The sequence below is a fragment of the Segniliparus sp. genome (assembly GCF_051660745.1).
Classification (GTDB): Bacteria; Actinomycetota; Actinomycetes; order Mycobacteriales; family Mycobacteriaceae; genus Segniliparus.
In genome coordinates, this window is sequence record NZ_JBOFQF010000042.1 from 224,356 (window position 1) to 335,395 (window position 111,040).

108 protein-coding genes, 2 tRNA genes and 4 pseudogenes (1 of these 114 cut by a window edge) are annotated in these 111,040 nt (G+C 69.1%); 57 read left to right on the forward strand and 57 right to left on the reverse strand.

Annotation, left to right across the window (positions count from 1 at the left end):
- From ACRC20_RS15345 to ACRC20_RS15360, 4 genes are all read left to right on the forward strand, one after another.
- On the forward strand, positions 1 to 685 hold the end of the coding sequence (locus ACRC20_RS15345) for a condensation domain-containing protein (RefSeq protein ID WP_438687250.1). The gene continues 773 nt to the left of window position 1, outside the view; only the last 685 of its 1,458 coding nucleotides appear in the window; its start codon lies beyond the left edge, outside the window; its stop codon occupies positions 683 to 685.
- A 183-nt stretch (positions 686 to 868) separates the two neighbouring features.
- The gene (locus ACRC20_RS15350; RefSeq protein ID WP_438687251.1) at positions 869 to 2,416 is read left to right on the forward strand and encodes a condensation domain-containing protein; all 1,548 of its coding nucleotides are present in this window, start codon (positions 869 to 871) and stop codon (positions 2,414 to 2,416) included.
- A 30-nt stretch (positions 2,417 to 2,446) separates the two neighbouring features.
- Positions 2,447 to 3,808: a condensation domain-containing protein gene (locus tag ACRC20_RS15355; protein WP_438687252.1), complete on the forward strand. Its 1,362-nt coding sequence runs from the start codon at positions 2,447 to 2,449 to the stop codon at positions 3,806 to 3,808.
- Between the two features lie 96 nt (positions 3,809 to 3,904).
- The gene (locus ACRC20_RS15360; protein ID WP_438687253.1) at positions 3,905 to 4,477 is read left to right on the forward strand and encodes an SRPBCC family protein; all 573 of its coding nucleotides are present in this window, start codon (positions 3,905 to 3,907) and stop codon (positions 4,475 to 4,477) included.
- A gap of 9 nt (positions 4,478 to 4,486) precedes the next feature.
- Here ACRC20_RS15360 and ACRC20_RS15365 read toward each other — a convergent pair whose 3' ends face one another.
- Together ACRC20_RS15365 and ACRC20_RS15370 are read right to left on the reverse strand one after the other, a co-directional pair.
- A complete protein-coding gene (locus ACRC20_RS15365; RefSeq protein WP_438687254.1) occupies positions 4,487 to 5,152 on the reverse strand; it encodes a sirohydrochlorin chelatase in 666 nt (221 codons plus the stop codon).
- 75 nt (positions 5,153 to 5,227) lie between these two features.
- Positions 5,228 to 5,899 (reverse strand): hypothetical protein, encoded by a 672-nt coding sequence (locus tag ACRC20_RS15370; protein WP_438687255.1) that lies wholly within the window; start codon positions 5,897 to 5,899, stop codon positions 5,228 to 5,230.
- A gap of 30 nt (positions 5,900 to 5,929) precedes the next feature.
- Here ACRC20_RS15370 and ACRC20_RS15375 point away from each other — a divergent pair, with 30 nt between their 5' ends.
- Positions 5,930 to 6,343 (forward strand): NUDIX hydrolase, encoded by a 414-nt coding sequence (locus tag ACRC20_RS15375; protein ID WP_438687256.1) that lies wholly within the window; start codon positions 5,930 to 5,932, stop codon positions 6,341 to 6,343.
- Positions 6,344 to 6,579: 236 nt separating this feature from the next.
- Here ACRC20_RS15375 and ACRC20_RS15380 read toward each other — a convergent pair whose 3' ends face one another.
- Entirely contained in the window at positions 6,580 to 7,767 is a 1,188-nt protein-coding gene (locus ACRC20_RS15380) for a uroporphyrinogen-III synthase (RefSeq protein ID WP_438687257.1), read from the reverse strand.
- A gap of 36 nt (positions 7,768 to 7,803) precedes the next feature.
- Positions 7,804 to 8,949 (reverse strand): AI-2E family transporter, encoded by a 1,146-nt coding sequence (locus ACRC20_RS15385; protein ID WP_438687258.1) that lies wholly within the window; start codon positions 8,947 to 8,949, stop codon positions 7,804 to 7,806.
- Positions 8,950 to 9,003: 54 nt separating this feature from the next.
- Between ACRC20_RS15385 and ACRC20_RS15390 the strand changes: the two genes are divergently transcribed.
- The 5 genes from ACRC20_RS15390 to ACRC20_RS15410 all read left to right on the forward strand — a co-directional run bounded on the left by ACRC20_RS15390 (position 9,004) and on the right by ACRC20_RS15410 (position 14,816).
- Entirely contained in the window at positions 9,004 to 10,086 is a 1,083-nt protein-coding gene (locus ACRC20_RS15390) for a lysylphosphatidylglycerol synthase transmembrane domain-containing protein (protein ID WP_438687259.1), read from the forward strand.
- A complete protein-coding gene (locus tag ACRC20_RS15395) occupies positions 10,083 to 11,276 on the forward strand; it encodes a serpin family protein (protein ID WP_438687260.1) in 1,194 nt (397 codons plus the stop codon). The genes ACRC20_RS15390 and ACRC20_RS15395 overlap by 4 nt, the downstream gene beginning before the upstream one ends.
- A gap of 10 nt (positions 11,277 to 11,286) precedes the next feature.
- A complete protein-coding gene (locus ACRC20_RS15400; protein ID WP_438687261.1) occupies positions 11,287 to 12,552 on the forward strand; it encodes an MFS transporter in 1,266 nt (421 codons plus the stop codon).
- Positions 12,549 to 13,811, forward strand: a complete 1,263-nt coding sequence (locus ACRC20_RS15405) for a saccharopine dehydrogenase family protein (protein ID WP_438687262.1) — start codon at positions 12,549 to 12,551, stop codon at positions 13,809 to 13,811. The genes ACRC20_RS15400 and ACRC20_RS15405 overlap by 4 nt, the downstream gene beginning before the upstream one ends.
- Positions 13,812 to 13,931: 120 nt before the next feature.
- A complete protein-coding gene (locus tag ACRC20_RS15410) occupies positions 13,932 to 14,816 on the forward strand; it encodes a universal stress protein (RefSeq protein ID WP_438687263.1) in 885 nt (294 codons plus the stop codon).
- A gap of 58 nt (positions 14,817 to 14,874) precedes the next feature.
- Here the strand turns inward: ACRC20_RS15410 and ACRC20_RS15415 are convergent, their stop codons facing one another.
- From ACRC20_RS15415 to rpsL, 5 genes are all read right to left on the reverse strand, one after another.
- Positions 14,875 to 15,798: a class I SAM-dependent methyltransferase gene (locus ACRC20_RS15415; protein WP_438687264.1), complete on the reverse strand. Its 924-nt coding sequence runs from the start codon at positions 15,796 to 15,798 to the stop codon at positions 14,875 to 14,877.
- A 165-nt stretch (positions 15,799 to 15,963) separates the two neighbouring features.
- Positions 15,964 to 17,157, reverse strand: coding sequence for an elongation factor Tu (tuf, locus tag ACRC20_RS15420; RefSeq protein WP_438687265.1), 1,194 nt, complete (start codon positions 17,155 to 17,157; stop codon positions 15,964 to 15,966).
- A gap of 86 nt (positions 17,158 to 17,243) precedes the next feature.
- On the reverse strand, positions 17,244 to 19,352 hold the full coding sequence (gene fusA, locus ACRC20_RS15425) for an elongation factor G (RefSeq protein WP_438687266.1): 2,109 nt from the start codon (positions 19,350 to 19,352) through the stop codon (positions 17,244 to 17,246).
- An 80-nt stretch (positions 19,353 to 19,432) separates the two neighbouring features.
- On the reverse strand, positions 19,433 to 19,903 hold the full coding sequence (rpsG, locus tag ACRC20_RS15430) for a 30S ribosomal protein S7 (protein WP_438687267.1): 471 nt from the start codon (positions 19,901 to 19,903) through the stop codon (positions 19,433 to 19,435).
- On the reverse strand, positions 19,903 to 20,277 hold the full coding sequence (gene rpsL / locus ACRC20_RS15435) for a 30S ribosomal protein S12 (protein ID WP_438687268.1): 375 nt from the start codon (positions 20,275 to 20,277) through the stop codon (positions 19,903 to 19,905). The genes rpsG and rpsL overlap by 1 nt, the downstream gene beginning before the upstream one ends.
- Positions 20,278 to 20,497: 220 nt before the next feature.
- Between rpsL and ACRC20_RS15440 the strand changes: the two genes are divergently transcribed.
- Together ACRC20_RS15440 and ACRC20_RS15445 are read left to right on the forward strand one after the other, a co-directional pair.
- The gene (locus ACRC20_RS15440; RefSeq protein ID WP_438687269.1) at positions 20,498 to 22,069 is read left to right on the forward strand and encodes an alpha/beta hydrolase; all 1,572 of its coding nucleotides are present in this window, start codon (positions 20,498 to 20,500) and stop codon (positions 22,067 to 22,069) included.
- Positions 22,070 to 22,079: 10 nt separating this feature from the next.
- Positions 22,080 to 22,985, forward strand: coding sequence for a TIGR03560 family F420-dependent LLM class oxidoreductase (locus ACRC20_RS15445; protein WP_438687270.1), 906 nt, complete (start codon positions 22,080 to 22,082; stop codon positions 22,983 to 22,985).
- 171 nt (positions 22,986 to 23,156) lie between these two features.
- Here the strand turns inward: ACRC20_RS15445 and ACRC20_RS15450 are convergent, their stop codons facing one another.
- Positions 23,157 to 24,647 carry a flotillin family protein gene (locus ACRC20_RS15450; protein WP_438687271.1) on the reverse strand — a complete coding sequence of 497 codons (1,491 nt, stop codon included), beginning with the start codon at positions 24,645 to 24,647 and terminating at the stop codon, positions 23,157 to 23,159.
- Between the two features lie 141 nt (positions 24,648 to 24,788).
- Positions 24,789 to 25,748, reverse strand: coding sequence for a prephenate dehydrogenase (locus ACRC20_RS15455; RefSeq protein WP_438687272.1), 960 nt, complete (start codon positions 25,746 to 25,748; stop codon positions 24,789 to 24,791).
- Between the two features lie 86 nt (positions 25,749 to 25,834).
- On the opposite strand from ACRC20_RS15455, the gene ACRC20_RS15460 reads away from it, so the two are divergent.
- The 3 genes from ACRC20_RS15460 (at position 25,835) to ACRC20_RS15470 (ending at position 27,067) form a co-directional block, all read left to right on the forward strand.
- Positions 25,835 to 26,365, forward strand: coding sequence for a tRNA adenosine deaminase-associated protein (locus ACRC20_RS15460; protein ID WP_438687273.1), 531 nt, complete (start codon positions 25,835 to 25,837; stop codon positions 26,363 to 26,365).
- A 35-nt stretch (positions 26,366 to 26,400) separates the two neighbouring features.
- Positions 26,401 to 26,868, forward strand: a complete 468-nt coding sequence (locus ACRC20_RS15465) for a nucleoside deaminase (RefSeq protein WP_438687432.1) — start codon at positions 26,401 to 26,403, stop codon at positions 26,866 to 26,868.
- 111 nt (positions 26,869 to 26,979) lie between these two features.
- A tRNA-Ser gene (locus tag ACRC20_RS15470) sits at positions 26,980 to 27,067 on the forward strand.
- A 130-nt stretch (positions 27,068 to 27,197) separates the two neighbouring features.
- Here ACRC20_RS15470 and ACRC20_RS15475 read toward each other — a convergent pair.
- The 3 genes from ACRC20_RS15475 to ACRC20_RS15485 form a co-directional block, all read right to left on the reverse strand.
- Positions 27,198 to 28,118 (reverse strand): metal-dependent hydrolase, encoded by a 921-nt coding sequence (locus ACRC20_RS15475; RefSeq protein ID WP_438687274.1) that lies wholly within the window; start codon positions 28,116 to 28,118, stop codon positions 27,198 to 27,200.
- A 120-nt stretch (positions 28,119 to 28,238) separates the two neighbouring features.
- Entirely contained in the window at positions 28,239 to 28,988 is a 750-nt protein-coding gene (locus ACRC20_RS15480; protein WP_438687275.1) for an SGNH/GDSL hydrolase family protein, read from the reverse strand.
- Positions 28,989 to 29,112: 124 nt separating this feature from the next.
- Positions 29,113 to 30,036: a metal-dependent hydrolase gene (locus ACRC20_RS15485; RefSeq protein ID WP_438687276.1), complete on the reverse strand. Its 924-nt coding sequence runs from the start codon at positions 30,034 to 30,036 to the stop codon at positions 29,113 to 29,115.
- A gap of 154 nt (positions 30,037 to 30,190) precedes the next feature.
- Between ACRC20_RS15485 and ACRC20_RS15490 the strand changes: the two genes are divergently transcribed.
- Positions 30,191 to 31,255 (forward strand): malate dehydrogenase, encoded by a 1,065-nt coding sequence (locus ACRC20_RS15490; RefSeq protein WP_438687277.1) that lies wholly within the window; start codon positions 30,191 to 30,193, stop codon positions 31,253 to 31,255.
- A 101-nt stretch (positions 31,256 to 31,356) separates the two neighbouring features.
- On the opposite strand, the gene ACRC20_RS15495 is transcribed toward ACRC20_RS15490, so the two are convergent.
- Both ACRC20_RS15495 and ACRC20_RS15500 read right to left on the reverse strand, forming a co-directional pair.
- On the reverse strand, positions 31,357 to 32,697 hold the full coding sequence (locus tag ACRC20_RS15495; RefSeq protein WP_438687278.1) for a glutamine synthetase family protein: 1,341 nt from the start codon (positions 32,695 to 32,697) through the stop codon (positions 31,357 to 31,359).
- Between the two features lie 97 nt (positions 32,698 to 32,794).
- Positions 32,795 to 34,393 (reverse strand): alpha/beta hydrolase, encoded by a 1,599-nt coding sequence (locus ACRC20_RS15500; RefSeq protein WP_438687279.1) that lies wholly within the window; start codon positions 34,391 to 34,393, stop codon positions 32,795 to 32,797.
- 191 nt (positions 34,394 to 34,584) lie between these two features.
- On the opposite strand from ACRC20_RS15500, the gene panB reads away from it, so the two are divergent.
- Positions 34,585 to 35,412, forward strand: a complete 828-nt coding sequence (panB, locus tag ACRC20_RS15505) for a 3-methyl-2-oxobutanoate hydroxymethyltransferase (protein WP_438687280.1) — start codon at positions 34,585 to 34,587, stop codon at positions 35,410 to 35,412.
- A 153-nt stretch (positions 35,413 to 35,565) separates the two neighbouring features.
- Positions 35,566 to 36,519 (forward strand): prolyl aminopeptidase, encoded by a 954-nt coding sequence (gene pip, locus ACRC20_RS15510; RefSeq protein ID WP_438687281.1) that lies wholly within the window; start codon positions 35,566 to 35,568, stop codon positions 36,517 to 36,519.
- Between the two features lie 15 nt (positions 36,520 to 36,534).
- Here pip and ACRC20_RS15515 read toward each other — a convergent pair whose 3' ends face one another.
- Positions 36,535 to 37,389 (reverse strand): oxygenase MpaB family protein, encoded by an 855-nt coding sequence (locus ACRC20_RS15515; protein ID WP_438687282.1) that lies wholly within the window; start codon positions 37,387 to 37,389, stop codon positions 36,535 to 36,537.
- A 151-nt stretch (positions 37,390 to 37,540) separates the two neighbouring features.
- On the opposite strand from ACRC20_RS15515, the gene ACRC20_RS15520 reads away from it, so the two are divergent.
- Genes ACRC20_RS15520 through ACRC20_RS15530 form a run of 3 tightly spaced genes read left to right on the forward strand, consistent with a single transcriptional unit; the run spans position 37,541 to position 40,186 of the window.
- Positions 37,541 to 39,091 (forward strand): CYTH and CHAD domain-containing protein, encoded by a 1,551-nt coding sequence (locus ACRC20_RS15520; RefSeq protein ID WP_438687283.1) that lies wholly within the window; start codon positions 37,541 to 37,543, stop codon positions 39,089 to 39,091.
- Positions 39,088 to 39,606 carry a tat pathway signal sequence gene (locus ACRC20_RS15525; protein WP_438687284.1) on the forward strand — a complete coding sequence of 173 codons (519 nt, stop codon included), beginning with the start codon at positions 39,088 to 39,090 and terminating at the stop codon, positions 39,604 to 39,606. The genes ACRC20_RS15520 and ACRC20_RS15525 overlap by 4 nt, the downstream gene beginning before the upstream one ends.
- A 52-nt stretch (positions 39,607 to 39,658) precedes the next feature.
- Positions 39,659 to 40,186 carry a PaaI family thioesterase gene (locus ACRC20_RS15530; protein WP_438687285.1) on the forward strand — a complete coding sequence of 176 codons (528 nt, stop codon included), beginning with the start codon at positions 39,659 to 39,661 and terminating at the stop codon, positions 40,184 to 40,186.
- On the opposite strand, the gene ACRC20_RS15535 is transcribed toward ACRC20_RS15530, so the two are convergent.
- Positions 40,183 to 40,980, reverse strand: coding sequence for a rhomboid-like protein (locus ACRC20_RS15535; protein WP_438687286.1), 798 nt, complete (start codon positions 40,978 to 40,980; stop codon positions 40,183 to 40,185). The two genes, ACRC20_RS15530 and ACRC20_RS15535, sit on opposite strands and share 4 nt — an antisense overlap.
- A 275-nt stretch (positions 40,981 to 41,255) precedes the next feature.
- Between ACRC20_RS15535 and ACRC20_RS15540 the strand changes: the two genes are divergently transcribed.
- The 4 genes from ACRC20_RS15540 (at position 41,256) to ACRC20_RS15555 (ending at position 45,171) form a co-directional block, all read left to right on the forward strand.
- Positions 41,256 to 41,528, forward strand: a complete 273-nt coding sequence (locus ACRC20_RS15540; RefSeq protein ID WP_438687287.1) for an acyl-CoA carboxylase subunit epsilon — start codon at positions 41,256 to 41,258, stop codon at positions 41,526 to 41,528.
- Positions 41,529 to 41,594: 66 nt separating this feature from the next.
- The gene (locus ACRC20_RS15545; RefSeq protein ID WP_438687288.1) at positions 41,595 to 42,266 is read left to right on the forward strand and encodes a Maf family protein; all 672 of its coding nucleotides are present in this window, start codon (positions 41,595 to 41,597) and stop codon (positions 42,264 to 42,266) included.
- A 127-nt stretch (positions 42,267 to 42,393) separates the two neighbouring features.
- Positions 42,394 to 43,287 carry a sulfurtransferase gene (locus tag ACRC20_RS15550; RefSeq protein WP_438687289.1) on the forward strand — a complete coding sequence of 298 codons (894 nt, stop codon included), beginning with the start codon at positions 42,394 to 42,396 and terminating at the stop codon, positions 43,285 to 43,287.
- Between the two features lie 84 nt (positions 43,288 to 43,371).
- Positions 43,372 to 45,171: an acetyl/propionyl/methylcrotonyl-CoA carboxylase subunit alpha gene (locus tag ACRC20_RS15555; RefSeq protein ID WP_438687290.1), complete on the forward strand. Its 1,800-nt coding sequence runs from the start codon at positions 43,372 to 43,374 to the stop codon at positions 45,169 to 45,171.
- A gap of 34 nt (positions 45,172 to 45,205) precedes the next feature.
- On the opposite strand, the gene ACRC20_RS15560 is transcribed toward ACRC20_RS15555, so the two are convergent.
- From ACRC20_RS15560 to efeO, 3 genes are read right to left on the reverse strand one after another with little or no spacing between them, the layout of a single operon-like run.
- Entirely contained in the window at positions 45,206 to 45,595 is a 390-nt protein-coding gene (locus ACRC20_RS15560) for a GNAT family N-acetyltransferase (protein ID WP_438687291.1), read from the reverse strand.
- Positions 45,595 to 46,884 carry an iron uptake transporter deferrochelatase/peroxidase subunit gene (gene efeB / locus ACRC20_RS15565; protein WP_438687292.1) on the reverse strand — a complete coding sequence of 430 codons (1,290 nt, stop codon included), beginning with the start codon at positions 46,882 to 46,884 and terminating at the stop codon, positions 45,595 to 45,597. The genes ACRC20_RS15560 and efeB overlap by 1 nt, the downstream gene beginning before the upstream one ends.
- Entirely contained in the window at positions 46,881 to 48,038 is a 1,158-nt protein-coding gene (gene efeO / locus ACRC20_RS15570) for an iron uptake system protein EfeO (protein WP_438687293.1), read from the reverse strand. Before efeO ends, efeB begins: the two co-directional genes overlap by 4 nt.
- 111 nt (positions 48,039 to 48,149) lie before the next feature.
- Here efeO and ACRC20_RS15575 point away from each other — a divergent pair, with 111 nt between their 5' ends.
- Positions 48,150 to 48,890 (forward strand): glucose 1-dehydrogenase, encoded by a 741-nt coding sequence (locus ACRC20_RS15575; RefSeq protein WP_438687294.1) that lies wholly within the window; start codon positions 48,150 to 48,152, stop codon positions 48,888 to 48,890.
- On the opposite strand, the gene efeU is transcribed toward ACRC20_RS15575, so the two are convergent.
- The gene (gene efeU, locus ACRC20_RS15580; protein WP_438687295.1) at positions 48,797 to 49,687 is read right to left on the reverse strand and encodes an iron uptake transporter permease EfeU; all 891 of its coding nucleotides are present in this window, start codon (positions 49,685 to 49,687) and stop codon (positions 48,797 to 48,799) included. The two genes, ACRC20_RS15575 and efeU, sit on opposite strands and share 94 nt — an antisense overlap.
- A 173-nt stretch (positions 49,688 to 49,860) precedes the next feature.
- On the opposite strand from efeU, the gene ACRC20_RS15585 reads away from it, so the two are divergent.
- Together ACRC20_RS15585 and ACRC20_RS15590 are read left to right on the forward strand one after the other, a co-directional pair.
- Positions 49,861 to 50,433 carry a cysteine dioxygenase gene (locus ACRC20_RS15585; protein WP_438687296.1) on the forward strand — a complete coding sequence of 191 codons (573 nt, stop codon included), beginning with the start codon at positions 49,861 to 49,863 and terminating at the stop codon, positions 50,431 to 50,433.
- 17 nt (positions 50,434 to 50,450) lie between these two features.
- A complete protein-coding gene (locus ACRC20_RS15590) occupies positions 50,451 to 50,825 on the forward strand; it encodes a rhodanese-like domain-containing protein (RefSeq protein WP_438687297.1) in 375 nt (124 codons plus the stop codon).
- A 4-nt stretch (positions 50,826 to 50,829) separates the two neighbouring features.
- Here the strand turns inward: ACRC20_RS15590 and pth are convergent, their stop codons facing one another.
- Positions 50,830 to 51,387, reverse strand: coding sequence for an aminoacyl-tRNA hydrolase (gene pth / locus ACRC20_RS15595; protein ID WP_438687433.1), 558 nt, complete (start codon positions 51,385 to 51,387; stop codon positions 50,830 to 50,832).
- 32 nt (positions 51,388 to 51,419) lie between these two features.
- Complete coding sequence (locus ACRC20_RS15600) at positions 51,420 to 52,043, reverse strand: 50S ribosomal protein L25/general stress protein Ctc (protein WP_438687298.1); 624 nt, start codon at positions 52,041 to 52,043, stop codon at positions 51,420 to 51,422.
- Positions 52,044 to 52,282: 239 nt separating this feature from the next.
- On the opposite strand from ACRC20_RS15600, the gene ACRC20_RS15605 reads away from it, so the two are divergent.
- From ACRC20_RS15605 to ACRC20_RS15615, 3 genes are read left to right on the forward strand one after another with little or no spacing between them, the layout of a single operon-like run.
- On the forward strand, positions 52,283 to 52,957 hold the full coding sequence (locus ACRC20_RS15605) for a sensor domain-containing protein (RefSeq protein ID WP_438687299.1): 675 nt from the start codon (positions 52,283 to 52,285) through the stop codon (positions 52,955 to 52,957).
- A 5-nt stretch (positions 52,958 to 52,962) separates the two neighbouring features.
- Positions 52,963 to 53,649 carry a sensor domain-containing protein gene (locus ACRC20_RS15610; RefSeq protein ID WP_438687300.1) on the forward strand — a complete coding sequence of 229 codons (687 nt, stop codon included), beginning with the start codon at positions 52,963 to 52,965 and terminating at the stop codon, positions 53,647 to 53,649.
- Entirely contained in the window at positions 53,646 to 54,314 is a 669-nt protein-coding gene (locus tag ACRC20_RS15615; protein ID WP_438687301.1) for a sensor domain-containing protein, read from the forward strand. The genes ACRC20_RS15610 and ACRC20_RS15615 overlap by 4 nt, the downstream gene beginning before the upstream one ends.
- On the opposite strand, the gene ACRC20_RS15620 is transcribed toward ACRC20_RS15615, so the two are convergent.
- A complete protein-coding gene (locus ACRC20_RS15620) occupies positions 54,311 to 54,871 on the reverse strand; it encodes a 5-formyltetrahydrofolate cyclo-ligase (RefSeq protein ID WP_438687302.1) in 561 nt (186 codons plus the stop codon). The genes ACRC20_RS15615 and ACRC20_RS15620 overlap by 4 nt on opposite strands.
- Positions 54,872 to 55,061: 190 nt before the next feature.
- On the opposite strand from ACRC20_RS15620, the gene ACRC20_RS15625 reads away from it, so the two are divergent.
- The 6 genes from ACRC20_RS15625 (at position 55,062) to ACRC20_RS15650 (ending at position 59,908) form a co-directional block, all read left to right on the forward strand.
- Complete coding sequence (locus ACRC20_RS15625; RefSeq protein ID WP_438687303.1) at positions 55,062 to 56,018, forward strand: UTP--glucose-1-phosphate uridylyltransferase; 957 nt, start codon at positions 55,062 to 55,064, stop codon at positions 56,016 to 56,018.
- A 10-nt stretch (positions 56,019 to 56,028) separates the two neighbouring features.
- On the forward strand, positions 56,029 to 57,282 hold the full coding sequence (gene glp / locus ACRC20_RS15630) for a molybdotransferase-like divisome protein Glp (protein WP_438687304.1): 1,254 nt from the start codon (positions 56,029 to 56,031) through the stop codon (positions 57,280 to 57,282).
- Positions 57,283 to 57,307: 25 nt separating this feature from the next.
- The gene (locus ACRC20_RS15635) at positions 57,308 to 57,943 is read left to right on the forward strand and encodes a GNAT family N-acetyltransferase (RefSeq protein ID WP_438687305.1); all 636 of its coding nucleotides are present in this window, start codon (positions 57,308 to 57,310) and stop codon (positions 57,941 to 57,943) included.
- Positions 57,944 to 58,069: 126 nt separating this feature from the next.
- Positions 58,070 to 58,993: a divisome protein SepX/GlpR gene (gene sepX / locus ACRC20_RS15640; RefSeq protein WP_438687306.1), complete on the forward strand. Its 924-nt coding sequence runs from the start codon at positions 58,070 to 58,072 to the stop codon at positions 58,991 to 58,993.
- 95 nt (positions 58,994 to 59,088) lie between these two features.
- Positions 59,089 to 59,161 (forward strand) — tRNA-Ala (locus ACRC20_RS15645).
- Positions 59,162 to 59,302: 141 nt separating this feature from the next.
- On the forward strand, positions 59,303 to 59,908 hold the full coding sequence (locus ACRC20_RS15650) for a TetR/AcrR family transcriptional regulator (RefSeq protein WP_438687307.1): 606 nt from the start codon (positions 59,303 to 59,305) through the stop codon (positions 59,906 to 59,908).
- A 146-nt stretch (positions 59,909 to 60,054) separates the two neighbouring features.
- Here ACRC20_RS15650 and ACRC20_RS15655 read toward each other — a convergent pair whose 3' ends face one another.
- Both ACRC20_RS15655 and ACRC20_RS15660 read right to left on the reverse strand, forming a co-directional pair.
- Positions 60,055 to 60,864 carry a COG4705 family protein gene (locus tag ACRC20_RS15655; RefSeq protein ID WP_438687308.1) on the reverse strand — a complete coding sequence of 270 codons (810 nt, stop codon included), beginning with the start codon at positions 60,862 to 60,864 and terminating at the stop codon, positions 60,055 to 60,057.
- A 230-nt stretch (positions 60,865 to 61,094) separates the two neighbouring features.
- Entirely contained in the window at positions 61,095 to 61,727 is a 633-nt protein-coding gene (locus tag ACRC20_RS15660; RefSeq protein ID WP_438687309.1) for a hypothetical protein, read from the reverse strand.
- Positions 61,728 to 61,764: 37 nt separating this feature from the next.
- Here ACRC20_RS15660 and ACRC20_RS15665 point away from each other — a divergent pair, with 37 nt between their 5' ends.
- The 6 genes from ACRC20_RS15665 to ACRC20_RS15690 all read left to right on the forward strand — a co-directional run bounded on the left by ACRC20_RS15665 (position 61,765) and on the right by ACRC20_RS15690 (position 66,714).
- Positions 61,765 to 62,112 carry a hypothetical protein gene (locus tag ACRC20_RS15665; RefSeq protein ID WP_438687310.1) on the forward strand — a complete coding sequence of 116 codons (348 nt, stop codon included), beginning with the start codon at positions 61,765 to 61,767 and terminating at the stop codon, positions 62,110 to 62,112.
- 921 nt (positions 62,113 to 63,033) lie between these two features.
- The gene (locus ACRC20_RS15670; protein ID WP_438687311.1) at positions 63,034 to 64,005 is read left to right on the forward strand and encodes an amino acid ABC transporter permease; all 972 of its coding nucleotides are present in this window, start codon (positions 63,034 to 63,036) and stop codon (positions 64,003 to 64,005) included.
- Entirely contained in the window at positions 63,972 to 64,796 is an 825-nt protein-coding gene (locus ACRC20_RS15675; protein WP_438687312.1) for an amino acid ABC transporter ATP-binding protein, read from the forward strand. The genes ACRC20_RS15670 and ACRC20_RS15675 overlap by 34 nt, the downstream gene beginning before the upstream one ends.
- A gap of 40 nt (positions 64,797 to 64,836) precedes the next feature.
- On the forward strand, positions 64,837 to 65,817 hold the full coding sequence (locus ACRC20_RS15680) for a transporter substrate-binding domain-containing protein (protein WP_438687313.1): 981 nt from the start codon (positions 64,837 to 64,839) through the stop codon (positions 65,815 to 65,817).
- 46 nt (positions 65,818 to 65,863) lie between these two features.
- Positions 65,864 to 66,280 carry a hypothetical protein gene (locus ACRC20_RS15685; RefSeq protein WP_438687314.1) on the forward strand — a complete coding sequence of 139 codons (417 nt, stop codon included), beginning with the start codon at positions 65,864 to 65,866 and terminating at the stop codon, positions 66,278 to 66,280.
- A gap of 2 nt (positions 66,281 to 66,282) precedes the next feature.
- Positions 66,283 to 66,714, forward strand: a complete 432-nt coding sequence (locus ACRC20_RS15690; protein ID WP_438687315.1) for a hypothetical protein — start codon at positions 66,283 to 66,285, stop codon at positions 66,712 to 66,714.
- A gap of 15 nt (positions 66,715 to 66,729) precedes the next feature.
- Here the strand turns inward: ACRC20_RS15690 and lepA are convergent, their stop codons facing one another.
- The 15 genes and pseudogenes from lepA to ACRC20_RS15765 form a co-directional block, all read right to left on the reverse strand.
- Complete coding sequence (gene lepA, locus ACRC20_RS15695) at positions 66,730 to 68,571, reverse strand: translation elongation factor 4 (RefSeq protein WP_438687434.1); 1,842 nt, start codon at positions 68,569 to 68,571, stop codon at positions 66,730 to 66,732.
- 89 nt (positions 68,572 to 68,660) lie between these two features.
- Positions 68,661 to 69,632, reverse strand: a complete 972-nt coding sequence (locus ACRC20_RS15700) for an aquaporin (protein WP_438687316.1) — start codon at positions 69,630 to 69,632, stop codon at positions 68,661 to 68,663.
- A gap of 67 nt (positions 69,633 to 69,699) precedes the next feature.
- On the reverse strand, positions 69,700 to 70,164 hold the full coding sequence (locus ACRC20_RS15705; protein ID WP_438687317.1) for a nitroreductase family deazaflavin-dependent oxidoreductase: 465 nt from the start codon (positions 70,162 to 70,164) through the stop codon (positions 69,700 to 69,702).
- A gap of 5 nt (positions 70,165 to 70,169) precedes the next feature.
- Positions 70,170 to 70,658 (reverse strand): nitroreductase family deazaflavin-dependent oxidoreductase, encoded by a 489-nt coding sequence (locus ACRC20_RS15710; RefSeq protein WP_438687318.1) that lies wholly within the window; start codon positions 70,656 to 70,658, stop codon positions 70,170 to 70,172.
- A gap of 78 nt (positions 70,659 to 70,736) precedes the next feature.
- Positions 70,737 to 71,201, reverse strand: coding sequence for a nitroreductase family deazaflavin-dependent oxidoreductase (locus ACRC20_RS15715; RefSeq protein WP_438687319.1), 465 nt, complete (start codon positions 71,199 to 71,201; stop codon positions 70,737 to 70,739).
- Between the two features lie 117 nt (positions 71,202 to 71,318).
- A complete protein-coding gene (locus ACRC20_RS15720; protein WP_438687320.1) occupies positions 71,319 to 72,581 on the reverse strand; it encodes an acyl-CoA dehydrogenase family protein in 1,263 nt (420 codons plus the stop codon).
- 45 nt (positions 72,582 to 72,626) lie between these two features.
- Positions 72,627 to 73,496, reverse strand: a complete 870-nt coding sequence (locus ACRC20_RS15725; RefSeq protein WP_438687321.1) for an SDR family oxidoreductase — start codon at positions 73,494 to 73,496, stop codon at positions 72,627 to 72,629.
- 15 nt (positions 73,497 to 73,511) lie between these two features.
- The gene (locus ACRC20_RS15730) at positions 73,512 to 74,381 is read right to left on the reverse strand and encodes a MaoC/PaaZ C-terminal domain-containing protein (protein WP_438687322.1); all 870 of its coding nucleotides are present in this window, start codon (positions 74,379 to 74,381) and stop codon (positions 73,512 to 73,514) included.
- Between the two features lie 14 nt (positions 74,382 to 74,395).
- Entirely contained in the window at positions 74,396 to 74,830 is a 435-nt protein-coding gene (locus tag ACRC20_RS15735; protein ID WP_438687323.1) for a type II toxin-antitoxin system Rv0910 family toxin, read from the reverse strand.
- A gap of 67 nt (positions 74,831 to 74,897) precedes the next feature.
- Positions 74,898 to 76,115, reverse strand: coding sequence for a lipid-transfer protein (locus ACRC20_RS15740; RefSeq protein WP_438687324.1), 1,218 nt, complete (start codon positions 76,113 to 76,115; stop codon positions 74,898 to 74,900).
- Between the two features lie 198 nt (positions 76,116 to 76,313).
- Complete coding sequence (locus tag ACRC20_RS15745) at positions 76,314 to 77,567, reverse strand: globin domain-containing protein (RefSeq protein WP_438687325.1); 1,254 nt, start codon at positions 77,565 to 77,567, stop codon at positions 76,314 to 76,316.
- A complete protein-coding gene (locus ACRC20_RS15750) occupies positions 77,567 to 78,022 on the reverse strand; it encodes an RrF2 family transcriptional regulator (protein WP_438687326.1) in 456 nt (151 codons plus the stop codon). Before ACRC20_RS15750 ends, ACRC20_RS15745 begins: the two co-directional genes overlap by 1 nt.
- 251 nt (positions 78,023 to 78,273) lie before the next feature.
- On the reverse strand, positions 78,274 to 79,119 hold the full coding sequence (locus ACRC20_RS15755) for a transglutaminase family protein (protein WP_438687327.1): 846 nt from the start codon (positions 79,117 to 79,119) through the stop codon (positions 78,274 to 78,276).
- Positions 79,116 to 80,105 carry an alpha-E domain-containing protein gene (locus ACRC20_RS15760; protein ID WP_438687435.1) on the reverse strand — a complete coding sequence of 330 codons (990 nt, stop codon included), beginning with the start codon at positions 80,103 to 80,105 and terminating at the stop codon, positions 79,116 to 79,118. Before ACRC20_RS15760 ends, ACRC20_RS15755 begins: the two co-directional genes overlap by 4 nt.
- A 127-nt stretch (positions 80,106 to 80,232) precedes the next feature.
- Positions 80,233 to 81,825, reverse strand: a pseudogene (locus ACRC20_RS15765) (circularly permuted type 2 ATP-grasp protein); the annotation flags it as partial.
- 245 nt (positions 81,826 to 82,070) lie between these two features.
- Here ACRC20_RS15765 and rpsT point away from each other — a divergent pair.
- From rpsT to ACRC20_RS15780, 3 genes are all read left to right on the forward strand, one after another.
- Positions 82,071 to 82,337, forward strand: a complete 267-nt coding sequence (gene rpsT, locus ACRC20_RS15770; RefSeq protein ID WP_438687328.1) for a 30S ribosomal protein S20 — start codon at positions 82,071 to 82,073, stop codon at positions 82,335 to 82,337.
- A 312-nt stretch (positions 82,338 to 82,649) separates the two neighbouring features.
- Entirely contained in the window at positions 82,650 to 83,804 is a 1,155-nt protein-coding gene (locus ACRC20_RS15775) for a zinc-binding dehydrogenase (RefSeq protein ID WP_438687329.1), read from the forward strand.
- Positions 83,801 to 84,229 carry an acyl-CoA thioesterase gene (locus tag ACRC20_RS15780; RefSeq protein ID WP_438687330.1) on the forward strand — a complete coding sequence of 143 codons (429 nt, stop codon included), beginning with the start codon at positions 83,801 to 83,803 and terminating at the stop codon, positions 84,227 to 84,229. The genes ACRC20_RS15775 and ACRC20_RS15780 overlap by 4 nt, the downstream gene beginning before the upstream one ends.
- On the opposite strand, the gene holA is transcribed toward ACRC20_RS15780, so the two are convergent.
- From holA to ACRC20_RS15795, 3 genes and pseudogenes are all read right to left on the reverse strand, one after another.
- Positions 84,226 to 85,227 carry a DNA polymerase III subunit delta gene (gene holA, locus ACRC20_RS15785; protein WP_438687331.1) on the reverse strand — a complete coding sequence of 334 codons (1,002 nt, stop codon included), beginning with the start codon at positions 85,225 to 85,227 and terminating at the stop codon, positions 84,226 to 84,228. The genes ACRC20_RS15780 and holA overlap by 4 nt on opposite strands.
- Positions 85,228 to 85,592: 365 nt before the next feature.
- Positions 85,593 to 87,242 (reverse strand): annotated as a pseudogene (locus ACRC20_RS15790) (AMP-binding protein); the annotation flags it as partial.
- Positions 87,243 to 87,396: 154 nt separating this feature from the next.
- Positions 87,397 to 88,350, reverse strand: a complete 954-nt coding sequence (locus ACRC20_RS15795; RefSeq protein WP_438687332.1) for a heme o synthase — start codon at positions 88,348 to 88,350, stop codon at positions 87,397 to 87,399.
- 271 nt (positions 88,351 to 88,621) lie between these two features.
- Between ACRC20_RS15795 and tkt the strand changes: the two genes are divergently transcribed.
- The 5 genes from tkt to pgl all read left to right on the forward strand — a co-directional run bounded on the left by tkt (position 88,622) and on the right by pgl (position 95,159).
- A complete protein-coding gene (gene tkt, locus ACRC20_RS15800) occupies positions 88,622 to 90,712 on the forward strand; it encodes a transketolase (protein WP_438687436.1) in 2,091 nt (696 codons plus the stop codon).
- Positions 90,713 to 90,750: 38 nt separating this feature from the next.
- Complete coding sequence (gene tal, locus ACRC20_RS15805; RefSeq protein ID WP_438687333.1) at positions 90,751 to 91,869, forward strand: transaldolase; 1,119 nt, start codon at positions 90,751 to 90,753, stop codon at positions 91,867 to 91,869.
- Positions 91,866 to 93,413, forward strand: coding sequence for a glucose-6-phosphate dehydrogenase (gene zwf, locus ACRC20_RS15810; protein ID WP_438687334.1), 1,548 nt, complete (start codon positions 91,866 to 91,868; stop codon positions 93,411 to 93,413). The genes tal and zwf overlap by 4 nt, the downstream gene beginning before the upstream one ends.
- A gap of 112 nt (positions 93,414 to 93,525) precedes the next feature.
- Positions 93,526 to 94,455, forward strand: a complete 930-nt coding sequence (locus ACRC20_RS15815) for a glucose-6-phosphate dehydrogenase assembly protein OpcA (RefSeq protein ID WP_438687335.1) — start codon at positions 93,526 to 93,528, stop codon at positions 94,453 to 94,455.
- The gene (gene pgl / locus ACRC20_RS15820) at positions 94,452 to 95,159 is read left to right on the forward strand and encodes a 6-phosphogluconolactonase (RefSeq protein ID WP_438687336.1); all 708 of its coding nucleotides are present in this window, start codon (positions 94,452 to 94,454) and stop codon (positions 95,157 to 95,159) included. The genes ACRC20_RS15815 and pgl overlap by 4 nt, the downstream gene beginning before the upstream one ends.
- Here the strand turns inward: pgl and ACRC20_RS15825 are convergent.
- From ACRC20_RS15825 to ACRC20_RS15840, 4 genes are all read right to left on the reverse strand, one after another.
- Positions 95,156 to 96,118 (reverse strand): hypothetical protein, encoded by a 963-nt coding sequence (locus tag ACRC20_RS15825; RefSeq protein ID WP_438687337.1) that lies wholly within the window; start codon positions 96,116 to 96,118, stop codon positions 95,156 to 95,158. The genes pgl and ACRC20_RS15825 overlap by 4 nt on opposite strands.
- The gene (locus tag ACRC20_RS15830; RefSeq protein WP_438687338.1) at positions 96,115 to 96,861 is read right to left on the reverse strand and encodes a L,D-transpeptidase; all 747 of its coding nucleotides are present in this window, start codon (positions 96,859 to 96,861) and stop codon (positions 96,115 to 96,117) included. The genes ACRC20_RS15825 and ACRC20_RS15830 overlap by 4 nt, the downstream gene beginning before the upstream one ends.
- A 116-nt stretch (positions 96,862 to 96,977) precedes the next feature.
- Positions 96,978 to 97,352 carry a hypothetical protein gene (locus ACRC20_RS15835; RefSeq protein WP_438687339.1) on the reverse strand — a complete coding sequence of 125 codons (375 nt, stop codon included), beginning with the start codon at positions 97,350 to 97,352 and terminating at the stop codon, positions 96,978 to 96,980.
- An 88-nt stretch (positions 97,353 to 97,440) separates the two neighbouring features.
- On the reverse strand, positions 97,441 to 97,932 hold the full coding sequence (locus ACRC20_RS15840; protein ID WP_438687340.1) for a peroxiredoxin: 492 nt from the start codon (positions 97,930 to 97,932) through the stop codon (positions 97,441 to 97,443).
- 36 nt (positions 97,933 to 97,968) lie between these two features.
- Here ACRC20_RS15840 and ACRC20_RS15845 point away from each other — a divergent pair, with 36 nt between their 5' ends.
- The 5 genes from ACRC20_RS15845 to trpA all read left to right on the forward strand — a co-directional run bounded on the left by ACRC20_RS15845 (position 97,969) and on the right by trpA (position 103,243).
- On the forward strand, positions 97,969 to 99,570 hold the full coding sequence (locus ACRC20_RS15845; protein ID WP_438687341.1) for an anthranilate synthase component I: 1,602 nt from the start codon (positions 97,969 to 97,971) through the stop codon (positions 99,568 to 99,570).
- Between the two features lie 175 nt (positions 99,571 to 99,745).
- The gene (locus ACRC20_RS15850; protein ID WP_438687342.1) at positions 99,746 to 100,309 is read left to right on the forward strand and encodes a Trp biosynthesis-associated membrane protein; all 564 of its coding nucleotides are present in this window, start codon (positions 99,746 to 99,748) and stop codon (positions 100,307 to 100,309) included.
- Between the two features lie 69 nt (positions 100,310 to 100,378).
- Positions 100,379 to 101,194 carry an indole-3-glycerol phosphate synthase TrpC gene (gene trpC, locus ACRC20_RS15855; RefSeq protein ID WP_438687343.1) on the forward strand — a complete coding sequence of 272 codons (816 nt, stop codon included), beginning with the start codon at positions 100,379 to 100,381 and terminating at the stop codon, positions 101,192 to 101,194.
- 13 nt (positions 101,195 to 101,207) lie between these two features.
- The gene (gene trpB / locus ACRC20_RS15860; RefSeq protein ID WP_438687344.1) at positions 101,208 to 102,452 is read left to right on the forward strand and encodes a tryptophan synthase subunit beta; all 1,245 of its coding nucleotides are present in this window, start codon (positions 101,208 to 101,210) and stop codon (positions 102,450 to 102,452) included.
- Positions 102,449 to 103,243: a tryptophan synthase subunit alpha gene (gene trpA, locus ACRC20_RS15865; RefSeq protein ID WP_438687345.1), complete on the forward strand. Its 795-nt coding sequence runs from the start codon at positions 102,449 to 102,451 to the stop codon at positions 103,241 to 103,243. The genes trpB and trpA overlap by 4 nt, the downstream gene beginning before the upstream one ends.
- 140 nt (positions 103,244 to 103,383) lie before the next feature.
- Here the strand turns inward: trpA and ACRC20_RS15870 are convergent, their stop codons facing one another.
- From ACRC20_RS15870 to ACRC20_RS15880, 3 genes are all read right to left on the reverse strand, one after another.
- Positions 103,384 to 104,157 (reverse strand): hypothetical protein, encoded by a 774-nt coding sequence (locus ACRC20_RS15870; RefSeq protein WP_438687346.1) that lies wholly within the window; start codon positions 104,155 to 104,157, stop codon positions 103,384 to 103,386.
- A 63-nt stretch (positions 104,158 to 104,220) separates the two neighbouring features.
- Positions 104,221 to 104,787 (reverse strand): hypothetical protein, encoded by a 567-nt coding sequence (locus ACRC20_RS15875; protein WP_438687347.1) that lies wholly within the window; start codon positions 104,785 to 104,787, stop codon positions 104,221 to 104,223.
- Positions 104,788 to 104,794: 7 nt separating this feature from the next.
- Positions 104,795 to 105,193 (reverse strand): HIT family protein, encoded by a 399-nt coding sequence (locus ACRC20_RS15880; RefSeq protein WP_438687348.1) that lies wholly within the window; start codon positions 105,191 to 105,193, stop codon positions 104,795 to 104,797.
- A gap of 250 nt (positions 105,194 to 105,443) precedes the next feature.
- Here ACRC20_RS15880 and purD point away from each other — a divergent pair, with 250 nt between their 5' ends.
- A complete protein-coding gene (gene purD / locus ACRC20_RS15885; protein WP_438687349.1) occupies positions 105,444 to 106,706 on the forward strand; it encodes a phosphoribosylamine--glycine ligase in 1,263 nt (420 codons plus the stop codon).
- A 13-nt stretch (positions 106,707 to 106,719) separates the two neighbouring features.
- Here purD and rlmB read toward each other — a convergent pair.
- The 5 genes and pseudogenes from rlmB to ACRC20_RS15910 all read right to left on the reverse strand — a co-directional run.
- Positions 106,720 to 107,607 (reverse strand): annotated as a pseudogene (gene rlmB / locus ACRC20_RS15890) (23S rRNA (guanosine(2251)-2'-O)-methyltransferase RlmB); the annotation flags it as partial.
- A gap of 8 nt (positions 107,608 to 107,615) precedes the next feature.
- Positions 107,616 to 109,031, reverse strand: coding sequence for a cysteine--tRNA ligase (gene cysS, locus ACRC20_RS15895; RefSeq protein WP_438687350.1), 1,416 nt, complete (start codon positions 109,029 to 109,031; stop codon positions 107,616 to 107,618).
- A complete protein-coding gene (gene ispF / locus ACRC20_RS15900; protein ID WP_438687437.1) occupies positions 109,028 to 109,528 on the reverse strand; it encodes a 2-C-methyl-D-erythritol 2,4-cyclodiphosphate synthase in 501 nt (166 codons plus the stop codon). The genes cysS and ispF overlap by 4 nt, the downstream gene beginning before the upstream one ends.
- A gap of 36 nt (positions 109,529 to 109,564) precedes the next feature.
- Positions 109,565 to 110,224 (reverse strand): annotated as a pseudogene (gene ispD, locus ACRC20_RS15905) (2-C-methyl-D-erythritol 4-phosphate cytidylyltransferase); the annotation flags it as partial.
- A gap of 25 nt (positions 110,225 to 110,249) precedes the next feature.
- Positions 110,250 to 110,738 carry a CarD family transcriptional regulator gene (locus tag ACRC20_RS15910; protein ID WP_438687351.1) on the reverse strand — a complete coding sequence of 163 codons (489 nt, stop codon included), beginning with the start codon at positions 110,736 to 110,738 and terminating at the stop codon, positions 110,250 to 110,252.
- Positions 110,739 to 111,040: the final 302 nt, after the last annotated feature.

The window sequence follows — 111,040 nt, forward strand, 5'->3', positions numbered from 1 at the left end:
CTGCGGACGCGTGGCGCAACGCGGCTACATGTCGTGGCTCCTCGACTCGCAGCTGAGCGAGGATTTCGCCATCGCGTGCAAAACGGCAGGGGGGAACTACCAGGCAGGCCTGATCGCCGCGCTGGCCCTCTCCACGAAGCTCACCTCGGACCGGGAGACGTTCTCGGCCGTCATGCCGTTCCACACGCGGAACAACCCGCGCTGGGCCGAGTCGCTGGGGTGGTTCGTCGGCATCGCGCCGATGGTCGTCGACCTCCGCGAACCCAGCTCGTTCTCGGAGGCCATCCCGCTCGCGCAGCAGACCCAGCAGACCGGCAGGCTCGTCGCGTCGGTGCCGTACGCGCGGGTCTGCGAGCTGCTCCAGCCCACGGCGAAGAACTCTTTCCTGGTGTCCTTCATCAACGGAGCCACCATCCCCGGCGGCGACCAATGGGAAGAGTGGAAGCTGCGGGGGCTGCGGAGCAAGAACTACTCCGACGAAGAGGTCGCGCTGTTCTTCAACCGCTCGCCCTCGGGGCTCGTGCTCTGCGGCCGCTACCCGAACACCGAAACCGCCACTCGAAACGTCCACAAATTCCTCTCGACATTCCGCCGGATCATCGTGAACGTGGCCGAGACCGGCGATTTCACGCTGCCCGCGCAGAAAATCGCCGCGCGCCTCGAGCGGCTGAGCCAACCCGCGTAGAGCCTGATTTCGTTAACAAACTGCAACCTCGTAGTTGAACTGGGCTTCCGCGCCGGGCCGAGGCCGCAGAACGGGTAAAACGGCAGCTCGACCGCCATGGCGCCGCCAACCGGGACGGAGCACATGGCAAACTAGTCCTCTAGCGCGTACCACGCCCAGCAACGACCCGAGGGACACCATCGAGTGAATCAACCGCCGACAGACGTCAACGGCGACGTCGAAGCCCAGACGCCGCACTCGCGCCCGAAGGAGACACTGGGCATCCAGATCCCGTCCTCCTTCTGGAAGCTTCCCTCGGGAAAGGTCTGGGAGTGGAAGGTGACCGCTCCTGAGGCGCAGGTCGGGCCGAACGCACTGGTGAGCCCCGTGCCCGCCTCGTACATCCAAGAGCGGCACATCCGCCGCGCGGCGGCGAACGCCAAACTGTCCACCCCCCCTCCTGCGGTGTGGGAAACGGTATCGGTGGATTTCGAAGAGCCGCTCGATCCCGCGGTGTTGGGCAGGGTCTGGCAGCGCCTCCTGCAACGGCATGACAGCCTGCGGTCGTGGTTCGAAGTGCAAGAGCTGCCCGCGATCGGCAACGCGGGCCAGGCGATCTCCAAGGTGGTCCGGCACGAAGTGGACCCGGCCTCGGTCACCTGGGAGCTTGTCGAAGGCCCAGCCTTCGAGACCGGCGAAGAGGTCCGAGACTACTTGGTGTCGCGCTTCAACGAGGGGACCTCGCCGCTGCGTTGGCCAGCGCTCGTCTTCGCGGCCGTCGAGCACGAGGGCGGGTTCCATGCCGTCTTCTCCGAGGACCACAGCTTCTGCGACGGGCACGCCAACCTCGTGACCATCGTCGAGATCAAATCCCTGTACACGGCGCTCGCCAAGGGCGGCCCCCTCGTGCTGCCCGAGCCGGGCAGCCAGCTCGAAGCCGCCCGCGAGGAGCGCGCGAGGCTCGCCTCGCTCACACTGGACTCCCCACAGACGCAGCGGTGGATCGAGTACTACCACACCCTCGGCGCGCAGCTCCAGAAGTTCCCTTTGCCGCTCGGCCTCGACTCGGGCAGCGCCATGGGCGGCAAGGTGCTGCGGTTCGACCTCATCGCCGAGAGCGACGCCGAAGTCCTGCACAAATACTGCAAAGAGCATGGCGGCGGCTTCACCGCGGGCGTGTACGCGGCCTTCGCGGCCGTGAACTACGAGCTCGGCGAGCAAGACCAGTTCAACATGCTGCGCGCGGTGTCCACCAGGGACTTCGAGCGCTACAACTACACGCACGGCTGGTTCATCAACACGATCCCCGTGGTGTTCGACCTCGGCGGCGTGACCGATTTCGCGGACCTCGTCCCGCGCGCGCAACAGGCGATGAACGCCTCGAAGGACCTCACCTCGGTCCCGATCCAGCGCGTCATCGACCTCGTCGCCGAGGCGATGGGCACGAGCGACTCGACCGGCATCCCCTTCCAGCCGCCGCCGATGATCTCGTTCATCGACGCGAGGCCGTTCCCGGCCTGGCTCACCACGCAGCAAACGTCGTACCACAAGATCGTGCAGCCGGTGCCGCCGACCGCGACGGTGTTCAACTGGCTCAACCGGTACCACGACGTGCTCGAGCTCGTCGCGTATTTCCCCGACAACCCGATTGCCGAGGCCTCGATCCAGAAGTATGTCGACAACCTGCGCAGCGTGCTCCACGATGTGGTCGAAACCGGCGGCCACACCCTCGCGCAGCTGTCGCGCGTCTAAGCCGGATCGCGTCGGGCTCGGACGGCTGCCATGCTGGTCACAACAATCGACCTAGTCGAGCTGGAACCAGGCGGCTACCTGCAGTGGCAGTCGCCCCCTCCGCCGCCTGGCCTCCTGTCGGACATCCCGCCGTCGGTGAACCAGAACTTCCATCTCAGCCATGCGCTGAAGGACTCCGAGGAGACCGAGACCTGCTCTGGCGGCTGGCTCGCCGCGACCTTCGACGTGCCGGGCCCGATCCTCGTCGACGCGCTCACCGAATCCTTCACCGCCCTCATGCGCAGGCATGAGAGCCTGCGCTGCTCCTTCGAGAAAACAGACGGGAAAATCGTCCGCCGCGTCTATCCAGACCACGATGTCGCATTCGTCGCGCCAGGCGCGCCCGTTCTCGTGCGTTCGGCTGAGGACGCCCAGGCGGCGCTGCGCCACAGCCTCAGCTCGGCATGCGATCCGACCCGTTTCCCCGCCGTGCTGTTCGCCGCGCTCGACCGCCCCGAGACAAGCACCGTGGTCTGCGGTTTCGACCATAGCGCGGTGGACATGTTGTCGCTCGCGCTCATCGTCCGCGAGCTTCGGGACGACTACTCTGCCCGCGTCGCGGGCAGAGCCACGCCCGAGCTGGCCCCCGTGGGCAGCTTCCTGGAGTACTGCGCGTACGAGACCGGGCAGCATCCGCCGTCGCAGACCCGTCTGGGGCTGGAGATCTGGCGGGAGTTCCTCGCGTCCCAGGGCGGGGTCTTCCCCGGCTTCCCGCTCGACCTCGGCGTATCGCCCGGCGAGGTCGCGGCGCAGCGCACAGCCGTGTTCCAACTGCTCGACAGCGCCGAGGCAGACGCGTTCGAAGCGATCTGCGAGAGCCATGAGGGGAAAATCTTCTCGGGCGAGCTGACCGCGCTGGCCACTGCGGTGCGCGAGCTCGGCGGACCCGACCAGATAGCGACGCTCACCCCGATCAGCACCCGGATACGCCCCGAATGGGCGGAGGCCGTGGGCTGGTTCGTCACGAATATCCCCCTGGTGTTCGGCTGCGGCGCCGATTTCGCAGACGGCACACGGCAGAACCGCGCGTCCTTCCGCGCGGCGCTGCCCGCCGCCAAGGTGCCGATCGGGCAAGTGATCTCCGGCCAAGCAGGCCCGTTCTCCTTCGCCCGCAAAGACGTGTCCATGGTGAGCCATATCGACTATCGCAGGGTGTTCGGCCCGAAGCCCGACCTCGCGCTCCGCGCGACGCATATCAGCAACGCCACCGTCGCGGACGACGCGCAGTTCTGGTTCTCCCGCACGGGCGAAGGCCTGTGGCTGCGGGTCCGCCACCCCGACACCGCCATCGCGAGCGCCACGATCGGCCAGCTGCGCGAACGGCTCGGCGAGGTCTTGGGCAAACAACTCTGACTTCGCCGCGAGGCCGCTCCCGGCCCGAGGCCACAGCCCGACACATGTAAGCTACCCCACAATCGCGAGTCGCACCGGCCTTCGGCGAGGAGAGCTATGACATCGGAAATGTGGATATGGGCCGCAGTCGGGATCGTCGTCGCGGCGGCGCTCGCGGGCCTCGGCGCGCTCGCCGTGCTGTTCGCGCTGGCGCATGGCGAGAAGGGCCCCCGCAGGTTCGCGGTCGCCCCGGTGGAGGGGGACCTCGAAACGTATTTCGACGAGAAGGCCGCGTGGGCGGCCACCGCGACCACGACTGTGCCGGGGACGCCCGAGCACGTGTGGGCGGTGTTGGCCGCCGGAGGCTATCTCGCGCTCCCCTTCCTGCTTTCCGGCCCAGATGTGGACGGCGACAAGCTCGTCTACCGGGGCCCCTTCAGCGCCTGGGCCGAGGAAGTCGCGCGCAAGGAGCCGGGGCGAGAGCTTGTCACGACCGGAGCAGGCGTGTCCGCCCCCTTGCTGATCAAGTCGTTCGGCCAGCGGTTCTTGCTGCGCCCCGCGCCGAACGGCGTGATGATCGCCTGGACTGTCGCCATCACCCCGAAATGGATCGGCTTCCTGCCGCTGCGCTGGACCGGGTTCGTCGCCCGCCCTGTGCTGGGCTTCGTGCTCCGGCGGGCGTTCCGGTAGCAGTCCGAGTCAGACGGCCCGATACCGCCGCACAAGAAGGTCCACGACCAGCGGGTGCGTCCCCAAAGGCGCGGCGATTCCCCGTGCCCCGGCGGCGAGCTCGGCGAGCTTGCGGGAGAAGAAGCCGTCTGCGAGCAAGTACTGCGCGACGAACACCGGCCCGGCGCACTCCTCGACCACTGTGTCGACGCGGGGAGCGCCCTGGGCGATCGTCCCGAGGCGCACCGTCGCGGCGAGCTCTTCTTCGAGCTGCCGCAGCGTCGTCCGGTTCTCGGCCTGCGCCGAGGAGTCGTTGGTCCCGGCCACCGCCAGCACGACCTGGCCCGAGCCGTCCCAGCCAGCCGCGCGCAGGCGCTCGGCCAGCACCTCAGCCAACACGGGGTCCGGGCCGAGCGCAGGGGCGATCACCGCGTTCTGGTGGGCGCTGCGCCGCACTTGTCTCGGCAGGTCGGTCCGAACGTGATAGCCGCTCGCGAGGAACGCCGGGACGATGACGACCCTGCCAGGCAGCTCCCGCAACGCCTCCTCGGGGGTGGGGCCGAGCACGTCCACAAAGGCGAGGCGGACTTCCGTCCACGGAAGCCGCCGCGCCACCTCGCCGCGCAGCTCCTGCAGCATCGCCACCCCTTCCGCGCGGCGTGTGCCGTGCGCGACGATCAGCAGGGCCGAGGACATGCCACCAAATTACCCGGACACAGCGAGGCACGCGAGGAGCCGACGACGCCGCGAGGCGCTATCTGCTCGACCGGGCTAGAAGCCCGACGGGCTGTCGCCTGGTAACACCATCTCCGGAACTTGCGTGAGCTTCCACCCGCCTCGCGTCGCCCGGCAGACCAGCACGACGTCGTAGCGGTTGTCGGGCCAGCTCTTCGCCTTCGGGCTCACCGGCCCGTCGAGGTGGTCGACGATCCCCGCGATCGCGCTGTGCTCCCACACCACGAGCGCGGGCAGCCGAGGACCGAGGATAGAGAGCTGGTCAGCGAGTTTTTTCTCCTCGCCCTCCGTGTACACCAAATCCACTCCGAGGCCGAGCGCCGCCGCGATCGGCCCCGCCGTCTGCCGAGGGCGACGGCCTGCCGAATGCCCCGCGATCTGTCCTGGCGCGTAGATCCGGGCAGGTCGCACGATCCCTGCCTTCGGCGCCGCGAAGAATTTGCCAAGCGCGCGGGCACGCTCCCAGCCCCGCTGCGTGAGGGAGTGCGGGTCCTGCTTGCCCTTCTCATCGATCCCTGGCGCCGTCTTGTCACTCCCCTGCCCGGAGCTGTCCGGCTTCTCGCCATGCCGGATGATCATGCAGACGCTGCCTTCGACCGGGGTCGAGGCACTGGCTTCAGACAGGTCGAAACCTCCAAGGGCGAGGCCGGCGCCACCAGCGCCGAGCAAGACTGCGAATTCGCGCCGGGACAGTACCAGAGAGGCCACACACGGACAGTACACAGCTAGGGTTACAGAATGAAGACAGCTCGCGCCGAAGTCCACGTGGTCGCCGCCGTGATCGTCGACGCGCAAGGACGCTTCCTCGTCGCGAGAAAACGCGGCACCACCATGTTCATGCAGGCAGGCGGCAAGATCGAGCCCGACGAAGAGCCGCTCGCGGCGCTGGTGCGGGAGTTGCGCGAAGAGCTTGGCGTGCTGGTCGAGCCTGGCAACGCCTGCTGGCTCGGCCGATTCGAGGCCCCGGCCGCGCACGAGCCGGAGACGACTGTGGTCGCCGAGGTCTACGAGGTTGCCTGCGCGGACGAGCCGCGCGCCCAGGCCGAGATCGAAGAGATCGCCTGGCTGGCGCCCGGCGAAGAGGACCGGTTCTCGCTCGCGCCGCTCACCCGGCTCATTCTGGAGCGGATGAAACACGCATCGACCCTATGATTTGATACAGAGATTCTTTGGCAGAGATTTATAAATTTCTATTGACCACTACTTAGAACACATGGAGTGTTGTTTTATGTTTGACGGGGTGTTCGAGCAGCTAGACAGCATCGGGGACGTCCGCATGGTCGAATGTCCAGCGTTTGGAATATCTGCAAGGGCTTGAGCAACTGATCAGGCGTTCGCAGGGCGCGGGCCGCGCCCTTCCTGCGATATCTCCAGCAACGAGCGCCCCGTTAGTACTTGTCGCCGCTCTCTTCGGGATCGTCGACGCCCAGGTCCACCGCCAACCGGTACCCCCGCTTCACCACGGTCTGCACAATCTTCGGATCCCCCAAACCAGTCCGGAGCCTGCCGATCGCGGCCTCCACCGCATGCGCGTCCGCGCTGTGGCCCGGCAGGCTCGCGAGCAACGTCTCGCGGGTCACCACCCGGCCAGGCTGGCGCGCCAGCTCGCGCAAAAGCGTCAGCATCGACGGGGCGAGATGGCGCACTTCCCCGTCCACCACGACAGCGCGGGCGAGCACCGCGATCTTATGGCCGTGCGCAGGGAAGACCCTCGCGCGCCTCGGCAGCTCCTCCTCGATATGCCGCGCCAGCGCCCCGAGCCGAGACCGGGCCGGGGCCGTGGTCGGCACGCCGAGCGCCTCCAGCGGGCCAGCCGTCACCGGCCCGACGCACAGCGCCGCGACCTGGGCCCGGAAACCACTGAGAAGCTGCTCCAACAGGCCGGTCTCTTTTGCCCTGCCCAGCATCGAGGCGACCGCCGGGGCGCTCGTGAAGCTGACCCCGTCCACCGTCCCGTTCACGACGGCCGTGATCAACGTGTCCATCGCGGACTGGTCGTCCGGCGGCGACCAGCGGTACACCGGCACCGGGAGCACCTCCGCGCCCGCATGGCGCAACGCTTCGCTGAAATCTGGCAGCGGCTCGAACTCTGTTGTCGCCCCGTGCAGCTGCACCGCGACCCTCAGCCCCTCGACCTCTTCTTCGAGCAACCGCTCCAAGACTTCGCTCGACGACTCCGAGCTCGGCGACCAGGATTCGCGAAGGCCCGCAGCGCGAATCGCCCCAGTGGCCTTCGGCCCGCGCGCCACAAGACGCGCGCTCTGCAGCGCCGCGTGCAGTTCCTCGGCAACGCCCCAGCCCTCGGCGGCCTCCAGCCAGCCCCGAAAACCGATGCCCGTCGTCGCGACGACCACGTCGGGCGGATTCGCAATGATCTCCCGGCTCACCCGCTCCAACTCGGCGTCGTCGGCCAGGGGGATCAGCACGATCGCGGGGGCGTGCAGAACGGCGGCGCCCCGACGGGTGAGGAGCGCGGAGAACTCATCCGCCCGACGCGCGGCCGTCACTCCGACGGTGTACCCCGACAGGCTGCGCGAAGGCACAGGCGCATCGGACTCCGGGCTGATGGTGTCCATAGCCTTAGTCTAATGCCCTAGCTGCGACAACAGGAACTACCCGGCGATCTCCGCCTGCTCTTCCCCGCCTGGAGCCTCTTCCGTCACGAGGTCCTCCCCTCGGACCAGCCGCCCGATAAAAGTGTTGAGCACCGCGACCAGCGGCACAGCCAGCAGAGCACCGATGATGCCCGCCATCACCACGCCCGCCGCGATGGCGAGGATCACTGCCAACGGATGCACTTTCACCGCGCGGCCCAGCACCAACGGCTGCAGCACGTGGCTCTCCAGCTGCATCACGCCGACCAGCACCGCGATGGTTGCCAACGCCACGACCGGGCCATGGGTCACCAACGCGACGAGCACCGCCACCGAGCCCGCGACGAGCGATCCGATCACGGGGACGAACGCCCCGAGGAAGACCAACGACGCGAGCGGCAGCGCCAAAGGCACTTGCAGCAGGGCGAGCCCGACGCCGATGCCGATGGCGTCGACAGCCGCCACGAGCACCGTCCCTTTGACATAGCCCGTCAGAGTCCGGTACCCGTCGCCCCCGGCCAGCCGCACTCGCTCCCGCGCGCCCACGGGCACGAGCTGCGTGAGGTAGAGCCAGATTGACCGGCCGTCGCTCAAGAAGAAGATCAAGGTGAACAGCGCCAGGAAGAACCCGGTCACGCCCTCGACGAGCGCCGAAGCCGTGGAGAAGACCCCCTGGGTGATGTCGGATCGGTGCTGCTCCGCGAAGTGGACCGTCGTCTCGCGGAACTTCTCCAACTTTTCGGCGGAGAAATGCAGCCCGGCCCGCTCCGCCCAAACGCGCAGCTGCTCGAAGCTCTCAAAGACCTGGGCTTGCAGCGTCGGCCAGCCGCTAATGGCCTGCCGGACGATGAACGTGAAGATGCCCGCCAACGCGCCGAGCACCAAGACCAGCACCAAGCCGACGGCGAGCGACCTCGGCACCCGGCGCGCGGCGAGCCAATCGACCAGCGGCGACATGAGCGCGGCGAGCAGGAGCGCCAGCGCGACCGGGACCAGCACCACTTCCAAGAGGACGAAGATCTTGCCGAGGACGACGAGGCCCAAGAGGATCACGAGGATCCGCCACGTCCAGTCGGACACCCTGCGCAGCGTCAGATGGATGTGCTCGTCCGGGCGGAGCGTCACGTGGACGTGTTGGTCCGACGGATCTGTCGCAGTTGGCATGCCCTCGCGCTCCTTATTGGACTTTCGTGTGTTCACCACAGTACCGTGGCTCGGATGGCGACCCAATCGTCGGAGGGCGCACCAGCGCCGCAACGGTCTCCGATGCAGATGCTGCGCCGCGCGGCGCTGGTCGTGGTCGTGGTGATCTTGGCCACCGAGGCCTGGTACGTCGCGCCGGAGGTGCGTCATTACTGGCAAGCCACCAAAAACGTCCGTTGGCTCTGGGTCGGCGCATGCGTCCTCGCCGCCGCCGTTTCCATGGAAAGCTTCAGCCAAGTCCAACGCACCCTCTTCGCTTCGGCGGGCGTGCGGGTGTCGAGCTGGCGGTCGGCCGCGGAGATCTACGCGGCGAACTCCATCAGTTGCAGCCTGCCCGCAGGACAAGTGCTGGCAACCACGTTCGCCTACCGGCAGACCCGGCGCTGGGGGGCCACGCCGCTCATCGCGTCCTGGCAGATCGTCATGTCCGGCCTCATCAAAGGAGCGGGGCTCGCGCTGATCGGCATCGGCGGCACATTTTTAGCCGGGGCGAAGACCACGCCGTTCTCGCTCATCTTCTCCATCGCGGGCTTTCTCTCCTTCCTCGTCCTCGCGCAGTTCATCGCCTCCCGGCCCGACGATGTGGCCGCGCTCAGCAGCAAGGCCTTCGCCCTGGTGAACCGAGTGCGCAAGCGCCCGCCGGAAGAGGGGCTGGCCCGCTGGCACCAATTGCTCGAACAAACGCAGGCGGTGCGCCTGGGCCGGTGGGACGGGCTGAAGGCGTTCGCCTGGAGCATGGCCAACTGGGCGAGCGACATCGCCTGCCTCGCGTTCGCCTGCTACGCCACTGGCTCGCGCCCCAGCCTGCCGGGGCTCCTCATCGCGTACGCGCTGGTCAAGACTGCGGCACTGGCCGTCCCGCTGCTCCCCGGCGGCCTCGGCGTCGTCGAGGTCGTGCTGGTGCCCGCGCTGACCGCAGGGGGGGTCCCGTCCGGGGCGGCGTTCTCCGCGACCGTCATCTACCGCCTCGTCAGCTTCCTCTTGGTCACTGCTGTCGGCTGGGCGGTCTTCTTCCTGCTCTTCCGCAAGAGCGACCCGATCAACCCGAAGCATCGCGACGAATTCGACGCCGAGCGGTTCGAGGCTCATCCGCAGTGAGGAGGAGAGCCGTCGCAGTCCTGGCCGCCGCACTGTTGGCCGGATGCTCCAGCCACCCCAGCAGCGAAGCGCCGCACCTCGTGCCCCTGTACTCGAAGCTGAAGCTCGCCGAGATCGGGGTGGACGAGTATCGCGACGAGGTCGCGGGCATCGCGGAGAAGAGCCGCCAATTGGCCGTCGACTTGCTCGAAAGCGGCCGCATGGCAGACCGCGACACGGTCTTCAGCCCCTGGGCCAAAGTCCGGACGGGACGGATCTGGGCGCATGCCGACGGCTCGGGCGACGACCCCGCCGCCGCCGCGATGATCGGGCAGCTCGGCAAGTGGGCGGGCGACCCGGTCAGCGTGCCGAACGGGGGCGTCGACCGCACGCCGATCCTGCGCAGCCAGACCGTCCTGGTCGCGGACCGCGCCCTCGACATCGCCCCCGAGTTCCTCGATCTGCTCGCCAAGGACTACGACATGGGGGTCTATCTCGCCCGGCCCGGTGATCCGAAACTCGCCTCGGCGGTGAACGCGTGGGCCATGAGCACGGCCAAGCTGCGCTTCAGCGACTCCTTGCAGGGGCTCGGAGTCCCGCGCGGGGTGTTCTCCGCCGATGTCACCGTGCTGCTCGCGGGGTGGCAGTTCCCCTTCCGCCCCGAGCACACCGCCGACGCTGCCTTCACCACAGCGAACGGCGGCCGCAAGAGCGTTCCCACCATGCGCGCGGCGGCCATCGCCCAGACTGCGGCGGGGCCGGGGTGGCGCGCGGTCCAGCTGCCGCTCGCCGACGGGATCGAGATGCGCGTGATCGTGCCCGACGATCCGCACGCCTCGCCTGCGGCCTTCGTGCCGGCCGCGCGCGCCGCTTTGGCGGACGCGCCGCCCCAGCTCGCCGGGATCGCGCTGCCACGCTGGTCGGGGCAGGGCGAGAACGGCTGGACCTCCAAGCCTCTCGAGTTCCAGGGCCTGGGGCGCATCGCGCCCGAGGCCGGGATCAGCGGCTGGGCGGACTTGGCCGCAATCTCCTTCGGCGAGCAAGGCGTGTCCACGACGTCCGCGCCTCCCCCGGCCGCCGCGTCTGCTGCCGTCGCCGACCCGCCGCCCGCGATCTCGTTCGCCGCCGACCGCCCGTTCTGCTTCGAGATCTTCGACCCGGGTACCGGCCTCGTCCTCCTCGCCGGGAGGGTCGCCGACCCCGGCAGGTAATGTCCCTCACATGAGCAGACCGTCGCCTTTCGCCGAATTGGACCGCGATCAGCGCAGCGCCTTCCTTGCCTCCTGGCTCGGCTGGGCGATGGACGCCTTCGACTTCTTCGTCCTCACGCTCGTCCTCAACGAGATCGGCAAGGAGTTCCACGTCTCCAAGCACGAGCTCACCTTCCTGATCACGGTCACCCTCGTGATGCGCCCGGTCGGGGCGTATCTGTTCGGGATCTGGGCGGACAAGGCAGGCAGGCGTGTCCCGCTAATGGTGAACGTCTGCTTCTACTCGACCGTCGGGTTCCTCGGCGCGTTCGCGCCGAACTTCGCGGTCCTCCTGGTCCTGCGCCTGCTCTACGGCATCGGCATGGGCGGCGAATGGGGGATTGGCGCAGCGCTGACCATGGAGAAGGTGCCGTCCGACCGGCGCGGCTTCTTCTCCGGCATCCTGCAGGCGGGCTACGCCAGCGGCTTCCTGTTCGCCGCCGTGGCGCACCTGGTCGTCCACTCCTATCTGGGGCTCTCGTGGCGTTGGCTCTTCGGCCTCTCCCTCCTGCCCGCGCTCATCTCGCTCATCATCCGCGCGTTCGTCAAAGAGTCCGAGGTCTGGGTGAACACCCAGGAGAAGATGAAGGCGCACGGCTCGTCGGTGCGGGCGGTGTTCTTCAACCGGGTCGTGCTGCGCCGCTTCTTCTACCTGATCCTGCTCATGACCGCGTTCACCTCGCTGAGCCACGGCACCCAGGACCTCTACCCGACCTTCTTGAAGGAGACCGAGCACGCCGGGCGCGCCCTCTCGTCGAGCGTCTCCGACTGGATCATGATCGTCGCGAATATCGGGGCGATCATCGGCGGCGTCTGTTTCGGGGCGCTCTCCGACCGGATCGGCCGAAAAGGCGTCATCGTCCTCGGCGCGCTCCTGACACTGCCGCTCCTGCCGCTGTTCACCCTGCCGACCGAGCCATGGCTCCTCGGCCTCGGGATGTTCCTCGTCCAAGCGACCACCCAAGGCGCGTGGGCCGCCGTGCCCGCGCACCTCTCCGAACTCTCCCCCAACGCCATCCGGGGCTTCTACCCAGGGGTGACCTATCAGCTCGGCAACCTCTGCACCTCGTTCAACGCGACGTTCCAAACCATGATCGCAGTCGCCTGGGGCTACCCCGCCTCGTTCTGGGCCATCGTCGGCGCGGCATGCGTCTCGCTCGCGGCGCTCACGTGGTTCGGCCCGCAAGCGGACGGCGTCGACTTCGCCGACACGGACGAGAGTAGCGTGAGGGCATGACACCGGACACTATTCGCGAGCTCGATGTCGCGCTCTACGGCGCGACCGGTTTTGTCGGCGAGCTGACGGCGAAGCATCTCGCCGAGCACGCCCCCTCCGGGACGCGGATCGGGCTGGCGGGCCGCAACCGGGCCAAGCTGGAGACGGTGCGCGCGAAGCTCGGGGCGAAGGCGGCGGATTGGCCGATCCTCATCGCCGACGCGGACTCCCCCGCATCGCTCGACGCGCTCGCGCAGTCGACGCAAGTGGTCATCACCACCGTCGGCCCGTACACGAAATACGGGTTGCCGCTGGTCGGGGCGTGCGCCAATGCCGGGACCGACTACGTCGACCTGACCGGCGAGGTCTTGTTCGTGCGCGACAGCGCCGACAAGTACCACGACCAAGCCGAGTCGTCGGGCGCGCGGATCGTGCACGCCTGCGGCTTCGACTCGATCCCCTCCGATTTGAGCGTCTACCTGTTGCACCGGCAGGCGCAGCAGGACGCGGCGGGCGATTTGGAGAACACCACCTTGGTGGTGCGCGCGATCGTCGGCGGAATCAGCGGCGGCACCGCGGCGTCGGCGGTGGAGATCATCGACGCGGCCCGCTCGGACGCGCACGCGCGACGGGTCGTGCTCGACCCGTACTCGCTGTCCCCCGACCGCGCCAAGGAGCCGGAGCTCGGCTCGCAGTCGGACCTCGCCATCGCACGGCCCAAGACGGTCGACCCGGCCGCGCGCGGCTGGAAGGCCCCCTTCTTCATGGGCTCCTTCAACTCGCGCATCGTGCGGCGCAGCAACGCGATCTTGGATTGGGCGTACGGCCCGAAGTTCCGCTACCGGGAGACCATGAACGCGGGCCCCAAGCTGTTGTCCGCGCCGATCGCCGTCGCGGTCGCCGCAGGCCTCGGCTTCGGGACGCTCGCACTGGCCGCAGGGCTGTCGTTCCGGCCCACCCGTTGGCTGGTCGAACGGCTCCTGCCGAAGCCTGGCACCGGGCCGAGCGAATGGCTGCGCAACCGGGGCTTTTACACCATCGACACCTACGCGCGCACAAGCTCGGGCGCGCGCTACGTGCTGACCTGGTCGCAGAAGGGCGATCCCGGATACGCCGCGACAGCGGTGATGCTGGGCGAGAGCGCGCTCGCGCTGGCGCTCGACCGGCACAAGCTGCCGCGTAAAGCGGGCGTGCTCACCCCGGCGACCGCCATGGGCGACGCGCTCGCCGACCGGCTGCGCGCCGCCGGGCTGCGGATCGACATCCGCAAACTGGGCTGAGCCCAAACCGCGCCCATCACAAAAGCAGCCGAAACCCTCGACTTTTCCGAGCCGCCGACCTATTCTTGAAGGTGATCTGCCTCACTTTTAGCAGGCACTGGTGGCGCTGAGGAGTCAATGATGACGAATCTCCCTTCGGCTGGCGCAGTGGTCGTCGGCGTGAATGAAACACCCGCTGCCGTCCGCGCCGCTTTTTGGGCGGCGGACGAGGCAAGCCGCCTCGGGGCTCCGCTGCGGCTCGTGCACGCGTACGCGCTGCCGCTCGGCTCGTACGGGCTGTTCTCCGGCACCACGGGCGGCCTGCTGGCGAGCCTCGAGGCCGAGGGCAACGAGCTGTTGGCAGGAGTTGCGAAACAGATCCGGCGGCATCGCCCGCGTCTGGACGTGGATTTGCAGCTGCACTGCGCGCCAACGGTCGACGTGCTCGTCGAGGAGGCGAAGACCGCGCAAATGATCGTGCTCGGCGAGGGCGGCCTGCCCGCCCTCGGCCGGGTGGCGGGCGGTTCGGCGGCGGCCGACGTCCTCGCCCGAGGGCGCTGCCCGGTCGCGGTTGTCCGGGGCCATCTGGCCGAAGAGGACGACGACGACTCCAGCCCGGTCACCGTCGGCGTGGACAGCGCCGCGACGAGCGAGCCCGCGGTTCGGACCGCGTTCGCGGAGGCGGACCGGCGCGGTGTCGGCCTGCTCGCCGTGCACACCTGGACCGAGCACCACGGTTGGCGAAGCGGCTCCAAGGCAGAGGCTGAAGACGAGGGCAGGCGGGAGCGCGACATCCTTTCCAGCAGCCTGGCCGAGGGCCAGCGCATGCACCCCAGAGTGCGGGTGAAGCAAGTGCTCGCGCAAGGGCCCGCCGCCGAGCTCCTCATGGAGGAGGCCGACAAATCCCAACTGCTCGTCCTCGGCAGCCGGAACCGGAACTGGCTGCAGCGCGCCCTGCGGAGCTCCACGAGCCAAGACATGCTGCGCCGAGCGCCTTGTCCCGTGTTGGTCGTCCCCGCCGCCTGAGCCATGTCGTCCGAACAAAGAGGGCGGCGGGGACCCCGGCCCGCCCGCCCCGGCTTCTCTATCGCGCGGCGGCGGTGAAGTTCTCCATCGCGCCAGGCGCCGGGCGGAGCCATTCCGGCTGCTGCTTGGTCAGGGTGAACTGGATGAGGTCGATATTGCCGACGCGGAAGTAGTGGGCGCAGCTCTCCATGTACTTGTCGTACTGGTCGTACACCAAGGAGGAGGTCAGCTCGACCGCCTTCTCCTTGTTCGCGTTGAGGTTGGCCCGCCAGGCGTCCAGCGTCTTCGCGTAGTGCCAGCCGAGGACCTGCATGAGGTCGCAGCGCAGTCCGATCCGCGCGGAGCCGTTCAGCACCATCTGCGGGGTCGGCAGCTGCGCGCCGGGGAAGATGTATTTGCCGATGAGGTGGGAGAATCGGACCATGCTCGGGGTGAGCGGCGTGCCGCGCTTTTGCAAGTCCTCAAGGCCGTAGCTCACGATTGTGTGCAAGAGGTACATGCCGTCGTCCGGCAGAATGGTCGAGATCTTGTCCCAGAACGCCTCATGCCGTTCATAACGGAAATGCTCGAATGCGCCAATAGTGACAATTCGATCGGCTTTTCCGTCGAATTCCTCCCAGCCCTGCAGCCTGACTTCTGCGGTCCGCGGGCCTTTCAGCTGAGCGAATTTCTCTTTCACATGCTCGTATTGCTCGGTCGAAATCGTAATGCCGATAACGTTCACATCGTATTTCTCGTAAGCGCGGAGCAGCGCCGAACCCCAACCGCAACCGATGTCCAAAAGGGTCATCCCCGGCTTGAGCTTGAGCTTCTCCAGCGTCAGGTCCAGCTTCGCGAGCTGCGCCTCTTCCAAGGTCATACCGGGCTCCGGCCAGTACGCGCAGGTATACGTCATCGTCGGATCGAGCCACAGCGCAAAGAAGTCGTTTGAAAGATCATAATGCGCTTCTATGTCCTCATAGAAGGGTCTCAGATTCGTCACAATAACATTTCCTTACGTAATATTCGCCGATTTTCACGAGTAATGTGAATCGCACTACGTAGTTTAGTCTACCCATAGAGTCTGTCAAAATCCTGAATAAAAAACTGGGCGGCGTGATCATTGATCACGCCGCCCAGTTTTTAGGATGCTGAGAAGATATCCCGCTTACTTGTTGATCTTCGTGACACGACCGGCGCCGACGGTGCGGCCGCCCTCGCGGATCGCGAAGCGCTGTCCTTCTTCCATGGCGACCGGCTGGATCAGCTTCACCGAGATGTCGGTGTTGTCGCCCGGCATGACCATGTCCTTGCCCTCGGGCAGGGTGACCTCGCCGGTCACGTCGGTGGTGCGGAAGTAGAACTGCGGACGGTAGTTGTTGAAGAACGGGGTGTGACGGCCGCCTTCTTCCTTGTTCAGGATGTAGACCGTGCCCTCGAACTCCGTGTGCGGGGTGGTGGTGCCCGGCTTGATCACGACCTGGCCGCGCTCGACGTCCTCACGCTTGATGCCGCGGACCAGAAGGCCGACGTTGTCGCCAGCCTCGCCCTGGTCGAGCAGCTTGCGGAACATCTCGACACCGGTGACCGTGGTCTTGGTCGCCGTGGTCTTGATGCCGATGATCTCGACCTCTTCGTTGACCTTGACGACGCCACGCTCGATACGGCCGGTGACAACGGTGCCACGGCCGGTGATGGTGAAGACGTCCTCGACAGCCATCAGGAACGGCTTGTCGAGCTCACGCACCGGGTCCGGAACGTTCTCGTCCACAGCGTTCATGAGCTCGAGCACCGAGTCGACCCACTTCTGGTCGCCCTCGAGCGCCTTGAGGCCGGACACGCGCACGACCGGGGCGTTGTCGCCGTCGAACTCGTTCGACGAGAGCAGCTCGCGGACCTCGAGCTCGACGAGCTCCAGGATCTCCTCGTCGTCCACCATGTCGGACTTGTTGAGGGCCACGAGGATGTAAGGCACACCCACCTGGCGGGCGAGCAGCACGTGCTCACGGGTCTGCGGCATCGGGCCGTCAGTCGCGGCGACCACGAGGATCGCGCCGTCCATCTGGGCGGCGCCGGTGATCATGTTCTTGATGTAGTCGGCGTGACCGGGGGCGTCGACGTGCGCGTAGTGGCGCTTCTCGGTCTGGTACTCCACGTGGGAGATGTTGATGGTGATACCACGAGCGCGCTCTTCGGGAGCGTTGTCGATCTGCGCGAAGTCGCGCGCCTCGTTCAGGTCCGGGTACTTGTCGTGCAGCACCTTGGTGATCGCAGCGGTCAACGTGGTCTTGCCATGGTCGACGTGACCGATGGTCCCGATGTTGACGTGCGGCTTGGTCCGCTCGAACTTAGCCTTGGCCACTGTTGTGTCCTCTTTCTTTCCTAGGTAACTGTCGGCGGCGGGTTCCTAGCCCTTTTTGGCAGGGCCGCCGTTACACGGTTGGCGAGTTACTCGCCGTTCGCCTTAGCGATGATTTCCTTCGCGACGCCCCCCGGAACCTCCGCGTAGGAGTCGAAGAGCATGCTGTAGTTCGCCCGGCCCTGGGTCTTGGACCGCAGGTCCCCGACATAGCCGAACATCTCCGACAACGGCACGAGCGCGGAAACAACCCGCGAAGTGCCGCGTTGGTTCATCTCTTGGATCTGACCACGTCGTGAGTTCAGATCGCCGATGACATCACCCACGTAGTCGTCCGGGGTGATGACCTCCACCTTCATGATCGGCTCGAGGATCGCCGGGTCCGCTTTGCGAGCTGCCTCGCGAAGCGCCTGGTTGCCTGCCGTCTTGAAGGAAAGCTCGTCGGAGTCCACCTCGTGGTACGCGCCGTCGAGGAGCGTGACTTTCACGTCGGTGAGCGGGTAGCCGGCGAGGACGCCGCCCTGGAGGGCGTCCTTGACGCCGGCGTCCACCGAGGGGATGAAGTTCGTCGGGATGCGACCACCGGTCACCGCGTTGACGAAGGTGTAGCTTTCGCCTTCCTCGCCGACGAACGGCTCCAGCTTGATGATGACCCGGGCGAACTGGCCCCGGCCACCGGTCTGCTTCTTGTGGGTGTACTCGTGCTTGTCCACCGAGCGGCGGATCGTCTCACGGTAGGCCACCTGCGGCTTGCCGACGTTCGCCTCGACCTTGAACTCGCGCTTCATGCGGTCGACGAGGATGTCGAGGTGCAGCTCGCCCATGCCGGAGATGATGGTCTGGCCGGTCTCGTGGTCGAGCTTGACCCGGAAGGTCGGGTCCTCGTCGGCGAGCCGGTTGATGGCGGTGCCGAGCTTCTCCTGGTCGGACTTGGTCTTCGGCTCGATGGCGACCGAGATGACCGGGTCCGGGAAGGTCATCGACTCCAGCACGATCTGGTTGTCCGGGTCGCACAAGGTGTCGCCGGTCGTGGTGTCCTTCAGGCCCATGACGGCGTAGATGTGGCCAGCCTGGGCGCTCTCGACCGGGTTCTCCTTGTTGGCGTGCATCTGGAAGAGCTTCCCGATGCGCTCCTTCTTCTCCTTGGTCGAGTTCGCGACGGCGGAACCGGCGTCGACCTTGCCGGAGTAGACCCGGATGTAGGTGAGCTTGCCGAAGAAGGGGTGCGCGGCGATCTTGAACGCGAGGGCCGCGAACGGCTCGGAGGCGTCCGGGTGGCGCTCGACGGCCACGTCCTCTTTGCCGACCGCGTGGCCGATGGTGGCCGGGATGTCGAGCGGGGAGGGCAGGTAGTCGATCACGGCGTCGAGCATGGGCTGCACGCCCTTGTTCTTGAACGCGGAGCCGCAGAGCACGAGGTAGCGCTCGCTGGTGAGGACGATCTTGCGCAGGCCGGCCTTGATCTCCTCGACGGTCAGCTCTTCGCCGCCGAAGAACTTCTCAAGAAGCGCCTCGTCGGTCTCGGCGACAGCTTCGAGCAGCTGCTGGCGGTACTCCTCGGCCTTCTCTTTGAGCTCGGCGGGGATCTCGACCACGTCGTACTTCTCGCCGAGCTTGGTCTCTCCGCGCCACACGAGCGCCCGGTTCTCCACCAGGTCCACGACGCCTTCGAAGCCGCCCTCGGAGCCGATCGGCAGCTGGATCGGCAGCGGCTTCACGCCGATCCGGTCCACCATGGTCTGCACCGTGTAGTAGAAGTCCGCGCCGATCTTGTCCATCTTGTTGACGAAGCAGATACGGGGGACGCCGTACTTGTCGGCCTGGCGCCAGACCTGCTCGGTCTGCGGCTCGACGCCCTCTTTCCCGTCGAACACCGCCACCGCGCCGTCGAGGACGCGGAGGTTTCGCTCCACCTCGACGGTGAAGTCGACGTGGCCGGGGGTGTCGATGATGTTGAGCTGGTAGTCGTTCCAGTAGCAGGTGGTCGCGGCGGACGTGATGGTGATGCCGCGCTCTTGCTCCTGCTCCATCCAGTCCATGGTGGCAGCGCCCTCGTGGACCTCGCCGATCTTGTAGTTGACCCCGGTGTAGTAGAGGATGCGCTCGGTCGTCGTGGTCTTACCGGCGTCGATGTGCGCCATGATCCCGAAGTTGCGGACCTTGTTGAGGTCCGTCAATACGCTCTGTGCCCCGGCCATGTCTCTACTTTCTCTCCTGGAATGTCAAATACGTCAACAAGCGACGGTGGAACCAAGCTGCGCGTTGCTCATAGCGCAGGTCACCACCGGTAATGGGCGAAGGCGCGGTTGGCCTCGGCCATCTTGTGGGTGTCTTCCCGGCGCTTCACCGAAGCGCCAAGGCCGTTGGAGGCGTCGAGCAGCTCGTTGGCGAGGCGCTCCTCCATCGTCTTCTCGCGGCGGGCGCGGGAGAACTTGACCACCCAGCGCAGCGCGAGGGTGTTCGAACGCCCAGGGGCGACCGGGCCGGGCACCTGGTAGGTGGCGCCGCCGACGCGGCGGGAGCGCACCTCCATGGTCGGCTTCACGTTCTCAAGCGCGCGCTTGAGCGTGAGGACCGGGTCGGTGCCGGTCTTGTCGCGGGCGCGCTCAAGGGCGCCGTAGACGATCCGCTCGGCGACGGACTTCTTGCCGTCGAGGAGGATCTTGTTCACCAGCTGGGTGACGACCGGCGAACCGTAAACGGGGTCGTTCACGACAACGCGACGCGGGGCGGGGCCTTTGCGCGACATTAGCTCTTCTCCCTCTTCGCGCCGTACTTGCTACGAGCTTGTTTGCGGCCCTTGACACCCTGGGTGTCGAGGGCTCCACGGATGATCTTGTAACGGACACCGGGGAGGTCGCGGACACGACCGCCACGGACCAGGACCATGGAGTGCTCCTGGAGGTTGTGCTTCTCGCCGGGAATGTATGCGGTCACTTCAATCCCGCTGGTGAGCTTCACACGCGCGACCTTTCGCAGCGCGGAGTTCGGCTTCTTCGGGGTCGTGGTGTAGACACGGGTGCACACGCCACGACGCTGCGGGCCGCCCTTCAGGGCTGCGGTCTTCACCCGGTTGCCCTTAGGCTCCCTGCCCTTGCGCACCAGCTGGTTATTAGTTGGCATACCTTCTACTTCCTCAATTACGTCTGGGCCGCGCGCTAACCAGGCGATATCTGTTGACAGATTCAGAACCCACGGCCAGGCACGCGAATGAGCCCGACTCCGTCAGGCACGACGGATAAGTTTAGCGCGGCCAGCACGTGGCGTCAAAAAAGCTTCTCTTCGCCGACCGCCTCGCGATATGTGCCCGTCCCGCGACGATCCGACCAATACGATGAATCCTATGCGACTGCAGGCACGACGCTTCCTCCCCGCCCTCTTCGCGGCTCTCCTCGCCGCCGGATGCGCGCATCCGGACGGACCCAAACCGGACGGCCATCCGACCTCGAGCGCCCAGGCGGCCCGCTCCCTCGCATGGGGCCCGTGCGACTGGGAGCACGACTTCCTCGCCGCGCTCGGGCCCGACCGCGCGGCGGCGTTCCAGCAAGGCTTCGAGCTCGGCTGCGCGAGCGTGGAGGTCCCGCTGGACCACGAGGCCGCGTCGAAGGACGGCGGGCCCGACGGCAGCGCGGCGAGCAACGAGGGCCCCGACGGCCAGCACCTGCGGATCAGCCTCTCGCGCACCCGCCCGAAGGGCGTCGCGGCGCAGGATCCGGGCGGGAAGAACCGCAGGCCGCTCCTGACGAACTTCGGCGGGCCGGGCGAACCGGGGGCCAGGCAGGCGGCGGCCCTCGCGCTGCGCGCGAAGGACGACCTCGGCGCGCGCTTCGACATCATCGGCTTCGACCCGCGCGGGACCGGCGGGTCCGACCCGGTCCTCTGCGGCCCCGACCCCGCCAAAGAGGCGCAGCAGCCCATCCTCGACGCGCGCGACCCCGCGCAGCTCGCCAAGCTCAGAGAGCGGATCTCGGCCGTCGCGCAGGACTGCGAGGCGAAGCTCGGCCCGAAGCTCGCCCAGTTCAACACGTACCAGACCGCCCAGGACATCGAAGCGATCCGCGCCGCCCTCGGCGTGGACCAGATCGACTACCTCGGCTACTCCTATGGCACGTTCCTCGGCGCGACCTACGCGCATCTGCACCCGAAGCAGCTCCACGCCATCGTCCTCGACGCTCCCGTGGATCTGCGCAGGGATCCGGTGAAGACCGAGGAGGAGACGATCTCGGCGCGCGAGAAGGCCTTCAACTCCTTCTTGGACTGGACGAAGACCCAGCCGGGGTACGCGGACCTCGGCAACGGCCGGGGCTTTCTGGCCCAGGCCTTCCTCGATCCTGGGGCAGGCCAACTGCTCGCGGGGATCAGCGCCCTGTTGTCTTCGCCGTCTCGGTGGCCGGACCTCGCCGAAGGACTGCGCACCGTCATGAGCACGGGCGACAGCGCCGCGCTGCGCAAAGCCGACCCCGGCCTCTCGATGGCGAACTGGGCCGTGCTGTGCAACGACTTGCCGCAGGACCGTCGTCCGGACGACGCGGCGGTGCAACGCCTCGCGACAGAATGGGAGCAGAAATACCCGACCTTCGGACGGTACGAGCTCGGCTACGGCAACAGCTTGGCCACCGGATGCGCAGGCTGGCCCGCGCCCGCCCACCCGGTCGCGCCCAACTCCATCGACTTCGCGTCCGGCCCCAAGCCGCTTGTCGTCGGCGGCGAGACGGACCCCGTCACCCCGCTCGCCTGGGCCGTGCCGTTCGCGCAGGCCGTCGGCGGCGAGCTGCTGGTGACCGCCGAGCCAGGCCACGGGCATTATCTCCGCGCTCCCGCGCGGGGCGCGAAGGGCTGCGTGGACCAGGCCGTCGACGACTACCTCGCGCTGGGGAAGCTGCCGCCGGACGGCACGCGTTGCCCGACGAACTAGGCTGGCGGGCATGAAGTTCTCTGTCTGGGGCTCCACCTCCCAGTCCTGGCCCGATCTCCTCGAACTCGCCAACCTCGCCGACTCGGGCGGCTGGCACAGCCTCTACCTCGCGGACCACTTCATGGCCCGCAACGCCACCGCGGTCAATCCAGGGCGGCCGATGTTCGAGGCCGCCGCGCTCCTCGCCGCCCTTGCCGCCGCGACCACCAGGGTCCGGCTCGCCCCCTTGGTCCTCTCGATGACGTACCGGCATCCCGCCGTGCTCGCGAACTGGGCGAGCACCGTCGACCAGATCTCGAACGGACGGCTCACCCTCGGCCTCGGCGCGGGCTGGCAGGAGAACGAGCACACCGCCTACGGCATCGCGCTCGGAACGCCGAAGGAACGGGTGGACCGCTTCGAGGAGGGCCTCCGGGTGGTCAAGAGCCTGCTCTCCCACACGGCGACGACCTTCCACGGCGAGCACTACCGGCTCGAAGCGGCGGTGTGCGAGCCGAAGCCGATCCAAGAGAACCTCCCGGTCCTCGTCGGAGCCTCCGGCCCCCGCATGCTCTCGCTCGTCGCAGAGCTCGCGGACGAGTGGAACACCTGGACCAAGCCCGGCGAGTTCCGCAAAGCCGTCGAGCCCCTCGAAGCGGCCTGCGAGAAGCGGGGCCGCGACCCCCGGTCGGTGCACCGCTCCACGCAGGCGTGGTTCCTGCTGGACGACGAGCCGGGCCGGGTCCGGGCCTTCGAAGAGCGCACGCGGGAGCTGCCGGGGATCGCCGGGACCCCGCAACAGATCGCGGAGGCCGCCGCTGTGTGGAAGGAGGAGGGCGTGGACGAGGTCATCGTCCGAGACGACTTCCTCGGCCTCGGCCATCGCCGCCGCGACAACTACGAGGCCTTGTGGGAGGCCTTCGCCGACCTTCGGTGATCCCGCCGCCCAGGACGCGATCTGCGGCGTTGCGCCCCTCCTCGCGTACTACTTCCGCAAGTCCCCCACTCGCAGAACTCGTGGGAGGTGCCCCCACCCTCTTACTCGTACGCAACGTCGAGGCGCGCCTTGCATCTCATCGCCCTGGATCAGCGGGGGCTTGAGTTCGGGCTACGTCCGGACCTCGTAGAGGTCGAGCTCGAATTCCGGCTGCTCGGCGGCGTGCTCCTCGCCCGCCCCTGCGGCGGACTCCGCCACTATCTCGGAGAGGTCGACTCCAGAGGCTTTGAACGACTCCAGCACTTTGGCGAGCACCGTCGGCGAGACGCTGGAGAGGGCCGTGAGGGAGGCTGGCGCGTTGCCGTTGGCCGAGACCCGGTCCAATGCCGCGATCGGCCGCGAGGCGGCCTCGGTGGCCGCGACCAGCGCGTTGAGCACGTCCGGCAGCGCCAAGAGGCGCGCGCCCACCGAGTTGTAGCGGTTCAGCGCCTCCGCGACCTGCTTCTTCCCCTCGGCCTCTGCCGCCAATTTCGCGCGCAGCCCGTCCGCCTCGGCCTGCATGAGGACGCGCAGCCCGTCCGCCTCGGCCTGCCGTTCGGCGAGCAAGGCCGCTGCCGCCGAGCGGCGCGCGTCGGCGATCGCCTCGCCGACCTTGCGCGTCGCCATCGCTTGCGACTCCGCTTGCAAGATCGAAGCCTGATGCTGCCCCTCGGCGCGCCGGATCGCGGCTTGGCCCTCCGCCTCGGCGACCGCGACCACATCCGCCCGCAACATCGCCTGGACATGCTCGGCGCGGAGCTGCTGCACGGCGATGCCCGCCTCGATCCGAGCCGCCTCGGCGCGCTCTTTGGCAAGGAGGACGTCCTGCTCCGCCGTGGTCGACGCGAGCGAGCCCGCTTGGTCTGCGACAGCGTTCTCGGCTTCGACTTGCGCCCGCAGTTTCGCGACCTCGACGTCCCGCTTCTGGACGGCCTGCGCGATGGCGATGTCGGCCTCGGCTTTGGCGACCGCGCCCGCCTGCCTGGCCTGCGAGGCTTGGATGTTCGTGTCCCGCTCCGCCTCGGCCGAGCCGACGAACGCGTCGCGTTTCGCCTCGGCGATCCGCTTGCGCCCCAAGGAGCCGAGGAAGCCGTTCTCGTCGGACAGCGCGGCGATTTTGACGATGTCGACGGTGTAGCCGATCCGCGCCAGGTCCGCGCTGGCCTCCTCGACGAGCTTGCGGGTGAGCTGCTCCCGGTCGGCGTTGAGCTTCTCCATGGTCGTCCTCGCCAGGATCTCGGACAGGCTGCCGGACAGGATCTCGTTGAGCTGCGCCCGCAGTTCCAGACGGTCCACGCCCAAGAAGCGCCGGATCGCGAGCTCGACCGCCTCGTCGCTCGCGCCGACCGAGACCATGCCGACCGCCTCCAGGCTGACCGGCACGCCGCTGCCGGAGAGCGCCCCGTCCAGTTTGATGCGCAGGTGCAGCGGCTCAAGCGTCAGATAGTCCACCCGCTCGAAGCCGGGGATTCGGAACCTGGCCCCGCCCCGGACGATCTTCGGCCTGCCGCCGCGTCCGGTGAACACCCCGACTTTGTTCGGCGGCACTTTGACGTAGAGCAGGGGGACAAGGATGGCGAGCCATGCGATGGCGACCACGACGACAATGGCGATGGTCTTCACGAGCGGGATTCCTCTCGGTCTGGACCGGGCGCGCGCACCCGGCTTTTCCGGCACGCTGGGCGCGTGCGTCGCTGACGGGCGTTGCCGTCGCGAAGCAGTATAACGTTTCTATATCATTCAGCGCGCCTCCGCGCCTCGGCCTCAGGGCGTCCAGGACCGCAGGACCGCGCCCCGCCTTCCGGCTTCGGCGAGCCGTTCGCGCCAGTCCGGCCCTTCGAGGCCTGCCACTGCGATCTCCGGGCGGTCCTGCGCGAGCCGCTCGTACGCCGCGCGGGCGGCGTGGCCGGAGCGCACGATCGGTCCGGGCTCCCCCGTCAGCCCGAGCTTCGTCCGCGCCGCGTGCAACCGGTCCAGCGCCTCGTCCAACGCCTCGATCACCGCCGCCGTGTTGTTCGCGCACATCGCCTCCACGAGCTCGGGGTCCGAGCCCGCCACGCGGGTGCCGTCGCGGAACGAGCCCGCGGCGAGGCCGAGCGCCAGCTCGCCGCCCGCAGCGCCGGTGTTCGCCAGAGCCGCCGCGAGCAGATGCGGCAAGTGCGAGATCCGGGCCACCGCCCGGTCGTGCTCGGCGGCGAGCGCGGGCACGACCACCGCGCCCAGCCCCAAAGCCAGCATCGCCACCTGGGCGAAGCCCTCCTTCGACACCCCCTCGTCCACGCTCACCACCCATGCGGCCCCCTGGAACAACGTCGGGTCGGCGGCCTCCCATCCGCTGTTCGCGGTTCCCGCCATCGGGTGCCCGCCGACGAACCGTCCGGCCAGGCCGTGCTCCTCGGCAGAGGCGAGGACCGAGGCCTTGACGCTGCCGACGTCGGTCACGACGCAGGAGCCGCCGAACGCGGCGATCCGCGCGAACACTCCCCCGATCGCCTGCATCGGCGTCGCCACCACGATCACCGCCCGGCTCAGCTCGGCCTGTTTGAGCGCGCTCTCCAGCTCGCCGAAGACGGTGAACCCCGCCGCCCGCGCGGCTTCGAAGGTCCGCGCCGAGCGCACGTACCCGAACGCCTCGCGCCCGGCGGCCGCAGCGGCTTTGACCACAGAGCCGCCGATCTGCCCGAGCCCGATGACGCAAACGGGGGAAGCGGCGGAGATCGTCATACCCACCAGGCTCTCATGCCGGGGCCGGCTGCCCGTACGGAGAGGCGGGAGAGCGCTCCACAGGCAATCCGGCTACCGTAGATCCCATGTCGTCACAAGAGGCCCAAGGGCTCACCGGACTCGGGGTCGCGGTCCTGCGCGAAGAGGGGCGTTGGCGCGTGCTCGGCTTGTCGCCCAAAGTGCTCACGAGCCTTCGGGAGGCCGAGCGGGAATTGCGCGAGCTGCGCAGCACAGGCGCGGCGTTCGGCCTGATCAACGTGGACGACGAGTTCTTCGTCGTCGTCCGGCCGGGACCTGGCGGGTCGCGGCTCCTGCTCTCGGACGCGACGGCGGCGCTCGACTACGACCTGGCGGCCGACGTGCTCGACGAGCTGCATGTGGAGATCCCCGACCCCGACGAGCTCGACGACGACGAGGAGCCGTGGGCGGAGGGGGACTTCTCCATCCTCGAGGACCTCGGCCTGCCGGAGTCCGTGCTCGGCCTCATCGTCTCCGAGTCCGACGAGCTCTACGCGGACGAGCAGCTCGCCGCGCTCGCCCGGCAGCTCGGGTTCGAGGAGGAGCTCGCCGACTTCGAGCAGAAGTCCGAGAAAGCCGACAACAACCGCCGCACGTGACCGAGATCCTGCGAGACGGCGCGCTGCCCGAGGCCGTGCTGCCCGAAGACCCCGACGAGGCGCTCGTCCGCGCGGCGCTGGCCGCGGCCTCGGCGGCGGGCGAGCTGGACGTGCCGGTCGGCGCCGTTGTCTTCGGCCCCGACGGCTCCGAGCTGGCCCGGGCCGCGAACGCGAGGGAGGCGCTGGGCGATCCCACCGCGCATGCGGAAATCCTTGCCCTGCGCCGCGCCGCCGCAGTGCTCGGCGACGGCTGGCGCCTCGTCGACTGCACGCTGGCGGTGACGCTGGAGCCCTGCACGATGTGCGCGGGCGCGGCGGTGAACGCCCGGATCGGGCGGATCGTCTTCGGCGCGTGGGAGCCCAAGACCGGGGCCGCGGGCTCGCTGTGGGACGTGGTGACCGACCCCCGGCTCAACCACCGCCCCCTCGTGCGCCCCGGGGTGCTCGAAGCAGAGTGCGCCGAACTCACCCGCAGCTTCTTCCGCAAGCTCAGGGCGAAATAACAAGCGCGGCGACTGGGCCCTTGCGCAGCATTGCGGGGCGCCCTTGCGGGGGAGCCCGACGCCCGAAACCAGTTTGAACAACCCCGCCGGGTCGTGTAAAGTCCACCGCTTGGTGGCGTGTCCGAGCGGCCTAAGGAGCACGCCTCGAAAGCGTGTGAGGTGAAAGCCTCCGAGGGTTCAAATCCCTCCGCCACCGCCAAGTCTTCACGGCTTGAACCGCGAACCCGCCTTTGCGATCGACGCTCGTGGACACAGATGAAAAATCCCCGCCCCGGACGCCCGGGGCGGGGATTTCTGCTTTCCGTCCGCCATACGGCCGCGCCGAGAGATCAGACGCGCACGGCCCGGGCCGCAGGAGAAGTGGCGAGATACGCGACCGCTTGCGCCGTGTTGCCCTCCCGCTCGGGGGAGTAGCGAGGGTTGAACAGGCGCCCGACCGCGGCCAGCACCGAGCGCAAGCGCGGCGTCGCCCCCTTTTTGCCCGCTTTGTGCGACTCCCAGAACACTCGGGCATAGCCGGCGTCCGGCATGCTCGGGTCGTGACGCACGAGATACTTCATGCCTCGGAACACGAGCGCGATAAGACCCGCGCTCGCGCACAGGCCCAGGAGCAACCGCATCGGATACGGGGCGCCGAAGTACTGCGCGACGTTGTACGCGACGTGCCGGTGCTCGATCTCCTCAGCCCCGTGCCAGCGGAACAGGTCGCTCAATGCCGGATCGGCCCCGAACTCCTCCCACCGGGAGTTGAGCACCCAATTGCCGAGCACCGCCGTGAAGTGCTCGACGGCTGCGACCAAGAACAGCGACGTGACCACCGCGCGTTTGCGCATGTCGGGCTCCGCCTCGTCGATCAATCTGCCAAGGCGCCCGAACAACCACTCCATCTGCCTGACGAACGGCGCCGGATCGACGCCGTGCGACTGCAGATACTCCGTCATCGCGTCGTCATGACATCTGGCGTGTATCGCCTCTTGGCCCATAAAACCCCGGACCTGCTCGATCAGCTCCTGGTCCTTGACATACTCCAACGACTCGGCGAGGACTTTGCAGAACCAACGCTCGCCTGCGGGAAGGATCAGGTGGAGGCTCGAGTAGCTGTGCGAGGCGTACGGCTCGCCAGGGATCCAATGCAGCGGCGACCGCGAGAGGTCGAACCGGACGTCCCTCGGACGTAACGCGATCTCCCCCGTGGCGAAATCGTCAAACCCCGGCCCCATGGACGAGGCGGTTGAAAATGATGCGGGCATAACGTCCTCCAGCCGGATCCATGCCATATGGAATATGGCATATATTATATGACGTACAGGTCACATAGTAGCCAGAGTCACACTTCGGCGCAACCCCCGCCCGGACGAAGACGTGCCCCCTCAGACTGGCGAATAGACCGGCCGTTTCGCCGCACGTCCGTCCCCCGAGGAGCGCCCGCGCAGCCGCCTGCCGATCCACGGGCCGCCGAACGAGCCCCACCAGCGAAGATCGGCGAGCACGCCCCGCGACGGCACCGCCCCAGGCAACGGGTCCGCCCAGCCGTCCTCGACCACGGCGCCAAGAGCCTCCGCCGCGCCCCACGCGTACCGCTCGTGGCCGAGCGCGTTCAAATGGAGGCGGTCGCCCGACCAAGCCCGTGGGTCTTCGAACACCGAACCCGCAGGAGCGTACGGAGCCAGCGCGCCGTGCCGGGCCGCGGCGGACACGACGATCTCGTTGAGCTGTTCGCGGCGCCCGCGCAAGTACCCGGCGAGCGGAATGAGGTTGGACAGGTCGGGGGCCTGGGGGACCAAAACGACGGCCCCGCCGCGCCGGAGCGAGCCGACGAGGTCGTCGAGCGTCTCCGCGAGGCCTTCGAAATCGACCTTCGGGCGCAGGATGTCGTTGAAGCCCGCCGAGATGGTCGCGAGGTCGGGGCTCAGCTTGAGCGCCGCCTCCAGCTGCCCGTCGCGGATTTCGCGCGCCTTCTTCCCCCGCACCGCGAGGTTCGCGTACTCGACCGCCCCGTGGAGCTCGCGGAGCCGCTCGGCGAGCCGGTCGGTCCAACCGCGCGGCGTGCCGTCCGGCCACGGCGTGTCCCCCACTCCCTCGGAGTGGCTGTCACCGACCGCAACGTACCGAAAAACCATAACCGCCTCATGTCCGCGCTCGTCAAACCAGTTCTATACTTTGCAGCATAGCCGGCTTCCGGCCCCCGCCGCAGGCGGGGCCGGGAGCCGGGCCGACGCGCGCGCCCGGGTTCGCCGAAACGGCTCAGCCGTGGAGCGCGCGGGCCGCCGGAGACGTGGCGAGGTAGGCGACCGCCTGGGCGGTGTTCCCCTCCTTCTCCGGGGTGTAGCGGGGGTTGAACAGCCGCAGCGCCGAGCCGAGCAACGTGCGGATCCGGGGGGAGGCCCCGCTCTTGCCCGCTTTGTGCAGCTCCCAGACCAAGCGCGGGTAGCCGAGGTTCGGCAGGCTCTGGTCCTGTCGGACCATGAACTTCAGCCCGCGCAGGAACAGCGCGTACAGGACGGTGCTGGCGAGCAGGCCAAGGCCGATCCGCTTGAGGTAGCTGGCCCGGAAGTACGCGGCGACGTTGAACGCGACATGCCGGTGCTCGACCTCTTCCGCGCCGTGCCACCGCCACAGGTCGCTCATCGCGGGGTCCGCGCCGAGCTCGTCCCAGCGGCAGTTGAGCACCCAGTCGCCGAGCACCGCCGTGAAATGCTCGATCGCCGCGACCAGCACGGCCTCGCCGATCACCGCGTTGCGCTTGCCCTCCGGGCCTTCCGCCTGGTCGATGATGGAGCCGAGCCGCCCGAACAGCCAGTCGGACTGGCGCAGGAAGGGGGCCACATCGATCCCGTGCCCGCCGAGGTACACGGCGATGGCCCCATCGTGGCTCTTGGCGTGCACGCCCTCCTGCCCCATGAACCCGAGGATCTCCTCGCGCAGCCGCTCGTCCTTGACATACTCAAGCGCGTCGGTGAAGACCTTGCAGAACCAGCGCTCCCCGGCGGGGAGCGCCAAGTTGAACCCCGTCAGGAAGTGCGACGCGTACGGCTCGCCCGGAATCCAATGCAGCGGCGACTTGGTGAAGTCGAACCGCACATCCCTCGGGCGCAGCGCGATCTCATGCGTCGCGAACTCGTCGCTGGACGAAGCCGTTTCCACCGTTGCCGTTCGGTCTTTCAGCATCTCATGCTCCTCAGGGAAGGAAAGAGCGGGCCTGCCCGCCGCTCGCTTTACATTTGATTGTATTTGTACATGACTGTAGCACACATCACCCCGATGCGGAACCCCTCCGTCGAATCTCCCCGCCCTGTCGGAGCCCGGGAGTAGCCTCGTCCTTATGAGCCGTGAGCCATCCGAAGACACCGCTCCCGCCGTCGTCACAGTCACTGGCGCGGCCGGGAACATCGGTTACGCGGCGTTGTTCCGGATCGCCTCCGGCGCGATGCTCGGCCCGCGCCGCAGGATCGCGCTGCGGCTTTTGGAGATCCCTGCGGCGGTCCGCGCCGCCGAGGGCGTCGCCATGGAGCTCGCGGACAGCGCGTTCGAGCTGCTGGACTCGGTCGAGGTGCACGACGACCCCGCCAAGGCCTTCGACGGCGCGAGCTTCGCGCTGCTCATCGGGGCGAAGCCGAGGACGCAGGGGATGGAGCGGGCCGACCTCCTCCAGGCCAACAGCGGCATCTTCGGGCCGCAAGGCCGCGCGCTGAACGAGGGCGCCGCGGAGGATGTGCGCGTGGTCGTCGTCGGCAACCCGGCGAACACCAACGCGCTGATCGCGCTGAGCCACGCCCCGGACATTCCGCCGGAGCGGTTCACCGCGCTCACCCGGCTCGACCACAACCGCGCACTGGCGCAGCTCGCCGCGAAGGCGGCGGTCCCGCTCGCCGAAGTCTCCAGGGTGAGCATCTGGGGGAACCACTCCAGCACGCAGTACCCGGACATCTTCCACGCGCGGGCCGGATGGCTGACGGGCGAACAGCTCGCCGCCGACCGGGCCTGGCTCGCCGAGGAGTTCGTCCCCGCGGTCGCGAAACGCGGAGCCGCGATCATCGACGCGCGCGGCGTCTCCTCGGCAGGCTCTGCGGCTTCCGCCGCGATCGACCACCTCCGGGACTGGGCGCTCGGAAGAGACTTCGCTTTGTCTCAATCGCCGACAGGCTCGGCTTTGTCTCAATCGCCGACAGGCTGGGGCGACGACTGGACCTCGGTCGCGCTGCCCTCCCCCGGAGCATACGGCGTGCCGGAGGGCTTGGTGAGCTCGTTCCCCGCGCGGTCGGTCGCAGGCGAATGGCTCATCGTGGAGGGACTTTCGATCAACGAGTTCTCCCGCGCGAGGATCGACGCGTCCGTCGCGGAGCTCGTCGCCGAGCGGGACGCGGTGCGCGCGCTCGGGCTGGTCTAGGGGTTACGCCTGCGGGACGGATTCAAGGCAACAGGCCGCGGCGCATACGGCGGCGGTGTGGGTACGCGAGCGGCCGATAACGCAGAAGACCGCCCGCCGGGTCACAGGGCCAGGTAGTGGTGCAGCTCGAAAGGAGTCACCTGACGGCTGTACTCCGCCCACTCTTGCCGCTTGTTGCGCAGGAAATAGTCGAAAACGTGCTCGCCAAGGGCCTGCGCGACGAGTTCGGAGTTCTCCATCGCCGTGACCGCCTCGGAGAGCGTCTCCGGCAATGGCCGGTACCCCATGGCCTTGCGCTCCGCCGCCGACAGCGACCACACGTCGTCCTCGGCCTGCGCGGGCAGCTCGTAGCCCTTCTCCACACCGCGCAAACCGGCGGCCAGCAGCACCGCGAACGTCAAGTACGGGTTGCAGGACGAGTCCGGGCTGCGCACCTCGATCCGTCGCGAGGAGGCCTTGTTCGGCGTGTACATCGGCACCCGCACCAGCGCGGAGCGGTTCGAAGCGCCCCAGCACGCGGCGGTCGGGGCCTCGCCGCCCTGCACCAGGCGCTTGTACGAGTTCACCCACTGGTTCGTGACCGCGCTGATCTCGTGCGAGTGCTCGAGGATGCCCGCGATGAACGACTTGCCGATCGGCGAGAGCTGCAACGGGTCGTCGGCGCTGTGGAACGCGTTCGACTCGCCCTCGAAGAGGCTCATATGCGTGTGCATCGCGGAGCCGGGGTGCTGCGTGAACGGCTTGGGCATGAACGTCGCGCGCACGCCCTCGTGGATCGCGACCTCTTTGACCAAGTACCGCAGCGTCATCACGTTGTCGGCCATGGAGAGCGCGTCGGCGTAGCGCAGGTCGATCTCCTGCTGGCCCGGGGCGTTCTCGTGGTGGCTGAACTCGACCGAGATCCCCATGAACTCGAGGGCGTGCACCACGTGGCGGCGGAAGTCCGGGGCCGCGTCGTGCACGGCCTGGTCGAAGTAGCCGCCCTCGTCCGCCGGGACGGGCGGGTCGAATTTCGAGCCGCTGTCCTTGAGCAGGAAGAACTCGATCTCCGGGTGCACGTAGCAGGAGAAGCCGAGCTCCAGCGCCCGGTTGAGCTGGCGGCGCAGCACGTGGCGGGAGTCCGCCCAGGAGGGCGAGCCGTCCGGCATCGCGATGTCGCAGAACATCCGCGCGGAGTGGTGCTTGCCGCTGCTGGTGGTCCACGGCAGGACCTGGAACGTCGACGGGTCCGGCTTCGCGACCATGTCCGCCTCGTACACGCGGGAGAAGCCCTCGATGGCGGAGCCGTCGAACCCGATCCCCTCGGCGAACGCTCCTTCCAGCTCGGCCGGAGCGATGGCCACCGACTTGAGGTACCCCAGCACGTCGGTGAACCAGAGTCGGACGAAACGGATGTCCCGCTCTTCGAGAGAACGGAGGACGAACTCCTCTTGGCGGTTCATGAGCCCAGCTTAAAGTCTTTTCATGAAGCCCGTGTAACCGGGGCGTGCTTTTCTCGGACCAAGATCACGCACAACTCGGAGCGGCCGAATTGTGAGGTCAGCACGTCAAACCGTCGGCGGGCGGCACAAGGTCCACCAGGTACCGCTGCACCGCGCCGTCGACGCACTGGCTCTCGCCCTGGAGGGAGACCGTGTGCTGGGTGCCGTTGTACGTGACGAGCGAGGCTCCGAGCTGCTTGGCCAGCTCGACGCCCGCCTGGTACGGGGTGGCCGGGTCGTTGGTGGTGGAGACCACCACGACCTTGGGCAATCCGGCGGGCAGTCCGGTGAGCGCGGGCGCGACCGTGGGCCTGACCGGCCAGAACGCGCACGGGTCGAGGGCCGCGTGCCCGGTGCCGCGCTCGTCGTCCTCGAACGGGGCGGCCTCACGGCCCTGCACGTCCATTTGGTCCACGACGGCCCGGTCCGCGATCGGCGGGTCGTCCACGCATCGCACGGCCGCGTTCGCGTCCTGCTCGTTGCTGTAGCGCCCAGTCTTCGCGTCCCGGTCCATGTACAAGTCGGAGAGCAGCTGCAAAATGTTGCCCGACCCCGCCTTGACCTCGATGAGCCCCTCGCGCAGCGCGGTCCAGAGCTGCTTGGAGTACAGCGCCTGGATGGTGCCGAGCACCGCGTCCGAGTACCCGAGGCCACGCCCGTCGCGCGTGTTGAGCGGGTGCTCGATCAGCGGCAGGACGAGGCTGCGGAACTTCACGTCGGCCTGCGCGGGATCGTTCCCCAGCGCGCAGTTCTCCTGCGTCGCGCAGTCGGCGGCGAAGATGCGGAACGCGTCCTCGAAGCCTTTCGCCTGCTTGACGATCTTGTCCACCGGGCTTTCCTTCGGGTCGAGCGCCCCGTCGAGGACCAACGCCCGCACATGCGTGGGGAAGAGCGCCGCGTAGTCGGTCCCGATGCGGGTGCCGTAGGAGTAGCCGACGTAGTTCAGCTTCTCGTCGCCGAGCGACTGGCGCAGCACGTCCAGGTCGCGCGCCACGTCCATCGAGTTCACGTGGGCGAGGAAGTTCGCGCCGGTGCGCTGGGCGCATTTCTGCGCGTAGTCCCGGTTGCGGCCCTCCTGGCGGGCGATGCCCGCGGGGCTGTAGTCGTTGTCGTTGAGGGCGCGCAGCGCGTCCTGCTCCTTGTCGCTCAGGCAATGCACCGACGGGGTCGAATGCCCGATCCCCCTCGGGTCGAAACCGACCAGGTCGAAGCGCTGGGCGATTTCCTTGCCCAGGAGCGCGGGCGCCGAGCCCGCGACGAACTCGACCCCGGAGCCGCCGGGCCCGCCGGGGTTGAAGAGCAGCGAGCCGATCTTCTGGCCCGAGGCCTTGATCCGGTACACGGCGACCTGCGCCGCCTCGCCCTTCGGGTTCTGGTAGTCCACCGGCACCTTCACCATGGCGCACTCGGTCCTCGGGCTCGGCTTGAAGTCGGCCACGTAGCCCTGGCAGGAGCCCCAGGCGATCTGCTGGTCGTAGAACGGCCGCAGCACCTCCGGCACGTCCGGGGCCGATGCGGACATCGGGGCCGAGACCAACGACAGGCCCGCTCCCACAGCAGCAGCAGCCGAAACAGCGGCCAACGCCCGCAGCCGGTTGCGCTTCGCCTTGCGGGCCAGCTCGCCACCCCACGCCACAACAGATAACTCGTCTCTCACAAGATGCCATCCTGCCACGTCTTCCTGATAATTGCGCACGGCCCGCCTTCGTTCGTGACCGAGTTGTGGCTCCGAGAACTCCGGAACGGTTGCCGCAGCGCCCCGCCTCGCGGTAGACTGGCGAGCGGCCAAAGAACCAACCCGGGGACCCGCGCGGCGGGCCTCGAGGAATGAAAGGTCGGAGTTTCCATATGTCAGTTTCTGCCACGCCGTACGCGACCGAGGTCCGCACCCGCGTGCGGGTCAAGCATTTGCAGGAGATGAAGCACGAGGGCCGCAAGTGGTCCATGCTCACCGCCTACGACTACACCACCGCGTCGATCTTCGACGAGGCCGCAATCCCCGTGCTGCTCGTCGGCGACTCGGCGGCCAACCTCGTCTACGGCTACGACACCACGGTGCCAGTGGCGGTCGAGGAGCTGCTCCCGCTGGTGCGCGGCGTCGTCCGGGGCGCCGAGCACGCGCTCGTCGTCGCGGACCTGCCGTTCGGCAGCTACGAGGCGAGCCCGGCCCAGGCCTTCGAGACCGCGGCCAAGTTCATGAAGGCGGGCGCGGGCGCGGTGAAGCTCGAAGGCGGCGAGGACTACGCCGAGCACATCGCCCTGCTCAGCCGCGCCGGGATTCCGGTGATGGCCCACATCGGGTTCACCCCGCAACGGGTGAACAGCCTCTCCGGGTTCCGGGTGCAAGGCCGGGGCGACGACGCCGAGACCCTGGTCCACGACGCGATCGCGGTCGCCGAGGCCGGGGCGTTCGCCGTGGTCATGGAGATGGTGCCCGCCGAGGTCGCCGCGCAGATCACCGCCAAGCTCACCATCCCGACGGTCGGGATCGGGGCCGGACGGGACTGCGACGCGCAGGTGCTGGTCTGGCAGGACATGGCGGGAATGACCACTGGGCGCACGGCGAAGTTCGTCCGCCGCTTCGCCGAGCTCGGCAAAGACCTCGGCCAAGCCGCCCGCGACTACGCCCGCGACGTGGAGCACGGGGCGTTCCCCGCCCCCGAGCACGCCTACTGAGCACCAGACACGCCAACACCGGGCGCATCGTCGCCAACTGGCCCGGCTACATGGCCGAGTACCGCCGCGCGGTGAAGAAGTTCGACCCCGCCGACTCCGTCCTCGTCCGGCCCGCCGCCGAGGGCGCCGCCCCGCCCGCTCTACCCTGAGAGCATGCGCAGCCTCTACCCGGAAATCGAACCCTTCGCCTCCGGCTTCCTCGACGTCGGCGACGGACAGCGGATCTACTGGGAGCAGATCGGCAACCCCGAGGGCAAGCCTGCCGTCTTCCTGCACGGCGGCCCCGGCGGGGGGATCAACCCACGGCAGCGGCGGTTCTTCGACCCGGAGCGCTACAACGTGCTGCTCTTCGACCAGCGTGGCTGCGGGCGTTCCACGCCGCATGCGGGCGAGAGCCCTGACCTCTCGCGCAACACCACGTGGAAACTCGTCGAGGACGTCGAGAAGCTCCGCGAGCACGCGGGTTTCGACCGCTGGCTCGTCTTCGGCGGCTCGTGGGGCTCCACGCTCGCCCTCGCCTACGCGCAGACCCATCCCGAGCGGGTGAGCGAGCTCGTGCTCCGGGGGATCTTCCTGTGCCGCCCGCAGGAATTGCACTGGTTCTACAACCCGGGCGGGGCGAGCCGGATCTTCCCCGACCTCTGGGAGCAGTACATCGCGCCGATCCCGGCAGGCCGTCGGGGCGGCGATCTCATCGAGGAGCACGCCGCGCTCCTGTTCGGCCCCGACCAGGCCGCGGCCGAAGCCTCCGCCTTCGCGTGGACCGGCTGGGAGGACCGCACGGTCGGCCTGGTCTCGGACCCGGACGACCGCGTCAAGGACCCGCGCACGGCGCTCGCCTTCGCCCGGATCGAGAACTGGTACTTCCGCAACAACGCGTTCCTGCGCGAGAACCAGCTGCTCGACGACGTGGACAAGATCCGGCACATCCCCGCCGCGATCGTCCACGGCCGCTACGACGTGATCTGCCCGGTCGCGAGCGCCTGGGAGCTGCACGAGCGCTGGCCCGAGTCCGAGCTCTTCATCTCCCCCCGCGCCGGACACGCCGCTTTCGAGGCGGAGAACACGCACCACTTGGTCGAAGCCACCGACTCCTTCGCCCGCTAGCCCCTGTCGGCCCAGTCAAAAAATAGGCGCGCCGAGGCGTCTGCGGGCCCGCAGCTCGAGGACCGGGGCCTTGGCGAGGGCCTCGAAGAACCAGCGCGGCACGAACCGGTCGACCACGCGCACCACCGCGCAGAGCCGGTCGAACCGCCGCTGGTGGCGCTCGGTCCACGTGAAGCCCATCATCTGGCGGAACGGCTCCGGCAGCCCGGCTGCGGTCATGAACTTGTACGAGCCGCCGAGCAGTTTGTGCAGGATGCGGCCCGCGAGCCCCCATGGCCGGACGAGGAAGCTCAAATCGGCGAGCGAGAGCAGGTCGCGGCGCACGGGCTCGTCGATGCGCAACCCGTCGAGCTGGCTGTTCCAGTACTCCTCGTACGCCGCCCTGGTCGCGGGCCACATGTCCGGGGTGACGTTGAGGATCGTGCCGAGGACCGCGGCCTCGCGATAGACCTCCTCCGCCCGCTCGGGCGGCATCGGGCCGTAGAGCAGGTCGTGCTGGTCGAGGAAATACCGGTACAGGCACGCGGCGACCCACAGCTGCAGCGTCTTGCTGTTCCCGCTGTACCGCACGGGGCTCTCCGCCGTCGAGTACACCTTCGCGTGCACCTTCCACAGCTCCTCGTGCAGGACGTCTCGGTCGCGCTGCTCGCCGACGGCGGCGACCGCGAGGTGGTAGCCGGTGGTCCGCGCCCGCTTGAGCGGGCGTTTGAGCGCGCTGCCGCTGGGCACGCGGCTCTCGTGCACCGCGTGGCCGACAGCGGGATTCGACAACTGCATGATCACATTCGACACTTGCAGCCCCATGCCCAGCAGCGACACCATGTCCACTAGGCGCGCCCGTTTGGGCCCCGCCGATCCAGAATCAGACACCGCCCCTCCTTCGACAGAACGAATGTTAATAACCTCTACAACCCTAACATATCGCTGTGAGGCGGGTCTCTTTCCGGGACGGTGGGCCGCGCCTCCGCCCGAGCGGGCGAAGGGCTACCGCAAACCCGCAAATCCGCGTACAACTGAAGGCATGCCTGTCGCCGAGCACCTGGAAAGAGAGTCCAAATACGACGCGGACCTCTCCGCCGACACCCCGCAGTGGGAAGGCCTCGGCGCGGGCGACCCGGTCGGCTCGATCCTGCGGGCGGTGTACTTCGACACCCCGGACTTGCGCCTCCTCGCGGAGAAAATCACGTTGCGCTGGCGCTCCGGGGAGGCCGAGGAGGGCTGGCACCTCAAGCTCCCGGCGAGCGCGGGCCGGATCGAGCTGCAAGCGAGGGCCGAGGGCTGCGACCCCGACCGGCCGCCCGACCCCGCCCGGATGCCGGACGAGCTGGCGGACCGGCTGCGGGCCTGGACGAGAAGCCGCGAGCTCGTGCCGATCGCGCGCCTGGTGACGCTGCGCGAGGAGACCGAGGTCCCCGGAGCCGGAACCTTCTGCGACGACCTCGTCACCGCGACCGACCTCATCGGAGCGGGGCACGAGGGCGGCGCGACCACGGTCTGGCGGGAATGGGAGTTCGAGCTCGTCGACGACCCCGATCCCGCGCGCGTCCGACGCGTCGACGAGCTCGTCCTGCGGTACGGCGCGCTCCCGAGCGCCTCGTCGTCGAAAGTCGCCCGCGCATTGGGGCGCTCGGCGCCGCCCGCCAAGGCGGCGGGCCCTGGGCGCAAGCCTCCGTCCGTCGGCGCGTTCCTCGCCGTCCGGCTCAAACCGATGCGGGACCGGCTGTGCGCGCAGGACTTCCCCGTCCGGACGGACGAGCACGACTCGGTGCACCAGCTCCGGGTGACCACGCGGACGCTCCGCAGCCTGCTCCAGGCCTTCGGCCCCGTTCTGCGCAAGGGGCAGACCAAGCACGTGTCCGACGAGCTGCGCTGGCTCGCGAGCGAGCTCGGCACGGCCCGCGACGCGGAGGTGCGCGCCGAGCGCTTCGAGTCGTTGGCCGCCGCCAAAAAGCATGCGCCGCCGCGCGGGGCGGCGGCGCATGCCGCCACGGCGCTCGCGGCGGAGGAGCGCGAGGCGTACCGGCTGGCGCACAACGAAGTGCTGGCGGCGCTCGATTCGCGCCGCTACTTCCGCCTGCTCGACGCCCTGGACGCGTACGTCGCCGAGCCGCCAGTCCGCAAGGGCAGCCGGAAGGCCCCTGCCGAAGCCGCGTTGTCCGAAGCCGTCGCGGGCGCAGCCGCCAGGCTGTTCGCCGCGGACGAGGCGCTGGCGGAGGCGACCGACCACGCCGAGCGCGAGGAAGGCCTGCACGAGGTGCGCAAACGCGCCAAAGGGCTGCGGTACGTCGGCGATCTCGCGAGCGAGGCGAGCAGCACCCCGTCCGGGCCGTCGTTCGCCTGGGCCGCGCCGGTCAAACAGCTCCAGGAGCTGCTCGGCGGGCACCAGGACGCGGTCGTGCTGCGCGATTGGCTGCGCGCAAGGGCGGAGCAGGGCGGCAACGCCGAGTTCCAGCACGGGGTGGACCAGCTGATCGCGAGCGAACGGGCCAGGGCGCGCAAGAGCGAAGCCGCGTACCCCGCCGCGATCAGCGCCGTCCGCGCGGCGTGGGCCGGCATAGGATCTGCGGAATGATCCGGCTCAACCTGTTTTTCGCCGCGCTGTCGTTCGTGCTGGCCCTGTTCGGCCCGGACGGCTACGAGCTGTGGGGGTGGTGGGGCTTCCCGGCGTACCTCGTCGGCGCCGTGTTGAGCGTCGGCCCCTTGGCCCTTGGGCTGATCGCCCGGATCCGGGTCCTCGAACGTTACGACAAGCTGGAGCCCCAGTTCACCCGGGCCGCCGAGGCGCTCTCGGTCGCGAGCGTCTTCATCCCGTTCCTGCGTGCGGTCAACGCCGTGCTCGCCGGGATCGCGCTCGGCGCGTGGCTGCTCAGCAAACGCCGCCTGGCGCAAGGCGCGGTGTTCGCCGTCTCGGCGCTCATCGCGCTCGGCGGGCCGCTCGCCTGGCTCGCCGCCGAGCACCGGCCGCTGGCCTCGACGAACTGGCTGATCGCGGCTGCCCCGCTCGTGGTGATGCCCGCGGTCTATTACGCGCGCAACGGCGGGTTCGCCCCACGGCCCCGGACCAAGCGCCCGAAGCTTCCCCGCTGAGCGCAGCGGTCCGGGCGAGCACGGCAGCGAACAATGTTATACCCTCAACCATATGGTTGAATATCTGTCGCAACAGGCCACCCCGGACTCGTGGGGGCCCGCCCGCTCGAAGACCGTGACGTGGCACGACCCGTTGCCGACCGCGATGGCCGGGCTCACGATGTCGGGCCTGGAGTACTTCGCCGCGATGCAGGACGGCAAGGTCCCCGGCCCGCCGATCGGCGCGTTGTTCGGCATGGAGTACGAGTCCTTCGCCGAGGGAGAGGTCGTCTTCCGATGCGCGCCGGACGATTCCGCGTACAACCCGATCGGCGTCGTGCACGGCGGACTGGTCTGCACCCTGCTGGACTCGGTGTGCGGCTGCGCCGTGCACACGACGCTCCCGGCCGGGGTCGGCTACACCTCCATCGAGCTCAAAGTCAGCTACTTGCGCCCGGTCCGGACCGGGGATGTGCTCGTCGCCAAGGGCTGGGTCGTCAAACCGGGCTCGCGCGTGAGCTTCGCGGAGGGCGAGGTGCGCAACCAAGACGACAAGGTCGTCGCGAGCGCGTCGAGCAGCCTCTTGATCATCAGGCCTTAGCCGGGCCGCCGCGACGGGGCCGAAGCCCCCGCCGCGAGCGCCGCCGCAGCGGCCCCCAGCAGCAACGCGGTCGCCGCTTGGCCGTCGAACTCGTCCACGAGGACGCCGACCCCGAACGCGAACGCGCCCGCCGCGAGGCCGAGCGGCACCGGGGTCCAGCGCAGCCTGCGCCCCTGTGCTGCGCCGCCCCTGGCGAGCCATGCCCCGGCCACCAGCCCCAGGCCGAGGGAGACGAGGTGCCCGACGCTGGTGAAATCCTGGTTGAACCATGCGAACGCCGCCGCGACCACGAGCCACCATGCCGCCCACGCGGGGCGGACCCGTCGGGGGAAAGCCCCGACCAGCGCCCCGATCACGCCCATCGCCGCATAGCTCACACCGACGTCGTCGTCGTCCACCACAGAGCTCTCCACCCAGCCCAGCCGCAATGCCACGACGAGCCCGACCGCGACGACCGCCGTCCCGCCGACATGCCCGAGCACGATCGTCCCCGCGAGCCTGCGCGAGCGCCACAGCAATTCCCCCAGCGCCAGCAGGCAGGCGAGCCCCGGCAGCCAGAGCCACAGCCTGCTCGGGTCCTCCTCAGTGACGAAAGCGCTCTCCAAAAGCGTCTGGACCCTGCCGTCCGCGAGGTTGCGCAGATTCGTGCTCGCGCTGGAGACCAGCTGCTCTTCGCCAGGGGTGGAGAGCCCCCGCTGCAACAGGGCGACGGCGACCAGCCCGAGGACATAGCAAAGCGTCACCGGGAACCGGGCGGCCCATCGCAAGGGGGCCGTCGCTTGCGAAAAAGGCATAGCGGGCTCCTCATCGGGACGGACGGCGGCGTTTTTGCAAACACGCCTGCCTGCTGGAAAATTCCCCGAGGACGGCGTGTGAGCGTTGTGAAACGCGGCACGCGGGGCCGGAGCGGCAGATCGCCGACACACCGGGCAGAGCCCGCCGACACGCCGGAGGGCCGCCAAGACCTGCGTTTTCAGGTTTCCAGGAGGTTCTACGAACTTCGTGAAAGTTTCATGAGAGTTCCATGAGGGTAACGAAATAACCTCTGCCCAGGGATTACTATTGCGACATGACAGCCTCCATCGCCGTTCCCCACACGCCAGAAGCGCACGGCCGTGGCCCCATCGACTTCACAGTCGTCAAGGGCAACCCCACCGACGAAGAAGTCGCCGCGCTGTCCGCCGTTCTCGCCGAGCTCTGGGCCAAGCGCCTCTGGGAGCGCGACACCCGCAGGCACCCGCGCGACTTGTGGCGCGCGGGCGACAAGCAGCTGTCCTTCGTCCCCGGCGGCCTGCCGCAGTCGTTCATGCAGGAGACCCCGCCCGCGTGGCGCGGCGCGTGACGCGCGAAACCTGGCGCATTCGCAGAGACCCTGCCGCACGCGCTTCGATCTGATACGTTGCCGCCTATGCCGGATTCCCCGACCCAGCTGCGCGTCGTCCTCGCTTCCGGATCCCCTTCCCGCAAGGCCCTCTTGCTCGCGGCCGGAGTCGAGCCCGACATCGTCGTCTCCGATGTCGACGAGGAGGCCGTCGCCGCCGGGCTCGGCCCCGAGGCGGCCCCCGGCGAAGTCGTTGCGGCCTTGGCCGAGGCCAAGGCCGAAGCGGTCGCCGAGCGACTGCTCTCGGAACTCGCGACGGACACTGTGATTATCGCCGCAGACTCGGCCTTCCTCCTCGACGGCGAGCTGCACGGCAAACCGCATCTTCCCGAAGTCGCGTGGGAGCGGTGGCAAAAGATGTCCGGCCGAGTCGGAACCCTGTTGACCGGGCATTGCCTCCTGCGCATCGCGGACGGGCAGATCGTCGCGCGCGCGCACGAGGTCGGGCGGGCCGACATCCGGTTCGGCGACCTCACCAGCGAGGACGCCAGGGCCTATCTGGCCACCGGGGAGCCGTTGGAGGTGGCCGGGGCGTTCACCCTCGAAGGCCGGGGCAGCTGGTTCATCGAGCGCATCGAGGGGGATCCGTCCACCGTGATCGGGCTGGGACTGCCGGTGCTGCGCAAACTGCTCGCGGACGTCGGGCTCGGCGTCGCAGCGCTCTGGCGGGCCTCGGGAACCCCGCCAGGCGCCGCATAGGTCACTTTTTCGCATCGTTGGTATGCCCTCATACCGTGTCGGAGCGTGTGGACTTTACCGTTTCCTTAGAAACCGGGTACTCTTCTCAGGCCCACTCGGATAAGAACGAAGGATGTGACCCGAAGCCGTGCAAGTCGACCCCGCTTCTGCCTCCGCAGGCTACGCCGCACCGGAGCGGATCGTCAGCACCGAGTGGCTGTCCGCCAATCTCGGCCATCGGCAGCTCCGGCTCCTCGAGGCGAACGAAGACAGCTTGCTCTACGACGCCGGGCACATTCCGACCGCGGCCAAGGTTGACTGGCGCTCGGAGCTCTCCGGATTCGGCACGCACGACGTGCTCGACCCTGCCCGGCTCGCCGCCCTGCTGAACAGCAAGGGCGTCGGCCGCAACCACACCATCGTGGTCTACGGGGACAAGCAGAACCGCTGGGCGGCGCACCTCGCATGGATCCTCACGCTCTTCGGCCATCCCGACGTGCGGCTGCTCGACGGCGGACGCGCCGCATGGCTCGCCGAAGGCAGGGAGACCACCCTCGACTTCCCCCGGCTCGTCCAAGCGGACTACCCGTTGATCAAGCGCGACGACGAGACCAACCGGGTCTTCCGCGAGCCGCTGGCCCGCTCCCTCGGCAGCTCGACGATCCTCGACGTCCGAAGCCCCGAGGAATACGCCGGGCCGCGCAGGCCGGTCCCCGAATACCCCGTCGAGCGTTCGGCGCGGGCGGGCCACATCCCCTCGTCCGTCAACATTCCGTGGACGAGCGCAATCGCCCCGAGCGGACATTTCCTGCCCGCCTCGGAGATCGCGGAAGCTTTCCCCGGCCTCAGCGAGGGCAAGCGGGCCAAAGTGGTGACGTACTGCCAGATCGGCGAACGGTCGGCGCACACGTGGTTCGTGCTGAAGTTCTTGTTGGGCCTGCCGAACGTGCGCAACTACGACGGCGGATGGAGCGAATGGGGCAACGCCATCGGCGCCCCGGTCACCACCGGGGAAGAGCCCGGAGCGGCGCCAGGGTCATAACGAGAGCCGACCCGAAACCGCCCCGTCCCCACATCGCGCGTCATACGAAACCCACAGCTAAACTGCAGACAACAGGAGGTCGCAATGCCAAATATCACCACAGCGTTTGATTCCGTTCTCGTCGCCAACCGGGGCGAGATCGCTATTCGGGTGATCCGCGCGGCCCAGGACGCGGGCCTGCGCAGCATTGCGGTCTACGCCGAGCCGGACGCGAACGCCCCGTTCGTGCGGCTCGCCGACGAGGCGTTCGCCCTCGGCGGCAAGACCGCGCTGGAGAGCTACCTGGTGATCGACAAGATCCTCGACATCGCGAAGCGCTCCGGGGCCAAGGCGATCCACCCCGGCTACGGCTTCCTCTCGGAGAACGCGGACTTCGCCCAGGCCGTCATCGACGCGGGCCTGGTCTGGATCGGGCCCTCGCCGCAGGCGATCCGCGACCTCGGCGACAAGGTGACCGCCCGGCAGATCGCGCTCAAGGTCGGCGCGCCCCTGGTGCCCGGCACGGACAAGCCGGTGGCGAACTCCGACGAGGTGCTGGCCTTCGCCCGCGAGCACGGCGTGCCGGTGGCCATCAAGGCCGCGTTCGGCGGCGGCGGCCGAGGCATGAAGGTGGCCCGGTCCTTCGAGGAGATCCCCGAGCTCTTCGACTCCGCGACCCGCGAGGCGACCTCCGCGTTCGGCAGGGGCGAGTGTTTCGTCGAGCGCTACCTCGACCGTCCCCGCCACGTCGAGGCGCAAATCGTCGCCGACACACACGGCAACGTGGTCGTCGTCGGGACCCGCGACTGCACCCTGCAGCGGCGCTTCCAGAAGCTGGTCGAGGAGGCCCCCGCGCCGTTCCTCACCGACGCGCAGCGCGAGAGCATCCACTCCTCCGCGAAGGCCATCGCCCGCGAGGCGGGCTACCACGGCGCGGGCACGGTCGAGTACTTGGTCGGCGAGGACGGGCTCGTCTCGTTCCTCGAGGTGAACACCCGCCTGCAGGTGGAGCACCCGGTCACCGAGGAGACCACCGGGATCGACCTCGTCCTTGAACAGTTCCGCATCGCCTCGGGCGCGAGCTTGTCCATCTCCGAGGACCCCGCGCCGCACGGGCACAGCTTCGAGTTCCGCATCAACAGCGAGGACGCGGGCACCGGCTTCCTGCCGAACACCGGCAAGATCACCGCATACCGCCAGCCCAACGGCCCCGGCGTGCGCCTCGACTCCGGCGTCGAGGCCGGATCGGTCGTCGGCGGACAGTTCGACTCCATGCTCGCGAAGCTCATCGTCACCGGCCGCGACCGGGACGAGGCGCTGGCCAGGGCGCGCCGCGCGCTGGACGAGTTCGTCATCGAGGGCCTCGCGACCGTCATCCCGTTCCACCGCCTCGTGGTGCGCGACCCCGCCTTCATCGGCGACGGGAGCAAGTTCGGCGTGCACACCCGGTGGATCGAGACCGAGTGGAACAACACCGTCGCCCCGTCCACCGACCATGTCGAGCATCACGACGAGGAAGGCCCGGGCACGCGGGGCGTCGTGGTCGAGGTCGGCGGGCGCCGTCTGGAAGTGCTGCTTCCCGAGGAGCTCTTCACCGCCGCCAACAACACCGGCGTCATCCGGCGCAAGCCCAAGCCCCGGCACAAGATCGCGAGCTCCTCTGGGCAGTCGGGCAACAGCATCACCGCCCCCATGCGCGGCACCGTGGTGAAAGTCGCCGTCGAGCTCGGCCAGACCGTGGAGTCCGGCGAGCTCATCGCGGTCCTCGAAGCCATGAAGATGGAGAACCCGATCAGCGCCCACAAGTCCGGCGTCATCACGAAGCTCCACGTCGAGACCGGGACCACTGTCTCCCCCGGCGCGGTGATCGTGGAACTGGCCGACCTGGCCGAAGCCGCGAGCTAGGCTCCCGGCTCACTGTCGCATGACGAGAGCCTCGTCACTCCACCCGGTTCGTGGTCAACGTCTTCCCTGCCCGGTACCCGCCCCGGTCGACCCAGTCCGCGACCGCGACCATGAGCCCTTTCGCGACTCCGGCCCCGCGATAGTCCGGGTCCACCCACAGGAACGACACCTCGACCTCGCGATCGGGCTCCAACAGGAGGCTGGCGAACCCGGCGGGGACGCTGCGCACGTTGGCGACGAACTGGGGGGCCGCCGCGATCATCGAACGCCAGGCGCCCTCGTCGAAGGCGAGTTCCACCAGATAATCGTCGTGGTCCTCCCCGAGCACCTCCGCGAGCCCGACCAGCCGCAGCTTGCGCAGGATCTGCCACTGGTCCGGCAAGAGCCGCTGGACCACCTGAACCCCGTACCCCAACTCCTCCATCAGGACTCGAAAAGCGCCTGGCCCCAGTACTCGCCTTGGCCGGCTCCCGGAGGGCAGGCGAACAACGCGGATCCGGTGTGTTTGATGTATTCGTTGAGCGCGTCGCTCTTGGCGAGTGTTGTTTGCATCGGCACGAACTGCTTCCCAGGGTCCCGGCAAAAAGCCAGGAAGAACAATCCGGCGTCCAAGTGGCCGTTGCCATCGGAGCCGTCCGTGAAATTGTAACCCCGGCGCAAAATCCGCACCCCGTTCAGGTTCTGATGCGAGGCGAGACGCACATGCGCGCCGAGCGGGATCGCTGGGCCCGTGCCGAACTTCGCGTCGAGGTCGAGCGGCTCGAACTCGCCGCCGCCGGACAGCGGAGCTCCCGACTGCTTGGACCGGCCGATGGTCTGCTCCTGGTCTTGCAGGGTGTCGCGGTCCCACCGTTCGATCGTCATCCGGATCCGCCGCGCGACGAGGTACGAGCCGCCCGCGAGCCAATCCGGCCCGTCCCCTTTGGCCACCCAGACATGCTGGTCAAGCGCGCCGGGCTCTTCGGCCTTGATGTTGTTGGTGCCGTCCTTGAAGCCGAAGAGGTTCCTCGGCGTCACCTGGCTGGTGGAGGTGGAGGAGGTGCGCCCGAAGCCCAGCTGGGACCAGCGCACGGCGACTGTGCCCATGCCCGCCCGCACGAGGTTGCGCACGGCGTGCACCGCCACCTGCGGGTCGTTCGCGCAAGCCTGCAGCATGATGTCGCCGCCGGAGCGTTCCGGGGCGAGCGCGTCCCCCGGGAAGGCGGGCAGGTCGGCGAGCGCGGCGGGCCGGTGTTTCGCGAGCCCGAACGGGTCGGAGCCGCTCCCCCCGCCGCGCAGGTCTCCGGCGCCCGCGCCGAACAGGCGCGGGCCGAAGCCGATGGTGATCGTGAGCCGCGCGGGGGCGAGGTCGAAGGCCTCGCCGGTGTCCTCCGGCGGCGAGAGCGGGTTCCCCGCCATCGCCCCGCCCGGCACGGTCTCGCCGCCCTGGGTCATCCGCTCGGCCATCGCGGTCCAGCGCTTGAGGAGCCCCACGAGCTCGTCGCGCGAGGTCGTCGTCAGGTCGAGCGCGGCGAAATGGAGCTGGTCTTGCTGCGGGGTGGTGATCCCGGCCTGGTGGGGTCCTCGGAACGGGACCGTGCCCTCGCGGTCCGACTGCGGGGCCGAGCGGTCTGGCGCGAGCGCGAAGCCCGCGGCGGCGCCCGCCACGGCGGCGGCGCCCGCGCCGCCTGCCGCGAAGAGGCTGCGGCGGGAGAGCCCGGACTTCTCGCTCAACTCGACACGATCCCTTGGACCTGGCTCACCTTCGCGGAGAGCGCGTCGATCGAGTCGGAGAACGCCTTGCGCTTCTGCGGCGGGACGCTCTGCTCGTTGTAGAGCACGAACCCGTCGCCGGAGCGCAGCGCGTCGAGCTCCTTCTGCACGACCGCGAACGCCGCGTCGATCTGCGGGCCGAGGTCGGGCTTGCGCTCGTCCAGGACGGGCCGCAGCGCGGCGATGGCGTGCTGGGAGCCTTCGATGTTGGCCTGGAAGTCCCACAGGTCGGTGTGCGAGTACCGGTCCTCCTCGCCGGAGACCTTCGTCGCGGCGATCTCGTCCAACAGGCCCTGCGCCCCGTGCGCGATGTCGAGCGGGGCGAACTCGAACCCAGGCTCTTCAATCTTGGCCACGAGCTCGCCGACGGAGGCGACGAGCTGGTCCGCGATCTGGCCGGAGTCCGGCTTGAGGCCTTCCCAGAGGTCTTGTTCGAGGCGGTGGTAGCCGACGAACGGGACGCCGCCCGCCGCGTCGTCGATCCGCATGTCGATGGCGAGGTCGAGGTTGTGCTGCGGGTCTTGGAAGGTCTCGGCGACCGGCTCGATCCGCTCGTAGTAGACGCGGGCGACCGGGTACTGCGCCTTGGCCCCCGCGACGTCGCCCGCCTTGACTTTCGCGGCGAGCTCGGTCGTGGCCTGCTCGAACGCGTCGAGCTGGGCGAGGACGTACTGCTTGTACTCCGCCGCCGCCTTGGCGAGCAGGCCCTTCGGGTCCTGGCGCGCCACGGACGCGCCCGTGACGGCGAAGGCGCCCCGGACGCCCTGGCCGATCATCCCGGGGCGGCACGAGGTCTGGTACGAGCCGGGCTCGTCGAGGGGGACGATGAGCGTGCGGGTCACTCCCGGCCCGATGTTCTCCACCTCGCCAACGACCCGGTCGCCTGTCGCGTACACGTAGAACTCGGTGACTTTGCTGCCCTTGTTGGCGACGCGGAAGACGACGTTGCCGGTGCCGGCCTTGGTCTGCGAGAGCAGGCAGGCCTCGTCGGTGGCCGTGACGTCGATATCGCCGACCGCTTGGCCGGGTTTGACCTTCGCCTCGCAGCCGGAGACGAGCGCCCCTGCCGCGAGCAGGCAGGCGGCGCCCAGGAACACAGGGACAATACGCGTCATCAGAGCCTTTCTTCTTAGCGAAGCCTTGCCTGATATTAGCAGGCCCGAGGCGTGGAAACGCTATCGGGAACCCGGAGTAGGCTGGCCGTGGCCGAGCGTTGGGAGCAGAGCATGCCGAGACTTGCCGGGAAAGTCGTTTTGATCTCCGGCGCCGCGCGCGGCATGGGCGCCGCGCACGCCCGCGCCGTCGTCGCGGAGGGCGGCAAGGCGGTGCTCGGCGACATCGCGCTGCCCGAGCTGGCGGCGGTGTCTGCGGAGCTCGGCGAGGCCGCCGCGCACCTCGGGCTCGACGTCGCCTCGCCGGAGGACTGGCGGGCGGCTGTCGATCTCGCGAAGGACAGGTTCGGCGCGCTGCACGTGTTGGTGAACAACGCCGGGATCGCCAACGCGGGATCCGTCCTCGACCTCGACCTCGACGTGTGGCGCAAGACCCTCGACGTGAACCTGACCGGCGCGCTCCTCGGGATCCAGGCCGCCGCCCCCGCGATGATCGAGGCGGGCGGCGGCTCCATCGTCAACGTCTCGTCCGTGCTGGGCCTGCAAGGGTCGCCCTTCACCCACGCATACGTCGCGTCGAAGTTCGGTCTGCGCGGGCTCACCAAGTCGACGGCGCTGGAGCTCGCCCAGCACAGGATCCGGGTGAACTCGGTGCACCCCGGCCACATCTTGACCCCGATGACCGCCGACCTGCAGGCTTCCCCGGACCGCATCCCGCTGCGCAGGGCCGCCGAGCCCGCCGAGGTGTCGGCCCTCGTCGTCTATCTGGCGAGCGACGAGTCCTCGTACTCCACCGGCTCGGAGTTCGTCGTGGACGGCGGGATGCTCGCGGGCTTCCCCTTGCCCGCAGGCTGAACGCCGCTCGGCTGGGGCCGCAGGAACACCGCCAGCACGACCAGGACGTAGACGAGCCAGGCGATCGCGGACAGCAGCGTCGGGTTCGGCACGAGGTTGAACATGCCCTCGACGATCTTCGCGGGCCAGGTGTTGGGGTCGACCGCCCCCGAGACGTCGAACGCGAGCCGGTCGCGCCCCGGCAGCGCGCCCGCCTCCTGCAGATCGTTGACCCCGTACCGGAGCACGCCCGCCGCGACGAAGACCAAGAGGACGCCGGTGGCCTTGAAGAATGCGCCCAGGTTGATCCTGAGCGCGCCGTAGTACATGGCGACCGCGAGCGCCACGGCGACGGCAGCCCCGCCGAGCAGCCCGTACAGCGAGCCCACGTCCCCTTGCGTCGTGTCGAAGACCAAAAGCGCGGTCTCGATCCCCTCGCGCCCGACCGCGAGCCCGGACATGAGCACCACGGCGGCGGGGCCGAGCGCGGCGGCCTTGCTCAGCGCCGCCTTCAAGTCCCCGGAGAGCGAAGCCGCCGCAGTCCGCATCCAGAGCACCATCGTGGTCACGACCACGACCGCGACCAGGGAGGCGATCCCGCCGACGAGCTCCTGGCCGAGGCTGGACAGCGTGGAGGACCCGTAGGTGATGACGAGGAAAACGGTCACCGTGATCGCAAGTGCGGCGGCCACCCCGGCCCAAACCCATTTCACATAGTGCTTGAGATCGGATTTCACCAGGAAGGCGCAGAGAATCGTGACGACGATGGAGGCCTCGAGGCCTTCGCGCAACCCGATCAGCGCATTGGCGAAAAGCATGCGCCGAGCATATCAGGGTAGGCATACCTGAGTAACAGGCCTGCGGATTTCTGGCATACTGCGGCCATGAGTCTTGGCGCCCTTCGGGTGAGCTTGCGGTGTTGTCCGGGGTTTGTTCGCTAACCCTGCCCGACCCCGCCCGCTCATCGACGATTCACCAAGGAGCCCCTCTCGTGTCGACCCCATCGCTCTTGCCCCGGCAGCACTCGCTGCCGACGCGGCTGAGCACCGCCGATCTTCTTCGCATCACCTCTGACGTGGCCGACCAGCTCAAGGACGGCGCCTGGTCGCATTTGCTGCCCCCTGCGGGAGGGTGGCCGACCGACGACCGGTGGTGCAGGCAGTTGTTCGCGGACGACGACCTGGACGTCTGGGCGATCAGCTGGATCCCCGACCGGACCACCGAGCTGCACGACCACGGCGGATCGCTCGGCGCGCTCACCGTCGTGGACGGGGCGCTCGCGGAATGGCGTTGGACGGGCAGCAAGCTGCGCGAGCGCCGTCTGGGACCGGGGGCGCAGGCCGCCTTCCCGCTGGGCTGGGTCCACGACGTGACCTGGGCCGAGTCGGGGACGTCCAGCCTGGCTGTCGACGCGACCGCCCCCGGGTTCGCGGCCCCGGCGCTGTCCGTGCACGCGTACTCGCCGCCCCTGACGGTGATGAGCTACTACGAGGTGACCGAGCGCCAGTCCCTGCGCCGGGTCCGCGCCGAGCTCACCGACATCCCGGAACGTCCACGGCGGTGACGGCTACTGTCCATGTCGTGAGACGGACTATCGACGAAGTCCTTGCCGAGGCCAGGTCCCGGCTGAACCGGCTCGAAGCCGACGAGGTCCCAGCCGCGCTGGCCCGCGGAGCGGTCCTGGTGGACATCCGCCCCGCCGCGCAGCGCGCCCGAGAGGGCGAGGTGCCGCAGGCGCTGGTGATCGAGCGCAACGTGCTGGAGTGGCGCGCCGACCCGGCCAGCGAGGCGCGGATCGAGCAGGCGGCGGACCACGACGTGGAGTGGGTGGTCCTCTGCTCCGAGGGCTACACCTCCAGCCTCGCCGCGGCGAGCCTGCAGGACCTCGGCCTCTGGAAGGCGACCGACGTGGTCGGCGGGTACTGGGCGCTGAAGAAGAGCGGCTTCCCCCTGTAAGGCGCTAATGCACGCGGTTCTGCGCCGCTTCGAGCCCTTCGCGCAGCAGCAGCTCCACCGCGTCGGCGGAACGCTCGACCAGGTCGGGCAGTTCCTTGCGCTCGGCGGCAGTGAATCCCGCGAGGACGAAGTCCGCCGTCTCCATGCCCGCGGGCGGGCGCCCGACGCCGACCCGGACGCGGGAGTAGTCCTTGGTGCCGAGCGAGGAGGACAGCGACCGCAGGCCGTTGTGCCCGGCTTCGCCGCCGCCGCGTTTGAGCCGGACAACGCCGAAGTCGATGTCGAGCTCGTCGTGCACGGCGACGACGTCCGTCGGGGGCACCGAGAAATACTTCGCGAGCTTCGCGATCTGCGGGCCGCAGACGTTCATGTACGCCGTCGGCTTGCCGAGGACGACGCCCCGCCCGTGGAAGGACAGCTGCAGCGCGAGCATGCCCGAGGTCTTGTGCGCACGGAAGGCCTCGCCCGCCCGCGACGCGAGCAGGTCCACGACCATCTGGCCCACGTTGTGGCGGGTCTTCTCGTATTTGGCCCCAGGGTTTCCCAACCCTGCGATCAGTATTTTCCCGGGAGAAGACCCGCCGAGGCCCGTGGTCAGCTCTCTTCGCCGCTCTCTTCGGCGCCCTCGCCCTCGGCTTCGCCCGCCTCGGCGGTCTCCGACTCGACGCTGGCGGCGCGGGCCTCGTTGATCTGGACGATCAGCTGCTCCGGGTCGCCGGTCAGCGCCACGCCCTTGGGGAGCTCGAGGCCGCCCGCGACGATCTTCTCGCCGATCTCGAGGCCCTCGATGGAAACCTCGATCTGGTCGGGGATGTGCAGGGCCTCGGCCTCGACGGGGAGGGAGGTCGTCTCGTGCTGGACGACCGAGCCGGAGACCGCGGAGCCGATCAGCACCACGGGCACCTCGACGGCGATCCGCTCGCCGCGCCTGATGACCTGGAGGTCGATGTGCTGGAGGTAGCTCTTCGTCGGGTGCACGACGACGGTCTTGGTCAGCGCGAGGTGCTCTTCGCCGCCCGCCTGGAGGGTCACCACCGCGTTCGTGCCGTTGCCGCGCAGCACGCGGGCGAATTCCTTCGCGGGGAGGTTGAAGTGCTTCGGCTCGATGCCGTGGCCGTACAGCACGGCGGGCACTTGCCCGTCGCGGCGGGCGCGGCGGGACGCGCCCTTGCCGAACTCGGTGCGGACGGTCGCCTCGACGTGGGCGGTTTCAGACATCGGGATGCTCCTCAGGTTCGTCGGTCGTCTTCGCAACCGCGCCGCCGAGCGATATCGTGCGGCCGAACCCTGGGCTCTTGAGAAAGAGTGGTCCGCGTTCCGTCGATCACGGCAAGTGCTGGTCAGAATGACCGGCACCGGCCCTCGCCAGCGCTGTTTCGAGGCTCAAGGGTAGCGCATCGGGAGGGGGCGTGCAATTCCAAGTTCGCTTATCACGGTTTGATCACTACACTGAGCGCATGCCCCGATGCTTCCGACTGAGCGCGACGCCCTTGGTGCTGTGCGCCGCGCTCAGCCTCGTGAGCTGCTCGCCCCACGAGAGCAAGAAGAAGGCGGCCGACCCCGACCGGGGCGTGGGGCCCATCGTCGCAGGCCTCTCCCCCGAACTGCTCAGCCCGCAGAGCGACAAGAAGCATAAAAACCCCGAGGAGGTCGCGTTCGTGAGCGTGGACCCGGCCAATTGCGCAGGCGCGGCCCAGGAGGTCGACCCGCCGTTCCTCATGCACGACCCGGTGGCCCTCAACAACGGCTCCTGGGCGCAGAACGAGGGACGGATGAGCATGGTCGAAGAGATCGCGGGCGTCTACCACTCCGACTTCGAGCCCGAACAGGCCATCTCCTCGGCCGCGAAATCCCTCGACAGCTGCCAGGGGGCGACATTCACCATCCGGACCAGGATCAGCGACGCGGGCAAATACCGGCTGCTCCCCCACCAAGACTCCGGCTCGCCCAACATCCTGCTGTGGTCCTTCTCCTCGGTCTCGCGCGATTGGGCGTGCGACAACGCGCTGGTCGCCGCCTACAATGCGGCGGTGGAGATCACGACGTGCTCCTTCAGCAACGGCACCGACGTGCTCGCCCTCGCCAAAGGGGCGCTGGAGCGCATCAACAAACTCGCGAAGCCGCTGGATTGAGCCCCATGCCCGCATCGCTCCTCCTGCCAAGCCGCGCGTCTGCGGCCCTCGTCGCGACGCTGCTCGCCGCCCTCGTCTCGTGCGCCCACCGCACCGACCCCGCCGAGAGCAGCTCGCAGCCCTCCGCCAAGGTCGGCCCCATCGCCGCAGAGTCGGTCCAGCGGCTCTTCGAGCCCGGCCATTTCGACGCGAGCGGCCTCTCGGAGAACATGTACTCCAGCGCCTCGCCCCCCGAATGCCGGGGCTTGGTGCTGGAGGTGGACTCGCCGCTGCTCATGCGGGGCCAAGCTGCCGTCGCGTCGGCGATCGCGCCGAAGGCAGGCGACACAGAGCACTCGCAGATCGTCGAGATCGCCGCCGTGTACCGGGAGGACTTCTCGGCGACCGACCTGGTCGCGGAGGCCGCGAAGACCCGGGAGCACTGCCTGAGCACGCCGATCACCGGCTCCACCCAGGGCGGCGGCAACAGCACCTTCCAGCTGGTCGGCCAGCCCGACTCCGGGTCGCCGAACATCCTGCTCTGGACCCTTTCCGCTGTCGGGAAGTCCTGGTTCTGCAATAACGCCCTCGTCGCCGCGCACAACGCGGCCATCGTGATCACGTCCTGCTACCCCTCGCCCGCGCCGGGGATGAAAGAGCTCGCCCAATCCGCCTTGCGCCGCATCGACGGCCAAGCCAGGGCCGGGGCGTGAGGAAGGCCGTCGCGCTGCTGCTCGGGCTTGTGGCGCTGGCGGCCGGATGCGAGCGCGGCCGACCCGGGCAGCAGCGCCAGCCCGAGACTCCCGTCGCAGGCCCGATCCTCACCGAGGAGGCCCCCGAGCTGCTCAGCAGGCCCGGCGAGATCCTGATCGGCGGCAAGCAGCCGCACAGGGCGGACTTCAAGCACAGCGTGTACACGCACTCGGACCCGGCGCAGTGCCCGTTCATGGTTGTGGAGGAATCCCCGCTCCTGCCGAAGGAGCCGCTCGCGGAGAATTCGGCGTGGTGGGACACGGACGGCATGCACTCGGTCGTCGAGGTGGCGGCGGTCTACCCCCAAGGCTTCGACGCGGCGGGCTATCTGGCCGGAGCCCGGCAGCGGCTCGCGGCGTGCTACGGCGAGCAGGTCTCCGCGCTCACCGACCAGGAACAGGGCAACCAGGGGACGTTCCAGCAAGGGCCCGCAGCCGGGACGCCGAACGCCCAGCTCTGGTCGTGGGGCAGGGCGGGCGTGTGGACGTGCTCGTACGGGCTTGTCGCGAAGCACAACGCGGTGGCCGAGGTCGCCTCGTGCGAGCGGGACAGCACGTTCGACCTGCGCGCGCTCGTCCTCGCGAAAGAACACAGGCTGGACCAGCTCGCGCATCCGCAAGTCTAAGGCGCGCCCCCGAGGCGGCGGGTCCCCGTCGGGGTGAGCGCCCAGCCCAGGGGGCGGTCGTGCGGCTCGCGCGGCAGCTCGTCGACCACCTCGTCGTCGTCCACGACGGCGACAAGCCGCGCGCCCGGGTCCGCATAGGCCAAACTGCGGTCGTAATGCCCGCCGCCCTGGCCGAGCCTGGTCCCGAGACGGTCGACCGCGAGCGCGGGCACGAGCACCAGCGCCGCCTCGCCCAACGTCTCGGGCGGCAGGCCGGGGCCATCGCCGGGCCATTGCCGCCAGGCGAGCGGCGCGTCCGCGCCGACGACCACGGGGACGAGCACCCGCGCCCCGCCCTCCGCGAACGCCGCCAGCATCCGGTCCGTCCCCGGCTCCAGCCGGGTCGGGATGTGCGAGCTCACCACGTAGCCGGGCCCGAGCCCTTCTGCGAGCAGAGCGGCCTGCGCGTCCACCGCATCGTCCCGTGCCGCGCGAGCCGCGTCGGACAGCGCCAGTCGAGCAGCTCTGACTTGGGCGCGAAGAGTTGCCTTGCGGCGAATGGCGGAGTGAGAATCCATGAGAAGAAAGTTAAAGGCGGCCCGCTCAACCCAGCCCTAGACGGGGGGAGGGGAAACAAGGCCGAGGAGCGGGCCGCACGTCAAGCCTAGCAGAAGCACCGTGCGCACGCAATGCTCGGCCCGCCACGTGTCTTCTCTCACGCCGCCTAGCCCAAGACAACTCTCCGTGTGAGCCTCTAAGCTGAGAGGCATGGCCGAGCAAGAGAAGCCCCTCCCCTCCGAGACCCGTCCTGGCATGCCGTACACCGCCGTCGTCCCCGCCGCAGGCATGGGGACCCGCTTCCTCCCTGTCACCAAGTCTGTGCCCAAGGAGCTGCTGCCCGTCGTCGACACCCCTGGCATCGAGCTGGTCGCCGCCGAGGCCGCCCGCGCTGGCGCGCAGCGCCTGGTGATCGTCACCTCCGAGGGCAAGGACTCGGTCGTCGCGCACTTCGTGCAAGACCTCGTGCTGGAAGGCGTCCTCGAGGCCAAAGGCAAGTCGGCGATGCTGGAGAAGGTCCGCCGCGCGCCCAACTTGATCAAAGTGGAGTCCGTGGTCCAGCAGCAGCCGCTCGGCCTCGGCCACGCCATCGCGCAGGTCGAGCAGGTGCTGCACCCGGACGACGACGCGATCGCCATCCTCCTGCCCGACGACCTCGTGCTGCGGACCCCCGAGCAGGCCGCAGAGGGCCGGTTCCGGCAGAAGCTGGACGCGCTCGACCTGATGGCCCAGGTGCGGGCGGAGCGAGGCGGCAGCGTTATCTGCGCGTTCCCGGTCCCCACCGACGAGATCAGCGCGTACGGCGTGTTCGACGTCGTCGAGCAAGAAGGGCCGGTGCGGCGAGTTCGCGGCCTCGTGGAGAAGCCGCCCGCCGACCAAGCCCCCTCGAATTTGGCCGTGGCCGGACGCTACATCTTGGACCGGGCCATCTTCGACACGCTGCGCGAAGTCTCCCCCGGCGCGGGCGGCGAGATCCAGCTCACCGACGCGATTGCCCTGCTCATCGCCAAGGGCCACCCCGTGCATCTCGTGGTCTGGGACGGCTACCGGCACGACCTCGGCAACCCTGGCGGCTACCTGAAAGCCTCCGTCGATTTCGCGCTGGATCGAGAAGAGTATGGGCCGGGCCTGCGCGCTTGGTTGATCAGCAGGCTCGGGCTGAGCTAAGCTCTGGCGCGTGCGATCAGTCGCTGAACAGCTCCGCCGCGTTTTAGCCGCCGCCGTGGCCCCAAGCCCCATCCGTGTGGCGATCTCCGAGGCGCAGGGCTTGCAGTGCGCTGAAGACGTCATCTCCGGCCGCTCCTTCCCCGGCTTCGACCAGGCCGCCGTCGACGGCTACGCCGTCCGGGGCGTGGACGTGGCCCTGCCCGAGGCGAACGACGAGAACCCGCAGCCAGACCCCCTGGTCCTGCCCGTGGTCGGCGACATCGTGGCGGGCAGCAAACAACCCGCCCGGCTGCAACCGCATCAGGCGGTGCTGCTGCAGACCGGCGCGCCCTTGCCCTCCCTCGCCGACGCGGTCTTGCCGGTCGCGTTCACCGATGGCGGCATCGAGCGCATCCGCGTCGACCTCGGCGTCCGCTCGGGCGACTTCGTCCGCAAGGCGGGCGACGACCTCAAGGCGGGCGACGTCGTGGTCCGTTCCGGCACGATCATCGGGCCTGCCCAGGTGGGCCTGCTCGCCGCGGTCGGACGGGACCGGGTGCTCGTGCACCCCAAGCCCCGCGTCTCCGTGCTGTCGGTCGGCGGGGAGCTGATCGACGTCGACCGCACGCCGGGCAGCGGGCAGGTCTACGACGTCAACTCGTACGCGCTCGCGGCGGCCGCACGGGACGCGGGGGCCGAGGCGCACCGGGTCGGCATCGTCGCCGACGACGTGCACGAGCTCAAAGACATCGTGGAAGGCCAGCTCGGCCGCGCCGAAGTGGTGATCATCTGCGGCCCGGTCGGCGGCGACGTCGGCCGCAACGTGAACCAGGCGCTCTCCGAGCTCGGCCCGTGGGAGGTCTCGCGGATCGCGATGAGCCCCGGCTCGGTGCAGGGCTTCGGCGCGCTCGGCGACGAGGGCGTCCCGACGTTCTTCATCCCGAGCAACCCCGTGAGCGCGCTGGTCGTGTTCGAGGTGATCATCCGTCCGCTGATCCGCGCGGCGCTCGGCAGGCTCTCCCCCAGACGGCGCGTGGTCAAAGCCGTGTCGACCGAGACGCTCACCTCGGTGCTCGGGCGGACCAGCTACATCCGGGGCAGGCTCATGCGCGACGACGAGACCGGCGAATACCTCGTGGAGCCGCTCGGCGGAGTGCTCGCGAGCAACCCGCACCTGCTCTCCCAGCTCGGCGAGGCCAACTGCCTCATCAACATCCCCGAGAACGCCTCCGGGATCCGCGAGGGCGAGTCGGTGGACGTGATCTTCTTGGGGCAACGAGGCTGAGCTGACGACGGTGCTGAGCTAAACAATGGCCAAGCCCCCTGCTCTCGGCCCGGTCAGAACATCCGGCGGCGAGGTGCGGCTGCGCCCGGTCCGGCTGACCGACGCGCATCTGTGGAGCCAGACGCGGATCGCGGACCAAGCGCACCTCGAACCATGGGAGCCCGGGCTCGGCCAGGGCTGGGAAAGCCGCCACCAAGCGCAGAACTGGCTCCCGCTGTGGCGGCAGCTGCGCGCGCAGACCAAAAAAGGCTTCGTGTACCCGATGGTCATCGAGGCCGACCGGGCGTACGCGGGCCAATTGACCATCGGCGGGGTGCAGCGGGGCGCGCTGCAGTCCGCGTGGCTCGGGTACTGGGTGGCCTCCCGCGCCTGCGGCGGCGGCGTCGCGACGGCCGCGACGGCATTGGCCGTGGACTGGTGCTTCTCCTCGCTGCGCCTGCACCGGATCGAGGCCACCGTGCGCGCGGAGAACCATGCGAGCAGGGCCGTCCTGCGCAAACTCGGCTTCCGCGAGGAGGGCCTCATCCGCGATTACCTCCGCGTGCAGGGCGAATGGCGCGACCACCTGCTGTACGGGCTCACCGCCCCGGAGGCCGGGGGCGGGATCGTCGCCCGCCTCGCCGGGGAGGGCAAGATCCTCGACGCGCCGCCCCGCCGCTAGAAGCCGTATCTCCGAGCCCCACCTGATCAGCCCGGACCCGGCGCGGCACCTCCCACTGCCCAACGAGCGGCGCTACCCTGAATCACACATGTGTCATTTATCTTCGACGTGAAGGAGCTGGGTCAGGTGTCAGTGCCCAATTCGATCCTCTCGGTGCTGCTCGTGGTGGTGTGGCTGTTCGTCCTCGTCCCCATGTTCGTCAACCGCCGCCCGAAGGTGATGACCGTGAGCCAGACAGCGCTCAACACACGCGTCCTCTTCCGGGGCGGGCTCGACAAGCTCAAGCACCGCATCCGCCCCGGTGTCGCGGGCGAAGCCCCGATCGAGCGCGAGGACGACGAGGAGGAGGGCAGCACTGCCCGCCGCCCCGTCGCGGAAGTCTTCGCGGACGAGCACGAGGACCTGGAAGCCGCCGACGAGGCCGAGTTCGTCGAGGACGCGGAGTTCGTGGAGAGCGATGGCCCGCCACGCCGGGCCCGTGAAGAAGAAGTCGTCGACGAGGCCGAGATCGTCGCCATCCGCGACGCGGACGACCGCTTCGAGGACCAGGACGACTTGTCCGAGCTGGAAGAGGAACGGCTTGAGCACGTCGCGCACCGGCTCGGCCGCGGCGGCTACAACCCGACCGCCGACGCCTCCGCCCGCGCGCAGCGCTACGCAGTCCGCCAGCGCATCGTGCTCGCCCTCTTGATCTCGTTCGTCGCCGCGACCGTGCTCGCCTTCGCAATGACTCCGTTGGTCTGGTACGCGGCAGGCGCGATCGCTGCAACGCTCGTCGGCTACCTCGCCTACCTGCGCCGCCAGGTCCGCATCGAGGAGCGGATCCGCGCCCGCCGAATGGCCCGTTTCGCCCGCAGCCAGAACCCGAGGCTGGATGTCGCGCCCGGCCCCCGCGCCGAGCGGCGCGGGCCGGAGCGCGCCGAGCAGACCGCGCGTCCCGTCAAGAAAGGCCGAGGCCCCCAGGTCGTGGCGATCGACGACGACGACCCCGATTTCGCGGACCTGCCCTCCCCCAGCCACGGCCTCCTCCGCCGCGCCTCGGGCGAATAGCCATCGGGCGCAGGAGACCAGGCTGACGGACGGATTTGACGACCGGGCATCCCTATCAGGTACACTGGTCAAGCTCTGACGGCAGTCAGGGCGCTGGGGCTGTAGCACAGTTGGTAGCGCGCTTCGTTCGCATCGAAGAGGTCAGGGGTTCGATTCCCCTCAGCTCCACAAAGAAGAGGCCAGGTCAGGAGAGTTCCTGACCTGGCCTCTGTCGTTTTCCGCAGACACAGGCGAGAAGTGGGCGCGCAGGTGCTCTCGCCAGCTTCGCCGAGCGCTTCGGAAAACCGCGATTCACCATAGGATAGGCACATGCCGAAGTGCTCTCCATCACATATTCGCCTGAACACCTGCGACCGCAGAGCGCAGCTGCTGCAGGTCGGACGAGACCTTCTCGGCGAACGCCCCGACGGCGAGCTGCGGATCGCCGATATCGCCGAAGCGGCCGGAGTGTCCGCAGGCCTCATCTACCAGTACTTCGGCAACAGGCACGCGTTCGTGGAGGAAGTCGTCCGACACGAACTGCAAGCGCTGTTCGACGCAGTCGCTCCCGATCCGACGACACCGCTGGAGACGCAGATGCCCGAGAAGGGCGAGAGGGTCCTCGACTATCTCGAAACCCATCGCAACGCGGTGCTCACCGTCCACTGGGCCCTGGCCCGCACCGACCCCGCGGTCCACGCCATCATCAAAGCCGCCCACCACAGGCTGCAGGGCCAACTGCTCGCCACGCTGTGGGCTGGACCAGGCCCGGCGCCCGGGCAACTGCGACTCGCAATCGCCGGCTGCGACGCGTACGTGACAGAGCTCTGCGTGCGCTGGATGGAGGACCCTGTGATCGACAAGACAGAATTACGCGACCTGTGCATTCGGTCTGTCCTCGCCATCTTCGCCTCGGCGCAACCGGTCTCGCCCTGAGCACGCGCCCCTCGTCTGGCCAGGAATCCCGGCGACCGCCGGGCGCTGCCTGAGCCAGAAACAGAGGACTCAGGGCAGGTCGGAGATTCTCCGACCTGCCCTGAGTTGTTTCCTGGTCGTTTCCTGCCGAGATCGGCGCGCGATGCTCACACAGCTTGCAGCTGGGGGTCCTCGTCCTCAGACCGGTCCTCGGCGCCCTGCTGTGGCTCCGCCTCGGCGGGGCCTTGGATTCGCCGAGGCACGAGGAGGACGAACGCGAGCAGCACTGCGCCGAGGCTGACGGCGGTCCAGGCCATATCGAGCCCGAGCCCGCCGCGCGACGCGGGGTGGATGAGGAGGTCGCCCAAGGTCGCGCCCAGTGGACGGCTGAGGATGAACGCAGCCCAGAACAGCGCCAGGCGCGAGATCGAAGTGAAGAAGTACAGCGCTGCGAGCACCGCGAGGGCTGCGGCGAAGAGCCAGGCGGCCCCGTCGTCCCCCAAGCCGGTGTTGGAGGCGAAGTCTCCGAGCGCCGTGCCCAAGGTCTGGGACAGGAGGATCGTGACCCAATAGAACGCCTCGGTCCTCGGCGAGGCGACTGTGGAGACCGCCACCGAGCCGGTCGCCTGCCGCCACAGGAAGAGCGAGGCGAGCGTCAGCAGCAAGAATCCGGACGAAGTTGCCCAGTACGGCCAGCCGAGCACGCGGTGCGGGTAGTCCGCCATCGCCGTGCCGACCGTCGTGCCCGCCGCGATGACCGCCCAGTACAGCAGCGGATGGAACCGTTTCGCCCCGATCTGCGCGGCGGCCACCGCGATGTAGACCGCTGCCAGCACCAATGTGCCGACCAGGTTGCCGAGCGAGCTCTTCGTCACCGCGTCGCCCGCGACCTCGCCGAACGTGGTCGAAATGATCTTCATGACCCAAAAGACCGCCGTCACCTTCGCGACCTTGGTCGCGTACTCCTTCACCGGCATAACCCTGCTCGATCCCTTCGCTGCGCGCATCCCGTCGGACGCGGTTCTTCGCCACCATACCGACGCCGCTCTGGGTTTTCGACAAGAGAGATATGGCCATTGGATGAACGGATCGGCGCTCTCGGGACAAAGACTCTCGGACAAAGACTCTCGGGACAAAGAATGGGACCCTGGCGACATTGTCGCCAGGGTCCCATTCTTTCTGAGACAGGCTCAGTTCTGAGACAGGCTCAGGGGTGGGCGCTGACGCCGCCCGCGCTCCCGCTGACACTGCCGCCGGTCACGCTGCCGCCGAAGCCGCCAGGGCCGCTGGCAGTCACGCTGCCGCCGCCGAAGCTGCCACTGGGGCCGGTGATGCTGCCGCCGGTCGGGCTGACGCTGGCGCCGCCAGCGGTGGCCGTTCCGGACGGGCCGGTCACCGAAGCGCCGCCGAGGCCGAGCGGACCGGTCACCGAGCCTGCGCCGGTGCTCACGCCCACGGACGGGCCCGTGATGCTGCTGCCAGTCGGGCTGACAGTCGCACCGCCGGTGGAGCCCACCGCGACCGGGCCGGTCACCGAGGCGCCCGAGCCGAGCGGACCGGACAGGGTTCCGCCGCCGGTGCTCACACCGGCCGACGGGCCGACAATGCTGCCGCCAGTCGGGGTGACAGCAGCAGCGCCGCCATTGACCACGCCGACCGGGCCGGTCACCGTGGCTCCGGTGCCGAGCGGACCGGTCACCGCGCCCGTGCCAGCGGCCACGCCAACAGCGGGGCCGCTGATGGTGGTGCCCGTCGTCGACACGGTGGCGCTGCCGCCGGTGGCCGCGCCGGACGGGCCGGTCGCACTGCCGCCCAAGCCGAGCGGACCGGAGAGGCCCACAGTCGGGCTGCTGAAACCGCCGGAAGGCCCATTCACTGTGAATGTCGGATCAGCCCCTGCCGCCGCGGCCAAACCGACCCCGGCGAAAGTCGCGAAACCGGCAATAGCCAGCGAACGCGGCAATAACGACGCGATGGCTGGCTTACGTGATCTGGTCATGATACTCCAATCTGCGCGGGAACAACTCTGGTCCCCGCAGGGTGAAAGGGCGGTCCGCGTCTGCAGTTACGCGAATTCGACCTTGCGGAATATTGTGGCGGCGGCATCCGGTTTCTTTGCTGCGATAAAGGCAAAGAATGGACATGCCGCCATCTCTTCAGTTATGGCTCTTCAGTTGTCGAATATCAGCTTTTCTATCGCGATCCTCGTTGACCTCGATCACTGATGAATTGGATATTAGTGCGCCCTACGAACGCCTGTCAATCTCCCGAAAAGGGGGCGTTTATTACGATTTGGACAAGGCTGGCACAACAAAAGGCAACAGCGAATCCCTCCCCTTTCATCGTCCGCGAAGACTCTGCGAAGACCCCGAGGGAGCCCGCTGGGACTCGTCGCTCGCCATACGCGGAGGAGCCATGGTCAAGATCATGGAAGACTCCAAAAAGACATATCTACCTGCATTTTTATTTTCCCACACAGTCCAATTCGACCCTCCCCCGTATCGTCCCGGGAGTCGCCGGGCCACTCGGCCGACGAGCCTGCTCGACAGTTTGCGCAAACGCACCATCTTTGAACGACAAGGCTCGGCGGGCAATATCGACATGGCCTTCTTTATGAAATTTTTACGCCGGAAAAACAGCCCTCCGCCGAGGCGAACTCATTGATGGGGACATTTTTCGAATGCTGTGTATTTGCTGCGGATTATCTGCGCGTCCACTGCCAATTCCGGCCATAGAATAATTCGTTGTAAAACGCTAAACAATAGATAGGGCGGGGAGTCTTCAGGAACTCACGAGTAACATATCGAGGCCGTGCGGACAAAGGATTATCATAGGATGATTGGAGAATCTCGGGGAAAAGAAATACCAGACATACGAGCCCCTCTCGCCATTCCCCTCGAATTCGCCGTAAAAGATCTTGTCCAGGGCAAACCTTGTCTTCGGCCTCGTGCCCGCGTGGTCTCTGCGCCGACGAGGCCCCGTCGGGCCCGCGCTTTCCTCATCCTGTGATTCATTTCCCCTACCTGCGAGAATGGGCCGATATCCCCGCCGCCCGGACCTGCTCGGCGGCTCGCTCGCCTAGCGTCCGTCGTAATTCTTTCGCGAAACCCCGCGAAACCCCATGGAGAGGACGTGACGGAGAGGACATGACAACAGCCGCGCCCGCGCGGGCCCTCCCCGCCGCCAAAGCGACAACCGGGACAGCTTTGGCAGGCGCAGACCTCGCCGGCATCCGGACGGTCCCGCGCCGCCATCCGATGCGATGGGTGCTCGCAGCGGGCGCGCTCGTCCTGTTCGCCCAGTTCGCCCATGGGCTGATCGTCAATCCGGGGTGGGACTGGCCGACGTTCGCCAAGTACTTCACGGCGACCTCGATCGCGCACGCGCTGTGGACGACGGTGCGGCTGACCGCCTGGGGCACGGCGCTCGGCTTCCTGCTCGGCGGGCTGTTGGCCGCCGCACGCCTCTCGGCGAACCCGGTGCTGGGCGTCCTCGCCTGGGGCTATGTCTGGCTGTTCCGGTCGATCCCCCTCATCGTGCAGATCCTTTTCTGGTTCAACATCTCCTACCTCTACAACAGCGTGGGCTTCGGCGTCCCCTTCGGCCCTGCGCTGTTCCACGTCGACGTCAACTCGACGATCAACGGCACGACCGCCGCCGTCGTCGCCCTCTCGCTGCACCAGGCGGCGTACGCGGCGGAAATCATCCGAGGCGGTATCGCTGCGGTCGACGCGGGCCAGCGCGAGGCGGCCGAGGCGCTCGGCGTCCCCAGGGTCCAGCAGACGCTGCGGATCGTGCTGCCGCAAGCGATGCGCGGCATCCTGCCCAACGCGGTCAACGAGATCGTCAACCTGTTCAAAGGGACCTCCATCGTGTCCGTCGTCGCCATCTCCGAGCTGTTCTACCAGGTCCAAATCATCTACGGGCGCAACGGGCGCGTCGTCCCGCTGCTCATGGTGGCGACGGTCTGGTACCTCGTGCTGACGACGCTGCTGACCATCGCGCAGCACTATGTCGAGCGGCACTTCGCCCGCAGCGTCGGACGCGCCAGCCCGGCTTCGCCGTGGCAGAAAGCCCGCGACCGATGGGCCGGGCTCGTGCGGGCGGCGCGGGCATGACGGCGGCGACGGCTCGCGCGCCCGCGCTCTCGGTCCGGGGCGTGCACAAGTCCTTCGGCGGCTCCGAGGTGCTGCGCGGCGTCGACCTCGACATCGCCGTCGGGGAAGTCGTCGCGATCCTCGGCCCCTCGGGCTCGGGCAAGTCGACGCTGCTGCGCGCGATCAACCACCTCGAACCCGTCGACCGGGGCCTGGTGCTGCTCGGCGGCGAGGTCGTCGGCTACCGCCTCCGGGGAGACAAGCTGCACGAGCTCTCCCACCGCGCGATCTTGCGGCAGCGCTCGCGCATCGGCTTCGTGTTCCAGGACTTCCGCCTGTTCGCCAATCTCACCGTGCTGGAGAACATCGTCCTCGCCCCGGTCTCGGCGCAGCGCCGCCGCCGCGCCGACGTAGTCCGGGAGGCCCGCGCCCTGCTCGGCCGGGTGGGGCTCGCGGACAAGGCGGACGTGTACCCGGCGCGGCTGTCCGGCGGGCAGCAGCAGCGCGTCGCCATTGCCCGCGCCTTGGCGCTCAAGCCCGAGGTGCTGTTGTTCGACGAGCCGACTTCGGCGCTCGACCCGGAGCTGGTCGGCGAGGTCCTCGCCGTGATCCGGGGCCTCGCCGAGGACGGCGCCACCTTGGTCGTCGTCACGCACGAGGTCGGCTTCGCCCGCGAGGCGGCGGACCGCGTCGTGTTCCTCGATGGCGGGATCGTCGTCGAGGAAGGCCCGCCCTCGCAGGTCCTCGACCGCCCCCAGCACCCTCGGACCCGCGCGTTCCTCGAATCCGTCCTCGCGGCTCCCCCGCCCTGACAGTCCCGCCCCGACAATCCCGCTCTGGCCAAGGAGGCCCATGTCTGCCATCGCCCGCCGCTCGCTCGCCGCGCTCGCCGCGCTCGCCGCCGTCTCCGGGCTTGCCGGGTGCGGCGAGCCGGAGGACGTCGTGACCGCCAAAAACCCCCACGCCTCCGCCGCGCCCGTCTTCGACGTCTCGCCGAAGCAGCCGAACCGGGTGCGCGCCGCCAAAGTCGACGCGATCGCCGCCGAGCTGCCGCAGGCCGTGCGCGACCGGGGCAGCATCACGGTGACCGGCAGCTCCGGCTCGTTGGCTCCGCTGCGGTTCTACGCCTCGGACAACAAGACGTTCATCGGCAACGAGATCGACATCGCGACGCTGATCGGCGACATCCTCGGCCTCAAGGTGGACTTCGTCGCCGGGGAATGGGCGCAGAACTTCGTCACAATCGACTCCGGCCAAGCCGACCTGTTCGTCTCCAACGTCACAGTGACCGAGGAGCGCAAGGACAAGTACGACTTCGCCACCTACCGCAAGGACGACGTGGCCTTCGAGGTCAAGCACGGCAGCGGGCGGGCCTTCGCCAAACGCCAGGACATCGCGGGCCTGAAAATCGGCGTCGACTCGGCGACCAACCAGGAGCAGCTGCTGGTGGAGTGGAACGCCAAGAACGTCGCGGAGGGCCTGGCCCCCGCCGAGCTCGTCTACTACCAGAAAGCAGGCGACTACTACCTCGCGCTCGCCAGCGGCCGCCTCGACGCCTACCTCGGGCCGAACCCGACGGTGCAGTACCACGCCGCCGTCGCGGGAGAGACGGATGTCGCCTGGGTGGTCTCGGGAGCCGGAGACGGGCTGCAGGGCTGGATCGCGGCACTGACCAAGAAGGGGAACGGGCTGGCGAAACCGGTCGCCGACGCGATCAACCACGCGATTGGGGACGGCAGCTACCAGCGGGTGCTCGACACGTGGGCCATCGGCAACGAGGCCGTGGCGAAGTCCGAGATCAACCCGCCCGGGCTGCCGAGGAAAACCGCATAGGCGGACGCACGGGGAGGCCTTCTCGGCGCGCGGCTAGAATTCCGCCATGCGATGCTCTCTTCGCCTCCTCGTCGGGGCGCTCTGCCTGTGCCTCGTCGTCTCCGGCTGCAGCAACCGCAAACGCGGCATCGGCGGCCACAACGTCACATACGAGATCACCGGCTCCGGGCTCAGCAGCAGAGTCAAGATCAACTACCTGGTCCATATGGACCAGCCCAAGGCCGGGAAGAAATACAACTCGCGGCGCGGCTCGGACTACGCCGCCCTCCCCTACACGAAAGACGTGACGCTCGGCGGCTTCTGGGACTACGCGCACATCTACGCGGGCGTCTCCTTGCCGAAAGACTCCCAAGCCACGCTCACCTGCACGATCAAGCACGACGGGGCCGTGGTGGCCACACAGACCAAGACGCACAGCGTGAGCTGCTCCGCCCCGAAGGGCGCGGCGGACGAGGACAACTGACGGTGGCGCGCAGGCCTGTGTCGCTCCTCGCCGCGAGCTGCCTCCTGCTCTCGGGCTGCCCCGCGCTCTCGGGCTGCACGACGCGCGGCCCGGAGGGCGACCCCGACGTCGTCTACGAGATCACCGAGGTCGGTTCGGGCGCAGTGTGGCTGCGCTACCTCGAAGCGGCCCAGCCCGGCGAGGACGGCAAGCTCCGGGGCGCCGAAGCCCACAAGAACGCGCAGCCGCCGTTCACGGCCGGAGTCCGCCTCGGCGAGGGGTGGACCCACGCCTGGATCGAGGCGAAAACGGAGCCGGTCGACCAGACCGTCAAGCTCCACTGCGTGCTCAAGCACAACGGCGTGGTCCTCACCGAGGGCGACGGCATGGGCTTCGTCTCGTGCCGCGCCCACTCGAACGGCGCGCCGCCACCGCAGCCTGCGCCGTCCGCCTGACGGCGCCTGCGCTGCTCAGTCCTTCTTCTTGCCCTCGTCGCCGCCGATGGTGAGCGCGGCGATGAACGCCTCCTGCGGGACCTCGACCCGCCCGATGGTCTTCATCCGCTTCTTGCCCTCTTTCTGCTTCTCCAAGAGCTTGCGCTTGCGGGTGATATCGCCGCCGTAGCATTTCGCGAGCACGTCTTTGCGGATCGCGCGGATGTTCTCGCGGGCGATGATCTTCGCGCCGATAGCGGCCTGGATCGGGACCTCGAACTGCTGGCGCGGGATGAGCTCGCGCAGCCTGACGGTCATCCTGGCCCCGTACGCCTGCGCCGCGTCCTTGTGCACGATCGCCGAGAACGCGTCCACGGCCTCGCCCTGCAGCAAGATGTCCACCTTCACCAGGTCCGACTCCCATTCCCCCGACCGCTCGTAGTCCAGGCTGGCGTACCCACGGGTGCGGGACTTCAGCTCGTCGAAGAAGTCGAAGATGATCTCGCCCATCGGCATCTGGTAGACGAACTCCAGCCGGGTCGGCGAGAGATAGTCCATGCTCGTCAGCTCGCCGCGCCGGGATTGGCACAGCTCCATGATCGCGCCGGTGAACTCGTTCGGCGCGATGACGGTGCACCGCACGATGGGCTCGAAGACCCGCGCGACCTTCGCGGTCGGCCATTCCGCCGGGTTGGTCACGGTCGCCTCGGACCCGTTGTCGAGCTCCACCCGGTACACCACGGCCGGGGCGGTGGCGATGAGGTCGAGCCCGAACTCCCGCAGCAGCCGTTCCTTGGTGATCTCCATATGCAGCAGGCCGAGGAAGCCGCAGCGGAAGCCGAAGCCCAGCGCCACCGAGGTCTCCGGCTCGAATGTCAGGGCCGCGTCGTTGAGCTGCAGCTTCTCGATGGCCTCGCGCAGGTTCGGATAGTCCGAGCCGTCGATCGGGTACAGGCCGGAGAAGACCATCGGCCTCGGCTCGCGGTAGCCTGCCAGCGCCTCGGTCGCCCCGTGCCGGGCGCTCGTCACGGTGTCGCCGACCTTGGACTGGCGCACATCCTTCACGCCGGTGATGAGGTAGCCGACCTCGCCGACCCCGAGCCCCGCGCAGGCCTTGGGCTCCGGGGAGACGATCCCGACCTCCAACAGCTCGTGCTGCGCCCTGGTGGAGACCATCTGGATGCGCTCGCGGGGGGTGATCTTCCCGTCCACCACACGCACATAGGTGACCACGCCCCGATAGGTGTCGAAGACGGAGTCGAAGATCATCGCGCGGGCGGGCGCGTCCGGGTCGCCTTTCGGCGCGGGCACGAGCCGCACCACCTCGTCGAGCAGCTCCTTCACGCCCTCGCCGGTCTTCCCGGAGACCGAGAGCACGTCCGAGGGGTCGCAGCCGAGGATATGGGCGATCTCGCCCGCGTGCAGCTCGGGCTCGGAGGCGGGCAGGTCGATCTTGCTCAGCACCGGGATGATCGTGAGGTCGCGGTCCATCGCGAGGTAGAGGTTCGCGAGGGTCTGGGCCTGGATGCCCTGCGTGGAGTCCACGAGGAGCACCGCGCCCTCGCAGGCCGCGAGCGCGCGGGAGACCTCGTAGGTGAAGTCGACGTGGCCGGGGGTGTCGATGAGGTGCAGCACGTGGTCCTCGCCGTCGACCTGCCACGGCAGCCGGACGTTCTGGGCCTTGATCGTGATGCCGCGCTCGCGCTCGATGTCCATCCGGTCGAGGTACTGGGCGCGCATATCACGATCCGAGACGACCCCGGTGAGCTGCAGCATCCGGTCGGCCAAGGTGGACTTGCCATGGTCGATGTGCGCGATCACGCAAAAGTTGCGGATGCGCGCGGGATCCGTGAACGTGGTGTCGGCGAAGGTTGGGATCGCAGTGTCCTTTAGCGTTCGGTCAGTTGTGCGGGCGCAGGCGCGCCAGAGCGGCCGCGCCTGCGCGACCGTGTCGACGCACCATCATCTCACGAGGACTCGTGCGGCTGCGAATCCTCGGCCTCATCAGTGGTTTCCTGCTCCGATTGCGCGAGTTCGGCGGCAGTCGTCTCGTCCAGAACCTCGCCGACGGGCTCCTCCGCCTCGTCCACGGCGGGCTCCTCGTCATCCTCGTCCGCCGCCAGGGCGGCAGGCCGGGGCGCGACGAGCTCCCGATACAGCAGCGCCCCCACATACGCCCCGATCAGCGGGAAGAGCATCAGGACCGGCAGCGCCCGGAAGGCCGCCGCGTACCCGTTGAACACCACGTCGGGCAGGCTGGCCGCCGGATAGATGGCGCTCTGCAGCCAGAACGTCGCGCCGACGGCGGCCCCGATCCAGCCCGCGGCCACGGGCTCCTGGCCGAACTTCGCCCTGGCCGCAAGCACTGCGGCCACCAAGAGCGCGGGCAGCAGGATCAGCAGCGGCCACGCGGCGGGGAACCACGGGACATGGTCCTGCCGCGCGCCCGCCAACGAGTCGACACTCCCCCGCAGGGCGGCGCGCGCGGCGTCGTCCAGCGGCGGGCGCAACGCCCACAGCAGGGCGAACGCGGCGAAACCAGCCGCGAACTGGACGATCAGATAGACCCAGGCCAGCGCCCCCCGGATTCGTCCGAGCAAACCTGCCGCAACAGTGACGACCGGGTTGAAATGGCCGCCCGAGACCGGGCCGAAGAGGAAGAACAACGTCGCGGCGGTCAGGCCCACCAGCACGGGGGCCGCGGGGCCGCTCGCCGAGGCGATCACCAATGTCAGGAAGAACGTGCCGAAGAACTCGGCCAGCACACGACGGGCGATCCCGCCGTCCGCGAGCTCGGGCCCTTCGTCCTCGACGGCTCCGTCCACGATGTCTTCGGCGAACTCCGCGTCTTCGGCGAGCTCCGCGTCCTCGTCGAGCTCCGCGCCTGCCTCGTCTTCGAGGAGGACGGCCTCTTCCTCGGCGATATCATGATCTGTCACACACCCACCCTACCGCGAGAGCCGCGCCCGTCAGAGCCCTGTGCGGCCCGCCGACGAGCGGCCCCGCTCAGCGGACGAGTTCGAAGAGGCTGATACGCCGGTCGGTTTTCGCCTGGTACTCGGCGAAATTCGGGTTCGCCTCGATCAGCCGCGCCCAGACGCGGGCATGCTCCGCCTGCTCCAGCTCGCGCGCGACCGCCTCGACGGACTGGCCTTTGACCTCGACCTTCACCTGTGGATTCGCCCGCAAGTTGTAGACCCAGGCCGGGTGTTTCTTGTTCCCCCAGAACGAGCCGACCAGGAACCAACGCCCGTCGACGTCCAAGTAGTAGAGCGGCGTCTGGCGCGGCTCGCCCGACTTCGCGCCGACGGTGTGCAGCACCAAGAACTGCTCCGCGCCCGCGTAGAGCCCCTCGACGACCACGCCGCCGTGCTCGCGCAGCTGCGCCACCACGTCATCGTTGAACGCCGCCAACTCGGCCCGGCTCCCGAAGACGGTCCGCCCATGCCCGATCTGTTCTGCACTGCTCACAATGCCTATCCTCGCACCAGCTCGATGACCGGGATGAGCCGGCTCGTGTTCTTCTGGTACTCGGCGAAGCCGGGAGACCGTTCCACGAGCGCCGCCCAGATCTCCTCGCGCTCCGCTCCGGCGAGCTCCTGCGCGGTCACCTCGAACTCCGCCACCGCGCCGCCTGCGGGCACTTCGACCCGCGCCTTCGGATTGGCCCGAAGGTTGTGCACCCACGCCGGAGCTGTGGGACTGCCGCCGTAGGAGCCGACGAGGAACCACCTGCCGTCGACGTCCAAGCGGTAGAGCGGATTGGTCCTCGGCTCGCCCGACTTCGCGCCGACAGAGCGCAGGACGAGCAGCGGCATGCCCGCGTACCGCCCGCCGACTTCGCCGCCGTTCGCGCGGAACTCTTCGAGCACGCCGGGGTTCACCAGGTCCACCGCGCCGGGGTCGTACCACTTCTTGCCCTCCGGGAGGGTGTGGCGCAATTGTGCTTCGCTCGGCTCAGGCATACCTGGGCCAACCACGACGGCGGCGAGGCTTATTCCCCTTCGCGCGGCGCGATTGGAATGGCGGCCCCGCGAGACCCGCTAGCGCACCAGCTCGAAGAGCGGGATGACCCGGTCCGTGTTCGCCTGGTAGTCGGCGAACCCCGGAGCAACGGCGATCAACGCGCCCCAGACCGCGTCGCGATCCTGCTCGGGCAGCTCCCGCGCGACGACGTCGTAGGACTGCACCTTCCCGTCGACCCTGAGCTCGGCCTTCGCGGAAGGGTTCGCCCGAAGGTTGTGCACCCATGCCGGGCTCTTTGGCGCCCCGCCGAACGAGCCGACGACGTACCAGCGGCCTTCGTGGTCGAAGTAGAAGAGCGGGTTGGTCCTCGGCTCGCCCGACTTCGCCCCGAGCGTGTGCAGCAGCACGGTCGGCCCCGTGAAGGGGCCCTCCGTGACCAGGCCGTCGTTCGCGCGGAAGTTCTCGATGACGCCCGCGTTGAAGCCGTTGATGGCCTCCGCAGGGGCTTCGTACAGATTTCCCTGGGACTCTTGCTCGCTCATGGGGTTCTTCCTCTCAGGCTGTGGACATGGAGCTGCCTAGGGCAACCCCGGTCGCGCGTGCCCTTATTCCCAGCAGGTCAGCGCTGCTCCCAGCAGGTCAGCGCTGCTCCCAGCAGGTCAGCCCGCGAGCAGCCCCTTCGCGATGTGGGTCACCTGGATCTCGTTGCTGCCCGCGTAGATCATGAGCGACTTCGCGTCCCTTGCCAGCTGCTCGACCCGGTACTCGCGCATGTAGCCGTTGCCGCCGAAGAGCTGCACCGCCTCCATCGCGACCTCGGTCGCCGCCTGCGAGGAGTAGAGCTTCATCGCCGAGGCCTCCGCGAGCGAGGGCTGTTTGCCCTCGCGGGCCATCCCGATCGTCCGGAACACCATGTTCTCGACATTGATCCGCGCGACCTCCATCTGCGCCAGCTTGAGCTGGATGAGCTGGAAGCTGCCGATCTCCTGGCCCCACAGCTTGCGGGTGCGCGAGTACTCGACGCACAGCCGCAGGCATTCCTCGATGATGCCGAGCGAGAGCGACGCGATCCCGGTCCGCTCCGTCACGAAGTTCGAGCGGGCGCTGTCCCGCCCGTCGCCGGACTCGTGGTCCTCGGTCTCGCCGAGGAGGCGGTCTTTCGAGAGCCGCACGTCGGCGAAGAACAACTCCCCGGTCGGCGAGGAGTTCATGCCCATCTTCTTGAACGGCTTCGCCTGCACAAGGCCCTCCATGCCCGTGTCGAGCACGAAGGTGAGGACCTTGCGGGCGCGCCTGTCGATCCCCGAGCCGTCGTCCAGCTTGGCGTAGACCACGATGACGTCGGCGTCCGGGCCGTTGGTGATGAAGGTCTTCTGGCCGTTGAGGATGTAGTCCTCGCCGTCGCGGCGCACCGTGGTCTTCATCCCGCCGAACGCGTCGGAGCCGGAGTCGGGCTCGGTGATGGCCCACGCGGCGACTTTCTCCGCCGTCACCAGCTCCGGCAGCCACCGCTTCTGCTGCGCCAACGTCCCTTTGGCCATGATGGTCCCCGCGCCGAGGCCGAGGCTGACGCCCATGGAGGCGATCAGGCCGAGGCTCACGCCCGCCAGTTCTTTGGAGAGCACCGCCATGAGGCTGTCCTGGCCGTCCATGCCCAGACCGCCGTCGGCGGCTTTCTCGCGCTTCGGGGGCTCCTCGCCCCGCGCGAGGGCCGCTTCGCGCGCCGCCTTCTTCGCCAGCTGTTTCTCCAACGCCGTGGTCGCCATGTCGGCGATCCCGAAGTCCGCGAAGAGTTTGCGGATGATCGGGTACGGCTTGAGCTCGCCCGATTCGAGCTGGTCGCGCACTGGCTCGATCTCCTTCGCGATGAAATCGCGCACCGCGCCTTGGACCAAGAGGTCGGTTTCAGACCATTCGTGCATAGGTATTCCTTTCTCGAACACAAACCCCGGGCCCAGGGAGCCGGGTCACGCGAGGTGCTTCGCGATCAGCTCGACGCTCCACGGGCCGTCGGTCTCGTAGCTGTTGACTTCGTGCCAGCCCCCGAGCTCGGCGATGTAGCCGCCGCCGACCCGGAACACCTTGCCGGTGACCTCGCAGTCGGCAGTGGCCAAATACGCCACGAGCGGCGAGATGTTCGCCGGGGAGAACCCGTCGAACTCGCCGTCCGGGACCTCTTCGCCGAAGATCGCGCCCATGCCCGGCGTGGCGAGGGTGAGCCGGGTGCGGGCCATCGGGGCGATGGCGTTGGACCGCACGCCGTATCGGGCGAGCTCGCTCGCCGCGACATTGGAGAGCGCGGCGATGGCCGCCTTCGCGGCTCCGTAGTTGGCCTGGCCGTCGTTGGGCAGGGTCACCCCGGAGTCCGAGGCCGTGTTCACGACCGAGGCGTTCGGCTGGCGGCCCGCCTTGTGCTCTTCCTTCCAGTAGGCGGCGGCGTGGCGCAAAACGTTGAAGTGCCCCTTGAGGTGCACCGCGATGACGGCGTCCCACTGGGGCTCGGCCAGGCTCGCGATGAAGCCGTCGCGCAGGATGCCCGCGTTGTTGACGACGACGTCGAGCCTGCCGAAGTCCCGGACCGCCTGGTCGACGAGGTCTTTCGCCCCGTCCCATTCGGCGATGTTGTTCGTGTTCGCCGAGGCCTCGCCGCCGAGCGCGACGATCTCTTTGACGACTTCTGCCGCAGGCCCGGAGTCTTCTCCGGTGCCGTCGTTCGAACCGCCGAGGTCGTTGACCACGACCTTCGCGCCTTCCTTCGCGAACAACAGCGCGTGCTCGCGGCCGATGCCCCGGCCCGCTCCGGTGATCACGGCGACGCGGCCGTCCAATGCGCCCATGCTTCCTCGACTCCTTTAGTCCGCGATCTCGACGAGACCGTCTTTGATGACCACGTCGTCGCCGACCTTGGTCTCGTACACATAGCTCGTGGCCCCGTCCGCAGAGCCCGACCGCCACAACGTGGTCTCGATGTCCTGGCCCGGCAGCACCGGTTTCGCGAACCGGACCGCGAGCCGTTTGAGCCGCTCGGTCTTGCCGTCGGCCAACGAGGCCAGCGCCGCCCACGAGGTGAACGCGAGCGTGCACAAACCGTGCGCGATGATCCCGGGCAGGCCCGCGTCCCTCGCCACCTCTTCGTCCAGATGGATCGGCATCGGGTCGCCCGACGCCTCGCTGTAGCGGTAGGTCTGGTCCTGGTCCACGTGCGCGGAGACCTTGGCCGCAGGATCGCTCGCGCGCAGCGCGTCGGGGAATTTGTGCTCCGGCGAGAGCACCCCTTTTTGCTCCGGGTTGGTGAACTTGCGGACGAAGAAGGTCACGTACTGCTCGTTGACCAGCTCGCCGCCCTCCAACCTGGTCTCGATGAGGGTGACGCCCCGGCTGCCGTTCTCCAGCCCGTCGAACCCGATCATCTTCGAGCGGGTGACCAGCACGTCGCCCGGATAGATCGGCCGGTGGAACCGGAAGTCCTGCTCGCCGTGCAGCACGAGGCCGAACAGCTCCAGCGGGACCACTTCGAGCACCGGGCCGGTCATGTTCTCGAAGACCGGGACGATGGCGAAGACCGGCGGCGCGACCTCGCCCGCGCGGTGCGCTGGGATCGGGTCGTTCGTCGCCTCGGCGTATTTGACGATCGCCTCGCGAGTCACCTCGTACCGGGACTCCTCGGACCATTTTTCGAGCCCGTCGGCGTCGAATCGGAGCGCTTCCGTCTGCGTTGACATCAGGCGGCCGCCGCTCAGGCGCTCAGGAACTCGGTGAGCTTGGCGACCGAGGCCTCGAGGTCCTTCAGCCCGGCCCGTTCGACGGCTTTGGCGAGCGGGCCCTTGATGATATTGCCGCTGAACTCGCTGCCGAGGGTGACTTTGGTCCCGTCGCCCTCGGGGGCCAGCGAGATGGTGGTCGTGGTCTTGACCCCGGCCATGCCGACGCCCGAGCTCTTGAACAGCTTGTTCGGCTCGAATTCCTCGACGGTCCAGGTGATGGTGTTCGCCATGCCCATCATGGTGATGACCTCCGCGTACTGGGCGCCCTTCGACAGCTGCTCCGGGACGTCGCCCTTCCACTTGGTGTGGATGGTCATCCACTTGTCGTAGTCGTCGAGGTTGGTGATCCCGGCCCAGACCTTCTCCGGGGGGAGGGGGATGGTCGATGTCGCTTCGATGCTGCCCATAGGGGTGCTCTCCTTTTGATCTTTCTTCGTGTTTTCGCGGGGTTGGCAGGTCTGTGGTTCGCGGGGCTCAGCGGACGGCGCGCTGGTAGGCGGTGACGACCGCCGCCCCGCCGAGGCCGATGTTGTGCTGCAGGGCGGCGGCCACGCCGTCGACTTGGCGTTTGTCCGCGTCGCCGCGCAGCTGCCAGGTGAGCTCGGCGCATTGGGCGAGCCCGGTCGCGCCGAGCGGATGGCCCTTGGAGATGAGCCCGCCGGAGGGGTTCACCACCCACTTGCCGCCGTAGGTGGTCTCGCCCAAGTCGACCAGCTTGCCGCCCTCGCCCTCGGCGCACAGGCCGAGCGCCTCGTAGGTCAACAGCTCGTTCGCCGAGAAACAGTCGTGCAGCTCGACGACCTGGAAGTCGTCCGGCCCCAGCCCCGACTGGTCGTAGACCCGCTGCGCGGCCTGCTTGGACATGTCGAAGCCGACGATGTTCTTCGCGGTGCCGTCGTACGTGGACTGGAAGTCGGTGGTGAGCGATTGCCCGACGATCTCGACCGCGCGGCCCGCGAGGCCGTGCCGGTCCACGAAGTCCTCGCTCGCGAGGATCGCCGCCGCCGAGCCGTCCGAGGTCGGCGAGCACTGCAATTTCGTGAGCGGGTCGTAGATCATCTTGGCGGCGAGGACGTCGTCGAGCGAGTACTCGTCCCGGAACTGGGAGTTGGGGTTGTTCACCGAATGGCGGTGGTTCTTCTCGCCGATCTTGGCGAACTGCTCGGCGGTGGTGCCGTAGAGCTTCATGTGCTCTCGTCCGGCGGCTCCGAACATCCAGGGCGCGACGGGGAAGGCCAGGTCGTACAGCGCGTCGAGCGCCTCAAGGTGCTTTTCCATCGGCTGCGCCCGGTCCGTGAACGTCGCGCCGAGCGAGCCCGGCTGCATCTTCTCGAAGCCGAGCGCCAGCACGCAGTCCGCGAGCCCGCCCCGGATCTGCTGCGCGGCGAGGAACAGCGCGGTCGAGCCCGTCGAGCAGTTGTTGTTGACGTTGACGACGGGGACGCCGGTCAGGCCGAGCTGGTACACCGCCCGTTGGCCCGCCGTGGACTCGCCGTAGACGTATCCGACGTACGCCCCCTCGACCTGGTCGTAGGCAATCCCGGCGTCCGCGAGCGCGGCGGTGCCCGACTCGAACGCCATGTCGGGGTAGTCCCAATCCTCGCGCCGTCCCGGTTTCTCGAACTTCGTCATCCCGACGCCGATCACGAAAACCTTTTCGCCCTTGCGTGTCCGAGCCTTGCCTGTCGTCACCGTCTTCCGCCTTTCGTCTCGCCCGCCGCACAGTCTCTAACGCTGTTATGCCGGTGGTGCCATGAACCATATCACGGATCAAGTCGATGATAACAATGTGATGTTGCATGCGCCATAGCGATGGCTCACACGCGACTTGGCCAGAAAGCCAAAAAGCCCCGCCGAGGTGGTCTTCCTCGGCGGGGCTTGGATCAGATTTTATGCGTCCACGAGCGACGCGTGCGGGCCGAAAAGCTCGTACCGGACGTCCTCGGCGGGGATCCCCTTGGCCGTCAACGCCGCGACGACGTACGCCATGAACGGTTTCGGCCCGCACACGAACGCGATCGAGCCGGGGGCGACGTCGACGGCCCCGAAGTCCATCAGGCCCGACAGCACGCCCTCCCGCGAACGGTCGGCGCTCTGGTACCACGTCTGAAGCCGCCCGACGGGCAGCCGGTCGACAAGGCAGGCGAGCTCCGCGCGGTAGGCGTGGGCAGCAGGCGCCCGGTCCGCGTGCAGCACCGTCGTCGCACGCTTCGAGCGCTCGGCGACGAGATGGTGGAGCATGCCGAGGATCGGCGTGCAGCCGATGCCCGCCGACACCAGCACCACAGGCCGGTCGGAGCCGTCGAGGACGAGGTCGCCGGCCGGAATAGAGGCCCGGAGCACATCGCCCTCGAAGACGTGCTCGTAGAGGTGGCCGGACACCTCGCCGTCCGGCGCGCCGTCCTCGCCCTTGATCCGCTTCACCCCGATGCGCCAGTTGCCCGGGACCTGGCCCCGAGAGAGGCTGTACTGCCGGATCTGGCGCGCCCCGTCGGGCAGCGCCACCTGCACCGAGACGTACTGCCCCGGCAGGAAGCCGGGCAGCTCCCCGGCGAGGGCCGCGAGCTCAAGGCTGATCACGTCCGCCGACTCGAACGCGCGCGAGACCACGCGGACCTCGCGCCACACTTCGCCGGGGGCGACCCGCGCCGCCTCGTACAGCGCCCGCTCCCTGCCGATCAGCTCGTCCGCCATGAGCCAGTACAGCTCGGTCCAGGCCGAGGCGACCTCCGGGGTGACGGCTTCGCCGAGCACCGAGGCGATCGCCGCGAAAAGATGCTCGTGCACGACCGGGTACAACTCCGCCACGACGCCGAGCGAGGCGTGCTTGTTCGCGATCCGGTCGAGCACGGCGCCATAGCGCTCCTCGTCGCCCTCAAGGACGAGGCCCGCGAACGCCACAATGGAGCCTGCGAGCGCGCGAGGCTGGCCGCCCTGCGCCTGGTTGCCCCGGTTGAACAAGTCTCGGAGCAGCTCGGGATGGGCGGCGAAGAGCTTTTGGTAGAAGAGCGACGTGATCTCGTCGAGCGCGCCGCCCACCGCCGGGGCCGTCTGCCGGACCACCTCCAGGGCCTGCGCGGACAGGCCTCCTCTTGCTTTGTCGGACAATGCGGCCTCGGGCAGGGTTTCCTCGGGCAGGGACATCAGTTTCCTTTCTCTCGCCCCACGGCGAGCACGAGCTCCCGCAGGATCGGTTCCGTCGGGGTGCGGACCATGTCCGCGACTGTGGAGCGGTCCAAAACCTGGAAGAACGCCTCCTGCGCCTGGCGCAGCGCCCCCCGCAGGCGGCAGCCATGGCGCAGCGGGCACGGGTTCTCCCCCTCGCACTCCACGACTTCGCCCGCGCCCTCCAACCGTCGGGCGATCCAGCCGATCGTCTGGCCCGCCCCGAGCTCAGTGAGCCGGACGCCGCCCGAGCGCCCCCTGGCGGACTCGACGACGCCGAGGCCCGCCAGCCGGGCGACGACCTTGGCCGCATGGGTGTACGGCACGCGCATCTGCTCCGCGACCTGCGCGGTGGACAGCTGCCGCCCCTCCGGCGCGACGGCGAGCAACATCGTGATCCGAAGGCCTAAGTCGGTGAACCGGGTGAGCTGCATAGCTTCAGCATCTCAAATTGGTATTTAAAATGCAATATTTACGACACGTGTCACAACCGGACCAGACATGGGGATTCGGGGAAGCCCCGATCGATGAGGCGCAAGGCGTCGCCGGAGGCGCAGAACGCTCGCCCTTGCGAAGCGGGCGAGCCGCAAACCGACGTGGCGCACGGGCACAGCGAGGAACGAGCCCGGGGACGCCTCCCGCTCGCGGGAGACAATGTGGCAGATCGCCACACGGACCTCAGAGCTCAGGCCAGGCGGGTGATCTCGACATGCACGTCGAGGTCGGTGGCGACGCCGCCGGTGTAGATGCCCTTGATCGGAGGCACGTCGGCGTAGTCCCGCCCCTGGCCGACCGCGATATGGCGCTCGGTGATCGGCGCGCCCGACACCGGGTCGAAGCCGCGCCACGCGCCGTACCAGGCCTCGAACCACGCCCAGGTGCGCCCCTCCACCACGTCGCCGATTTTGGCCTTCGCGTCGGGGTGCACGTACCCGGTCACGTACCGGGCGGGGACGCCGAGGCCGCGCAGCAGCGCGAGCGACACGTGCGCGAGGTCCCGGTGCGTGCCCCTGCCCGCGTTCACCGCGTCGACCGCCGTGGCATGGGCGCCCGAGCTGTAGGGGACGAACTCGAACTCGCCCTTCACCCACTCGGCGACGGCTTGCACCGTCTCCTCCGGCGAGAGGTCCTGCTTGCGCAGCCGCCGCGCGACGCCCAAGAGCGGGCGGTGGTTCGGGACCAGCTCCGTGTAGCCGAGGTACTCGTAGTAGCGGTCGGTCACCCGTGGCGAGGCCAGCTTGTCCCAATTCAGCGGCTTCTCGACCTCGCCGTCGAGCTCGGTCTCCACAACGGCGGTGCCGACGATCTCCAGCTTCGAATGCGGGGCGTGCAGGTCGAAGGCGGTGACGAACGTGCCCCAGTAGTCCGAGTACCGGTAGTACCGGGTCGCCGGGTTCGTCGTCACGCGGCCGACGATGGCGTTCTGCCGGGAGTCGTTGCGGGGGTTGATCCGCACCTCGTTGAACGAGGCGCGCACCGGGAAGTTGTAGGCGTATCCCAGCGTGTGGACGACGCGCAGTCTCCAGCTCATCGGACGGCTCCCGTCTCAGATTCCAAGTCCTCGCCGGCTCGCCCGATCGCGCGGACGTCGCTCCACAGCATGTACGGCTCCACCGTGAAGTACCGCTCGGCGACGGCTTCGCCGGTCTCCAGGCAGGCCGCCTGCACCCGCGACAGGCGGGCATAGAGGTCGTCGACAAGGTCGGAGGCACGGGTGTACTCAAGGTCGCTCCGCGCGCCGCCGATGATCCGGCGCGCCTCGTTCTGCGAGCCGACCCGCGAGTACAAGTCCCCCCGGTCCAGCTCGGCGAGGCATTCCTCCGCGCAGCGCAGCGAGTAGAACACCGACCGGGGGAAGAGGCGGTCGAGGACGAGGAACTCCACGACCGACGTGGAGTTGAGCACGCCCCGGTAGGTGCGCAAGTAGGTGTCGTGGGCGCCCGCCGCCCGCAGCACCGAGACCCAGGAGGCGTCCGAGCGGTCGCCGGAGCCGACCAGCAGCAGGCGGATGATCATGTCGATCCGCTCGATGTGCTTGCCCAAAATGAGGAACAGGTACCCGTCGTCCCGCGAGAGCGTGGAGTCCACGAGGCCGGAGAAGAGGGCCGATCGGTTCTCCACGTAGGAGAAGAACTCGTGCGGGCCGAGCCTGCGGGCCAGTTTCTCGCTGTCCGCGATGCCGTTGTAGGTGGTGTTCAGGCACTCCCACATCTCGGTGGAGGTGACCTCGCGGGCGCCCCTCGCGTTCTCCCTCGCCCGGTAGAGCGCATCCGCGATGGAGTCGCCGCCCTCCCGGTTGAACGCCACGAGCTCGGTCATCGACCAGACGTTGAGCTCCGCGTCCTCGGGCGGGGTGAAGCCGAGGATCCGCAGGATGGCGCGGGCCTGCTGGTCGGCGTCCGCCGTCGCGTCCTCCAGGAGCTGGTGCACGCCGACGTCGAGGATCCGAGCCGTGTCGTCGGCCCGTTCAACGTAGCGGCCGATCCAGAACAACGACTCAGCGTTGCGCGCCAGCATCATGCGACACCACCGTTCCCGCACGCGCGACGAGCCGTCGACCCGCTCGACACAGTGCCAGCCTGATCCAGAAACAACGACTCAGCGTTGCGCGCCAGCATCATGAGACGACCTCTGTCTTCGGCTGGGCGCGGTTGCCGAGCACCCACGTGTCCTTGCTGCCGCCGCCCTGGCTGGAGTTCACCACGAGCGAGCCCTCCTTGAGGGCGACCCGCGTGAGGCCGCCGGGCAGCACCCACACGTTCTCGCCGTCGTTGACGGCGAACGGGCGCAGGTCCACGTGCCGGGGGGCGACTTTGTCGCCGATCTTGGTCGGCACCGTGGACAGCTGCATCACCGGCTGCGCGATCCAGTCGCGGGGGTTGGCGCGGATCTTGCGCGCCATGGCCGCGAGCTCCTTCTCCGACGCGTCCGGGCCGAAGACGATGCCGTAGCCGCCCGAGCCCTCGACCGGCTTGAGCACCAGCTCGTTGATCCGGTCGAGCGTCTCCTCGAGCTCGGCGGGGATCCAGCAGCGGAGCGTGTCCACGTTCGCGACCAGCGGCTTCTCGCCGAGGTAGTACTCGATCATGGTCGGCACGTAGGTGTAGACCAGCTTGTCGTCCCCGACGCCGTTGCCGACCGCCGAGGAGATGACGACGTTCCCGGCCCTCGCCGCGTTCACGATGCCCGCGACGCCGAGGAGGGACTCCGGCTTGAACTGCAACGGGTCGAGGTACTCGTCGTCGATCCGCCGGTAGATGACGTCGACCTGGACCTCGCCCTCGGTCGTGCGCATGTAGACGATGTTGTCGCGGCAGAACAAGTCGCGCCCCTCGACCAGCTCGACGCCCATCTGCCGGGCCAAGAGCGAGTGCTCGAAGTGCGCGGAGTTCGCCACCCCGGGGGTGAGCACCACGACGGTCGGGTCGTCCTCGTTGGTGGCTGCCGCCGCCCGCAGCGCGCGGAGCAGGTGCGCCGGGTAGTCGTCCACCGGGCGCACCCGGTGCGTCCCGAAGAGGTCCGGGAACACCCGGGTCATCGTGCGCCGGTTCTCCATCACGTAGCTCACCCCGGACGGGTTGCGCAGGTTGTCCTCCAGCACCCGGAAGGTCCCCTGGCCGTCGCGGATGATGTCGATCCCCGCGACGTGGATGCGCACGCCGTTGGGCGGGCGGATGCCCGCCGCCTGGCGGTGGAAATGCTGGCAGGAGAAGATCAACGAGCGCGGGATGACGCCGTCGCGCAGGATCTCCTGGTCGCCGTACACGTCGTCGAGGAACGCCTCAAGGGCCCGCACCCGCTGGGTGATCCCGCGCTCCAGCTTCGTCCACTCCGCCGCCGCGATGACGCGGGGGATGAGATCGAGCGGGAACGGGCGCTCCTGGCCCGAGAGGGAGAACGTGATGCCCTGGTTGATGAAGGCCCGGCCCAGCGCGTCCGCGCGCGCGGTGAGATCGTCGGAGTCCAACGGCTCCAGTGCCTGGAACACGCCACGGTACGGGGCGCGGGGGGTGCCGTCCTGCTCGAACATCTCGTCGAAGTTCTTCTCGAACCCAAGCGACTCCGTGTAGCCGTCGAACACCCCGGTCAGCTCAGCAACCAGCTGCGCGGCGCCCTTTCCGGGCTTGCCGCGCGAGTCTTGGCCCTGGGTCTGGGACTGCGAGCCCGCGCCCTGGGATTGCGATTGTGAAGAAGCCGATTTGGCCGGCCCTTTTTGGGAACTTGTGGTCGGACTCATGCTTGTTCGATTATGGCATATGGGCCTCACACTCGCGCGTCAAACTTTGCGAGGCGGCCCCGAACTGCACGATTGGCCCCGAACGGGCGGCGCGTGGTACGCTTTCTCGTCGCGAAAGCCAGGCTCTGTGTGTTGTGAGCGCCAGGCCCTCGCCAGAAACTCTGCCGGCGACCGAGAGACATCTCACCCGGACGCAACCGAACGACCATGGCTCCAAGCCGCTGAAAACCGAGGACGTAACCCACGTGGCGAACATCAAATCGCAGATCAAGCGCATCAAGACCAACGAGGTCGCGCGCCAGCGCAACCAGGCTGTGCGCTCCGCCCTTCGCACCGCCATCCGCAAGGTGCGCACCAGCGCGGCCGCAGGCGAGCAGGCGCAGGCCGCCGAGCTCCTCGTCGCCGCCAACCGCAGCCTCGACAAGGCCGTGAGCAAGGGCGTGATCCACAAGAACAACGCGGCGAACCGCAAGAGCGCCCTGGCGAAGCTGGTCAACAAGCTCGAGGCGTGACACGAGGCGGCCACGACCGCCCGCAGTCAAGACTCCTCCGCGTGAGGCGGGGCCTTCCCAGGCCCCGCCTCACGCGTTTTCCGAACACGCGAGCCATAACGACCAAAGAGCGCCATCCACAAGAACAACACGGCACAGCGCCCACCAAAACAAGCAAGAGCGCCCTGGCGAAGCTGGTCAACAAGCTCGAGGCGTGACACGAGGCGGCCACAACCGCCCGCAGTCAAGACTTCTCCGCGTGAGGCGGGGCCTTCCCAGGCCCCGCCTCACGCGTTTTCCGGGCGCGCAGGGCCCCCGGCTAGGCTCGACCCCATGAAAACTCTCGCGGCAGTGTTGCGCCAGGAGCGCGAGCCACGTCCGTACGCGTCTTCGCGGCCGCTGCGGCTCGAAGAGCTCGACCTCGCCGATCCCGGCCCGCACGAGCTCGCCGTCCGGATCGAGGCCGCGGGCGTCTGCCATTCCGACCTCTCCGTCATCAACGGGCATCGCCCGCGCCCGTTGCCGATGGCGCTCGGCCACGAGGCTGCCGGAGTCGTGACCGCCGTCGGCTCGGACGTGCAAGACGTGCGGGAGGGCGACCACGTCGTGCTCGTCTTCATGCCAAGCTGCGGGGCCTGTCCCGCCTGCGCTGCGAAGAAGCCCACCCTGTGCGTGCCCGCCGCGAAAGCCAACGGCGCGGGCTCCCTCCTCTCCGGGGCGCGCAGGCTCGTGGGCGGGCGGGGCGAGTCGGTGCACCACCATCTCGGGGTGTCCGCGTTCGCCGAGCACGCCGTCGTGGACCGCTCCTCTGCCGTGGTGGTCGACCCGGATCTGCCGCTGGACATCGCCGCGCTGTTCGGCTGCGCGATGCTCACCGGCTTCGGCGCGGTCCGCAACACCGCCGCCGTCAAGGCGGGCGAGAGCGTGGCCGTCATCGGCCTCGGCGGAGTCGGCCTGGCCGCTGTGCTCGGCGCGAAGGCCGCGCAGGCAGGCCCTGTCGTCGCGATCGACCCGGTCCCGGCGAAACGCGCGCTGGCGCTCGAGCTCGGCGCGAGCCATGCCGTCGCGCCAGAAGACGCGGTCGCCGCCATCCTGGAGGCCACCGGCGGGCTCGGCGTTCGCTGGGCGTTCGAGGCCGTCGGCTCGACCGGGGCAATGCGGCAGGCCTTCGAGCTCGCGGGCAGGGGCGGCGCGGCGGTGTTCATCGGCCTCCCGCCGTCCACCGCCGAGCTGACGCTGCCCGCCGTCTCCTTCGTCGGCGAGTCGAAATCCGCGATCGGCTCCTATATGGGCTCCGCGAACCCGCAGGAGGACATCCCCTTCCTCGTCGGCCTCTGGCGCGCTGGCGCGCTGCCCGTTGAGAAACTGAAGAGCCACACCATCGCGCTCGCCGACCTCAACGAGGCGATGGACCGCCTCGCGGACGGGGCCGCCGTGCGGCAGATAGTCCTTCCACACAGCGCGCTCCCCCACGGGGGGCTCTCATGACCGAAGCCCTCCCCTCGTTCCCGACGCGCTGGCCGGTGCCGACGCGCTGGGCCGACAACGACCACTACGGGCACGTGAACAACGTGGCCTACTACTCGTATTTCGACACGGCGGTGAACGCCTGGCTGATGAGCGCCACCGGCATGGACACCCGCGAGCTGCCCGCCATCGGCGTCGTCGCCGAGACCTCCTGCCGCTTCCTTCGCCAGATCAGTTTCCCCGACCAGTTGGAGGTCGGCGTCGCCTGCGAGAAGCTCGGGAACCGCAGCGTCGTGTACCGGCTCGCCGTCTTCCGCGCCGGGGAGGACGAGCCCGCCGCCCTCGGCCGCTTCGTGCACGTCTACGTCGACGAGCAGACCCGCCAGCCCGTCCCCGTCCCCGAGCCGATCCGAGCGGCGGTGCAGGGGCTGATCAACGGCGCCTAGGCGCTGCGGGCGAGGTTCGCGAGTTCGCGGACGGCACGCTCCACGGCGAATTCGACATCCGCCGCCGCGCCCTTGACATCCGCGTTGAGCCCGGCCACGAGGCGCAGCGCCCGGTCCGCCCGGCCCAAGGCCGATCGCTCCGCCTTGCCGCCGGAGCTCCAGATCCGCCATTGCGCCTGAATCTTTTTGGCCCGCCACGGCGGCATGCCGAGGCTCGACGCGAGCGCTTCGGGGCTCGCCCGCCCAGCGGCCCCGACCCTGGCGAGCGAGAGCGCCGACTCGGCCAAAGCGTCCGCGATGAGGACGGGGGCGACCCCGCTGAGCAGCGCCCACCGGGCCGCCACGAGCGCGCCCTCGGTTTCCCCGGAGAACACGAGGTCCGCGATATCGAAACCGCTGACCTCCGCTTTCCCTTGGAAATATTGATGCACGGCCTCGACGTTCACCACGCCGCCAGTGTCGGAGGCGAGCTGCGAGCACGCCCTCGCGAGCTCTCGCAGATCAGAGCCGACCGAGTCCAGAAGGGCTTGGGCTGCCGCAGGAGGGACGCGCACCCCGTGCGCGCGGAATTCCGCGCGCACGAAGTCCAGCCGGTCCCCCGCCCGAGTCAACTTCGCGCAGTCGTGCGCCTGCGCCCCGAGCTCGCGCAGCGAGTTCACGAGAGGCCGGTTCCGCGCGGCTCCCGAGTGGCACACCACCAGGGTGACCGACTCGTCCTGCGCGCGGGCCAGATCGAGAATCCTCTCGCACGGCTCCGCGCCCGCCTGCTGCGCCTCGTCCAGGACGAGGACCCGCTGCTCGGCGAACAGCGAGGGGCTGGTCAGCTCTGCGAGCAGCGCGGCCGTCGCGTCGCCCGCCCGGAGCCGCGAGACCACCGGGGCCGCGACCGCTCCGCTTGAGAACATGTCCTGCGCGTGGGCTTCGCGGAGCACAACGGCGACCGCCCGCTCGACGAGCAAAGGCTCGTCGCCGAGCACGAGGTGCAGCCCTTGGGTCACCCCTGCTGGGCAGCCGCTGCGGTCGTCCCTTCAGTCGCTGCCGCGTCGAGCACAGGCGGCTCGTCCTTCGGCTGCGGCTCGGCCTCCGCAGGAGCGGGCTTGGCAGGCTCCGGGGCCTCCGCTTTCGGAGCAGGGGCAGGGGCCTTGGCGGCTGGCGCCGTCACCTTCGGCGTCGGGGCCTTGGCAACAGGCGCGGCGGCCTTCGGCGCAGGCGCGGGCTTCGCCGCAACAGGCGCGGCGGCTTTCGGAGCCTCAGCCTTCGGCTCGGGCTTGACGGGCTCGGGCTTGACAGGCACGGGGGCTGCGGCCTTCGGAGCCTCAGCCTTCGGAGCCTCTTTCGCCTCGGCAGCCGCCTTGTTGTGCTCCTCCAGCAGCACGCGCCGCAACACCTTGCCTGTCTCGTTCCGAGGCAGCTTGTCGACGAACACGACCTCTTTCGGGACCTTGTACCGGGCCAGGTGCGCCTTGACGTGGCTCCGGACCCCGTCCTCGTCGAGGTCGGAATCCGCAGCCTTCGCCACATACGCCTTCAAGCGCTTGCCGAACTCGTCGTCGTCCACGCCGATGACGCAGACCTCGAAGACCTCGGGATGCTCGGTGAGCAGGTGCTCGACCTCTTGCGGGAAGACGTTCTCGCCGCCGGAGACGATCATGTCGTCGTCGCGCCCGTCGACGTAGAGCAGGCCCAAGTCGTCGAAGTGGCCCATGTCGCCGCTCGACATCAGCCCGTCGATGATCTCCTTGTTGCGGCCGTCCGTGTAGCCGTTGAACGAGAGCAGGCTGCGCACGAAGATCCGGCCCTCTTTGAACGGCTCGGTGATCGGCTTGCCCTTCTCGTCCAAGAGCGCGAGCTTCACACCGACCGGGGCGCGGCCCGCCGTTCCCGGCGCGGCGCGCATCTCCCACGGCTGGGCGACCGTCGCGACCGCGACCTCGGTGGAGCCGTACAGGTTGTACAGGGTGTCGCCGAAGTGGTCCATGATCCGCGTCGAGAGGTCCGGGGAGAGCGCCGACCCTGCGGCGAAGATGACCTTGATGCTGCGCACGTCGTACTTGTCGAGCGTCTCTTTGGGCAGGTCGATGATCCGCTGGAGCATCGTCGGCACCACCACGAGCACCTCGGCCTTGTGCTTCTCGATGAGCTGCAAGGTCTGCTCGGGGTTGAAGCGGCGCTGCAGGATGATCGTCTGGCGCAGCACGAGGGCGAGGGCGAACTGCGAGAGGCCCGTGCCGTGGAAGATCGGGGCGGGCACCAAGAAGCGCTGGCCGCCGCGCAGCGGGACCCGGTGCAGCAGCTGGGCCGAGCCGATCGGGCTGACCTTGCCGCGGGGCGCGCCCTTCGGGGTGCCGGTGGTGCCGCTGGTGAGGAGGGTGAAGCCGCCGAGGTGGCCGGGCTTGGGCAGGTTCTCGCGGCTCTGGCCCGCGCTGACCGATTCGACAGTGGGCAGGCCCGCAATCGCGGCGGGGTCCTCGCCCCCGTCCCATGCCAGCGTGCGGAACACCTCCGGCGGCAGCTTCTCGATCATGCCCGCGAACTCGCTGTCGAACGCGATGGCCTTGCCGCCCTCGCGCTTCATGACGTCGACCAGCTGGGGCGCGGCGAAACCGGTGTTGAGCAACAGCACCTTCACACCGATCTTCCCGGCCGCGACCAGCGTGAGCACCAGGCCCCGGTGGTTGCGCGAGAGCGAGCCGATGCTGTCGCCCGCCTTGAGGCCCTTGGCGGCCCAGCCGCGCGCCAGCGCGTTGGCCTGGGCGTTCATCTCTCCCCACGTGAGCGACCCGTGCTCGTCGATGAAGCCGACCTTGCTCGGCGTGAACGCGGCGTTGGCCGTCACAGCCGCCGCGATAGGGCCGACCGTGTCGATCCCGGCCAGCAGGCGCAACGAGTAGTCGGGGCGCGGGAGAGGCGCCAACGGAATGATCCCGGCACGAAGCCCGACCCCGACCGCGACAGCCGCGTCCTTCGCCAAGTCGACCAGAGAACGAACCTTGGAAGTCGCGCTCACCTGCATCAATTCCCTTCTGTGCTTCCGGGGGCCCGAGCGGATCACGATGTGCGGGCAACCACATAACACGGTACCATCACCGTTTTGCTCGTGACACTGGTCTCTGCCTTTTGAATCAATTCCCAGAATGGATCAATTCCGGGCGGAAACGCCCGCGAGGTCAGGACAGCAGGGAGGCGACGGTCGGCCAGGCCAGCGCGGAGTCCACCGCGAGCCCGACGAACACGGCGGCGAGATAGTTGTTCGACTGCAAGAACAGCCGGAAGGGGGTCACCGGGCGGCCGGCCGCGAGGCCCGCACTGAGCCGGTGCGCCTCGTAGAGGAACCATGCCCCCGCCAGGGCCGCGATTCCCGCGTACAGGAGGCCCGCGACCGGGACCAGGAGGAACGTCGTCGCGACGGTGGCCCAGGTGTACCAGACCATGCGGCGGGCCACCATGCGCTCGTCGGCCACTGTCGGGAGCATCGGCACTCCTGCCGCCGTGTAGTCCTCGCGGTATTTCATCGCGAGCGACCAGGTGTGCGGCGGGGTCCAGAAGAAGATGACCATGAAGACCACGAGCGCGGGCCAGGCCAGCGACCCGGTGACCGCCGCCCAGCCGACCAGCGCGGGCATGCAGCCCGCCGCGCCGCCCCAGACCACGTTCTGCGAGGTGCGGCGCTTGAGGTACATCGAGTAGACCAGGACGTAGAACGCGATCGTGGCGACCACCAGCGCCGCCGAGAGCAGGTTGGCCACGCGCCACAGCCACAGGAACGACGCGGCCCCGAGGACGAGGCCGAAGACGAGCGCGGCCCGAGTGCTCATCGCGCCGCGCGCCAGCGGGCGGTTCTTCGTGCGGTCCATCACCTTGTCGATGTCCGCGTCCACCACGCAGTTGAGCGTGTTGGCGCTCGCCGCGCCGAGCCATCCGCCGAACAGCGTGGCGAGGATCAGCTTGAGGTCGATCGTGCCCCGATGAGCGAGGAGCATCACAGGAATCGTCGCGACCAAGAGCAGCTCGATCACCCTCGGCTTCGTGAGCGCGAGGTAGTCGCGCGCCAGCGAGAGGGAGCGGCCCGCCAATGAAGGGACGGAAACGCCCCGCTCGACGGGGTCCGCGCTGATCGGCACGATGCTCCTAGGAAGATTTGGGCTGTTCTACTACAGACGATGGTAGACGAGCGGGGCCCGCTCTCCCAATCGGCCCTCGGCCCTGGGGACTTGACCAAGTTCGCACAGCTGCCCCGGCGGGCTTCACAGTGGCGCGCTAGGCTTGGACTTGGCGCAGCCGGAAGCCTGTCGGCAGGTCGGGCGCCGAGCCTCTCACGCCGTCGAGACCCGAGGAAGCTTCAAGAACGTGTCAGCTATCGACCAGGCCCCCGCCGCGGCGGACCCCGCTCTCATCGCCAAGCACACCCGCGCGGCCTATCCGGCCGATTGGACCGAGCTCGACACGCGCGCCGTCAACACGGTCCGCGTGCTCGCCGCCGACGCCGTCCAGAAGGTCGGCAACGGCCATCCCGGCACCGCGATGAGCCTCGCCCCCCTCGCCTACACCTTGTTCCAGCGCGTCCTTCGGCACGACCCGAACGACGTCGAATGGGTCGGGCGGGACCGTTTCGTCCTCTCCTGCGGGCACGCCAGCCTCTTCCTCTACATCCAGCTCTACCTCGGCGGGTTCGGCCTCGAGCTCGAAGACATCGAGAATCTGCGCGTCTTCGGCTCGCTCACCCCCGGCCACCCCGAATACCGCCACACCAAGGGCGTCGAGATCACCACGGGCCCGCTCGGCCAGGGCCTCGCGCACGCCGTCGGCATGGCGTACGCGGCGCGGCGCGAGCGCGGCCTCTTCGACCCGGCCGCGCCTGCGGGCCAGAGCCCCTTCGACCACCACATCTACGTCGTGGCCTCGGACGGCGACCTCGAAGAGGGCGTGACCAGCGAGGCCTCGTCCCTCGCGGGCACCCAGCAGCTCGGCAACCTCGTCGTGGTCTACGACAAGAACCACATCTCCATCGAGGACGACACCGAGATCGCCTTCACCGAGGACGTCGCCAAGCGCTACGAGGCGTACGGCTGGCAGGTGCTGCACGTCGACTCGGGCGAGGACGTCGCCGCCATCGAGGCCGCGCTGGAGCAGGCGAAGGCCGAGACCAGCAAGCCCTCGATCGTCATCCTGCGCACGATCATCGGCTACCCGGCCCCGAAGCTGCAGAACACCGGCGCGGTGCACGGCGCCGCGCTCGGCGCGGACGAGGTCGCGGCCGTCAAGCGGGCGTTGGGCTTCGACCCCGAGCAGACCTTCGAGGTGGCCCCCGAGGTCATCGCCCACACCCGCGAGCTGCGCGACCGGGGCGTGAAGGCGCATGACGAGTGGAACCAGGGGTTCGAGTCCTGGGCCGAGCGGGAGCCCGAGCGCAAGCAGCTCTTCGACCGCCTCTTCGCGCACGAGCTGCCCGAAGGCCTCGCCGAGGCGTTGCCGAAGTGGGAAGTCGGCGGCAAGGGCGCGGCCACCCGCAAGGCCTCCGGCGACACCCTCAACGCGCTCGGCGCGCTGCTGCCCGAGCTGTGGGGCGGCTCCGCCGACCTCGCGGGCAGCAACAACACGACGATCAAGGGCGCGGACTCCTTCGGCCCCGTCTCGATCTCGACCGGGACGTGGCAGGCCGAGCCGTACGGGCGCACCTTGCACTTCGGCATCCGCGAGCACGCCATGGCGGCCATCCTCGGCGGCATCGTGCTGCACGGCCCGACTCGCGCCTACGGCGGCACGTTCCTGCAGTTCAGCGACTACATGCGGCCTGCGGTGCGGCTCGCGTCGCTGATGGAGATCGACCCGATCTACGTCTGGACCCACGACTCCATCGGCCTCGGCGAGGACGGCCCGACCCACCAGCCGATCGAGCACCTCGCTGCGCTGCGGGCCATCCCGCACCTCAACGTGGTCCGGCCAGGCGACCCCAACGAGACCGCGTACGCCTGGCTGGCGCTGCTCGACCGCAAGGGCCGCGCCGAGCTGGGCCTTCGCGGCCCGGTCGGCCTCATCCTCACCCGCCAGGACCTCCCGGTCCTCGAAGGGACCGACCCGGCAGGCGTGGCCAAGGGCGGCTACGTGCTCGGCGGCGGCTCCCCCGCCGACGACGCGGACGTGATCATCATCGCCACCGGCTCGGAGCTCCAGCTCGCGGTCGCCGCCCAGAAACTGCTCGCGGAGCAGGACGTGGTCGCGCATGTGGTGTCGATGCCGTGCGTGGAATGGTTCAAGGCCCAGCCGCAGTCGTACCGCGACAGCGTGCTCCCGCCCGACGTCGCCGCGCGCGTCGCGGTCGAAGCGGGCATCGCGCAGAGCTGGCACGAGCTGGTCGGCAGCTCGGGCGAGATCGTGTCGATCGAGCACTACGGCGCCTCCGGAGACGCCAAGACGCTCTTCCGCGAGTTCGGCTTCACCCCCGAGGCCGTCGTCGCCGCGGCCCAACGCGCCATCAACCGCTAAGACCTCATCAACAGCCAGGCCTGGAAGGACACACACCAATGAGCGAGCAGAACACAAATCTGACGGCACTGAGCGAGGCGGGCGTCTCGGTCTGGCTCGACGACCTGTCCAGGGACAGGCTGCGGACCGGCAACCTCGCCGACCTCATCGCCACCCGGTCCGTGGTCGGTGTGACGACGAACCCGTCCATCTTCCAAGCGGCGCTCTCCAAAGGCGAGGCCTACGAGGCCCAGATCGCGGAGCTCGTCGCGAGGGGCGCGGACACCGACGCGGTGATCACCGCGCTCACCACGGACGACGTCCGCGCGGCCTGCGACCTGTTCGCCCCGGTCTACGAGCGCTCCGGCGGCGTGGACGGCCGAGTGTCCATCGAGGTGGACCCCCGCCTGGCCCACGACACCGAGGGCACCGTCGCCCAAGCCCTCGAGCTGTCGAAGATCGTCGACCGGCCGAACGTGCTCATCAAGATCCCGGCGACCAAGGCGGGCCTGCCCGCGATCACCCGGGTGATCGCGGAGGGCGTGAGCGTCAACGTCACCCTCATCTTCTCCGTCGAGCGCCACGGCGAGGTCATCGACGCCTACGTCGAGGGCCTGAAAGCGGCCGCGTCCTCCGGGCACGACCTCGCCAAGATCCACTCCGTCGCCTCCTTCTTCATCTCCCGCGTGGACACCGAGGTGGACGCGCGCCTCGAGAAGCTCGGCACCGACGCGGCGAAGGCGCTGGCCGGGAAGGCGGCGCTCGCCAACGGCGTGCTCGCGTACGAGCTCTACCAGCAGAAGTTCTCCTCCGACGAGTTCGCCGAGCTCAAGGCGGCAGGCGCGAACCCGCAACGGGCGCTGTGGGCCTCGACCGGGACGAAGAACCCGGCGTACTCGGACACCCTGTACGTCTCGGAGCTGGTCGCCCAGCACACCGTCAACACCATGCCGGAAAAGACGCTGCAGGCCTTCGCCGACCACGGCGAAGTGCACCAGCACTCCGTGGTGGGCAAGGTGCAGGACGCGCACGACACCTTCGCCGCCCTCGCCGAGGCCGGGATCGACCTGCCCGACGTGTTCGAGGTGCTGGAGTCGCAGGGCGTGGAGAAGTTCATCGACTCTTGGCAGGAGCTCCTCGACGCGACCACCGCGCACCTCGAAGGGCTGCGGGGATGACACAGGCCGCGCGCCCGCCCGCCGGGTGGATCAACCCCCTGCGCGACGAGCGCGACAAGCGCCTGCCGCGCATCGCGGGGCCGTGCGGCCTCGTCGTCTTCGGAGTCACCGGCGACCTCTCCCGGCACAAGCTCATGCCCGCCGTCTACGACCTCGCGAACCGGGGGCTGCTCTCCCCCAGCTTCTCCCTCGTCGGCTTCGGCCGCCGAGACTGGGACGACGCGCAATTCGCCGACTTCGTCCGGGGATGCGTCGAGGCCAAAGCCCGCACGCCGTTCCGCGAGGAGACCTTCGCGCGACTGGCGAAAGGCATGCGGTTCGTGCAGGGCGCCTTCGACGAGGACGCCTCCTTCGAGCGGATCGCCGACACGCTGCGGGGCCTGGACGAGGACCGGGGCACCGGCGGGAACTACGCCTTCTACCTCTCGGTGCCGCCGAAGGACTTCCCGCTCGTGTTCAAGCACCTCTCGGCCACCGGTCTCGCCCACCCGCCCGAGGGCAGCTGGCGGCGCGCGGTCGTGGAGAAGCCGTTCGGCCACGACCTGACGAGCGCCATCGAGCTCAACGGCGTCATCAAAGAGGTCTTCGACGAGCGGTCGATCTTCCGCATCGACCATTACCTCGGCAAAGAGACCGTGCAGAACATCCTGGCGCTGCGCTTCGCGAACCAGCTCTTCGAGCCGATCTGGAACGCGCACTACGTCGACCACGTGCAGATCACCATGGCCGAGGACATCGGCCTCGGCGGCCGCGCGGGCTACTACGACGGGATCGGCGCCGCGCGGGACGTGATCCAGAACCACCTGCTCCAGCTGCTCGCGCTCGTCGCGATGGAGGAGCCGGTCAGCTTCGCCGCGAACGAGGTCACCACCGAGAAGATCAAAGTGCTCTCCGCCGCGAAGCTCGCCTACCCGCTGGACGAGACCACCGCGCGCGGCCAGTACGCGCGGGGCTGGCAGGGCGGCCAGGAGGTCTGCGGCCTCTTGGAGGAGGAGGGCTTCGCCTCCGACTCCACGACCGAGACGTTCGCCGCGATCACCGTGGAGGTCGACTCGCGGCGCTGGGCGGGGGTGCCCTTCTACCTGCGCACCGGCAAACGGCTCGGGCGGCGGGTCACCGAGATCGCGCTCGTGTTCAAACGGGCGCCCCACCTGCCGTTCGACGAGGCGATGACCGAGGAGCTCGGGCAGAACGCGCTCGTCATCCGCGTCCAGCCGGACGAAGGCATCACCCTGCGGTTCGGCTCGAAGGTTCCGGGCTCCGCGATGCGGGTGCGTGACGTGAACATGGACTTCAACTACGGGCAGTCCTTCACCGAGGCCTCCCCCGAGGCGTACGAGCGGCTCATCCTCGACGTGCTCCTCGGCGAGCCCTCGCTCTTCCCCGTCACCGACGAGGTGGAGCTGTCGTGGAAGATCCTCGACCCGGTGCTGGACCATTGGGGCGCGAACGGCGCGCCCGTGCAGTACCCGTCCGGCGGCTGGGGCCCCAAGAGCGCGACCGAGATGCTGGCCAGGAGTGGCCGCGTCTGGAGGAGGCCGTGATTTTCGCCCCCAGAGCGCGGTCTGCTGCGTTATCGTCGCCTCGTGTACGCTCCGCCTCCCCAGTACACGTCGGCTCCTGCTGCCTTGCAGCTCATCGCTCTGGAGGACGAAAATGAGCATTGTCGATCTACCCGCGACCACGACCGAGAAGATCTCGAAACGGCTTGTCGCGATGCGCGCCGCCACAGGGAACTCGGCCGCCAGCCGGGTGCTCACCCTCGTGGTCTGCGTCGAAGACGGCGAGGACGTCGAGCTCGCCATCTCGGCGGCGGGGACGGCGAACCGCGAGCACCCCTGCCGCGTCATCATCGTCGCGAAGGGCCAGCGCTACGCCGCGACCAGGCTCGACGCGCAGATCAGGGTCGGCGGCGACGCGGGCGCCTCGGAAGTGGTGGTCCTGCGCCTGTACGGCCCGCTCGCCGACCACGGCGACAGCGTGGTCATCCCGTTCCTGCTGCCGGACACCCCCGTGGTGGCCTGGTGGCCCGGCACGGCCCCCGAGATCCCCTCGGAAGACCCGATCGGCGCGCTGGCCTCCAGGCGGGTCACGAACTCGGTCGCGGCGACCGACCACGCCGCGTCGCTCTCCAAGCTCGTCCACGGCTACAACCCCGGCGACACCGATCTGGTGTGGGCGAGGGCGACGCCGATCCGCGCCATCCTCACCGCGTCGCTGGACGAGCCGAGCTTCGAGCCGGTCATCGAGGCGGTCGTGCTCGGCCCCGAGCCGTCCATCACCCTCGACCTGGTCGCGGGCTGGCTCGCCGCGCGGCTCGGCGCCCCGGTGCGCCGAGGGGTCGGCGACTTCGAGATCACCCTGCGCAGGCCGAGCGGCGCGCTGTCGCTGACCGCGGACCGCCGTGGCAACGGACGAGTGGTGCGCCCGGGGCGCCCGGAGAGCGCCGTGAGCCTCTTCAACCAGGACGTGCCCGCGCTGCTCGCCCAGGAGCTGCGGTTCATGGATCCGGACGAGGTCTACGAGCAAGCCTTGTACGGCTTCTCGACCGTCACCCAGGGCGACGACGACGAGGCTGCGGCGTGAGCGCTGTGGACATCGTCCGGGTCCCCGACCTGCAGGGGCTGGTCGCAGCCGCCCACGAGCGGTTCGTCGCGTTGGTGGGCTCGGCTATCGCCGCGCGCGGCTCCGCGTCCGTGGTGCTCACCGGCGGCGGAGCGGGCGTCGGCCTGCTCAAGGCGCTCCGAGACGCAGACCTCGCCTGGGACAAAATCGACTTCTACTGGGGCGACGAGCGCTGGGTGCCCCTTGGGCACCCCGAGCGCAACGACGGCCAGGCCCGCGAGGCGCTCCTCGACCATGTGCCGGTGGACCCGGCCCGCGTGTTCCCGATGGGCGCCCCCGGCAGCGGCCAGCCCACCCCCGAGGCGGCGGCTGCGGCGTACGCGCCGCTTCTGCCCGGCGCATTCGACCTGCACCTGCTCGGCATGGGCGAAGAGGGGCACATCAACTCGATTTTCCCGGACACCCCTGCGGTGAAGGAGACCGAGCGCGCGGTGCTCGCCGTCGTGGACTCGCCGAAACCGCCGCCGGAGCGGATCACCCTCACCCTGCCCGCGATCCACCGCGCGCGCGAGGTGTGGCTGCTCGTCTCGGGCGCGGGGAAGGCCGCCGCCGCGAAAGCCGCCATCGAAGGGGCCTCGCCGGTCGACGTGCCGTCCGCAGGGGCGCGCGGCTCCGAACGCACCGTGTGGTTCCTCGACGAGGCAGCGGCGAGCGGGCTCGTCTAGCGGCGCGCTCGCGACAACGCCTGCAACCGCGCCACGATCCCCGGGTCGTCCAGCGCGGCCCGCAGGTCCGCGTCGCGCCACAGCGTGGTGATCTGTTGGACGAACCGTTCCGGCTCCGACAATTCGTCGAGCGGGAGATACGCCGCCGCGTCCCCGTCGGCTCCGATGATCGCGAGCACGTCGACCTCGCATGCCTCGGCCTCCCATTTCCACGGGAGGAGCGCCAGCGATTCGTCCCAGTCCAGCCGTGCCCGGTACGAGAGCGCAAGCGATTGGCGCTGGAAATCGGCGACATCCTCCCAGAACACCGGCTCGCGCCGCAGCGCCGAGGGAAGCCAGATCCCGTCCGGGGTCGCCGCGATGGCGAAACTGGACCGGCCGAGTCCCCGGATCCAAGCGATCAAGACCCAGAGCGCCCATGCCGCGCCCACCAGGATCGTCAAGCCGCCGTACCAATGCACGAGACCGGCTCCCGTTCTGTGCCTCGCCCCGCCTGCGGCCCCGAAAAACAGCATCGCCCCCAAAGCGGCCAGCAGCGCCGCCGCCAAAAGCCTGCCCACGTTCTTCACGCGGATATCGGCGCTTCGGAGCGGATAGCGCACGCACGCCTGCCCGGCGTTCGCGAAAGCCTGGGGATCGCGCTGCGGCTCGCCGAGCGGGCGCAGCGGCGGCAGCGCCCGCAGGCCTCGCGGCCGTTGCCGGAAACGGTTCACGAAGAACAACACCGTGAGCAGCGACGGCACGGCGCTCAACGCCAAGAACCCCCACAACTGGCCTGCCTCGTTCTTCCTGCTCTCATCGAGATGCACGAGGACGAGGGCGACGAGGGAGAACGGCGTGAGGAAGAAAAGGAAGAGGGAGCGCGAGGGGCTCACCCAGCCCGCGTACCTCCGCCTGCCCTGCGCCGACCTCGTCAGCAGCAGCCATTGCGGCGACTGCGGCGTCAGCGGCTCCGTCACGCCTCGATGATGACGGGGTCCCCGATGCCGACGGTGTTGTAGTACCAGGCGGCGTTCTCCGTGCTCAGGTTGATGCAGCCGTGGCTCACGTTCGTCTTCCCCTGCGAGGCGACCGACCAGGGAGCCGCGTGCACGTACACGCCGCCCCAGGTGACGCGCACCGCGTCGTAGACGGTGAGCCGGTAGCCCTCGGGGCTGTTCAGCGGGATGCCGATAGTCCGCGAGTCCATGATCACCGGGTTCTGCTTCTCCAGCGTGGTGAACGATCCGATCGGGGTGGGGTGCTTGGGCTTGCCCATCGAGGCGGGCATCGTCTTGACGACCTTGCCGTCGATCTTCACGATGAAGGTGTGCTGGCTGAGGCTCGCGATGCCGAGCACCTCGGCGCCGGTGCGGAATTTGTGCGGGAAGCCTGCGGCGACCACGGTGATCGTCGAGTGCGAGGGCCAGCGCTCGCTCGGAGTCCAGCGCATCGTCGTGTCGTCGACCCAGCTGAAGGCGCCGTGCGGCACGGCAGGGGCGGTGAAGCCGACGGACTGCTCCGCGGCCGCGCGGTCGGCGACCGGTGCGGCGAAACGGATGGTCACCGGCGCTGCCACGCCCACCGTGTCCCCCTCGCCGGGCGACACGGACACGACGGCGTTCGCGGCCGAGGACGCGCCGCTCGCGACGGAGGCCGAGGCGGCAGGCGCGACGGACGGCGCCGCCACCGCGGCCGCTGCCACGCCGACGACGGCAAGCATGTGTCGAAATACTGTGCGCAAGTTTCCCAATCCTCCTTGGAGACCTGAAGACGTCGGACGCCGCGTTGTCTGATCCAGACTAACCCGTGATCGTGGCAGGCGCGGCGCGCCGAAGGTCACAGTTGGAATAATTTGACGCCGTCGGTGCTGGAGACCACCGCGTGCGTGAACCGGGCTTGGCCGTCCTCGCCCGGCGCGGGCTGGTCGAGGACGACGGAGACGTCGTGCGAGACGACGCCGCCCGTGGCGCAGTCGGGCACGCACTTCTTGACGTGCTCGGTCCCATGCCCGACGGCGCGGTCGTCCGCCCACACGTCCCAGGTCAGCCCGTCGACCACGTCGCCGTTGTCGGCAGGGGTGAACGAGACCGTCTCCGGCCGGACCAACGGCTCGCCCGAGGGGTCGAGGTACACCGTCTCCGCCGAAGCCGTGCCCGCGCCGAAGAAGGCCAGCGCCGCAGTCGCGCAGGAAGCCCGAAGGAACATGTTCATATCCGTGATGGTATCGCCACGGAGCCGGAAAACCCGGCAAGACCAGGAGTGCGGCCACACCGGCGCGGCTCGTGCCGCCCGAGGCCGCTCAGGCAGAGGCGGCGTGCGTCTTCAAGAACGCCAACGCCTCGTCGGCGTGCGCCTTGCCCCGGAACTCGCTGTGGAACGCCTTGAGCACCGTGCCTGTCTGGTCGAGCACGAACGTCGCGCGCTGCACCGGGCTGATGCCGAAGAGGCCGCCCTTGACCCCGAAGGCCGTCGCGGCCGTGGCGTCCCGGTCGGACAGGAGCGGGAAGTCCAGCGACCGGCCGGAGACGAACCCGGCCTGGCCCGCGACGGAGTCCTTGCTGATCCCGACCCGCTGCACCGAGCCCCAGCCCTTCTCCTGCGCGAGCGCCTGGAACTGCGCGCCGAGGTCGCGGAACTGGCAGGCCTGCACGGTGCACACCGGGCTCGAAGCCTTCGGGTAGAAGAACACCACGGTCGGCCCCTTCGCGAGGAACTCGCTGAGCTTGCGGGGCGAGCCCGTCTCGTCAGGCAGCTCGAAATCGGGCACCACGTCGCCAACTCGCAGACTCATGCGCCCAGCCTACTCCTCCCTGAGATAATGGCAGCCATGACTGTCAGCGCCCTCGTCGGCAACGCCGCCTCCACTCCCCCACGAGGGGCCTCGCCGAGCATCCCCGTGGGCGGCACCCCCACCACCACTCGCGCGGAGTTCGCGGCGTTGGCGCAGGGCAGGCGCGTGGTCCCGGTCGTCCGCAGGCTCCTCGCCGACGCCGAGACGCCGGTCTCCGCGTTCCGCAAGCTCGCGGGCGACCGCTCCGGCACCTTCCTGCTCGAATCCGCCGAACAGGGCAAGACCTGGTCGCAGTGGTCGTTCATCGGGGTGCGCAGCAGCGCCGCGCTCACCGCCGTCGACGGCAAAGCCGTCTGGCGGGGAACCCCGCCGGACGGGGTCCCGACCGAGGGCGAGCCGCTCGCCGTGCTCAGCGAGACCGTCCGGACGCTCGCCACCGACCCCATCCCCGGCCTGCCGCCGCTCACCAGCGGCCTGGTCGGATATCTCAGCTACGACGCGGTGCGCTGGCTGGAGCAGCTGCCGGAGCGGACCAAGGACGACTTGGGGATCCCGGTGATGACGATGCTGCTCGTCGCGGACCTCGCGGTCTTCGACCACCACGCGAACATCATCACCCTCATCGCCAACACATTCCTGCCGGAAGAGCCGGGCGGCGACCTCGACCCGCTCTACGCGCAGGCCCTCGACCGGCTGGACGCGATGACCGCCGACCTCGCCGCGCCGTCCCCCTCGTCGGTGTCCGTCTTCGACTGGCCCGCCCCCGAGTTCGCCTCGCAGCTCACCGAGGAGCAGTACGGGCAGAACGTCCGGAAAGTCGTGTCCGAGATCGAAGCCGGGGAGGCGTTCCAGGTCGTCCCCTCGCAGCGCTACAGCATGCCGGTGCAGGCGGACCCGCTCGACGTGTACCGGGTGCTGCGGGTGAACAACCCGAGCTCGCACATGTACCTCATGCGCGTCCCCGGCGAAGGCGGCGAGACCGCGTTCCACATCGTCGGGTCGAGCCCGGAGGCCCTCGTCACCGTGCGCGGGCGCACCGCGACCACGCGGCCCATCGCGGGCACCCAGCCGAGGGGCGGGACGAGCGAGGACGACATCCTCTTCGAGAAGCGGCTCACCGACGACCCGAAGGAGAACGCGGAGCACCTCATGCTCGTCGACCTCGGGCGCAACGACCTCGGGCGGGTGTGCGTGCCCGGCAGCGTCCGCGTGGCCAAATTCCGGGCCGTGGAGCGCTACAGCCACGTCATGCACCTCGTCTCCACGGTGAGCGGCGAGCTCGCCGAGGACAAGACCGCGCTCGACGCTGTCCTCGCCTGCTTCCCCGCAGGCACGCTCTCCGGAGCGCCGAAGGTCCGGGCGATGGAGATCATCGAAGAGGTCGAGCTCACCCGGCGCGGCCTCTACGGCGGCGTGGTCGGGTACTTCGACTTCACCGGCCAGGCCGACACCGCCATCGCGATCCGCACCGCCGTGGTCAAAGACTCCGTCGCGTACGTGCAGGCGGGCGGCGGCGTGGTCCTCGACTCGAACCCCTCGGCGGAGTACTGGGAGAGCAGGAACAAGGCGAACACCGTCCTCTCCGCCATCGCCGCCGCCCATACGATGCGCTCCCCGAGCGAAACGGAACAACGATGAGGCGAACGAACCGCCCCCGCGCGCACATTGCCATCGCCGCCGCCACAGCACCTACGGCGCTCCCCGAGCGAAACGGAACAACGATGAGGCGAACGAACCGCCCCCGCGCGCACACACTGCCATCGCCGCCGCCACAGCACCTACGGCGCTCCCCGAGCGAGGGGCCCGAGGCGCCGTGAGACGCCCCCTCGCGTGGGCTTCGCTCCTGCTCCTGCTGGGCGGGGCGCTCGCGTACGCCTCGTCCCGGACCACATGGGCGCAGGCGGACGCGCACGACGGGCTCGGAGCCCCACGGCATATCCGCGTGCTCGGCGCGGACTTCGCGCCGCTCGCCGTCGCGCTCGCCCTCCTCCTGATCGCCGCCGTGCCCGCCGTGTTCGCGGCCAAAGGCTGGACGTTGCGCGCCGTGGCCGCCCTGGTCGCCCTCGCGGGCGTCGGGCTCCTCTGGACCGGGGCGGACTGGCTGCTCCACGAGCCGGACGCGGCCCATGTGGCGCGGCTCGCCGCCCTCCCCGAGCGCTACCAGGTCGACCACCTCGTGACGCGCCGCGAGCCCGGCGCCCTCCCCGTGGCCGCGGGGCTGCTCGCGGCCCTGGCCTCCGTCTTCGTCCTGCTCGCCGCGCGGGCCGCGCAGGGCCTTGGGAGCCGGTTCGACTCCCCAGGCGCGAGAAAGGACCGGCCCGAAGAGGAGCGCTCCGACTGGGCCCGGCTCGACGCGGGCGAGGACCCCACCCTCTAATTCGACAACCCAGAATTCCTGCTCAGGACCGCCAGCACAGCTCACAGCAAGGCAGGCTATTCTTGGGGCATGTCGGAAACCGTTCTCGAGACGATCGTCGCTGGAGTGCGGGAAGACGTGGCCGCACGCGAGGCCGCGAGAGACTTCGCGCAGATCAAGCTGGACGCGGAAGCCGCGCCCGGCCCCTTGGACGCCACCGCCGCGCTGCGCGCGCCGGGAGTCGGGGTCATCGCCGAGATCAAGCGGGCGAGCCCGAGCAAAGGCGCGCTCGCCGAGATCCCCAACCCCGCGAGGCTGGCCCAGATCTACCAAGAGGGCGGCGCGCGGGCCATCAGCGTCCTGACCGAGGAGCGCAAGTTCCGAGGCTCGCTCGCGGACCTCGACGAGGTCCGCGCCGCCGTGGAGATCCCCGTGCTGCGCAAGGACTTCGTCGTGACCACCTACCAGGTGCACGAGGCCCGCGCGCACGGCGCGGACATCGTGCTGCTCATCGTCGCCGCGCTCGACCAGCACGCGCTCAGCTCGCTCCTCGACCGGGTGGAGAGCCTCGGCATGACCGCGCTAGTCGAAGTGCATGACGAGCACGAGGCGGAGCGGGCGCTGGAGGCGGGGGCCACCGTCATCGGCGTCAACGCCCGGAACCTCAAGACCCTCGACGTGGACCCGGAGACGTTCGCCAGAGTCGTCCCCGCCCTTCCGCACGAGGTCATCAAGATCGCCGAGTCCGGTTGCAAGGGACCGGCCGACCTGTTGAACTACGCGGCGGCGGGCGCCGACGCGGTGCTGGTCGGCGAGGGCCTCGTCGCGGCGCCGGACCCGCTCGCGGCGCTGGTCGAGCTGGTCACCGCGGGAACGCACCCGTCTTGCCCCCGGCCCGTGCGATGAGCAGCCCCGTTCAATGAGTCCAGCACAACACATTCCCACCGCGAGCGAAGGGCTCCGCGTCCGCACGGAGCACGACCCCGACGCCGCGGGCTACTTCGGCAGATTCGGCGGGCACCACGTGCCCGAGGCGCTCATGGCGGTCATCGAAGAGGTCACCGACGCCTACGAGAAGGCCCGGCTCGACGAGGAGTTTCTCGGCCAGCTCGACTCGCTGCAGCGCCACTACGTCGGCAGGCCCTCCCCCTTGTACGAGGCCAAGCGGCTCTCCGAGCATGCGGGCGGGGCGCGGATCCTGCTCAAACGCGAGGACCTGAACCACACCGGCTCGCACAAGATCAACAACGTCCTCGGCCAGGGGCTCTTGGCGAAGAAGATGGGCAAGACCCGTGTGATCGCCGAGACCGGGGCGGGCCAGCACGGCGTCGCCACCGCGACCGCCTGCGCCCTGCTCGGCCTGGAGTGCGTCATCTACATGGGCGAGGTGGACACCGAGCGCCAGGCACTCAATGTCGCGCGGATGCGCCTGCTCGGCGCCCACGTCTTCGCGGTGAAGACCGGCTCGCGGACGTTGAAAGACGCGATCAACGCCGCGCTGCGCGACTGGGTCACCAACGCCGCCAACACGTACTACTGCTTCGGCACCGCGGCCGGTCCGCACCCCTTCCCGATGATGGTCCGCGACTTGCAGCGCGTCGTCGGGCTCGAAGCCCGCACGCAGGTGCGCGAGCAGACCGGGCGGCTCCCCGACGCGGTTGTGGCCTGCGTCGGCGGCGGCAGCAACGCCATCGGGATCTTCGACCCCTTCCTGCGCTACCACCAAGTGCAGCTCGTCGGCTGCGAGCCCGCGGGCGACGGGGTGGACACCGACCGGCACGCCGCGACGCTCGTCGCGGGCTCCGAGGGCGTGTTCCAGGGCTCCTTCTCGTACCTGCTGCAGGACGAGGACGGCCAGACCGTGGAATCGCACTCCATCTCGGCGGGGCTCGACTACCCCGGCGTCGGGCCGCAGCACGCCCACTTGAAAGAGACCGGACGGGCCAGATACCTGCCGATCACCGACGCGCAGGCCATGGAGGCCTTCGACGTCCTGTGCCGCACCGAGGGCATCATCCCCGCCATCGAGTCCGCGCACGCCGTCGCAGGGGGCCTCTTGGTGGGCAGGGAGCTCGGCGAGGGCAGCGTCGTCGTGGTGAACCTCTCCGGCCGGGGCGACAAGGACGTCGACACTGCTGCCAAGTGGTTTGGACTGGACCTATGAGCGCCTACAAGTCGTCCGCCGACGTGATCGCCAAGTGCCAGGCCGAGGGCCGCGCCGCGCTCATCGGGTACCTGCCTGCGGGCTACCCGGACATCGAGACCTCGCGGCACGCGTTCGAGATCCTCGCCGAAGAGGGCTGCGACCTCCTCGAAATCGGCGTCCCGTACTCGGACCCGGTGATGGACGGGCCGGTCATCGAGTCCGCCGCCGTCGCGGCGCTGCACGCGGGCTTCCGCCTCAAGGACCTGTTCCCGCTCATCGAGGGATTGAGCGAGAAAGACATCCCGGCGCTGGTCATGACCTACTGGAACCCCGTGTTCCGCTACGGGGTGGACCGCTTCGCCACAGATTTGGAGAGCGCGGGCGGCCTCGGCCTCATCACGCCGAACCTCATCCCCGAGGAGGCCGAGGCATGGTTCCAGGCGTCGGACCGGTTGAACCTCGACCGGGTCTTCCTCGTCGCGCCGTCCTCCACGCCCGAGCGGCTGATCCTCACCACGAACTCCTGCCGGGGCTTCGTCTACGCCGCGTCGACGATGGGCGTGACCGGAGCCCGCACTGATGTCTCGATGGACGCCGCCGAGCTGGTCGCGCGGGTCCGCAAGGCCAGCGGCATCGCCGTCGGCGTCGGCATCGGCGTCTCCAACGGCGAGGCCGCGCGCTATGTCGCGGGCTACGCGGACGCCGTGATCGTCGGCTCCGCCCTCGTCGCGGCGCTGAACAAGGGCGAAGACGCGCTCCGGGCGCTCGTGCGCGAGCTGGCCGCAGGCGTGCGCGGCGAGACGGTGTAGCGCTTGCCGCAAACGCAGCGGGAGTCCAGATCGATGAGATGCAAGGCGGCAGGGCGCGTGGCGTACGTGTTAGCGAGGAACGAGCGGGGTACGCGAGCGCCCGACAACGCGGCAGATCGCGATCTGGGAGCCGCTGCGGGCTAGCGGCGCGGGCGCGGTGTCCATAAAGCGTCACAACAGACCAGCATTTCCTCCCGCGACAGCTGCCCGAGGGCGAACTGGCCGATGAGGCCCCTGATCTGGACATGGCCGACTTGGGCGCTGTGCGCGTCGGGCCAGCCGCCTCGGGCGAAATGCTTGTAGTCGAAGTCGATCTCCGTGGTGACCACCATGGGGCGCTCGTCGGGGTGGTCGTCCTCTTGGCGGTCCCATCCGGTCCACATGGTCTCGACCGTCCAGCCGTACAACCGCTCCCTCGGCGCCACGTCGGAATACCAGCTGCCCAGCGCGCGCAAGGCGCGGAACTGCTCGTAGGTGAGCAGGCGCCCTTCGATGTCGTAGTAGCCGTCGATCTGGCGGGACTCCTCGTCGGCAGGCTCGACGTCGCAGTCCCAGTCGCCGGGCCCCTCTTTCGCCAGGCGCAGCGCGCGGTGGACCATCGCCTCGGTCGCGGCGTGCCCCGCCATCGCCTCTTCCCGGGTCTCCCAATGCGCGGAGTGCTGGTTCTGGCCCTTCGGGTCGTGCACGTTCGTGCGGAAAATCCTCGGGAGCCCCTGCTTCGGGAGGTACCACTCCTTGCCGGTCCACTCCGTGGTGAGCAGCCAGCCCTTCACCACGCTACGGCTGACCAGCGCGTACTGCGAGCCCATCGCTTGCAGGGTCGCCCACCAGCTCGCGTCGATCGGCCTGCCGTCGATGTCGAAGTGGTATTCGTTCGCCTTCGAGCGCGAGGGATGCTCCGGTGTCGCGCTCACAAACTTCCTCTCGTCCTGCGGGGCGCGCAGATGCGCCGCAACAAACCCCCAGCGATCGCGAGATCAGTTCGTGCACTCGCTGAGACCGACGATAGTAATCGTATGCTCCTGCGGCGGTTTCCCCGCCTTGGCGTCGTCCTCGATATTGATCCTGCTGCTGCGCCACACCTCGACGGAGACTTGCTCGCTGTTGGACACCTGCACGCCGAGCTTCGTGTGCACCTCTTCGAGCTCCGGCTTCGTCTCGACGTAGTTCCACCCCTGGTCGCGCAGCTGCCGCAGCCGCTCGGTGGTCTCCTTGACCGTCTGCGCCGAGTAGGGCACGTCGTACTCCTGGGACCAGACCCACGGCGGCCCCTCGCCGATCGTCCCCAGCTTGCAGCCTTGTCGCAGGCCCTTCCCCGGATGGTCGACCGGCACGCCCGCCGCCCAGGCCGTCAGCCGGACGACGTTCGTTTTGGCCTGCTCGAAATCTCGCTCGCTGGTCCTTCGCTGCTCCGCCGGGGCCAAGACGTGGCACCCGAGGACGCCGATGGCGACGACGAGGCCCGCGCAGAGGACGGCGACCGCCGCGCGCGTCGCGTGGCGGTGCCAGCGGGGGCGGGCTTTCTCTGCGGGAAAACGATCCATGCGGGACTCAGCTGGAGAGCGCCGAGCGGATCTTCTCCGCAGCGGCCTCGAACTGCTCCGGGGTGACCGAGCGGTCGGCGTTCTCGAAGCTGAAATCGCCGAGGCCCCACGCGGGGAAGACATGCACATGCAGGTGCGGGACCTCGAAGCCCGCGATCAGCTGGCCCGCCCTCGGGGAGCCGAAGGCTTGCACGACGGCCTGCCCGATGGTCTGCGCGACCCGGATGACCTTGGCGAACAGCTCCGGGTCGACGGTCTGCCAGTTGTCCACTTCCGCCCTCGGCACCACGAGCGTGTGCCCCGTCGAGATGGGGGCGTTGGAGAGGAACGCCACGACGTCCTCGTCCTGCCACACGAAATATCCGGGGAGATCCCCGGCGATCACAGCGCTGAAAACCGAAGCCACGCCGCAATGCTACTCCCGAGTAGCATTGTTCGGCGAGGCGGTCCGCGCCCTGCGCCGACAACGAAGCAGATCGCCATTTGAGACCCGCGCATGCCGCCAAGCCGCAAATGGATGAGTCCCCCGCAAGCGGGAGGTGCCCCCAGCAAGGCGGCAGGCGGCGACGTGCACGGAAACAGCGAGGAACGAGCCTGGTACACGAGGAGCCGACAACGAAGCAGATCGCCATTTGAGACCCGGTAGGCTAAGGCCCGTGAGAGTACTCGTCATAGGCTCCGGCGGGCGCGAGCACGCGTTCTGCCTCGCGCTCAAAGCCGATCCCGCCGTCACCGAAATCCATGTCGCCCCCGGCAACGCGGGCACGGCACATCTGGCGAAGAACCACGCGGTGGACGTCGCCGACCCGGCCGGGGTCGCGGACCTCGCGGCCCAGCTCGGCGCGGACCTTGTGGTCGTCGGGCCGGAAGTGCCGCTGGTGCTCGGCGCTGCCGACGCCGTTCGGGCGAAGGGGATCCCCTGCTTCGGCCCATCGGCGCAGGCTGCGCAGATCGAGGGATCGAAGAGCTTCGCGAAGGACGTGATGGCCGCCGCGGGGGTCCGCACCGCGCGCAGCGAGGTCGTGGACTCGACCGCCCGGCTCGACGGGGCGCTCGACAGGTTCGGGCCGATCTGGGTGGTGAAAGACGACCGCCTCGCGGCGGGCAAGGGCGTGGTCGTGACCGAAGACCGCGCGCAGGCGCGGGAGCACGCGGTCGAGCTTCTCGAGCGCGGCCACCCGGTGCTGTTGGAGTCGTACCTGGACGGACCGGAGGTGTCGCTGTTCTGCCTGGTCAACGGGGACCAGGTGACGGCGCTTTTGCCCGCGCAGGACTTCAAGCGGGCCTACGACGAGGACGCCGGGCCGAACACCGGCGGCATGGGGGCCTACGCGCCGCTCCCCTGGCTGCCCCAGGCGCTCGTGGACCAGATCGTCGACGAGATCGTGCGTCCGGTGGCCGTGGAGCTGCTCCGTCGCGGCTGCCCCTACTCGGGCCTGCTCTACGCCGGGCTCGCCATCGGCCGCGAAGGCCCCGCCGTCGTGGAGTTCAACTGCCGCTTCGGCGACCCGGAGACCCAGCCCGTCCTCGCGCTCTTGCGCACCCCGTTCGGGCAGTTGCTCCGCTCGGTCGCGGACGGGACGTTCCAGGAGTCGGCCGAGTTGGAGTGGGAGCCCGGCTACGCCGTCGGCGTCGTGCTCGCCGCAGAGCACTACCCCGCGACGCCGCGCCTCGGCGACACGATCACCGGCGCTGTCGGGCCGGGGCTCGTCCTCGCCGGGGTCGAGGAGAAGGACGGCGCGCTGGCTTCCACCGGCGGGCGCGTGCTCACCTCGGTCGGCGTCGGAGCGGACATCGACGCGGCCCGCGCCCAGGCGTACGAACGTATTGCCAAGGTCCATCTGCCCGGCGGGCACTACCGGGCAGACATCGCCCTGCGGGCGGCGCGCGGCGAGGTCGTCATCCCCGAGCAGCGCTGAGCGGGGTCGCCCGCTACTGCGCCAAGGAGCGCCGCTGGCGCGCGATCTCCGCGAGCACGACCCCGGTCGCCACGGACACGTTCAAGCTCTCCACCTGGCCGGACATCGGGATCGACACCACGATGTCGCAGCTCTCGCGCACGAGCCGGGAAAGGCCCTTGCCCTCGGATCCGACCACGAGCGCCAGCGGCTCGGTCCCGACGAAGTCGTCAAGGTTGGTGTCGCCCTCCGCGTCGAGCCCGACGAGCAGCAGGCCTCGGTCTTGCCACTCCTTGAGCGAGCGGGTCAGGTTCGGGGCCTGCGCCACCGGCAGCCGGGCAGCCGCGCCCGCGGAGGTCCGCCAGGCGATGGCCGTCAGGCTCGCCGACCGCCGGTTGGGGATCAGCACGCCGTGGCCGCCGAACGCGGCGGCGGAACGGACGACCGCGCCGAGGTTGCGCGGGTCGGAGATATGGTCGAGCGCCACCATGAGGGCGGGCCGCCCGGAGTCCTCCGCCTCGACGAGCAGGTCGTCAGGATGGCGGTACTCGTACGGCTTCACCCGAAGGCCGATCCCCTGGTGCGGGGCGCCCGCGCTGCGCCGGTCCAGCTCGAAGCGCGCCACCTCGGTGACCGGGATGCCCGCGTTCGCGGCGAGCCGGAGGCTTTCGGCGACCCGCTCGTCCGCCTCGATCCCGGTCGCGACGAGCAGTTCCACGGCGGGCACTTTCGCGCGAAGGCACTCGAACACCGGGTTGCGCCCGAGCACCCATTCCGGCGCGTCGGCGGCCTGCTTCACCGCGCGGGCCCGCGATTTCGACGCGACCTCCTGCGCGGCGGCGCGGCGCGCGGCGGGATGGCCGGTGCGCGCCGCGGCGGGCGGGGTGGGGCCTTTGCCGCGCAATCCGCGGCGTCTCGGTCCAGGAGCCATCAGGGCTGCCCTCCATTCGTCTCAGGGGACTCCGGCTTCTCCAACGACCACTTCGGGCCGTCCGGGCCGTCTGTCACGTTGATCCCGGCTTTTCGCAATCGGTCGCGCACCTCGTCGGCGAGCGCCCAGTCCTTGTCGGCCCTTGCCGTCTCCCGGCGGGAGAGCTCGGCCTCCACGAGCACGTCGAGCGCGACGAACGCGGCCTTGGTCTCCCGGCCCGAGGCCCAGGCCGGGTCGAAGGGGTCGCAGCCGAGCACCGACAGCATGGCGCGGACCGAGGCCGCCGTCGCCGCCGCCTCGGAGTTCCGCTCGGCCAGCTCCGTGTTGCCCTGCCTGGCGTGGCGCTGCAGCTCGGCGAGCGCCCTCGGCACCGCGAGGTCGTCGTCCAGCGCGGCCGCGAACTCGTCGGTCACCTCGCCGATCGGGATCTCGTCGTACTCGTCCGCCGCCCGGAGGATGAACGATTCGAGCCGCTGGTAGGCCACCGCCGCCTCGACCACCGCTTCGATGGAGAACTCCTGGGTGGAGCGGTAGTGCGCGCAGCCGAGGTAGTACCGCAGCTCCTGCGGGCGCACTGTGGTGAGCAGCTCCTCCAACGAGAGCACGTTCCCGAGGGATTTCGACATCTTCTCCCCGCCGAGGGAGAGCCAGCCGTTGTGCAGCCAGAACCGGGCGAACGGGTCGCCCGCCCCCCTGGCCTGCGCGAGCTCGTTCTCGTGGTGGGGGAACACCAGGTCCATGCCGCCGCAGTGGATGTCGAACTCCGCGCCAAGGTACGTGGTCGCCATCGCCGTGCACTCCAGGTGCCAGCCCGGACGGCCGGGGCCCCACGGGGTCGGCCACCACGGCTCGCCCGGCTTCGCGCCCTTCCACAGGGTGAAGTCGCGCGGGTCCCGTTTGCCCTCCGCCACGCTCTCGCCCTGGTGCACGTCGTCGAGCTGGTGCCCGGAGAGCTTCCCGTACTCGGGCAGGGAGCGCACGTCGAAGTACACATCGCCCGTCGCCGCGTACGCGTGGCCCCGCTCGACGAGCCGCTCGATGCACTCGGCCATCTGCGTGATGTGCCCGGTCGCCCTCGGCTCCACCGACGGCGGAAGGACCCCGAGCTGGTCGTAGGCGCTGGAGAACGCCCGCTCGTGCGTGGCCGCCCACTCCCACCACGGGCGCCCCGCCTCGGCGGCCTTCGTGAGGATCTTGTCGTCGATGTCGGTGACGTTGCGGGCGAACAGCACGTCGAAGCCCTTGGCCAGCAGCCATCTGCGCAGCACGTCGAACACCACCGCGCTGCGCAGGTGCCCGACGTGGGGCCTGCCCTGCACCGTCGCGCCGCACAAGTAAATCGACACTTGGCCCGGTCGGAGCGGATTGAACTCCCGGACCACACGGGTCCGGGTGTCGTACAGGCGCAAGGTCACCCGGCGATCTTAGCGTTCCCGAGGCTGACGGGGTAAATCAATGCGTTGGCCACTGCGGCCCTGCCTTCGCCGCGTCCGGTCAGCCCGAGCCCGTCCGTGGTCGTCGCCGCGACGCTCACCGGGGCGCCGAGCACCTGGCTGAGCCGCTCCTCCGCCTCGCGCCTGCGCGGGCCGAGCCTCGGCGTGTTCCCCACGACCTGCACGACGGCGTTGCCGACCGCGAAACCGGCCCGCTCCACCAGCCTGCGCGCCTCGGCGAGCAACAGCTCCCCGGAGGCTCCCTCCATCTCCGGGCGGTCGGTGCCGAAGACTGTCCCGAGGTCCCCGAGCCCGGCGGCCGAGAGCACCGCGTCCACCAGCGCGTGGGCGGCGACGTCGCCGTCGGAGTGCCCGGCGCAGCCGTCCGCCTCGGGGAACAGCAGCCCGGCCACCCAGCACGGCCTGCCCGGCTCGATGGGGTGGACGTCGACCCCGCTTCCCACTCTCGGCAACGCCATCTCTCGGGCTCCTTCCGCTTTGCGCGCCAGCGCCTCCGCGAGCACGAGGTCTTCCGGCGTGGTGATCTTGAACGCCAGTGGATCGCCCTCGACCACGGCCACCGGCGCTCCGGCGAGCTCCGCCAGGCCCGCGTCGTCCAGCTCGGCGGCCCCCTCTCGCGCGGCGACCCCCTCGTGCGCCCGATGCAGCACCGCAGACTGGAACCCCTGCGGCGTCTGCACCCTGCGCAACGCCGACCGGTCCAACGTGCGCACGACCGCGCCCGCCGGGCCGACTTCCTTCACCGTGTCGACCACATTGAGCGCCGGGACCACTGCCGGGCAGCCCGCGAGGACCGCCTCGGCGACAGCGCGGAACAGCGCGGGCGGGGCGAGCGCGCGCGCCGCGTCGTGGACGAGCACGATATCGGCCCCTTCGACCTGCTTGAGCCCGGCCCTGACCGATTCAGTCCTGGTCGCGCCGCCCGAAGCCAGCTGCGTCCTCGGATCCAATGCCGCCCGCGCCTGGGCTATCCGCTCGCTGGGGACCACGGCCACGACTTGCTCGAAGACCTCCGAGGCCCACGCGGCCGACACCGACCTCGCGAGCATGCTGCGGCCGCCGACGTCGACGAAGGCCTTCGGGCACGGCTCACCGCCGTGGTCGACAGCGCCCAGCCGCGAGCCAGACCCTGCGGCCACAACGATCGCGGCCACCCTCGCCAATGAGATCGCCTCCGCGCTACGAGGCTTCGGCGAGCACCTCGTCGAGCAGGCCTTCGGCCTTCGCGTCGTCCGAGCTCTCCGCCAGCGCCAATTCTCCGACCAGCACTTGGCGCGCCTTCGCGAGCAGGCGCTTCTCGCCTGCGGACAGGCCCCGCCCTTGCTCGCGCCGCCACAGGTCGCGGACGACCTCGGCGACTTTGTGCACGTCGCCGGAGGCGAGCTTCTCGATGTTCGCCTTGTACCGGCGGGACCAGTTGGTCGGCTCCTCGGTGTGCACGTCGCGCAAGACGTTGAAGACCTTGTCGAGGCCCTCGTCGCTCACCACGTCGCGGATGCCGATGTACTCGGCGTTCTCAGCGGGCACGCGGACCGTGAGGTCTCCCTGGCCGACCTTGAGGACGAGGTACTCTTTCTCCACACCTTTGATGGTCCTGACCTCGATCGCCTCGACTAGCGCGGCTCCGTGGTGCGGATATACGACGGTGTCCCCAATTTTGAAGTTCATACGCGGCGCTCACCTTTCACTCCACTGATCTTACCAGCGATTCGGAGCCCGCCCCTCCTCGGCTTGGCGCAGCTCATGGGAGCCGCGCGGCCCGACGCTGACGCGACCAGTGATTCATGTCATATACCACTCCAGGATACCCGTCCGCGCTTCCGGCGTGGTGGGCGGGCCCGGACAGGGGCGCTGGAGCGGCCTTGGGGCCTCGCGGGACAAGGCCGGGGCGGGCGGCGGGCGACCTCATCCAACGCCCCGCGCGACCGCCGGTTACAGTAGTCCGCGAAGTCGATCAGACAAACCCCGAA

Excerpts from the sequence above, each read along its gene's own strand:
- ACRC20_RS15355 (WP_438687252.1), top strand. The coding sequence starts at position 2,447 with ATGCTGGTCACAACAATCGACCTAGTCGAGCTGGAACCAGGCGGCTAC.
- ACRC20_RS15360 (WP_438687253.1), top strand. The coding sequence starts at position 3,905 with ATGACATCGGAAATGTGGATATGGGCCGCAGTCGGGATCGTCGTCGCG.
- ACRC20_RS15365 (WP_438687254.1), bottom strand. The coding sequence starts at position 5,152 with ATGTCCTCGGCCCTGCTGATCGTCGCGCACGGCACACGCCGCGCGGAA.
- ACRC20_RS15375 (WP_438687256.1), top strand. The coding sequence starts at position 5,930 with ATGAAGACAGCTCGCGCCGAAGTCCACGTGGTCGCCGCCGTGATCGTC.
- ACRC20_RS15380 (WP_438687257.1), bottom strand. The coding sequence starts at position 7,767 with ATGGACACCATCAGCCCGGAGTCCGATGCGCCTGTGCCTTCGCGCAGC.
- ACRC20_RS15385 (WP_438687258.1), bottom strand. The coding sequence starts at position 8,949 with ATGCCAACTGCGACAGATCCGTCGGACCAACACGTCCACGTGACGCTC.
- ACRC20_RS15390 (WP_438687259.1), top strand. The coding sequence starts at position 9,004 with ATGGCGACCCAATCGTCGGAGGGCGCACCAGCGCCGCAACGGTCTCCG.
- ACRC20_RS15400 (WP_438687261.1), top strand. The coding sequence starts at position 11,287 with ATGAGCAGACCGTCGCCTTTCGCCGAATTGGACCGCGATCAGCGCAGC.
- ACRC20_RS15405 (WP_438687262.1), top strand. The coding sequence starts at position 12,549 with ATGACACCGGACACTATTCGCGAGCTCGATGTCGCGCTCTACGGCGCG.
- ACRC20_RS15410 (WP_438687263.1), top strand. The coding sequence starts at position 13,932 with ATGACGAATCTCCCTTCGGCTGGCGCAGTGGTCGTCGGCGTGAATGAA.
- fusA (WP_438687266.1), bottom strand. The coding sequence starts at position 19,352 with ATGGCCGGGGCACAGAGCGTATTGACGGACCTCAACAAGGTCCGCAAC.
- rpsG (WP_438687267.1), bottom strand. The coding sequence starts at position 19,903 with ATGTCGCGCAAAGGCCCCGCCCCGCGTCGCGTTGTCGTGAACGACCCC.
- rpsL (WP_438687268.1), bottom strand. The coding sequence starts at position 20,277 with ATGCCAACTAATAACCAGCTGGTGCGCAAGGGCAGGGAGCCTAAGGGC.
- ACRC20_RS15440 (WP_438687269.1), top strand. The coding sequence starts at position 20,498 with ATGCGACTGCAGGCACGACGCTTCCTCCCCGCCCTCTTCGCGGCTCTC.
- ACRC20_RS15445 (WP_438687270.1), top strand. The coding sequence starts at position 22,080 with ATGAAGTTCTCTGTCTGGGGCTCCACCTCCCAGTCCTGGCCCGATCTC.
- ACRC20_RS15455 (WP_438687272.1), bottom strand. The coding sequence starts at position 25,748 with ATGACGATCTCCGCCGCTTCCCCCGTTTGCGTCATCGGGCTCGGGCAG.
- ACRC20_RS15460 (WP_438687273.1), top strand. The coding sequence starts at position 25,835 with ATGTCGTCACAAGAGGCCCAAGGGCTCACCGGACTCGGGGTCGCGGTC.
- ACRC20_RS15475 (WP_438687274.1), bottom strand. The coding sequence starts at position 28,118 with ATGCCCGCATCATTTTCAACCGCCTCGTCCATGGGGCCGGGGTTTGAC.
- ACRC20_RS15480 (WP_438687275.1), bottom strand. The coding sequence starts at position 28,988 with ATGGTTTTTCGGTACGTTGCGGTCGGTGACAGCCACTCCGAGGGAGTG.
- ACRC20_RS15485 (WP_438687276.1), bottom strand. The coding sequence starts at position 30,036 with ATGCTGAAAGACCGAACGGCAACGGTGGAAACGGCTTCGTCCAGCGAC.
- ACRC20_RS15490 (WP_438687277.1), top strand. The coding sequence starts at position 30,191 with ATGAGCCGTGAGCCATCCGAAGACACCGCTCCCGCCGTCGTCACAGTC.
- ACRC20_RS15495 (WP_438687278.1), bottom strand. The coding sequence starts at position 32,697 with ATGAACCGCCAAGAGGAGTTCGTCCTCCGTTCTCTCGAAGAGCGGGAC.
- panB (WP_438687280.1), top strand. The coding sequence starts at position 34,585 with ATGTCAGTTTCTGCCACGCCGTACGCGACCGAGGTCCGCACCCGCGTG.
- pip (WP_438687281.1), top strand. The coding sequence starts at position 35,566 with ATGCGCAGCCTCTACCCGGAAATCGAACCCTTCGCCTCCGGCTTCCTC.
- ACRC20_RS15520 (WP_438687283.1), top strand. The coding sequence starts at position 37,541 with ATGCCTGTCGCCGAGCACCTGGAAAGAGAGTCCAAATACGACGCGGAC.
- ACRC20_RS15525 (WP_438687284.1), top strand. The coding sequence starts at position 39,088 with ATGATCCGGCTCAACCTGTTTTTCGCCGCGCTGTCGTTCGTGCTGGCC.
- ACRC20_RS15530 (WP_438687285.1), top strand. The coding sequence starts at position 39,659 with ATGGTTGAATATCTGTCGCAACAGGCCACCCCGGACTCGTGGGGGCCC.
- ACRC20_RS15535 (WP_438687286.1), bottom strand. The coding sequence starts at position 40,980 with ATGCCTTTTTCGCAAGCGACGGCCCCCTTGCGATGGGCCGCCCGGTTC.
- ACRC20_RS15540 (WP_438687287.1), top strand. The coding sequence starts at position 41,256 with ATGACAGCCTCCATCGCCGTTCCCCACACGCCAGAAGCGCACGGCCGT.
- ACRC20_RS15545 (WP_438687288.1), top strand. The coding sequence starts at position 41,595 with ATGCCGGATTCCCCGACCCAGCTGCGCGTCGTCCTCGCTTCCGGATCC.
- ACRC20_RS15555 (WP_438687290.1), top strand. The coding sequence starts at position 43,372 with ATGCCAAATATCACCACAGCGTTTGATTCCGTTCTCGTCGCCAACCGG.
- ACRC20_RS15560 (WP_438687291.1), bottom strand. The coding sequence starts at position 45,595 with ATGGAGGAGTTGGGGTACGGGGTTCAGGTGGTCCAGCGGCTCTTGCCG.
- efeO (WP_438687293.1), bottom strand. The coding sequence starts at position 48,038 with ATGACGCGTATTGTCCCTGTGTTCCTGGGCGCCGCCTGCCTGCTCGCG.
- ACRC20_RS15575 (WP_438687294.1), top strand. The coding sequence starts at position 48,150 with ATGCCGAGACTTGCCGGGAAAGTCGTTTTGATCTCCGGCGCCGCGCGC.
- efeU (WP_438687295.1), bottom strand. The coding sequence starts at position 49,687 with ATGCTTTTCGCCAATGCGCTGATCGGGTTGCGCGAAGGCCTCGAGGCC.
- ACRC20_RS15600 (WP_438687298.1), bottom strand. The coding sequence starts at position 52,043 with ATGTCTGAAACCGCCCACGTCGAGGCGACCGTCCGCACCGAGTTCGGC.
- ACRC20_RS15605 (WP_438687299.1), top strand. The coding sequence starts at position 52,283 with ATGCCCCGATGCTTCCGACTGAGCGCGACGCCCTTGGTGCTGTGCGCC.
- ACRC20_RS15610 (WP_438687300.1), top strand. The coding sequence starts at position 52,963 with ATGCCCGCATCGCTCCTCCTGCCAAGCCGCGCGTCTGCGGCCCTCGTC.
- ACRC20_RS15620 (WP_438687302.1), bottom strand. The coding sequence starts at position 54,871 with ATGGATTCTCACTCCGCCATTCGCCGCAAGGCAACTCTTCGCGCCCAA.
- ACRC20_RS15625 (WP_438687303.1), top strand. The coding sequence starts at position 55,062 with ATGGCCGAGCAAGAGAAGCCCCTCCCCTCCGAGACCCGTCCTGGCATG.
- ACRC20_RS15635 (WP_438687305.1), top strand. The coding sequence starts at position 57,308 with ATGGCCAAGCCCCCTGCTCTCGGCCCGGTCAGAACATCCGGCGGCGAG.
- ACRC20_RS15650 (WP_438687307.1), top strand. The coding sequence starts at position 59,303 with ATGCCGAAGTGCTCTCCATCACATATTCGCCTGAACACCTGCGACCGC.
- ACRC20_RS15655 (WP_438687308.1), bottom strand. The coding sequence starts at position 60,864 with ATGCCGGTGAAGGAGTACGCGACCAAGGTCGCGAAGGTGACGGCGGTC.
- ACRC20_RS15670 (WP_438687311.1), top strand. The coding sequence starts at position 63,034 with ATGACAACAGCCGCGCCCGCGCGGGCCCTCCCCGCCGCCAAAGCGACA.
- ACRC20_RS15675 (WP_438687312.1), top strand. The coding sequence starts at position 63,972 with ATGGGCCGGGCTCGTGCGGGCGGCGCGGGCATGACGGCGGCGACGGCT.
- ACRC20_RS15680 (WP_438687313.1), top strand. The coding sequence starts at position 64,837 with ATGTCTGCCATCGCCCGCCGCTCGCTCGCCGCGCTCGCCGCGCTCGCC.
- ACRC20_RS15685 (WP_438687314.1), top strand. The coding sequence starts at position 65,864 with ATGCGATGCTCTCTTCGCCTCCTCGTCGGGGCGCTCTGCCTGTGCCTC.
- ACRC20_RS15710 (WP_438687318.1), bottom strand. The coding sequence starts at position 70,658 with ATGCCTGAGCCGAGCGAAGCACAATTGCGCCACACCCTCCCGGAGGGC.
- ACRC20_RS15715 (WP_438687319.1), bottom strand. The coding sequence starts at position 71,201 with ATGAGCGAGCAAGAGTCCCAGGGAAATCTGTACGAAGCCCCTGCGGAG.
- ACRC20_RS15720 (WP_438687320.1), bottom strand. The coding sequence starts at position 72,581 with ATGCACGAATGGTCTGAAACCGACCTCTTGGTCCAAGGCGCGGTGCGC.
- ACRC20_RS15725 (WP_438687321.1), bottom strand. The coding sequence starts at position 73,496 with ATGGGCGCATTGGACGGCCGCGTCGCCGTGATCACCGGAGCGGGCCGG.
- ACRC20_RS15730 (WP_438687322.1), bottom strand. The coding sequence starts at position 74,381 with ATGTCAACGCAGACGGAAGCGCTCCGATTCGACGCCGACGGGCTCGAA.
- ACRC20_RS15735 (WP_438687323.1), bottom strand. The coding sequence starts at position 74,830 with ATGGGCAGCATCGAAGCGACATCGACCATCCCCCTCCCCCCGGAGAAG.
- ACRC20_RS15745 (WP_438687325.1), bottom strand. The coding sequence starts at position 77,567 with ATGTCCCTGCCCGAGGAAACCCTGCCCGAGGCCGCATTGTCCGACAAA.
- ACRC20_RS15750 (WP_438687326.1), bottom strand. The coding sequence starts at position 78,022 with ATGCAGCTCACCCGGTTCACCGACTTAGGCCTTCGGATCACGATGTTG.
- ACRC20_RS15755 (WP_438687327.1), bottom strand. The coding sequence starts at position 79,119 with ATGAGCTGGAGACTGCGCGTCGTCCACACGCTGGGATACGCCTACAAC.
- ACRC20_RS15760 (WP_438687435.1), bottom strand. The coding sequence starts at position 80,105 with ATGCTGGCGCGCAACGCTGAGTCGTTGTTCTGGATCGGCCGCTACGTT.
- ACRC20_RS15775 (WP_438687329.1), top strand. The coding sequence starts at position 82,650 with ATGAAAACTCTCGCGGCAGTGTTGCGCCAGGAGCGCGAGCCACGTCCG.
- ACRC20_RS15780 (WP_438687330.1), top strand. The coding sequence starts at position 83,801 with ATGACCGAAGCCCTCCCCTCGTTCCCGACGCGCTGGCCGGTGCCGACG.
- tal (WP_438687333.1), top strand. The coding sequence starts at position 90,751 with ATGAGCGAGCAGAACACAAATCTGACGGCACTGAGCGAGGCGGGCGTC.
- zwf (WP_438687334.1), top strand. The coding sequence starts at position 91,866 with ATGACACAGGCCGCGCGCCCGCCCGCCGGGTGGATCAACCCCCTGCGC.
- ACRC20_RS15815 (WP_438687335.1), top strand. The coding sequence starts at position 93,526 with ATGAGCATTGTCGATCTACCCGCGACCACGACCGAGAAGATCTCGAAA.
- ACRC20_RS15830 (WP_438687338.1), bottom strand. The coding sequence starts at position 96,861 with ATGCTTGCCGTCGTCGGCGTGGCAGCGGCCGCGGTGGCGGCGCCGTCC.
- ACRC20_RS15835 (WP_438687339.1), bottom strand. The coding sequence starts at position 97,352 with ATGAACATGTTCCTTCGGGCTTCCTGCGCGACTGCGGCGCTGGCCTTC.
- ACRC20_RS15840 (WP_438687340.1), bottom strand. The coding sequence starts at position 97,932 with ATGAGTCTGCGAGTTGGCGACGTGGTGCCCGATTTCGAGCTGCCTGAC.
- ACRC20_RS15845 (WP_438687341.1), top strand. The coding sequence starts at position 97,969 with ATGACTGTCAGCGCCCTCGTCGGCAACGCCGCCTCCACTCCCCCACGA.
- trpC (WP_438687343.1), top strand. The coding sequence starts at position 100,379 with ATGTCGGAAACCGTTCTCGAGACGATCGTCGCTGGAGTGCGGGAAGAC.
- trpB (WP_438687344.1), top strand. The coding sequence starts at position 101,208 with ATGAGTCCAGCACAACACATTCCCACCGCGAGCGAAGGGCTCCGCGTC.
- trpA (WP_438687345.1), top strand. The coding sequence starts at position 102,449 with ATGAGCGCCTACAAGTCGTCCGCCGACGTGATCGCCAAGTGCCAGGCC.
- ACRC20_RS15875 (WP_438687347.1), bottom strand. The coding sequence starts at position 104,787 with ATGGATCGTTTTCCCGCAGAGAAAGCCCGCCCCCGCTGGCACCGCCAC.
- ispF (WP_438687437.1), bottom strand. The coding sequence starts at position 109,528 with ATGGCGTTGCCGAGAGTGGGAAGCGGGGTCGACGTCCACCCCATCGAG.
- ACRC20_RS15910 (WP_438687351.1), bottom strand. The coding sequence starts at position 110,738 with ATGAACTTCAAAATTGGGGACACCGTCGTATATCCGCACCACGGAGCC.